The sequence below is a fragment of the Lysinibacillus sp. LK3 genome, from assembly GCF_001043675.1.
GTDB classification, from domain to species: domain Bacteria; phylum Bacillota; class Bacilli; order Bacillales_A; family Planococcaceae; genus Lysinibacillus; species Lysinibacillus capsici.
In genome coordinates this window covers 1-115,343 of the sequence record NZ_LDUJ01000004.1, presented here as the reverse complement: position 1 = coordinate 115,343, position 115,343 = coordinate 1, and the positions used below count along the sequence as shown (strand labels likewise).

General features: G+C 35.9%; 99 protein-coding genes, 1 tRNA gene, 1 other RNA gene and 1 pseudogene (1 of these 102 running past the window's edge). 25 read left to right on the top strand and 77 right to left on the bottom strand.

Annotation, left to right across the window (positions count from 1 at the left end; translation table 11 throughout):
- The 11 genes from VK91_RS03880 to VK91_RS03830 form a co-directional block, all read right to left on the bottom strand.
- On the bottom strand, window positions 1-3,127 hold the 5' portion of the coding sequence (locus tag VK91_RS03880) for an ATP-binding protein (protein ID WP_048390966.1). It extends 125 nt beyond the left edge of the window; the window shows 3,127 of its 3,252 coding nt (coding positions 1-3,127); its start codon is at window positions 3,125-3,127; its stop codon lies beyond the left edge, outside the window.
- Window positions 3,128-3,151: 24 nt separating this feature from the next.
- Entirely contained in the window at window positions 3,152-3,724 is a 573-nt protein-coding gene (locus VK91_RS03875; protein ID WP_048390964.1) for a hypothetical protein, read from the bottom strand.
- Window positions 3,721-6,018: a dynamin family protein gene (locus tag VK91_RS03870; RefSeq protein ID WP_048390962.1), complete on the bottom strand. Its 2,298-nt coding sequence runs from the start codon at window positions 6,016-6,018 to the stop codon at window positions 3,721-3,723. Before VK91_RS03870 ends, VK91_RS03875 begins: the two co-directional genes overlap by 4 nt.
- Window positions 6,011-7,174: a dynamin family protein gene (locus VK91_RS03865; protein WP_048390960.1), complete on the bottom strand. Its 1,164-nt coding sequence runs from the start codon at window positions 7,172-7,174 to the stop codon at window positions 6,011-6,013. Before VK91_RS03865 ends, VK91_RS03870 begins: the two co-directional genes overlap by 8 nt.
- Window positions 7,175-7,210: 36 nt before the next feature.
- A complete protein-coding gene (locus VK91_RS03860; protein WP_048390958.1) occupies window positions 7,211-8,179 on the bottom strand; it encodes a YafY family protein in 969 nt (322 codons plus the stop codon).
- Between the two features lie 672 nt (window positions 8,180-8,851).
- Window positions 8,852-10,927 (bottom strand): hypothetical protein, encoded by a 2,076-nt coding sequence (locus VK91_RS03855; RefSeq protein ID WP_048390956.1) that lies wholly within the window; start codon window positions 10,925-10,927, stop codon window positions 8,852-8,854.
- A 9-nt stretch (window positions 10,928-10,936) separates the two neighbouring features.
- The gene (locus VK91_RS03850; protein ID WP_048390954.1) at window positions 10,937-12,985 is read right to left on the bottom strand and encodes an McrB family protein; all 2,049 of its coding nucleotides are present in this window, start codon (window positions 12,983-12,985) and stop codon (window positions 10,937-10,939) included.
- A 34-nt stretch (window positions 12,986-13,019) separates the two neighbouring features.
- Window positions 13,020-14,417: a reverse transcriptase domain-containing protein gene (locus tag VK91_RS03845; RefSeq protein WP_048390952.1), complete on the bottom strand. Its 1,398-nt coding sequence runs from the start codon at window positions 14,415-14,417 to the stop codon at window positions 13,020-13,022.
- A 323-nt stretch (window positions 14,418-14,740) separates the two neighbouring features.
- Window positions 14,741-16,705 carry a DEAD/DEAH box helicase family protein gene (locus tag VK91_RS03840; RefSeq protein ID WP_048390950.1) on the bottom strand — a complete coding sequence of 655 codons (1,965 nt, stop codon included), beginning with the start codon at window positions 16,703-16,705 and terminating at the stop codon, window positions 14,741-14,743.
- Window positions 16,706-16,965: 260 nt separating this feature from the next.
- Window positions 16,966-17,265 carry a hypothetical protein gene (locus VK91_RS03835; protein ID WP_048390948.1) on the bottom strand — a complete coding sequence of 100 codons (300 nt, stop codon included), beginning with the start codon at window positions 17,263-17,265 and terminating at the stop codon, window positions 16,966-16,968.
- Window position 17,266: 1 nt separating this feature from the next.
- On the bottom strand, window positions 17,267-17,557 hold the full coding sequence (locus VK91_RS03830; protein ID WP_048390945.1) for a hypothetical protein: 291 nt from the start codon (window positions 17,555-17,557) through the stop codon (window positions 17,267-17,269).
- 115 nt (window positions 17,558-17,672) lie between these two features.
- On the opposite strand from VK91_RS03830, the gene VK91_RS03825 reads away from it, so the two are divergent.
- The 5 genes from VK91_RS03825 to VK91_RS03800 all read left to right on the top strand — a co-directional run bounded on the left by VK91_RS03825 (window position 17,673) and on the right by VK91_RS03800 (window position 22,523).
- Window positions 17,673-18,017: a helix-turn-helix domain-containing protein gene (locus tag VK91_RS03825; protein ID WP_048390943.1), complete on the top strand. Its 345-nt coding sequence runs from the start codon at window positions 17,673-17,675 to the stop codon at window positions 18,015-18,017.
- Between the two features lie 1,703 nt (window positions 18,018-19,720).
- Window positions 19,721-20,362, top strand: a complete 642-nt coding sequence (locus VK91_RS03815; RefSeq protein ID WP_048390941.1) for a hypothetical protein — start codon at window positions 19,721-19,723, stop codon at window positions 20,360-20,362.
- Between the two features lie 12 nt (window positions 20,363-20,374).
- Complete coding sequence (locus VK91_RS03810) at window positions 20,375-20,647, top strand: ParB N-terminal domain-containing protein (RefSeq protein ID WP_048390939.1); 273 nt, start codon at window positions 20,375-20,377, stop codon at window positions 20,645-20,647.
- Between the two features lie 26 nt (window positions 20,648-20,673).
- The gene (locus tag VK91_RS03805) at window positions 20,674-21,582 is read left to right on the top strand and encodes a ParB/RepB/Spo0J family partition protein (RefSeq protein ID WP_048390937.1); all 909 of its coding nucleotides are present in this window, start codon (window positions 20,674-20,676) and stop codon (window positions 21,580-21,582) included.
- 20 nt (window positions 21,583-21,602) lie between these two features.
- The gene (locus VK91_RS03800; protein ID WP_048390934.1) at window positions 21,603-22,523 is read left to right on the top strand and encodes a ParB/RepB/Spo0J family partition protein; all 921 of its coding nucleotides are present in this window, start codon (window positions 21,603-21,605) and stop codon (window positions 22,521-22,523) included.
- 225 nt (window positions 22,524-22,748) lie between these two features.
- Here VK91_RS03800 and VK91_RS03795 read toward each other — a convergent pair whose 3' ends face one another.
- The 9 genes from VK91_RS03795 to drmA form a co-directional block, all read right to left on the bottom strand.
- The gene (locus tag VK91_RS03795; protein ID WP_053075679.1) at window positions 22,749-23,816 is read right to left on the bottom strand and encodes a DUF4145 domain-containing protein; all 1,068 of its coding nucleotides are present in this window, start codon (window positions 23,814-23,816) and stop codon (window positions 22,749-22,751) included.
- Window positions 23,816-24,595: a hypothetical protein gene (locus VK91_RS03790; RefSeq protein ID WP_048390930.1), complete on the bottom strand. Its 780-nt coding sequence runs from the start codon at window positions 24,593-24,595 to the stop codon at window positions 23,816-23,818. The genes VK91_RS03795 and VK91_RS03790 overlap by 1 nt, the downstream gene beginning before the upstream one ends.
- 67 nt (window positions 24,596-24,662) lie before the next feature.
- Window positions 24,663-24,878, bottom strand: coding sequence for a YdbC family protein (locus VK91_RS03785; RefSeq protein ID WP_048390928.1), 216 nt, complete (start codon window positions 24,876-24,878; stop codon window positions 24,663-24,665).
- Window positions 24,879-24,896: 18 nt separating this feature from the next.
- A complete protein-coding gene (locus VK91_RS03780) occupies window positions 24,897-27,851 on the bottom strand; it encodes a DEAD/DEAH box helicase family protein (protein ID WP_048390925.1) in 2,955 nt (984 codons plus the stop codon).
- Window positions 27,852-27,863: 12 nt separating this feature from the next.
- Complete coding sequence (locus tag VK91_RS03775; protein ID WP_048390923.1) at window positions 27,864-29,858, bottom strand: site-specific DNA-methyltransferase; 1,995 nt, start codon at window positions 29,856-29,858, stop codon at window positions 27,864-27,866.
- The gene (locus tag VK91_RS03770) at window positions 29,851-30,579 is read right to left on the bottom strand and encodes a DUF4391 domain-containing protein (protein ID WP_048390921.1); all 729 of its coding nucleotides are present in this window, start codon (window positions 30,577-30,579) and stop codon (window positions 29,851-29,853) included. Before VK91_RS03770 ends, VK91_RS03775 begins: the two co-directional genes overlap by 8 nt.
- The gene (locus tag VK91_RS03765; protein ID WP_048390919.1) at window positions 30,576-33,830 is read right to left on the bottom strand and encodes a helicase-related protein; all 3,255 of its coding nucleotides are present in this window, start codon (window positions 33,828-33,830) and stop codon (window positions 30,576-30,578) included. The genes VK91_RS03770 and VK91_RS03765 overlap by 4 nt, the downstream gene beginning before the upstream one ends.
- A gap of 18 nt (window positions 33,831-33,848) precedes the next feature.
- On the bottom strand, window positions 33,849-35,579 hold the full coding sequence (drmB, locus tag VK91_RS03760; protein ID WP_048390917.1) for a DUF1998 domain-containing protein: 1,731 nt from the start codon (window positions 35,577-35,579) through the stop codon (window positions 33,849-33,851).
- Window positions 35,576-38,683 carry a DISARM system helicase DrmA gene (gene drmA, locus VK91_RS03755; RefSeq protein WP_048390976.1) on the bottom strand — a complete coding sequence of 1,036 codons (3,108 nt, stop codon included), beginning with the start codon at window positions 38,681-38,683 and terminating at the stop codon, window positions 35,576-35,578. Before drmA ends, drmB begins: the two co-directional genes overlap by 4 nt.
- Before the next feature lie 214 nt (window positions 38,684-38,897).
- Between drmA and VK91_RS03750 the strand changes: the two genes are divergently transcribed.
- The 6 genes from VK91_RS03750 to VK91_RS03725 all read left to right on the top strand — a co-directional run bounded on the left by VK91_RS03750 (window position 38,898) and on the right by VK91_RS03725 (window position 45,120).
- Entirely contained in the window at window positions 38,898-39,254 is a 357-nt protein-coding gene (locus VK91_RS03750; protein ID WP_048390914.1) for a competence protein CoiA family protein, read from the top strand.
- Window positions 39,255-39,608: 354 nt separating this feature from the next.
- Window positions 39,609-40,013 carry a hypothetical protein gene (locus tag VK91_RS03745; protein ID WP_048390912.1) on the top strand — a complete coding sequence of 135 codons (405 nt, stop codon included), beginning with the start codon at window positions 39,609-39,611 and terminating at the stop codon, window positions 40,011-40,013.
- A 404-nt stretch (window positions 40,014-40,417) separates the two neighbouring features.
- Window positions 40,418-42,118, top strand: a complete 1,701-nt coding sequence (locus VK91_RS03740) for a YfjI family protein (protein ID WP_048390909.1) — start codon at window positions 40,418-40,420, stop codon at window positions 42,116-42,118.
- A 105-nt stretch (window positions 42,119-42,223) separates the two neighbouring features.
- Window positions 42,224-42,409, top strand: coding sequence for a helix-turn-helix domain-containing protein (locus tag VK91_RS03735; RefSeq protein WP_048390907.1), 186 nt, complete (start codon window positions 42,224-42,226; stop codon window positions 42,407-42,409).
- A 79-nt stretch (window positions 42,410-42,488) separates the two neighbouring features.
- On the top strand, window positions 42,489-43,667 hold the full coding sequence (locus tag VK91_RS03730) for a site-specific integrase (RefSeq protein WP_048390905.1): 1,179 nt from the start codon (window positions 42,489-42,491) through the stop codon (window positions 43,665-43,667).
- A gap of 289 nt (window positions 43,668-43,956) precedes the next feature.
- A complete protein-coding gene (locus VK91_RS03725) occupies window positions 43,957-45,120 on the top strand; it encodes a site-specific integrase (protein WP_048390903.1) in 1,164 nt (387 codons plus the stop codon).
- Between the two features lie 145 nt (window positions 45,121-45,265).
- Here the strand turns inward: VK91_RS03725 and ssrA are convergent.
- The 5 genes from ssrA to secG form a co-directional block, all read right to left on the bottom strand.
- Window positions 45,266-45,621, bottom strand: a transfer-messenger RNA (tmRNA) gene (gene ssrA / locus VK91_RS22360).
- A 344-nt stretch (window positions 45,622-45,965) separates the two neighbouring features.
- Entirely contained in the window at window positions 45,966-46,433 is a 468-nt protein-coding gene (gene smpB / locus VK91_RS03720) for an SsrA-binding protein SmpB (RefSeq protein WP_048390901.1), read from the bottom strand.
- Between the two features lie 71 nt (window positions 46,434-46,504).
- A complete protein-coding gene (rnr, locus tag VK91_RS03715) occupies window positions 46,505-48,976 on the bottom strand; it encodes a ribonuclease R (RefSeq protein ID WP_048390899.1) in 2,472 nt (823 codons plus the stop codon).
- 37 nt (window positions 48,977-49,013) lie between these two features.
- Complete coding sequence (locus VK91_RS03710) at window positions 49,014-49,760, bottom strand: carboxylesterase (protein ID WP_004228103.1); 747 nt, start codon at window positions 49,758-49,760, stop codon at window positions 49,014-49,016.
- A 188-nt stretch (window positions 49,761-49,948) separates the two neighbouring features.
- Window positions 49,949-50,176, bottom strand: a complete 228-nt coding sequence (secG, locus tag VK91_RS03705) for a preprotein translocase subunit SecG (protein ID WP_004228101.1) — start codon at window positions 50,174-50,176, stop codon at window positions 49,949-49,951.
- A 205-nt stretch (window positions 50,177-50,381) separates the two neighbouring features.
- Between secG and VK91_RS03700 the strand changes: the two genes are divergently transcribed.
- The 7 genes from VK91_RS03700 (at window position 50,382) to dltD (ending at window position 57,942) form a co-directional block, all read left to right on the top strand.
- On the top strand, window positions 50,382-51,629 hold the full coding sequence (locus tag VK91_RS03700; protein WP_048390896.1) for a DUF5050 domain-containing protein: 1,248 nt from the start codon (window positions 50,382-50,384) through the stop codon (window positions 51,627-51,629).
- Between the two features lie 148 nt (window positions 51,630-51,777).
- Window positions 51,778-53,424, top strand: coding sequence for an alkaline phosphatase (locus VK91_RS03695; protein WP_048390894.1), 1,647 nt, complete (start codon window positions 51,778-51,780; stop codon window positions 53,422-53,424).
- A 279-nt stretch (window positions 53,425-53,703) separates the two neighbouring features.
- Complete coding sequence (locus VK91_RS03690) at window positions 53,704-53,841, top strand: teichoic acid D-Ala incorporation-associated protein DltX (protein WP_004228095.1); 138 nt, start codon at window positions 53,704-53,706, stop codon at window positions 53,839-53,841.
- Window positions 53,842-53,858: 17 nt separating this feature from the next.
- On the top strand, window positions 53,859-55,334 hold the full coding sequence (dltA, locus tag VK91_RS03685; protein ID WP_048390892.1) for a D-alanine--poly(phosphoribitol) ligase subunit DltA: 1,476 nt from the start codon (window positions 53,859-53,861) through the stop codon (window positions 55,332-55,334).
- A complete protein-coding gene (gene dltB, locus VK91_RS03680) occupies window positions 55,331-56,494 on the top strand; it encodes a D-alanyl-lipoteichoic acid biosynthesis protein DltB (protein WP_048390891.1) in 1,164 nt (387 codons plus the stop codon). The genes dltA and dltB overlap by 4 nt, the downstream gene beginning before the upstream one ends.
- 42 nt (window positions 56,495-56,536) lie before the next feature.
- Window positions 56,537-56,770 carry a D-alanine--poly(phosphoribitol) ligase subunit 2 gene (gene dltC / locus VK91_RS03675; protein WP_016994756.1) on the top strand — a complete coding sequence of 78 codons (234 nt, stop codon included), beginning with the start codon at window positions 56,537-56,539 and terminating at the stop codon, window positions 56,768-56,770.
- Window positions 56,767-57,942: a D-alanyl-lipoteichoic acid biosynthesis protein DltD gene (dltD, locus tag VK91_RS03670; protein WP_048390889.1), complete on the top strand. Its 1,176-nt coding sequence runs from the start codon at window positions 56,767-56,769 to the stop codon at window positions 57,940-57,942. The genes dltC and dltD overlap by 4 nt, the downstream gene beginning before the upstream one ends.
- A 418-nt stretch (window positions 57,943-58,360) precedes the next feature.
- Here the strand turns inward: dltD and VK91_RS03660 are convergent, their stop codons facing one another.
- The 10 genes from VK91_RS03660 to VK91_RS03620 form a co-directional block, all read right to left on the bottom strand.
- Window positions 58,361-58,891, bottom strand: a complete 531-nt coding sequence (locus tag VK91_RS03660) for a DUF6241 domain-containing protein (protein WP_048390887.1) — start codon at window positions 58,889-58,891, stop codon at window positions 58,361-58,363.
- Window positions 58,892-59,201: 310 nt separating this feature from the next.
- On the bottom strand, window positions 59,202-60,494 hold the full coding sequence (gene eno, locus VK91_RS03655) for a phosphopyruvate hydratase (RefSeq protein ID WP_048390885.1): 1,293 nt from the start codon (window positions 60,492-60,494) through the stop codon (window positions 59,202-59,204).
- A gap of 2 nt (window positions 60,495-60,496) precedes the next feature.
- Window positions 60,497-62,038, bottom strand: a complete 1,542-nt coding sequence (gene gpmI, locus VK91_RS03650) for a 2,3-bisphosphoglycerate-independent phosphoglycerate mutase (protein ID WP_048390884.1) — start codon at window positions 62,036-62,038, stop codon at window positions 60,497-60,499.
- Window positions 62,031-62,792 (bottom strand): triose-phosphate isomerase, encoded by a 762-nt coding sequence (tpiA, locus tag VK91_RS03645; RefSeq protein WP_048390882.1) that lies wholly within the window; start codon window positions 62,790-62,792, stop codon window positions 62,031-62,033. Before tpiA ends, gpmI begins: the two co-directional genes overlap by 8 nt.
- A 19-nt stretch (window positions 62,793-62,811) precedes the next feature.
- Entirely contained in the window at window positions 62,812-63,996 is a 1,185-nt protein-coding gene (gene pgk / locus VK91_RS03640; RefSeq protein WP_026023505.1) for a phosphoglycerate kinase, read from the bottom strand.
- Window positions 63,997-64,536: 540 nt separating this feature from the next.
- Window positions 64,537-65,553 carry a type I glyceraldehyde-3-phosphate dehydrogenase gene (gap, locus tag VK91_RS03635; protein WP_048390880.1) on the bottom strand — a complete coding sequence of 339 codons (1,017 nt, stop codon included), beginning with the start codon at window positions 65,551-65,553 and terminating at the stop codon, window positions 64,537-64,539.
- A 126-nt stretch (window positions 65,554-65,679) separates the two neighbouring features.
- A complete protein-coding gene (locus tag VK91_RS03630) occupies window positions 65,680-66,732 on the bottom strand; it encodes a sugar-binding transcriptional regulator (RefSeq protein WP_048390878.1) in 1,053 nt (350 codons plus the stop codon).
- A gap of 175 nt (window positions 66,733-66,907) precedes the next feature.
- Window positions 66,908-67,030: a hypothetical protein gene (locus VK91_RS23170; RefSeq protein ID WP_004228055.1), complete on the bottom strand. Its 123-nt coding sequence runs from the start codon at window positions 67,028-67,030 to the stop codon at window positions 66,908-66,910.
- A gap of 261 nt (window positions 67,031-67,291) precedes the next feature.
- Entirely contained in the window at window positions 67,292-67,525 is a 234-nt protein-coding gene (locus VK91_RS03625; protein ID WP_048390876.1) for a glutaredoxin family protein, read from the bottom strand.
- A 52-nt stretch (window positions 67,526-67,577) separates the two neighbouring features.
- Window positions 67,578-68,495, bottom strand: a complete 918-nt coding sequence (locus tag VK91_RS03620) for a DMT family transporter (protein ID WP_048390874.1) — start codon at window positions 68,493-68,495, stop codon at window positions 67,578-67,580.
- A 122-nt stretch (window positions 68,496-68,617) separates the two neighbouring features.
- Here VK91_RS03620 and VK91_RS03615 point away from each other — a divergent pair, with 122 nt between their 5' ends.
- A complete protein-coding gene (locus VK91_RS03615) occupies window positions 68,618-69,988 on the top strand; it encodes a PLP-dependent aminotransferase family protein (protein WP_048390872.1) in 1,371 nt (456 codons plus the stop codon).
- A gap of 54 nt (window positions 69,989-70,042) precedes the next feature.
- Here the strand turns inward: VK91_RS03615 and VK91_RS03610 are convergent, their stop codons facing one another.
- The 3 genes from VK91_RS03610 to VK91_RS03600 all read right to left on the bottom strand — a co-directional run bounded on the left by VK91_RS03610 (window position 70,043) and on the right by VK91_RS03600 (window position 73,789).
- Window positions 70,043-72,316, bottom strand: coding sequence for a S9 family peptidase (locus VK91_RS03610; RefSeq protein ID WP_048390870.1), 2,274 nt, complete (start codon window positions 72,314-72,316; stop codon window positions 70,043-70,045).
- 145 nt (window positions 72,317-72,461) lie between these two features.
- Entirely contained in the window at window positions 72,462-73,208 is a 747-nt protein-coding gene (locus VK91_RS03605) for a YgcG family protein (RefSeq protein WP_048390868.1), read from the bottom strand.
- Window positions 73,208-73,789, bottom strand: coding sequence for a LemA family protein (locus VK91_RS03600; protein ID WP_048390866.1), 582 nt, complete (start codon window positions 73,787-73,789; stop codon window positions 73,208-73,210). Before VK91_RS03600 ends, VK91_RS03605 begins: the two co-directional genes overlap by 1 nt.
- A gap of 133 nt (window positions 73,790-73,922) precedes the next feature.
- On the opposite strand from VK91_RS03600, the gene VK91_RS03595 reads away from it, so the two are divergent.
- Window positions 73,923-74,537, top strand: a complete 615-nt coding sequence (locus VK91_RS03595; RefSeq protein WP_004228038.1) for a spore coat protein — start codon at window positions 73,923-73,925, stop codon at window positions 74,535-74,537.
- A gap of 51 nt (window positions 74,538-74,588) precedes the next feature.
- Here the strand turns inward: VK91_RS03595 and VK91_RS03590 are convergent, their stop codons facing one another.
- From VK91_RS03590 to VK91_RS03575, 4 genes are all read right to left on the bottom strand, one after another.
- Window positions 74,589-75,311 carry an amino acid ABC transporter ATP-binding protein gene (locus VK91_RS03590; RefSeq protein ID WP_048390865.1) on the bottom strand — a complete coding sequence of 241 codons (723 nt, stop codon included), beginning with the start codon at window positions 75,309-75,311 and terminating at the stop codon, window positions 74,589-74,591.
- Entirely contained in the window at window positions 75,308-76,018 is a 711-nt protein-coding gene (locus VK91_RS03585; protein WP_004228035.1) for an amino acid ABC transporter permease, read from the bottom strand. Before VK91_RS03585 ends, VK91_RS03590 begins: the two co-directional genes overlap by 4 nt.
- A gap of 86 nt (window positions 76,019-76,104) precedes the next feature.
- A complete protein-coding gene (locus tag VK91_RS03580; protein ID WP_004228033.1) occupies window positions 76,105-76,902 on the bottom strand; it encodes a basic amino acid ABC transporter substrate-binding protein in 798 nt (265 codons plus the stop codon).
- Window positions 76,903-77,400: 498 nt separating this feature from the next.
- Window positions 77,401-77,475, bottom strand: a tRNA-Arg gene (locus VK91_RS03575).
- A 308-nt stretch (window positions 77,476-77,783) separates the two neighbouring features.
- On the opposite strand from VK91_RS03575, the gene clpP reads away from it, so the two are divergent.
- Window positions 77,784-78,374, top strand: a complete 591-nt coding sequence (clpP, locus tag VK91_RS03570; protein WP_004228025.1) for an ATP-dependent Clp endopeptidase proteolytic subunit ClpP — start codon at window positions 77,784-77,786, stop codon at window positions 78,372-78,374.
- 55 nt (window positions 78,375-78,429) lie between these two features.
- On the opposite strand, the gene VK91_RS03565 is transcribed toward clpP, so the two are convergent.
- The 14 genes from VK91_RS03565 to VK91_RS03500 form a co-directional block, all read right to left on the bottom strand.
- The gene (locus VK91_RS03565) at window positions 78,430-78,687 is read right to left on the bottom strand and encodes an HPr family phosphocarrier protein (RefSeq protein ID WP_004228023.1); all 258 of its coding nucleotides are present in this window, start codon (window positions 78,685-78,687) and stop codon (window positions 78,430-78,432) included.
- Between the two features lie 112 nt (window positions 78,688-78,799).
- Window positions 78,800-79,747, bottom strand: coding sequence for a DNA-binding protein WhiA (whiA, locus tag VK91_RS03560; RefSeq protein WP_004228019.1), 948 nt, complete (start codon window positions 79,745-79,747; stop codon window positions 78,800-78,802).
- Between the two features lie 65 nt (window positions 79,748-79,812).
- Window positions 79,813-80,808: a YvcK family protein gene (gene yvcK / locus VK91_RS03555; protein WP_048390863.1), complete on the bottom strand. Its 996-nt coding sequence runs from the start codon at window positions 80,806-80,808 to the stop codon at window positions 79,813-79,815.
- A gap of 4 nt (window positions 80,809-80,812) precedes the next feature.
- Complete coding sequence (rapZ, locus tag VK91_RS03550) at window positions 80,813-81,706, bottom strand: RNase adapter RapZ (protein ID WP_048390861.1); 894 nt, start codon at window positions 81,704-81,706, stop codon at window positions 80,813-80,815.
- Window positions 81,707-81,715: 9 nt separating this feature from the next.
- The gene (locus VK91_RS03545; protein ID WP_048390859.1) at window positions 81,716-82,183 is read right to left on the bottom strand and encodes an 8-oxo-dGTP diphosphatase; all 468 of its coding nucleotides are present in this window, start codon (window positions 82,181-82,183) and stop codon (window positions 81,716-81,718) included.
- Between the two features lie 347 nt (window positions 82,184-82,530).
- Window positions 82,531-83,475, bottom strand: a complete 945-nt coding sequence (gene trxB, locus VK91_RS03540) for a thioredoxin-disulfide reductase (RefSeq protein ID WP_048390857.1) — start codon at window positions 83,473-83,475, stop codon at window positions 82,531-82,533.
- 162 nt (window positions 83,476-83,637) lie between these two features.
- The gene (locus VK91_RS03535) at window positions 83,638-85,161 is read right to left on the bottom strand and encodes a tetratricopeptide repeat protein (protein ID WP_048390855.1); all 1,524 of its coding nucleotides are present in this window, start codon (window positions 85,159-85,161) and stop codon (window positions 83,638-83,640) included.
- 90 nt (window positions 85,162-85,251) lie between these two features.
- Entirely contained in the window at window positions 85,252-85,869 is a 618-nt protein-coding gene (gene hisIE / locus VK91_RS03530) for a bifunctional phosphoribosyl-AMP cyclohydrolase/phosphoribosyl-ATP diphosphatase HisIE (RefSeq protein WP_048390853.1), read from the bottom strand.
- Entirely contained in the window at window positions 85,866-86,627 is a 762-nt protein-coding gene (gene hisF, locus VK91_RS03525; protein WP_048390852.1) for an imidazole glycerol phosphate synthase subunit HisF, read from the bottom strand. The genes hisIE and hisF overlap by 4 nt, the downstream gene beginning before the upstream one ends.
- On the bottom strand, window positions 86,621-87,253 hold the full coding sequence (gene hisH / locus VK91_RS03520; RefSeq protein WP_048390850.1) for an imidazole glycerol phosphate synthase subunit HisH: 633 nt from the start codon (window positions 87,251-87,253) through the stop codon (window positions 86,621-86,623). The genes hisF and hisH overlap by 7 nt, the downstream gene beginning before the upstream one ends.
- Window positions 87,250-87,849 (bottom strand): imidazoleglycerol-phosphate dehydratase HisB, encoded by a 600-nt coding sequence (hisB, locus tag VK91_RS03515; RefSeq protein ID WP_048390848.1) that lies wholly within the window; start codon window positions 87,847-87,849, stop codon window positions 87,250-87,252. The genes hisH and hisB overlap by 4 nt, the downstream gene beginning before the upstream one ends.
- 4 nt (window positions 87,850-87,853) lie before the next feature.
- On the bottom strand, window positions 87,854-89,128 hold the full coding sequence (hisD, locus tag VK91_RS03510) for a histidinol dehydrogenase (protein ID WP_048390846.1): 1,275 nt from the start codon (window positions 89,126-89,128) through the stop codon (window positions 87,854-87,856).
- Between the two features lie 42 nt (window positions 89,129-89,170).
- Entirely contained in the window at window positions 89,171-89,806 is a 636-nt protein-coding gene (hisG, locus tag VK91_RS03505; protein ID WP_048390844.1) for an ATP phosphoribosyltransferase, read from the bottom strand.
- Window positions 89,799-90,971 (bottom strand): ATP phosphoribosyltransferase regulatory subunit, encoded by a 1,173-nt coding sequence (locus VK91_RS03500; protein WP_048390842.1) that lies wholly within the window; start codon window positions 90,969-90,971, stop codon window positions 89,799-89,801. The genes hisG and VK91_RS03500 overlap by 8 nt, the downstream gene beginning before the upstream one ends.
- A 562-nt stretch (window positions 90,972-91,533) precedes the next feature.
- Between VK91_RS03500 and VK91_RS03495 the strand changes: the two genes are divergently transcribed.
- Entirely contained in the window at window positions 91,534-91,737 is a 204-nt protein-coding gene (locus tag VK91_RS03495) for a hypothetical protein (RefSeq protein WP_048390840.1), read from the top strand.
- A 93-nt stretch (window positions 91,738-91,830) separates the two neighbouring features.
- On the opposite strand, the gene VK91_RS03490 is transcribed toward VK91_RS03495, so the two are convergent.
- From VK91_RS03490 to VK91_RS03420, 15 genes are all read right to left on the bottom strand, one after another.
- Complete coding sequence (locus VK91_RS03490; protein WP_048390838.1) at window positions 91,831-92,373, bottom strand: DapH/DapD/GlmU-related protein; 543 nt, start codon at window positions 92,371-92,373, stop codon at window positions 91,831-91,833.
- A gap of 5 nt (window positions 92,374-92,378) precedes the next feature.
- Entirely contained in the window at window positions 92,379-93,020 is a 642-nt protein-coding gene (ppaX, locus tag VK91_RS03485; RefSeq protein WP_048390836.1) for a pyrophosphatase PpaX, read from the bottom strand.
- 13 nt (window positions 93,021-93,033) lie between these two features.
- Window positions 93,034-93,855 carry a prolipoprotein diacylglyceryl transferase gene (lgt, locus tag VK91_RS03480; RefSeq protein WP_048390834.1) on the bottom strand — a complete coding sequence of 274 codons (822 nt, stop codon included), beginning with the start codon at window positions 93,853-93,855 and terminating at the stop codon, window positions 93,034-93,036.
- A gap of 43 nt (window positions 93,856-93,898) precedes the next feature.
- The gene (hprK, locus tag VK91_RS03475; protein ID WP_004227974.1) at window positions 93,899-94,834 is read right to left on the bottom strand and encodes an HPr(Ser) kinase/phosphatase; all 936 of its coding nucleotides are present in this window, start codon (window positions 94,832-94,834) and stop codon (window positions 93,899-93,901) included.
- 142 nt (window positions 94,835-94,976) lie between these two features.
- On the bottom strand, window positions 94,977-95,300 hold the full coding sequence (gene cccB / locus VK91_RS03470; RefSeq protein ID WP_048390832.1) for a cytochrome c551: 324 nt from the start codon (window positions 95,298-95,300) through the stop codon (window positions 94,977-94,979).
- Between the two features lie 48 nt (window positions 95,301-95,348).
- On the bottom strand, window positions 95,349-96,191 hold the full coding sequence (locus VK91_RS03465) for a YitT family protein (RefSeq protein WP_004227970.1): 843 nt from the start codon (window positions 96,189-96,191) through the stop codon (window positions 95,349-95,351).
- A 164-nt stretch (window positions 96,192-96,355) separates the two neighbouring features.
- The gene (locus VK91_RS03460) at window positions 96,356-97,585 is read right to left on the bottom strand and encodes an EAL and HDOD domain-containing protein (RefSeq protein ID WP_048390830.1); all 1,230 of its coding nucleotides are present in this window, start codon (window positions 97,583-97,585) and stop codon (window positions 96,356-96,358) included.
- Between the two features lie 165 nt (window positions 97,586-97,750).
- Window positions 97,751-98,398 (bottom strand): VTT domain-containing protein, encoded by a 648-nt coding sequence (locus tag VK91_RS03455; RefSeq protein WP_048390828.1) that lies wholly within the window; start codon window positions 98,396-98,398, stop codon window positions 97,751-97,753.
- 249 nt (window positions 98,399-98,647) lie between these two features.
- Window positions 98,648-100,195, bottom strand: coding sequence for a fatty acid--CoA ligase family protein (locus tag VK91_RS03450; RefSeq protein WP_048390826.1), 1,548 nt, complete (start codon window positions 100,193-100,195; stop codon window positions 98,648-98,650).
- 142 nt (window positions 100,196-100,337) lie between these two features.
- Entirely contained in the window at window positions 100,338-102,272 is a 1,935-nt protein-coding gene (locus VK91_RS03445; protein ID WP_048390823.1) for an FtsX-like permease family protein, read from the bottom strand.
- Entirely contained in the window at window positions 102,244-103,020 is a 777-nt protein-coding gene (locus VK91_RS03440) for an ABC transporter ATP-binding protein (RefSeq protein WP_004230460.1), read from the bottom strand. The genes VK91_RS03445 and VK91_RS03440 overlap by 29 nt, the downstream gene beginning before the upstream one ends.
- Before the next feature lie 12 nt (window positions 103,021-103,032).
- Window positions 103,033-103,458 carry a hypothetical protein gene (locus tag VK91_RS03435; protein ID WP_048390821.1) on the bottom strand — a complete coding sequence of 142 codons (426 nt, stop codon included), beginning with the start codon at window positions 103,456-103,458 and terminating at the stop codon, window positions 103,033-103,035.
- 11 nt (window positions 103,459-103,469) lie between these two features.
- Entirely contained in the window at window positions 103,470-104,453 is a 984-nt protein-coding gene (locus tag VK91_RS03430; protein WP_048390819.1) for a HAMP domain-containing sensor histidine kinase, read from the bottom strand.
- Window positions 104,453-105,157 carry a response regulator transcription factor gene (locus tag VK91_RS03425; protein WP_004230457.1) on the bottom strand — a complete coding sequence of 235 codons (705 nt, stop codon included), beginning with the start codon at window positions 105,155-105,157 and terminating at the stop codon, window positions 104,453-104,455. Before VK91_RS03425 ends, VK91_RS03430 begins: the two co-directional genes overlap by 1 nt.
- Before the next feature lie 100 nt (window positions 105,158-105,257).
- On the bottom strand, window positions 105,258-106,250 hold the full coding sequence (locus tag VK91_RS03420; RefSeq protein WP_048390817.1) for a lipoate--protein ligase: 993 nt from the start codon (window positions 106,248-106,250) through the stop codon (window positions 105,258-105,260).
- Window positions 106,251-106,394: 144 nt separating this feature from the next.
- Between VK91_RS03420 and yhfH the strand changes: the two genes are divergently transcribed.
- Window positions 106,395-106,520: a protein YhfH gene (yhfH, locus tag VK91_RS22355; protein ID WP_004230455.1), complete on the top strand. Its 126-nt coding sequence runs from the start codon at window positions 106,395-106,397 to the stop codon at window positions 106,518-106,520.
- Window positions 106,521-106,923: 403 nt separating this feature from the next.
- Here yhfH and VK91_RS03415 read toward each other — a convergent pair whose 3' ends face one another.
- The 6 genes from VK91_RS03415 to VK91_RS03390 form a co-directional block, all read right to left on the bottom strand.
- Window positions 106,924-109,113 (bottom strand): YhgE/Pip domain-containing protein, encoded by a 2,190-nt coding sequence (locus VK91_RS03415; protein WP_048390815.1) that lies wholly within the window; start codon window positions 109,111-109,113, stop codon window positions 106,924-106,926.
- 132 nt (window positions 109,114-109,245) lie between these two features.
- Complete coding sequence (locus tag VK91_RS03410; RefSeq protein ID WP_009373269.1) at window positions 109,246-109,818, bottom strand: TetR/AcrR family transcriptional regulator; 573 nt, start codon at window positions 109,816-109,818, stop codon at window positions 109,246-109,248.
- A gap of 121 nt (window positions 109,819-109,939) precedes the next feature.
- Complete coding sequence (locus VK91_RS03405; RefSeq protein WP_004230451.1) at window positions 109,940-110,464, bottom strand: FixH family protein; 525 nt, start codon at window positions 110,462-110,464, stop codon at window positions 109,940-109,942.
- Between the two features lie 3 nt (window positions 110,465-110,467).
- Window positions 110,468-111,856 carry a cell wall metabolism sensor histidine kinase WalK gene (locus VK91_RS03400; protein WP_048390812.1) on the bottom strand — a complete coding sequence of 463 codons (1,389 nt, stop codon included), beginning with the start codon at window positions 111,854-111,856 and terminating at the stop codon, window positions 110,468-110,470.
- Window positions 111,853-112,536, bottom strand: a complete 684-nt coding sequence (locus VK91_RS03395) for a response regulator transcription factor (RefSeq protein ID WP_004230448.1) — start codon at window positions 112,534-112,536, stop codon at window positions 111,853-111,855. Before VK91_RS03395 ends, VK91_RS03400 begins: the two co-directional genes overlap by 4 nt.
- Complete coding sequence (locus tag VK91_RS03390; RefSeq protein ID WP_231595573.1) at window positions 112,536-113,504, bottom strand: YncE family protein; 969 nt, start codon at window positions 113,502-113,504, stop codon at window positions 112,536-112,538. The genes VK91_RS03395 and VK91_RS03390 overlap by 1 nt, the downstream gene beginning before the upstream one ends.
- A 183-nt stretch (window positions 113,505-113,687) precedes the next feature.
- On the opposite strand from VK91_RS03390, the gene VK91_RS03385 reads away from it, so the two are divergent.
- Both VK91_RS03385 and VK91_RS03380 read left to right on the top strand, forming a co-directional pair.
- The gene (locus VK91_RS03385; RefSeq protein WP_048390807.1) at window positions 113,688-114,773 is read left to right on the top strand and encodes a glycosyltransferase family 2 protein; all 1,086 of its coding nucleotides are present in this window, start codon (window positions 113,688-113,690) and stop codon (window positions 114,771-114,773) included.
- Between the two features lie 179 nt (window positions 114,774-114,952).
- Window positions 114,953-115,343 (top strand): annotated as a pseudogene (locus tag VK91_RS03380) (collagen-like protein); the annotation flags it as partial.

Below are 115,343 nucleotides of genomic sequence, written 5' to 3'. Positions count from 1 at the left end.
AACCCGTTGTATTTTGAGAAATACGTTCATTTAACTTCAAATTTATCGATTCGATTTCTGAACTAGAAGTAAGTAAATGTTTTAATTGATTTTTTTCACTTAACAATTCACAAACCACTTCCGCTAAAATGTCGAAATGAGCTTTATCTAATAAATATGCTTGATATTCTTTGTCAGTAATATATAAAGTTAACTGTTTCTTTAGCTTTGTAGATAAAACAAGCCGTTCTAGGGATTCCATTAATTCATTTTCAGTTAATAAATTTGCTTTTCTAACTCTACCCTGTAGTAAGTATTCAAGGATTGCTGACTTTTGAGTCTTAACGTCTACTGGAATACGATCTTTATCTGAATACTCATACTTATATACCTTACCGCTGAAGCGATTAATCCCACACAATACTGGTTCCAACCAATCATTTTGATAAACAGCTGCAACCCCTTTAGGTAACTTAATAATCTCTTCTAGCTGTTTATCATTTAATCCAGCTGATTTACCAACTAATCTTCTATCCATTTCATCTGGCAATCGCAATATAATCTTTGTGTTCGTATTACGAATAGCTGACATATCTAACATACTAGGAGATTGATCTACAATAATAAATCCTTCTCCATAAGTTCGCATTTCAGCTATTGCATTAGATAACATTTCTACCGATTTCCCAATTAAATTTGAGCCTTCAGCTGATTGTTCAGTTGAAGTTCTTTTCAAAATGTTATGTGCTTCTTCTAAAACTGTCACATGCTTTATAGGAGTATTTAGTTCTCCTACATTTGCCATGCGATGCTCATTTAATCGCATAACTAATATTCCCATTATTAAAGACTTAGTTTCTGAAGATCCCACTCTGCTCAAATCTACAATTACGTTTGAATCGAAAAGTAAATTATTATCAAGTTCTTCATTACAGAAAATTTGTCCATTTATACCATTTGTTAGGGATCTTATCCTCGTTACTAGTGATCCAATATAATTGCCCTTTGTTTCGCTATCGTAAGCAGTTTGATTAATCACAATTTCTAAACTATTCAACAAGTCTTTAAAGGTTGGATATAATTCCACTTCACCTTCTAAATATGTTGAAGAATCTAAATCCCAGCCACAAGTTTCATAACAATGTAAAATAGCTTCTTTCAAAATGGCTGGCATTGCTGCATACATTGGCCAACACACATTAAAAATTTCCACTAAACGATCTATATGTTCTAAAACATGTGTGTCTTCTGGAAACTTAAACGGATTAATTTTTAGCAGCATATTCTTTTTAGAATTTGTTCCAAATACATTAACATTTGGATCTCTTCCAAAAATATATTTATATTCTCCTTTGGCTGGTTCAATAACTAAAAATTTAACCCCTTGCATTTCTAATTGGCTTAGTAGTTCATAAATTGTATTCGACTTTCCGGAACCTGTTGACCCGGTAATTAACGTATGCATACTTAAACTTTGTAAATCTAGTTTTACTCGGCTTGAAGTAATCTTTCCGAAATTATATACAGCACCAAGATTAATAAAACGAGTACCTTCTTGTGTATAGCTAACGACTTCAGGTGCAAATTCAACATGCTCAATTACTGGAAAACCGCTTACAGATTTTCTTGGTAAACTCATATGAATTGCTAACTCTTTGCCACTTACTAAAGAAGTAGGTAAAATCGGCAACTGTATGTCATTATTTTGATAGTTAAATGTTGGATGCATAAAGTTTTGAATATACTTGTTTATTTCAGATGAATTTCGGTCAGTATTTGTCCAACTCGAAATTGTAGACACTTCTAAACCTGTGTTTTCACCTTGCATTAAAGATTTATATGTGGCCGCTGCTATATCTGCTGCATACGGTGTCTTCGAAATAAAATATGCCGCACATTCCCACATTCCTAAACTTTCACACTCTTGTAATCTATCTAATTGCATATCAATTCGATGTAAATAATTTTGCAAAGTTTTATTTTGAGTTGTTAATTGAATTGATTCCGTATTTCCTCTACTAAAACCTGTGGCATCAGACTGACTTTCATTTGTTGTTGAGGTTTTTCCTACTGAAGAACCTGTAGTACTTGCAATACTAGCATTTTCACTAGTAGATGAACCCTCTGTATCAGACACAGTAGCATGTGTAAAAGCCGCAATCATTCCACCAACAGCCCCTCCGACAGCTCCACCAACAAGCGTTCCTACTCCTGGTACTACACTACCAATAACCGCACCAGCAGCAGCCAAACCTCCGGCAGTAACTTTACCTACGCTACCCCCTAAAGTATTTTTTGATATTGAGGATGAGGAATTATCAGTATAAGTTTTACCTTTCGTATTAGTTACAGATTCATTAGTTGTATCTGTCACTCCTTCACTAGTACCTGTTGTATATGTTTTCGTTTCATTTATTGAGTCATTCATACCATACGATACTTGTGAACTAGCCATTGGCGCTAACATGGAATAAATATTTTCATATTGAATTCGAACATTTAATAAATCTTGGCGGTCAACAGGATTAGCCAATATTACACCTGTAAATACTTCACCTTGCATTGTTAATGCTAATTTTTCTAATCCCTGAATAAAAGACTTATTCATTTTTAGTTGTTCATCTTTATAATTTGCCACACCCGTCACAATAGATACGGCATTGGGATTATTTTGATTAAATAATTCCTCTATTTTGTCTTTTGTTACATTTTCAGTTTTGATTCCAGGGAAATGTCCATTCATTGCATTTTTTAGCGTATCAAATGAAGTTTTTGTACTGTTATTTTCATTTAAAGACCGGATTCCCATGTAAAAATCAACTTTAGTACCATTACTGTCAACCACTATAAATACTGAGCTATCCTTTACTGCTACTGCATTTAACACGCTAGCTAATTTAAATGTAGTATCTTCATCTTGCGAATAAACAATTTCATTAATTTTGAACATCCGCACATTTTTAGCGAGATTTTTTTCAATGCTAACATCATCTAAAGGGATAACTTGCATATCCTGCAATTTAGTTATGTAATTTTTTAGTACTACATCATCAACAACTTCGAACGCAGTAGAAACCTGCTGTTCGAAGTTTTGATATTTAGGGATTGATAGCTGTTGCTCTTTTTTCTGAAGTTGAAGTTCCGTCATAAAAACACTCCAATAGTTTAACTTTTATTTTTTCACAACATAATAGGTAATACCGCCAACGACTACCGTTGCAATCACAGCCGTTGCTGCTATTGTTACAATTGACCAACCTTTTAATACACCTAGCAAAATAGATGCTACCCCTACACCCAATACAGCAATTAAAGTGATAACTTGTTGAGAGTCTGCACTTGATTCATCTGATTGGTTTAAACGATTATTTGAATTCTGTGAGCTTAATTTCGGTTGTTGAACTTGTTGCTGAGAAGTATTACATTGAGATTGTTGCTGTTTTTTTAATTCATCTGCATATACATACTGTTGAACTTCTTTAATGTGTTGAATACGCTCTGCCGAGAAATTATCAACTAGGTCATATTTTAATAAACTAGCATAATCTTTATCCCAATTTTCTTTTGATTCAAATTTTGTTCCATCATGTGATTCAATAATATTCGGTATAAATTTCAACGTGTACTCTAACATCGATTTAAACTGATTAAACGTTAAATCCATTGTTAAACTATTTTTTAACATCATCTTAACTTTCTCTTCATCTTCTATTTGAACTGCTTTTTTAAAATCTGCTGAAATCATACTTCGACTACCTCCCCGATATCTATAATTTTATTCACCTTTTCATTAATCCGTTCTAACCATTCTAATCTAGCTTGTGATTCAGCAATTTTTGCTCTGATTAATGATTCATCTTGAGTAAAAGTTTCTAATTCTTTTAATTTATCACGTAAAATTTGATCTACTTTGTCGAATTTTCTGTAATAATCCATTTTTATTTGTTTAATATTTTCCTTAGCCGATCCTTCTACTTCCTTAATTAACATACGATTTTGTTTCTCTAAATACGTTGAAAATTCATCAGATATTATTTGTGCGCTAACCATTGTTTGTTCTTCATAAACATCTCGGTATAAAGTTGTTGGTTTCCAAAACTTTAAGCTTCCAAAGAAACCTGAACGTTCTGGGTTCCTATAACTTTCTGTACCTACTTTAACTTTTTCAGTATACGTAGCTGTGTCTAAAATACGATTTTTTTCAATCCCAAAATCTAATTCGGCAGCAATTAATTGCAATGGTTCAAATACTAAATTATCCGTTCCTAACCCATCAACTAATTTTACAATTTTCCCTTTGTACTCTTTTAATAATTGGTCTGCTATATTGTTTAAATTGTCATTGATCATTTTTTCTAAATTAACAGTAAGTTTTGAGTGACTTTCTCGAGAAATTCTAATTAAATTTTCAATAAAACTTTCTGCTTCATTTTTAGCAAATTCTTTTCCAATTGCACCAGTTAAAAATTCATCAACTGAACGTTGATGTTTCAAAACAAGCTTCCTAGATTCAGTTTTAATATCTTTCATAACATCTATTTCTTCAATCTTCTTTTTAAACTTCTCTGCTTCTTTCCCTGAATTCAATTTTTCCTCAATCTGACGAATCTGCTCTTTTATTTGAGCATGGCGTTCCGTATTTTCAGCAATAGCAGTTTTAGTTTCCTCAAAAGCCTTTGAACTTTCTAATTTCTTTTGGAATGTATCTACAACATTTTTGATTTTGGCTGTTCTAGCATATTTTTCAACATATAGCTTAATTGTTTCTTCTACAGCCGGAATACCACTATGAATTAATGCGGTTTCTAAATTCATAATATCACCATCATCAGCAAGTCTTAACTGTTCATCAATCTTTCTACGAATGCTTGGTGTTAATGTTGCATATTTTTCTAAATGTAATTGCTCGTTACGGTTTAATTTTCTCGCCATCATCAGTATTTCGTCTTCTAAGTCTTCATCAACTGATTCTGGATGATTTAAAAGCTCACGTATATCTAAGGAAGATAATGCTGCTGCTGGGAAAATATTAGGGTCATGTATACCACGATCCGCTAAGTATTTTCGTACCTTCTGCAACGAACTTTCTACATCGTCTTCACCTTTACGGAACTGATCCAACTTATTCACAACGAATAAATAACGATCTTTCGATTGTTTTCCACCAACTTGCATACTATTTGCAACCGCATTTAATAATTGAGAATCATCATTAACACCTAATTGTGTTGCGTTCAAAATATACAATACTAACGCTTTTGAAGATTCATCTAGATTTTTGTATGTCGTTTTCAAGTGGTTTTCATCACGTGAATTGTTTGGTCCAGGTGTATCGATTAATACTAGAGACATTTCTTCCGTACTAGTAAACGGTATATCACCTTCAATGCAAATCGTCGATACTTTTTCTATTGCATTTAATTTTTCCATATCTTCCAAACCTAAATTGGGAACAGATTTAATTACATTACCAAATTCATCATAAGCCGTTGCAAAGAAATCTTCGTCATCAGTATCTTTAATTCTTGAAATTGTTGCTGTACAAGCTTCTTGACTTGATGGCATTAATTTACGTTGTAGCAATGAATTAATCAATGTTGATTTACCTGCACTCATTGTCGCAACAACAGTTATTTCAAATTCATCGTTCAAAGCCTTTTTAAAAGCATCTTGTAAGTCTTTTGATTTAAGCTCTTCTATAGGACCATTAATAATCTCATCAAAAACTTCCTCAATTGCAAATTCCATATTTGAAATTTCTTGAACTGGGATATGAGTTAATTCAATTTCAATTCCTTTTTTCCGGGCTTTCTCTATAATTTCCTCAACATCCTCTAAATCCATCGAAGTACCCATAAAATCTAATTCAAAGTAATCTTCATTACACTCATCCTGTAAAAATTCAGCTAATTGCTCAACCCATTCTTGTAAGCGTTTTGAGCCTACATTTAATACGCTATTTTGTGGAATTAATTCACCATCAATTTCTATGATGGTTTCTAATTTAAATGGATTATATTTAATAAAAACTTTAGCCATGACTAACATCCCTTCTACTAATTAATAACTCTAGATTATATAAGCCGCATCTAAGTAATTTTTCTTGAATTTCATTATTAGCTACAATAGATGGTGAATTATATTTTGCTAAATCAAAACTTGCTCTTTTAAGCTTTCTAGTTAACAATTCAAGTTCATCTTTTTCTTCATCATTTAAAACTTGATCAGAGTTATCTAGCTTTAATAAATATCCTGTGTATGCCGAAATCGGTTGGATTACAGAATTAACAAAACCTAAATTCTCAAGCTGTATTTTTACATTATCAACACTTTGTTCCACTGAGTCATGATTTTGTCTGAACTGATCTACTTTATTAATCACAAAAATTATTTTTTCAGTTGGTACATTATCCTTTATAAACTGTAAATGATTTATATCATCATTTGTGCCTAAATGATTACCATTCATAACGTACAACAGGACATCGAAATCTCCTTTACGAATTACTTCTTCTGAAATTACTTTATGTTCAGGGTCCGCAGATGAATTAACACCTGGAGTGTCTATTATTTCCCATAAATATGAATCCTGAATATGACTCATTATAGAATGTATCACAACATTATCTGAATCAAGATTATGTAAAATTTGTGAAATATTATTTTTCAAACGCATTCTAGTGTTGTTATGTAGACAATAAATGTGATCTCCGCTACTTAAATCTTCTTTAACACTGTACTTTTTTGCTGTACAAGATTCATTTTTTGTTGTCATTATTTTTTTACCCACAAGCGCATTTACTAAAGTAGATTTACCTGCACTCATTGTTGCTGTTACTAATATTTTTTTGAAAACATTATTGCTTATAAAGCTTGATACTTCTTCAAATTCCATTTCTAGTCTTTGGGATAATTCTTGTATCAATTCAATATCATTTTTCACAACAAGTTTACTTATAAATTGAAGAAGTTCTTTATGGTAATTTTTATATCTACCAAGATATAAATTGTTGTCCATAAAATGTTTAGGGTTCTTTGGTATGTAAAAGTCATTCGGCATTTGAATATCAAATAGCTCACTTGTGGTTTGATTCCAAATCCCCAGATTTGTTTTAAAATCTCTACTATATTTTTCAAAAAAATAATATTTTATATCTAACCAATTCTTTTTGTAATTAAAGCTCCTATTCTGCAAAATCTCACCTCAAAGTCAATTCTCTATAACTAAAGATTAGTAATTAATCGCCATCCTGTTAATGCTATTTTGTAGGGTTATTACCAATTCCTCAGGGCTGATTACTTCTATATACTCCCCTTGACTCAACAACCACATCTTAACCCCATTACCAAACACCTCTGCTTCGAAAATTACGCCACCATCAAACTTTTCTACAACTCTTGCTGTAGGTAATCGGTCAATTACAGCTTGTGGTGAGGGGCCAGTAAATTTAAACTTCACATTAATTAACTCGCCGGGATACATGAATTGTACCCGCTTGCGAAATTCTCCTTCTTGGAATCGTTTGTCGTAAGGTACTTTGAATAATACCCCTGTTTGCTCAATTTTTTCGATACGATCTACTCTATAAATAGTTGGAAAATCAAAATCACTCTCAGCTGAATAAGCTATTAAGTAAAAGTAAAATTCAGAAAACATCATTCCAACAGGCTTTAATACGCGCCTTTTGGCTTCATCATCTATTTCACGCTTGTAATTTACATAGATTATCTTTTTACTCTGGATAGCTAATGATAACTTCCATAGTAACTCAATCAGCTCTTTCTTATGATGAAGCTCCACATATAAGTGCTTTTCGTTTAACATCATTTGTTGAATTAAATGTTGGTCTTCCTTTTTCGCCAAAGAGGACAATTTATCAATTAAGTCATCCATTTCAACCTTAGGAAAGGCTCGCGATTCGATTAACACTTTCAAAATAGCAAAAATATCTTCATTTCTAAGCCACTTAGGTGATGCAGTATTTAATACATAAGCTTTTTTTGAACGATCATAGTCAAGATATTCATTTGTATTTTCCAATTCAAGAAAATCTCTTATGCTTTGAAGATCACGCTGAATCGATTTTTCGCTAGTATGAAATCGTGCAGCTTCTTCCTTTTTAACAATTTCCTCACCATTTTTTAAACGCTCATACATAGATAAAACACGATATACTTGTGACTCTTTCTCGCTACGCATAACAACACCTCTTATAGCCTATTTTACACATCCAAGTGGACATATAATGACCAAATGATTATTTAATAAAAACAAACTATACACTTAGTATAATACCATTATCTCCTATTTTTAAGAGTGTTATGGACCAATAAAATTATATTAGTAAATAATCAACTAAATATTTTACAACGTTCACTTTACGAACGAACGTTTTATAATCAAGTTAAATCAATATTAACAAGGGAAAACCCCAACTCAGAAAGTGACTTTTAATGTCGATAACTTTGAGTTGGGGGTTTTTTGGGTAGGAGGAAAATCCAAGTCCAAGACTGCTTGGGACATTCCGATATTAAAACGACGATGGATTTTTATACGCACCTCACACCAAAGGCTAAATCAGAAGCTATTCAAAAGTTCGATAATCACATGAATGGCTCGCTTTAAAATAAACTACGTTTTAACTACGGTTTGTTTAAAAACATATAAAACTATACGAAAGAGAAGAACACCGAAACCCCATATATACCATGGGATTTCGGTGTCCATTCAAACCTACAATTAACATAAAATAGATATTGTGGATATTCTACCTATAAAATTAAAGGATTACAAGGCTTTTCTGATTGTAAAAAATTGCTCTTACAAAGGAATTAATAAGGTTTTATAAAAATTGCTTACGGAGACAATACTTTACCAAGATATAAACTTTGATTTAATAGTTTCACCCATCAACAAATTATATTCAATATTTAAATTACTATTGTTAGCAGTTGCATAACATGTTGGACAGTGTACATTCCATTCGTCATTTACTTGTACATTAAAATTATAGGTAGCATATTTATAAAGTGGGCGTGGTCTTTTTAACCATAATTGTTCGTTCAAATCGTAATAATCTATTAAATCTTTACCCTTTTTCGCGCAATCTCCACAATAATTTTCCACCCAGACAATTTGACAACTATCACAAATATAAGTATTTTTCCATTTCCTTAAAAGTTTATTGTATCGATCTTTTCTTATATAGCCTATTTCTCCATCAACTTTTTTTGCACAATTTAAACAAAAATATCCTAAAGCACTTTTCTCATGTAATAGACGCTTTAAATAAATGTGCAAATTTTGTTGATTCCTTGGGGTAAAAGAAAAATGAGCATACGTATGCTGTTGCCTTGATAAATTAATTTCGGCATCTTTTATATTCCACCAACCTATATTTTGATCTGGATGAATAATTGCTGCCGTTCTAAAATTTACCGATTCATTTGATTCAAATGTTGCTAAATATCTTGTTGCAGACCGCAATAGGTCTGTCCTCAGAACATCTACACCATTTTTCATAGCACTATATTCTTTATACTTGGCATCAAGTATATGCATGAACCACCGTTTCTTTTCTTTATGATAAATACCTATAATAAAGTCCGGTCGATATCCAGATTGTTCATGTAAAAAATCATAATAAATCGCTACATTAAAAGGTGCATTTTCTAACTTAAAAATTCCTTTATATTCACTGATCGTACCCTTTTCTAAAAATCGATTCTTTATGTCATCAATAAATATTTTTAAATCAGCACCCCACGCCTTCAACTGCTCAAATATTTTTAATAATATCCAAATTTCATAGAGCGTTGGTGATTTTAAAATTGATTGAACAAAAAATCTAAATGTCGTTGAATGCTTCGGTACTAATTTTTCATATTGTAAATATACTTCATATAGGTCACTATACAATGGGTGCATTCGAAATAAATGTGTTTCTTCGATTTCCATTGAATCAAATTGTAAAAAATCATAGTTAATTAGACTATTTATTGTTCTATTAAAGTTAAACCATTGATTTGTACGCAATTGAAGTTTACGAACATCCATCTGCAAACTAATCAATTGATTTTTCATTACCTGTTTAAGTTTAAATGATTTTTCTTTATCAATAGCTTGTTTTAATTCGGATATTTCCCCTAATAAACCCAGAATAAAATTCGTCTCAGCACTTTGCTCTGTATTAATTCTTTCTAATAAAATTTCTAACATCCGCCGAATCATACGATGTTCTTTTATATCTGTTGAAGTTGTGTATACATCTGTTTTAATTTTATCTGACTCATTTAATTCCATTTGTAAAATTGTTTTTACTCGCCATTTCTTCACTTGATGCCGCCATACTTTAATTGGCATTATGGTTAACTCATTAGCAGGTTCTTTAGCAATTCGTTTCAACAAATTTTCTATATTAGTAATCATACCAGCTAATGTATCAATTGGAAAAAATGGTAACTGAATAGATTGTAATTTCATTTCTTCTACATATGAATTCTGCATGTAATCATAGGAAAATATATCAAACAAGCGTTTTACTTCTAATTGCATCTCTATATATTCTTCTATTGACATTGTTCCAGGAGTAACAATAACTTCTTGGCTTGCTAAAAGTTCCATTGTACTATCGTAGCCTTTTATCTGAAAAGATCCCCCAGCATTTACTCCGAAAATACTGTCAGTTTTTTGTATAAAATCATCCGATATCCATCTTTTTTCTCTATGATACCAAACTTCATTCAATTCGTCGTATGTTAACGTTGCAACGACATTGTTAAATTGCTCTACAACGACTTTAACAGCACTTGGGATTTGTACACCAATTTGAGTCATTTTCTTTTTTACCCGGTTATATTCACATGTATAATAAATCCCTTGTGAAAAAGCCAATTCATTTATGATTTGAATTTCATTACCTTTTTTAGTTATATGAAAGCATTTCATCCATAACACCTACCAAAAGCTTACTGTATATTGATTTTTTTTCATTTTATTCCACCTTTTATTTGATTCTTCATACTGAGCTAACTTATTACTAATGTCATCAAATGATTCTTCCAATAAATCTCGCTTCATTTCAATACGTGGTAGCACTTTCCCAAAAATAATTCCATCTATTAGCTGCTCCGCAATTTCAACTGAATGAGCATAATGTAGAATTTCACGAATATGTTTATATCCTCGGCTGTTCAATGAGGCATTCGGATATTGTTCAAGAATTTCACATAGTGATTCGATTTCCTCGATTATATGTTTCGTATCATTATCAGTTAAATGCTTTTTCTTGAATCGATCAATACTAAAGTTTACTTTTCCATGTAATGGGTTACCCTCCAAATGTTGTTTCAGTTCTTTTTTACTTTCCATTGGTAAATGAACGACTTCAATTACAAAGCTACGATCTAACACTTTTGGACTCAGTGGCTTTACAGTATGATCCATATTTAAAGTACCTACAAAACGAACATTTTCTGGAATATTGAACTCAGCACGATAGAGATCTAATAATTCGGCTGCATTTCTTTTTCTTTCTAAAGACGCATTTTTGTCTTTTAAAACGAGCTTTGCAATTTCTAAATGTTTTTTAGGGTACAAATAGATTGAAGGTTTTTTCTTTTCACGCGCGCTTAGTATTTCTGAAAAATAGTATTCTACATGCGCTAAGTTCATTTCATCTAAGCAAATGACATACAGTATATTTTTATTTTTCGAGGCTTCTGCTAAAGCTTCCATAAAAGGCGTTGGAACAAATGCTTTATCATTCGGATGAAAATAGCCTAGTAAATCTTGTGCATCTGTCCAACTCGACTGAACAGAAATCATTTTAACTTTCACATTTTCTAAACAATCCTCTAAACCTTCTATAATACTTGATTTCCCAGTTCCCGAAGGACCTGTTAATACAGTTAAAAGATTCGCTTGTAACGAATAGAAAAACTTACGAATCAAATGTTCTTCATAAATTAATGCTCTTTTATCATTATTGTGATAATACAATTTTTGTAAATCACTAATGAAAGTTTCTTGATTATTTGGCAAGATTTTTAATGTTTCAGCTTCTTCCCCTATATCTTGTCCAACTAACTTTTTGATTTCTGTAATAATAGACAGCCACTCTTTTTCACTTTCATTCAGTCTCTCTTGAGCCTTAATTACTTGTTGCTTTTGCTGTTTAATTTCTTCTTCAAGTTTTTTTTGTTCAGTTAAACTATTTTGAAGTTTAATTTGTATTTCTTCATTATGAATTATTAATTTTTTCATTAATACTGCTTCTAACGGTTCTTCTAATGTTATTTTTTTTAAATCCTCGAAAAACTCTGGGTGAACTAATTCACCAATTGCCTCTTTTAAATTTTGAGGTAATATTTCAGCATCATCTAAATGCAGAAATAATAACGATGTAATATGATTTTGATTTCTAGTTTCGTTAAAATTTACCGAAATAACATCGCCTATTTTAAACCGTTCGGGATTTTTCACCATATTTATTGGCTTTGATATTTCCCAAATCGCTTGTAAAAAAGGGTGTTTCATTTCTTTATAACCTTCAGCCGTGAGTTCAACGGGTACACCTATAATTTGTTTATGCACTCGTTTAATACGAACTAATAATAAGCCATTTATAAATCGTTTAAACTCAAATACAAATTCCGCATTTAATTCCGGTGTTAATTGATTATTTCTATAAGCTTCCTCTAACTTTACTACCGTTTCTTTCCCATCCGCTTTTAACCATTTCTCGTATGGTGTTTGAAATACATTTAATACAGGGTATTCTTCATTATTAATACCTAGTAATTTTTCCATATCATCTTTTTCTAGTTTTACAGGTGAATAACCAATTACCCCTGAAGTCAAATCATCTTGTGGTTCATACAACTTCAAATCTAATTGATTTGTTAACCTAAATGACTGCTCTTCATTATTTCGATTTCGTCTTAATACTTCAGGTAAATCTTCCTCTGTAATTTCTCCTTTTTCAAATGGCCATTTATTATTCATAATTAATATTAATCTCCTATCTAAATGTTAGTCACTATAAACGTCTATGTATTCTTCCCCAATGCCTCTTGACCTGTTTCTTAATCAGGCTCTTCACTGGCAACCGACACATTTTATTATGAGCCTTATAGGCATAGGTAACGAAATTCCCACGCTTTTTATATTCAAATCCAAGATGCGTATATAAATCATACAATGACCTTTTTGGTCCTGGTCGTTCTGTTGCATATTCAATACGTTTGACTGTTTTGGCTTTGCGATATGCTCTTGTGTAATAATTAAAAAGGCTTTTTTCCCTTAATTGAATCATCTGACCATCAGTTACAAATCCTAAGTAATCTAATTTAGATGGCTGTAACTGCTCATCTAGTATATTGTCACCATTCCATAACCGTATTTCTGTTTTTTTCTGTTGCACATCTAAACCATCACTTTTATATTTATTAATGATTTCAAATAATTCATTTCGAATTGTTGCGAATTCATTTGTACTTTGTTTTTCAAGAGGAATAATTACAATTAAGTCATCACAATACCTTCTATACATTGCATTAGCGGACTTTTGCTTGCACCACTCGCTTATTTCTTTATCAAAATCAATTAGATGTACATTAGAGCAAACTGCACTCATACTTGATCCTTGCGGAATGCCATAAGAATCCGAATTAGGGTTTGGCTTTAAATATTTCTTTTTAGATTTCCTAAACTCACTTGAAGTCATGATTCGATTAATTTGATGTGTCTTGATTTTTTTATTTAATGTTCTTCCGTATTTTTCCTCTAAAAACTTATCAATGTCTTCCCTATTTACATAAGTAAATTGTGTAAGGTTCTTAAACACTTGATACCAATCTCGTTCTAAGGTTTTTATACCTAGAACCCTTCTTATATTCCGCTTTAATGTTTTATGTGAAATATTATCGAAATACTTAGTAAAATCACTTGAAATGACAACTGCATTTTCAAACTTAAATAGATGATCAAATACTTCAAATGCAAAATCGATATTATTTTTTCCTAATTTATTATTTCTATAGGCCACGACATTATCATCAATTTCATTTTCAGATGCGTAGATATTATAAGCATTGTTTAACAAGTCGCCGTAAAATTTATAAATGTAGCCATCCTTATGAGCAGAATAAAAAATTTTACGTTTTTTAGGTTCCCCTCGTTCTTTTCTTTTAGTTACTTGCCCCTGCTCATCGATCTCTTTAATCGTTACAAATCTTTTAAAATTCATTTCAAAATGGATAAATGGTAAAAAAGCATATGAAGCTACCCAATCCTTATTCAAGAGGTTAGCTTTCATATGCTCTATGTGTATTCGTTCATCAAAATGTAAATAACCTTTAGATCTATACTTCTCCCAATTAATATTAGAAGAGCTAGAGAGGTTATGTAATTGTAGTGGCCCATTACTCCATTTCATAACAGAAAACCTCCTAGCCTAATTTGGTGTCATCCATCCGTAGATGAATGCTCTGCTGACCACGCGCTCCCGCATATAACGGAATTCTTACTCTTAAAACATTACACTATACTCACCCTATGGAGGTAATTACAATGTTGCTAAGTTTGTCTAGCAATCTAGAAGTCCAGCTAGTGCTGTTCTTGATAGAAGTTACTAGTTTGCTTGTTGAGGTTCTAAATATTTATAACCTTGACAAGCGTGAAACTTTATACTTCTGCAACTATTTTCACAGAACAATTATATTATCCTATTTTATTAAACAGAAAGCAAATTTTTCATTTTCAACAATAAAACCCCAATTTTTCAATCACTATTTTTTTAGCGATTCCATAATCACTCGTATTAAATTCACCAATACGTTTTTTTAGTTGCTGATAAATCGCTTGATGAATATTCCTCGTTAACCAGCCAATATTATCAACCTCATTATCCAATTGGAAATCGTAGCGAACTGGTAATTCTGTCCCCTTTTTCTCTAATTTACTTTGTACAAAGAAATCTTCGATTTTTATATTTAGCCATGTAATGTACTCTTTTCTTAGACCTTGTGCCTTTAAATAGTCTTCACCTTCTGAATAATTTACTTGAATATTTTCATTAGCTTGTGCTTCTTTCTTTTCAATTAGCATTTGTGCTTCTTCCTCTGAAATTGTTCCTTCTTCTTGTAATCTATGGATTCGTTCTATTTGAGCCTTTAAATTATTTACCACTTCATCATTCGTAGCTTTTTTGGCCGCTAAATATCGATCAAATCCGTCAGTTGAAAATGAATCTTCATTTCCAATTCCTTTAGAAGAGTATTTTGTAACACTTCCTAATTGCTGTGGAACTACTACTAGAACATCTTCATCAATGTCTATTTTAGATTTCCTAGAAGATGACCTTGTCTCTACAAACCCCATCTCTTCTAGCATATTAATTTGGACACTCATGCTTTCTCTTTGGGATTTAATCACTTCTGAAAAGGATTTTTGCTGTTTGTAATACTCCCACAGCTTTTCAAGTCCTAGTTCCTTGTGATAAATGACATTACAAAAGTTATCTAATTCAGAATTAGCATTATAAATTTTTCTTAAGCCCCTCCCTATTGCTTGAGCATATGGCGTCAATGATTTAAATGGTCTAAAAATAGAAATAATGGAAATATCGGAATTATTATAACCCTCACCTAGCATTTGAATACTAACCATCACATCATATTTACCTTGTGCAAAATCTGTTAAACGAATATCGTTCTCTCTTTCATTATTAGAGTTAGTACTTACATAAGTCGCAGTTAAACCTGCGTCTTTAAACCATTGGCAAATTGATTGGGCATGTTCGTCATTACAAGTAATAGCTAACACGCGATGGTTAGGGTAGCTTTTCCTTTTATCTATTAATACTTGCTTTGTTTGTTGAATGATCTGTTTAGAACAAACTTCTGACAATGCTACGGATTTGTTTATCCAGTCATTATTTAATTTCTGCTTCGCTTCTTCTAACGTCAATTTTTGACCAGTTTCATTATGGACAAATTCTAATTCTCCTGGGATTTCAACTTCTTTTATTACATCTTTTAATAATCCATCTTTAATAGCTTCACCTAATGTATATTCATAAATTGGATCCAATGGATTGTTTGTAATCTCTTGTTTATCTGCTCTAAACGGGGTAGCGGTTAACTTAATTACTTTTGATGCTTTAAAATATGCCAATGCCTCTTGCCACATAGGCGCTGCAACATGATGAGCTTCATCAATGATAATCATATCGAAAAAATTCTCATCAACTAAATTCATTAAGTTAACTTCATCACTACTGCTGTTTATTCGATGGATATTAGTAATAACAATATCTGCTTCTTTTAGCTTTCGAATAGCAATACTTCTTTCCTGTTCACTACCCTTTTTAAAACCTTGATATAGTAAAGCTTTCGGAAGTCGATCTGACTTTAAAACAACGTTATATTTATACAAAAATGAATTTTGAGGATTAAACACTGTATCAAATTCATCAAAAACCGTTCTTCTAACAACTTTTCCTGGAGTGATTAATAGTACTTTTCCTTTACAATTAGCAAAAGGTAGAATAGACATTAAACCAGTTTTACCAGATCCAGTAGGCATAACAACTAACACTTCTCTTTTTTCAAATTCTGGAAATTGTTCGTAATAATTTTGAACGGCCTGATATGCATCAATTTGAGCTTGATATAGTTTGCTATTTTCTATAATGTTTGCGTAAGTAGAATTAAAAATTACCATAATATACCTCCTTGTTAATTCTATAATACCATATTTATACCTTTAGATATTATATTGTTTTAAAATCCCCAACTTTCTGCTTTACAATAACGAACAAAGGTTTTATATAATCTTAGATTAATAAATAGCAATGGAAAACCCCCAACTCATGAAGTGACTCACACTGTCACTTTATTAGAGTTGGGGGTTTTTTGCCTTGAGTAAATTAATATTAATAAAACGTTAAACAATCAATAAAATGACTGCTTAACGTCCAATTATTAAAAATAGATTTTAGTAACAGTAGCTTTTCCTCGAATTACATCTTCCTTTGCTTTCGCTTGACGAACAGTTTCTTCTAACCCTTCAATGTCAGTCGAAGTAGCATCGCCAGCGAGTTGCAAATCAAAGCTAACGAAATTTGAAGAGTAGCCCTTAGCCTTCACTAACTCTTTTAATTCAGTTAAAAAATCGAGATTAATAGCATCGTGTGCAGAGTTGCGTTCTTTCGTGCTATCTTCTTGCGCCTCAACAATTGTACCTAACTGAATTGTAATTTGACCTTTGTACCATTTATGCATTTTATAAGACCTCTTTCATTTTAGAATCAAGTTTTAATCCATCCAGAAAGCCAATTAGATAAATTTGCTGCAGAATATTATGCTGATACTCAAACACTAAATCATGAATTTTTTCTGTAAATTCATCCTTTGCCTCTTTATTCAAGGATAAATTAGATTGATTTAGCAATTTATCGATACTCTGTGATAAACCTTCTTTTTTTACGTTTGAACTAATTTCATACAATACTCCATCAACGCGTTGATTCAAAAATTGTTGCATTGCAGCATTAAAATTATCGATAATAGCCATCTCCTTTTATGCAGTTTTTTATAATTCTCAATAATAGTATAAAACATTAATTATTGATTGTAAAACGGAATAATTGTACGCTTAAATTGACTAATTAACTGGAGTTGATAGGACGATGAATGCTGTCTCAATCGGACGTACAATAAGAAGTTTACGAAAACAAAACAATATGAGTATGCAAGAATTAGGCGATAAGGTCGCACTATCTCAGGCCTCAATCTCGAGACTAGAAAGCGGTGTCACTGATATAAACTTTGCACAACTATCAAATGTATGTGAAGTATTTGAACTTACACTAACTGAATTTTTTGCTATGGTCGAAAAGCAAATGGACTTAAAATTAGATGTCTCTCCTGTAGAAGTTAAAACAATCGACGATAAATTAATTGATATCATCCAACAGTTATCAGATGATCAAAAAAAGGGGCTGTATGTTTTACTACAACCATATGTAAAATGAAAAAATCGCTACTTAGAATCTAAGTGGCGATTTTTACTTTTTAAAGATAATACCTGGAAGTGTTTTTGCTTCAAATTACTAAATTTACTACTAAAAAAAGCAAAAATTGAATACGCAAAATATACTCAAAGCCGAACTATTTAAAAAAATCCTTATTTACTCTAAAGACTGTTTAATATTAGAATGACAAAATGGAAGAGCAGCGTTAGAAATTGAGCTTATTCCTTTACATGCTGTATATAGAGTTAAAACTTTATTTACTATAGGTAAAACCAAAAGATTGCCTTTAGGAGAGACTCTTAATAGTTACCAATAGTGGTTACCATTACTGGCTCTTTTATAGTAACCAATAGTTTCAATTGATCATATTAAACATATTGCAACTTGACTAAACTGGTCATCCCCCCTTTATAGAAGGGATTCTGAATAGTCACCAGTAATGGTTACTATAGCATTTTTTATAGTAACTATTATTAGTTATCATATTGGCAAATAAGTACTTTCAATAGTATCTATCCGATATCTAGGATTTCAAATGAAGCGGTTTCTCTAATTATTAGGGATCTAGCTATCTGTTATGATGTAAATATAATTACCGATATTTTCCTTACATATTAAATGATAGAAGGCAATAGGGATTTTTTAATAGTGGCAAAAATTAATTATCCATTCTCTTCATAAATTGAATAACTCAAATTTATATAATCATCTACCGTTGTTCCTTCTTCTGGATTTTTTAATGCCCATCCAAACTTCTGATACTCTTTGCCTCCATCCACAAAAATCGAGCCACATTTACAGTACCTAAAATCATAATTATTCTTAGATTTAATTATGTCATTTCATTTTTTCAACGTACTTTATTGCGAATGATTATTTTCATTAATTAAGCCTCCATATTATAATTTTTTTATAAATTTCTAATTTCTTTAATCTATTCAACCATCGTTTCATACACTTAAGGGGGTATAGCTAAGTATACCCCTTTAAGTGTATGAACGACTTCATAACCCCAAACCTATATAAGGCCTTTATACGTCTATGTTTCATACGTGCAATTACATGGCTTCCGAGCAGACAAATATCTCTGAAAAACCCCTATAATGATCAAAAAAATTTATAAGTCACATCACATTTTGGGGACTATTTTGTAATATTTATAGCTTTAATCAGAGTCTTTTAGTGACTTCAAATACCTTAGAATTAAAGGTATTCTATTTCTCAAAGGCACTTACAATTTAGGCATTTATTATTTTATTTATTTTCACTCTTCTTTAACTACAATAATATAAACCACCTTTTTAGCAAATGCTATCAACTTTTATTCCAAGTCTCGTATAAAGTGACTGTTCATCCCCTAATGGCATGTTTGGCTAATAGTTGTTACACAGAATACAACGGTCCTAGCAGCACTGAAAAAAAGAAAAGCAGTTACTAATCTCTACGCTCCGGATTACCGAATGACTAAACTCCCAAACAACTCCTCCAACTTAAAACTCAATGTTTGCAATATAACGATCTCTTTTTAAATTCAAGAACCGGAAAAATTTCTATTCAAAGTACTGTTTATTCCCTAGAAAAGGTATTTATACAGTTATTTAGAACCTTTTTACCGATTCCACCCCGTTTCCTTCTTGGATAAGGACTTAATAACTATTATCATTTCATTATTATTAATTACTTTAGAAAAAGAGGTCTATATAATGAATGATGACATCTTCTTAATATTGTTATCAACAGATTTTAAAGACATAAAGTCCATTACTCATCTAGCTCATAAGTTACCTTTTAAAGGCGAGTATATAAGTATGGAAGATTTTTTTCCTTTGCTTTATAAACTACTTCCTCGAGAAGATCTGAAAAATATCACAGATAAACTTACAGTTGAAAACTTTATTTTTGTGTCTTTTAATAACGCAGGATTCCTAAATAGTCTAACTAATGAAATTAAAATGTTATTAGATGACTTAAAAAAGAAAAGTACATCTGGAAATGCTATAAACCGAATATATAGCTTGATTAACTCAGAGATTTCTGTTGTTAATCCTGAACTGCAAATTGTACCAATACTTACAGATGCTTCACCTATACTTACTTTTAAATTTAATACTGTACGAGAATATCTCTTTTTTATTACCGCTAAATACATCCACATGAAAAAAGAATATTACATTTGTAGCTTCTGTAAAGAGCCTATTTTTAATGTTACACCAAAACAAAAAAGTAATTTAAGCAATCATAGAACCATTCTCCATCCTCACTGCCGAGATGAATATAAAAAACAAAAAGATCGTGAAAGAAAAAGAAAAGCTTCAGAAAAACAAAAACTAATTTTGAACAAATAGGAGTCTATAACTATGCTAACTAACAAACTCATTCAGGCTGATATAAATAGAGTCATTCTTAATCCCAAAAATCCTAAAAAGGACCCTAATTTCAAATCAAAAGAAATGAAACAAATTCTTAAGACTAAAGGGTTTGAAGAAGCTATCTTTGCTTATAAATCTGGTCCTTTTTATTGCATACTCAGTGGTGACAGAAGATGGCAAGCGAGTCAGTCTTTTGAGATGAATATTATTAAACAAAAAGATCGTGAAAGAAAAAGAAAAGCATCAAAAAACAAAAACTAATTTTGAACATATAGGAGTCTATAACTATGCTAACTAACAAACTCATTTGGGCTGATATAAATAGAGTCATTCCTAATCCCAAAAACCCTAGAAAGGACCCTAATTTCAAATCAAAAGAAATGAAACATATTCTTAAGACTAAAGGGTTTGAAGAAGCTATCGTTGCTTATAAATCTGGTCCTTTTTACTGCATACTTAGTGGTCACAGAAGATGGCAAGCGAGTCAGTCTCTTGGATTGAAAGAAATCCCTATTTATTTAGTTCCAGAACCTAAAAACACCTTGGAAGAATTAGAAAGATTGGGATCAATTCAAGGTAATCAAACTGATTGGAGTCCATATGAATGGATTACGCACACTATAAATTTATTTGAAAATGATTTAAATTCTAAAATCGAAGATATTGCAATTAAATTAAGTGAGTCTATTCCCACAATAAAAAAACGCATTGCTGTGGGTAAGTTTTACGAGAGAAATGAAATTGAAGTTCAGTTAAACAATAATACCTACTCTGTAAATATGTTAGATACCATTCGCCTATGGTGTTTAAGAGTGAAAAAATTCCATCCCAACTTGTACCATGATTTAGGCGAAAAATATATTAAAGAGATAATGCTTAGAAAATTTGAAAACAAGTGTCTACACAGTGAAATTTTAAAGGGCAATTATATAGAAAAGGCTACCCAAAATGAGTTAATGACTTTTCTCTTTGACCCAAACAAGAAAATATCTTCTTTTATACAGGAAGTAAATTTATTAAATAACACAACTAAAAATTATGATGTCAAAACAAATGTATCCATCATAAAAAAGGCGACAAAAAACATTAATGGTATTAAATACAACAGAAAAAATGAAGCATCAAAAATACTAGATGAAATCAGGAACTTAGAGAATCAAGTTGAAACCTTATTAAAAAAATTAAATTCTAATTAATAACAGATAGGAGTAATCAAATGACACGTTTACATTTAAAATATATCCCTATAGAACAAATAAAACCCAACCCTTTAAACCCCCGCAAAGACTATAAAATTGACTCTGAAAAATTACAACGTATTCTTGAAAATCGTGGATGGGAAACTGCTATCACTTGCTATCCGAAAGATGGAAAATATATTATTTTATCTGGTCATCGTAGACATTATGCAGCTAACCAAATTGGAATGAAGCAAATACCAGTATATGTTGTTTCTCCTCCTGAGAGTATTGAAGAAGAATTAGATAGACTTTCTTCAGCTCAAAGAGGTAAGGAGGATTGGACTACCTATGAATGGGGGAAATATATTTTTGATCTTTCTAATAATAGTACAGAAAATTGGACTATGAAAGAGCTTGCATATAAAACGGACAAAGGAGTGAAAGTTGTACGAGAAGCTTTAAAAGTTTTTAATTATTATCCTCATATGGATATTGAAGAAAAACTTCAGAAAAAGAATCTTTCCATTACTATATTAGCAAGAATAGTAGATTTTATTGGGCAATTAAAACAACATCACCCTGATATTGTAGAGGAACTTTCTGAACAAATGATTCGTGATAGTCTAGTTAATAAAGCTGAACATAAAAGAATTACTTCCAATCATTTGAGATCAGACAAATTGTTAGAAAATGCTCCTAAATCCGTTCTAAAAACATTTTTTAGAACACCTAAAATGAATTATATGGAAGTATATTCTTTGATTGAAGAAGATGAATTAATGATTGATTCAAAAATTAAAAGAGAGATTAAAACATTACAAAAAAGAACTACCGAAATTTCTCAAATGGACACTAATAATACTGAAGACTCCATTAAATTGTTTAAAGAGCTAGAATCACTAGACATTTTTATTAAGTTGAAAAAAGAAGAACTTGAGGAATACTTAAATAAATAACTATATTTGTACATGTGCCAAATCTTTAAAGGCATATGTACTTTTAGTCAACCCTTTAATATATCCTTCTTCCTTCGTAACACTTACTGGAGGCCAGAACCGATGAATGGGTAATTAGGTTATCTTCTTACACTTTATTTGCTTGTAGCATATTTTCTTCTTTTATATATTTCTTTATACTAGAGTAACACTTATTTAAGCCATCCCTATCATCCTTTACTAACCTTAAATCTCAACCTTTGTAAACTCCATTCCCTTCACCTTCAGCTGATTAAATAAATTCGCTAATGCAGTCTCGCCAACATTACGGTACTTGCCTAATAGCACCAGCTCTTTCGGGAAATCTTTAACATGGAAGAAACCTTGCTCTTGTAACGAGTTAAGCAAGCTTGTTTGACCAGGAAAATTGTCCTTTGTTAACGCAACATTGCCTAATGCTTCTGTTAAAATAACAAAATCTGATTTGTAAAATAACAAGACTTCCCCGCGATATTGCTCCATTACTATTTTGCGTTTTTGTTCTTCTTCAATGAATAATCGTAATTCTTCAAAAAAGCATTCATCATTCGCTTCTTTAAAACGCTTCACATACTGGTAAATACCGTCTAATTGATATGGCAGTTCACTCATAATACGTGCTTGTTGTTCGCCATTCAAACGGATTAAAAACGTTGTCGATTTTGGGAAACGTTGTGGCAATAAAAATGCATCACGTAAAAAATCAGGTATCTCAACAAATTGATCTTTATAGTAAATTCTGCGACTAACCTTTTGCTCAGTTACAACATTTTCTGACATCGGCTCTTTTTGCACAAACGTCTGCATTAATGCTTCAATATGTTCGATTAAATATTCACTATCAGCCGCGCTTTTCTCAGGAACCGGCTCAATATATTCAGGCACCTCAATATCTGGTAATGCATATGTTTCGATAAACCATGTCAAAATCAAATGTTGATACTCCCAACAAGTTAATGCTTCTCGAATTAACATTTTACGCGTTCCATCATGACTTGCTATGTTTCCTTGGCGGCGAACGAAGTGAATCGCATTATCTGTTGTTGGCGTAATGATGCCTTCATTTTTTAACTTCATTTGTAATTCGCTGAAATTTAACTCGCTATGTTCAAGCCCTTCAAATTGCGTAACTTGACGAACTAAGGTTTCCGCCATCGTTCGTGTTGTTTGCATCGCTGCTCTAGGTGAAACAAAAAGGAGCTTTTCGATATCTTGTGTTAACTCTGCTAAACTTTGATTAATTCCGTATAAAATTTCTTGTAACTTTTGCGACACTATTTCACACCTACCTGCTTAATTTTTTCAATCAAATATGGAATTTTTTCTTTATACTTGTCTTTATTTGCTAAGCGTAAAGAGTACTCTAGCTTTTTCAAATGATACATTGCTTCTTTTGGTAATTGTTCGAGTATGATGTTGTTTTGATGCAATAGTAGATTCATTTCCACTTCAGATGAGTACAGATGTACTTCTTCAAGAGCTTGTCCAGTCCAAAAATACGCTCTTACTTGGAAATCGTAATCTTTATAATAACCTGTAATGATTTGTCCATTTTCACTTTTTAGCTCATGCTTAGGAAGGTCATCTGTCAGTTTTCCTTTTTTGTCAAAAAAGCGATATTGTGTATCCGTGGCATATTCAAACTGAAGTTTAGCATTCGAATCTTCCGCTTCATTTTTTACGACAGCAAAAATTATTTGTATGTGGTTTGTCCCGATAGATTTTGCAAATCGAACATCACCAACACTTGGATCCGCCCAAGAATCGAACAGCTCATCATATGGATGACTATGATAATATGCTACAAAATCACTCGTAGTTACTAGCTTTCTCGCTTCTTGAAGCATGCTATTTACATATTCATCTGGCATTACACTATCTGCTGTTTTCTCAATGACATTCCCAATTGGAAACGAATATTCACCGATTGATTTTTCATTTTGCTCACCAAATATTAAACCAAAGCATTCCTTTTGCTGACCGCGCTTTGGATAATGGCTAATGCAGTCAAGTAGCATGGTTATTAATGTATTGTTTATTAATTCTAAGTGCATAAAAAATCCCCCCATACCTTAAAAATAAAAGCGTACCAGTATAAAAACATGATACGCTTTCTTATTGTCATACTTGATTTAATAAGCCCTTTAACGCTTCAAACTCTTCCTCCGACAAAGTAACGCCCTTCCCCATCTTCTCACGGTTTGGCGCCCATTCGCGGATGTCGTACTTCAGTGCATTACCATTCCAGCTAATACGGTTCAGTTCTTTCTTCCAACCCTTCGCTGATTCTGAAAGTACTCCGATATGCTCTACGACTTCGTATTTGATTTCTGCCATTTAAAAGCCTCCTAACATTTAATACACTTGCTCAAGTTCAACTGCTCTTTTGAATGTAATGCCTGTATTGATAGCAGCAAAGTGCTTTTCTCCGCAACGAATTTTTTCTAATTCTGTTTTACGTAAATCTTCTGAAGCAGTACTTCCTTTTGTCTCCACAATAAAGTACAGTTTCTCTTTGCCGTCTTCTTCAACAGATAATGACCAGTCAGGATTATAGTTTCCGAGCGGTGTTTTGATTTTAAAATCTGCAGGCAATTTAATATAAAACTTTACATTAGGATCTTGTTCACACGATTCTGCAAAAGCTCGTTCAATGTTAGAGTCAACAATTACATGATCATATGGAGAACGATTATCTGATACTTTTACAATACTATCTTCATACGATTCAATTTCTTCTTGATTGAATAAGCTTTGATCGTACACTTCTTCTGTTTCTAGTTTTTCATATTTAACGCCATCCACCATCGCTAATCGCTTCGCTGCATTAATAATGCGTGCTGCCTCTAACATATACATTTGTGGGTTACGTTTAAAATCATGTAACGTTCTACTCTGCTTTAAAATAGAAATTATCGTTTTACGAGTCAGCTTTGTTTCTTGTTGAAGCTCCGTTAAAATATCTGGTGCTTTCATATATTCACGCTGAACTGTGTTAAAGCTTGTTTTTACAGTCGTTTCTTCTTCAATACCACTTTCTTCGATCTTCAATTGCTTGCGTTCATATTCTAATTTTTGAATACGTACTGACAATTCATCTTTTAATTTTTTGGCTGCATCTTTAATGAATTGCTCACTATCAAACTGAATCGAATACGTCGTTTTATATTTAATGCGTTCCCACAGTTCGATAAATGGTCCGGTTAGTGCTTCTTTATTTAAACGAACTATTTCTTTTTTTGCATAATCTTTAATTTCAATTTTTTCCGTATTAAACTTCAACTCAATTGCAGCAATAACCTTCTCTGTCATATCAGGTGCAAGAACAGTATATTCTTCAGGGAGTTCAAACACTTGTTCTTTAATAGCTTTCGCTAATGCAACGGTTCCTTTACCTTTTGAATCAATGTATTCTTGCTCAATTAAGTATTCAACAAGTTTTTTTGAATATTCATGACCTAATGGTTTTTGATATCCAGTAAGCTCGTCTACTTCTAACACAAGAGAACTAAAGGTTTCGTTCGTGAAAATACCAAACTCCATACCATCTTTTTCATACTCATGTTGTAAGCCGCTTGCAAAGTCCTCATAACTCTCGTTCGCCATAACCGTTAATGTATTTACTTCGAAGCCATGTACACGCTCACCATTTTGATTGACAGCTATGCGGAGACCTCGACCGATTTTTTGGCGCTTAGTAAGTTCATCTTTCGAATCAATTAACGTACAAATTTGGAAGACGTTTGGGTTGTCCCAGCCTTCTTTTAAAGCTGAGTGTGAGAAAATGAAACGTAATTTATGAGCTGTTTTCGTCTTCCCTTTTTCTTCATCATACATCGTCAGTAAATCTTCTTTGTCTTTCATAATGATTTGGAAAGCACTTTCATCTTTTTCCCCACCATCTTTAAACTTACCTTTTTTATCGATAGAGAAGTATCCGTTATGCACTTCTTCAGCTGGAATATGAAAATCACGTAGCTTTTTATATTTAGGAGATTTTAATACATCCTTATATTCTTCTTCAAAAATGCGGCCATATTCCCCTAAATATGGCTTACCTTCCTCATCATATTTTCGATAGTTCGCAACGTTATCAATGAAGAACAAACTTAACACTTTAATCCCTAGTGAATTCAATTTCCGTTCTTTATTTAAGTGTTCCTCGATTGTTTTGCGAATTTGACCACGCTTTACTTCTAAATCAGCATATTGTGCTTGGCTTAAATAAATAACAGATGGCTCGCCTGAAAACTCGATAGACTCGTTACCTGACTCCGCAGAAATATTAAGTACGGTTCCAATTTCTTTATAAACAGTTAGCTTTGTTTTTTTCTCTAAATCATCGTTTTTCTTTAACGGAATAATTTTTTTCACAATACCTGTTTTCGTTTTTTCTAAAATTTCTACAGATGCTGTAACAGATGTCTTTGTTGCTTTAATGCCTAATAAACGTAAATGAGCTTCATTGCCATCAATGGTACGTTTAACACCAGCTACTTCAATTTGTTTAACTAATTTGTTTTGATATGCTTCAACAGGTCCTAATTTATAAATTAGAGGATAGCCTTCTTCCTTATGTGTTGCAGAGAAACGAAACACCATTGATGGATTTAATGAAGCAATAGCTGCTTTAGAATTGGGTCTTCCATCAACACTTTGTGGCTCGTCAATCACTACAATTGGATTCGTTTCCGCAATATAATCTTTCGGTGAAACGCCATATAAGCTATCACGATCATTACGGTTGAAAATATTATCTTCGCTATTGAACGCTTGAATATTAATAACCATAATTTCAACATCATCGCTCGACGCAAACGCCTGCACGTCATTTAACTTAGAACTATCATACATAAATTCACGATACACAATTCCTTGCATTTGTGTTTTAAAATAATCCTTTGTCATTTGTAGCGTCTTCATTACACCTTCTTTAATCGCTACAGAAGGTACGACAATGATAAATTTCGTAAAGCCATATTTACGGTTCATTTCTAAAATCGACTTTAAATAAACAAACGTTTTCCCTGTTCCCGTTTCCATTTCGATATTAAATTGTGGAAATGGCGTTGGAATAGATTGCGCTATAGGAATACCCTGTTTAATTTGAATTTGCTGTACATTTTGTAAAAGCTTACTTTCCGAGACATCAATTTTATTACCGATACCTTTTTCACCAAACAATTTCCCTTGGGCATCTTGGTCCATTATCGTAAATTCTGATTTACGAATTTGTTGCCCTTCAAATACACTTAATACGGCATTTATGGCATCTGTTTGATACGTTAATTCATCAAATTGAATTTTCATTACTGCTCACCTCTAAATCGTCAACAAGTTATCTTCTGGATAACCTGCATCTTTTAGGATTTCTATACAATTCAATTTATCTGAATCATTGCTGAAACCTGCATCACTGAAAATGACGCTACTTGTCTCTGTACTATGCTCATCACGGCGTGCAATAATCGCTTTAGCAACGTCTGTCGTAATCTCTTGTGATAAACAAATAAACAGACTTCCAAAGGCGATGTCGTAAATCGCTTTACCGTTTACTTCGAACGTTTCAATTGGATATGTTAGTTCTAATCCTTGCTTTAACATAATTTCATACACAATATCTAACTCTGAACGTCCATCAATAAAAGGTGTTTCATATAAATCTAGCTCGTTCTCTAAATTAACAAAATCAACATTCCATTCACGAATATTTGATGTATCAAGTTTTAACACTTTAAACCCAATATCAAGTGAATCTGGATCTATAATATTTTCTTCTAGCATACCTACCTTTTGTTGTTTTTCTTTTAGTTCATCTTTAATTTTCTCTCCAGCTCGACGAATACGTTCTTCACCAATATCACATATAGTGCGATAACCATCTTTATATGTTTCTGATTTTTCATCTAATAATTCTGGAAGTTGAACCATAATAAACTTACGATTACCACCATCTTCAGCATTTAACTGAATCATTGCATGAGCGGTTGTTGCTGAACCCGAAAAGAAATCTAAAACAATTTCATTCTGAGTGTTAATAATAGACATCAGAAACTTTATTAATCCTACAGGTTTTGGAAAATCGAATTCTATGCTTAAGGATTTTAACTCTTTAGCACTATGTCTATTCTCAAATTTATCTAAAATATTTGTTGGTGTTTGACCTTCTTCTTTTCGATCATTTAGCCAAATTTTCGTGTATACATTCCATTTTGATTTATTTCCCTCGGAATCAATTAATACTTTAGTAGGGGATTCAATAAATAGAATATTATTATTAGACTTTTCTTCCAAATAGCGTTCTTGACTCCATCTCCAACAACCATCATCCTTATTAGGTAATACTTTTTCTCCATCAGACTTTATTGTAGGAAAAGTTTCACCTGGTGGAATAACTAAACTGCCATCTGGACATTCAATATAATAACGCTGATTAGGCCTTGAATCTAACGAAGATTGATATAAACCAAATGCACGGTATTTTTCACCCTTTTTAGGACCAATAGTTTCCACTTTATTGTATAATTTTTTTTCTAAATCACTATCAAGTTCACCTTTAAAAGGCTCTAATTTATCGATATTTTTTGCACAAACGATTATATAATCCATATTTGGAGAAAAAAATCTACCTTTGTTACCACCCGTTTTCATTACACGATTAATTAATCCAACAACATTTAACTCCCCAAAAATTTCCTCGCAAATTTTCTTTAGATTGGATAATTCAGCCTCACCAATAGATATAAAAGCTACTCCGTCATCTTTCAATAAGTTTTTAGCGACTTTTATACGTGCATATATCATATTTAACCAATCTGTATGAAATCGTCCATTTCTTTCCGTATTCGTTGAAAGTACATTTCCGTCCGCATCCATTTGACCAGTCTGATCTAGATAATTCTGAACACTATCTTTAAAATTATCTTTATATACAAAATCCTTACCCGTATTATATGGGGGATCAATATAAATCATTTTAATTTTGCCATTATACGACTTTTGTAACAGCTTCAATACTTCTAAATTATCCCCTTCAATATAAAGGTTTTCTGTTGTATCAAAGTCTTTACTTTTTTCTCGGACAGGACGTAATGTACCTTTTGAAGGTTTTTGTGCGCCTTTAATCATTCTTTTCTTGCCATGCCAAGTGAACTGGTAACGTTCCTGTTCTGTTTCTAAAACTTCCCCTAATACCGTTTTTAGCATATCAAAATCAATTTTATTGCCGTCTGTTAAGATTTCTGGAAATAATTCTTTTAAACGTGCAATATTTTGTGCCGTTAAATCTAATGATTCTCCGTTCATTTTATTAACCATTACCTTGCTCCTTTTCTATTAATGCTTTTTTTGCAAGCTTTACTTTATTTGCTGCTTGTTGTAACTCAATACGCTTATTAAGTTGTGTTTCTTTCTTTGCCTGCTTCACGTAATCATCAATTTGTGATTCTATGACAACAAGTTTCTCTAGCACATTATCTTGTAATGAAACTGGTGAATAAATGTTATAACGAGATTGTAATTCAATTTGTAACAATCGCTCAAGCCACGATTCATAAAACCTTTTTAAATTCGTTTTATTAAGGTTTTCAAAGTTCAACTGTTCTTCCACTTGTTGAAGTGTTACAATTTCTTGCACCTCATAAAGAGTTTTACTCGCTAACAAACCATCCTTTTTCTTCTCATGTGTCGCAAACACCCATTTTGTATGTGTTTCATCAAAGAATAAAATAGCCAATGGATTTGGCATAATGCTCATAAACACTTTATAAATTTGTGCTGACTTCTTGAGTTCTTTTACGTTTACTGCTAAAAAAACGATTGAATCGTAACGCTCTGTTTCACTTTCAAATACGTTGATATTCGTATTACTAGTTTGGATTGTCGCTAATATGCGGATACCTCTCGAAACAACATGTTCAGAAATGATTTTTTTTTGAGCAGTTGTTAGCCTGTTTTCCATTTGATTATACGGCAATGTTTTCAGTATTTGTGTTGCTTTCGGAAAATTGATTGCTTTTAATAACTGGCCTTCATTCATTGCACTTCATCCTTTACAACTAAAAATGAAATTAATTCGATTTCATCGTCACCTAAGTCTAGCTGAGCTTGTAATGTATTTGCACCAAAACTAAACAAACTTTCAAATCCAACCTCTTCTTGCTTATCTTTAATAATATTAATTGCTTGCTTAAGTAAATCCTGATAATGCTCCATATCCGTTGCATCACTGGTTTGTTCATTGAACCATTGTACTGCATCATTCTCTGACTCTTTTTTTCCAAGTGCTAATTTACGATAAGCATCTAGTATTTTCTTAGCGTGTGTATAATGAATAAACGCTTCACCTGCATCGGTCACATACAATAAAATATATGGTGCTAAACTGTTATTTTCCATTGCAACTTCTTTATGTTGTTTGAAACAGAAGATGACACCCGGACGAGCTTCTGGCAAATCTGCATTACTAACAACTGCATATAAACCTTTAGGTGCCACTACTAGCTCTTTTTTATACAGTTTTAAAGCGGTTGTTAAATCGCTTTTAAAATCCGTATACGTTAAGTCAGTAATTGAAATTGCACCAGAAACATCTTCTAAGTTTAATACATCATTTTGCAACGCTTTTAACTGGTTTCTACGATATTCTAAATCATTCATTTCCTTAGATGACGTATCTAAAATATCTTCTTCCCCCGAAGCAGAAGTATTTAATATTTTCATACGTCCTTTTACACGTTCTTCCAAATTGATGTATTCATCTAAATCCATATTCGGCCAAAAGTTAACTAGTTGAATTTGTGTATTTGTTGAGCCGATACGGTCAATACGTCCAAAGCGTTGAATTACACGTACTGGGTTCCAGTGAATATCATAGTTAATTAAATAATCGCAGTCCTGCAAGTTTTGTCCTTCTGAAATACAGTCTGTCGCAAAAAGTATATCGATTTCTTCTGTCCGTTTACTGTCCACCTTGTGACGTTCTTTTGACTTTGGTGAAAAGTTTATTAAAATATCGTTAATATCTTTTACTCGAACATCTTTTAATGTACACTTGTTCGTTCCGCTTCCTACAACTAACGCTGAATGAAGCTGTTTATTCAATAAACGCTCTGATAAATTATCGTACAAGTATTTTGCTGTATCAGCGAAGGCTGAGAAAATGATAACCTTTTTATTTTCTGGATTAATTGGATTATCGATTTTTTCACGAATTAAATTTACTAATTGATCTAGTTTTGCATCACGTTCAGTTGAAATTTGTGTTGCTTGCTGTAATAAATCTTGTAATGTAGCTAAATCAGCTCGTAAATCGCCAGCCCATTTTAATGCGTCAATATCATTTAATTGAATTTGCACTTTGTCACTACCAACAGTGATTGCTTCAAGTTGCTCATCATCAAGCTCCGTTGCATCGTCATACTGTTCCGAATATGTTTGCTTGTTTTGAAGCTGTAAAGTTTGAAGTGTCCCTTGCATTCGTGCAACTAACTTTTCAAGAGTAAGCATAAATGCATGAATTGAACTTTCTAAACGTTTGAACAAGTTAACCTTCATTAATGCTGCTACAGCATATTCTCTATCCGTTTGTTTAAAAGTCGATTGACCATCTTTCACTTTTGTGTCATACAGTTCTTCGTAATGCTTACGTTTATGTGGTAAAACATATTTCATCGGTTGATAAATACTAAAACTTAATGACTCTAAACGCTCATTAACTTGGTTCATATCAACGAAACGTTGTTCTATATCTACAACAGTTTTAATGGAGATCGGCTTTAAACGTGTTGGGAAACTACCTATATCTTTGACATTATAGTACTTTTCAATATGCTTACGACTACGAGCAATCGTTAGTAAATCAAGCAATTGGAAGTAGTCTTGCTCAACCATATTTAAAAACTCTTCTGTCGTTCGCTTCGGTGCTGGTAAAGCTGTCCAACGATTAAAAGCCGCTTGAGCCGCGCGTAACGTTTGCTCAATGCTTTCAATACCTTCTTGTTGTAGTGCATGGTCGTTATCTTCCGTTATAAAGGCAATTTGATTTTTAATATCATTCATTTTATTGTTTACGGGTGTGGCCGATAATAATAGCACTTTCGTTTTAACACCTTTTTTAATGATATCTTGCATAAGCTTTTGATAGCGCGTTAGTCGGCCCTTGTGCGCATTGTTATTGCGGAAGTTGTGCGATTCGTCGATTACAACTAAATCATAATTTGACCAATTTACCGTATCGAGACGTATTTCACCTGACATACCGCTTTCACGGCTTAAATCTGTATGATTTAATACATCATAGTTAAAGCGATCTTCATTTAAGACATTTCTTTTATCGTTCTGCGTATAGACAGTCCAGTTATCACGTAGTTTTTTCGGACATAAAACTAGTACACGATCATTTCGCAGTTCATAATATTTAATGACTGCTAGAGCCGAAAAAGTTTTCCCTAACCCGACACTATCAGCTAAAATACAGCCATTATATTTCTCCATTTTATCAATCATGCCGAGTACACCGTCACGTTGGAATGGGTAAAGCTTATTCCAAATGACCGTATCTTTAAAATTGGTTCCCTCTTTAATAATATTGTCCTCTGAAAGACCTTCTAGATTTTCAGAAAAAATATTATAAAGCGTGACAAAATATAGCCACTCTGGTGCATTTTCTTTATAAAAGGCGTCCAGTTGTTGCAATACTTCAGCAGTAATTTCCTTAGATTTTGTTTCATCCTGCCAAAGTCTATCAAACTCTGAGAGCATGTTTTGTGTAACGCCCATCGTTTCTTTCATGACAGTATAACTAGCTTGTCGATTCGAAGGTGTAATGCCTAATCCATCCGCTGTAAATTCAATTTCCGATTGAATAAAAACGTCTTCATCTGTTTTGTTTTTAATCATAATTTGTTTAGGATACGTTACTTCCCCTAAAATCGTTTTAAATTCCGCATTTTCACGAATCCATTCTGATAATTCTCTTGCGATCTGTTTAGCTACCATCTGATTTCGTAAAGGAATTTCAAACTGATTTCCCTCTAACTGAATCTGTTGGCCTTTTCGTTCTACCAATTTAAATTGATTATTTTCATCGATTTCTTGTTTATAAAAAGTTGGCTCTGTATAGAGAAAACGTAAAGATTCACCTTTAGCTAACGCTTTCTTTAACTCTTGAAAGACATTCATACTAAATTTTGCAGAAGCAACTGCAATTTTTGAACCTTTCTTTATTTCATTTTTTATAACTTGGACGAGGGTGTTGTTCCCTTTATTATCGACTAAATCTATTTTCAACCATCTACACCTCTTAACTTACATTTCTAATAATTGATCGAAATAACCATCTTTTTCATTCGGATTAATATTGATTAATGTGCGACGATCTAACAATAAATTGCCCCATTCACAAGATGTTTCTGATACAAAAGTACATGCATGACATGCCGCCCCGTTCGCTGACGTATGATATTCAAATTCTCCGTCTGAACAGATTGGATCTGAAGAACAATAGCTCATTTTCTCCAACGACCTAATAATAATAGGTAATAATTTCTCACTCTGCGCTAAGTTTGTTAAACCGCCTAAACTTCCTTCTGAATCGCCAGAAGCAGTGTAAATAAATACGCCATACATATCTTCACTCGCGTAAATACGCTCTTTTAAAGATGTCGTTGTGTAACCACAATGAGCAGCTAATTGTTGTAACAATGCGTGACTAAATGTATGCAACAAGATTTGACGTGGCAAAATATTTAATTGAGTATTATTAAATTCTTCACGGTAAGCATTATATGACTTAATAATAGCGCTCGTTACCTGTTCGGTTTGTTCCCATTGTAGTAACTTCTCTAAATTAAATTGAAAGAAAATACCCTCGCCGTAATTTCGCACAGCAGGTAGCCATTTGGGTTCATTCGTTATAACGACTGGCTGTGTTTTCACTTCATCATCTGTAAATCGGTCAATGTAATCTAGACGAGTAAATTCTTTTAGCACTTGAACTTCCGGTACAGAATCTATGCGGAAAATACCATCAAAATACGGCACTAAAATTGGTGCAATATCGACTTTTTTAGATGAAAAATGTTCTTCGTTTATTTCATACTGTATTAATGTATTCCACTCCTGCTTTTTAATCGATTCATAGGTCGAACTTTCTTCAAGCGTTATTTCCCCATCTAAATAGCGTTTGATAATAGGTACAAAAGAAGGTGGGATACTTTTGAAACTACACGCCATTTCAAGACCTGATTCACCCATACCTTGATAAGCCTTACTAAATTTTTCTTTATCTTTTTCTACTAAATACAGAACTTCAAATTCAGAGCTAGATGCCGTTAAAGGAACTTGTAAAAAGCTCATAATCGAAGGTGAATACACATTAGATGCACCACGTAATGTTGTTTTCATTTTGCATTTACATGACTCATTAGCTCTTGGACTAATCCAAGGCCGTTCCCCTTGGCAATCAAATAAGCCGTGATTATCCCTTTCTTCGGGTTTCATAATATTACCTAGACTTTCACTATGCTTACAATGCAAGCAAATTACGTGTAAGTCCGATAAAGACCCACTTGAGCCACGCGTTTTCAACATTAGTCGCGAATCTTTAGATTTTTCTGTACAAGGCTTATTTCGATGAACCCATTCATCATAAGGAAAATCTGACAGATGGCCATTTTCACATGCTAATACAAAACGGCTTGCATAAAGCTCTTGAATGTCATCTTCATTTTTTCTTGAACAATAATAACAAGTGGCATTATCGTAATTCGTCATATTGTGACATTTCGGACAGATTTTCCATTTAGGAAATTCTACCGCTTTAATTTTTTGTTTATCGGGATTTTCATTTAAAATCCTTACATGATCCACCCCTAAAAATGATGTAATTCGTACATCCTTTTCTTGTGGCGCCCTACCTGTATTCCATTGATCTGCTGATTTTACGATAACACTTTGACATAAAAGTTCAACGATTGCTCCTGGACCAGATTGGTATATTAATTGGGAAGGTCTTATTGTTTCATTTTGTTGACTCATGATTTTAACACCTCAATTTCAATAGCTGCTTCTACATTTCTCAGTGACATCATAGCTGGACGAGCATCTTTTACTTTCACTTCTTCATTAAAGTTTTTTAATAAATAAGTTTTTACATATTTTGATTCTTTGTAAGCTAATGTATCTTCAGCGTATTTCAACGCTAACTCTCGCCACCAATCTAATAAATCCTTTACTTCGTTTTCAATGGTTGCTCCATGAGCATTTTGAACTCTTTCTAAAAACTGAACGGTAGCAGTATCTACTACTTTTTGTAGCTGTACTATTTTCTTCGGACTTTGCTCAGCATTGATTTCCATAATCGTTTGGCGAATAAACCCGATGAAAGTACCTGTTAATCCTTTATATAAGGCCCCTTTAGCAAATGGCGTCACGCTCATTGTTTCTACATGACGATATAACGCTTGATGATACACTCTAAATCGTTCGAAATGCGATAAGTCTCTAGAACGCATTGAATTTAATAGAATAAACACAATCCCTGGATATTTACGCCCTACACGACTTGTTGCTTGAATGTATTCTGAAGTCGTTTTAGGTTGTCCTTGTACAATCATCGTTCCTAAACGATCCACATCGACACCTACAGAAATCATATTTGTTGCGAGAACTGCGTCAAGAACGCCCGCTTCATCCATTGTTTTTTCCATTTGCGTAAGTAGTTGAGGGATTTCTTGTGCCTTTTTTCGGCTAGTTAATTCTTCAACCATTAAATCATGTTCAAATTTATTAGTTGGATCTAACATATTTAATCGTGAGTTTATTTCATCTTTAAACGTAGTATTCATCCCTGCTAATTCTTTAACCGTATTGAAATAGCCTAGCATTGTATAATATGGATCTACTTTATACTTTTGCTCACTTCTTGTGATGGTTGCATAGGCACTATATGTTTGAATCGCTTGAATTTTATTACTTACCCCTGGCGCACATATTCCTACATAATAGCGCCCTGGCTTTTCAGACGTCGGGACTTCCTTCGATACAAAATTATCATTTGCTTTTTGTATAGCTAATGGGAACTGCTGCATATTTCGTCCATAAAGCGCTCGAATTTGCTCGTCCGCACCACTAATCGTTGCAGTTGAAGCAATTACTTTAGCCGGTCTTCCATTATGTCTTGTTAATAAATCGATTGCTACCTCATATAAGCCTGTTAAAGAGCCTAATGGACCAGAAATCAAATGCAGCTCATCTTGAATAATTAACTCAGGTGGTTTTAAACGATTAATACGACTGTATCCTCTTGGAGTAGATTCGCTATTTTCAAACCCTCGCTCTCGGTGATAAACATTTTTATTTCCAAAAAGTTCATGCATATTTTGTTTCCACGGTAACTGAGCAATTTTATCTACCGTACCAATTAACAATGTTGGTAACTTCTTATAAATTGCCTCATCGACCGTATAAACAGGAATGCCATGTTTAAACATACATTCTTTATTAGAACAACAAATTTTCTGTGAGTTATTGCTAATTTCATACTGCTCTGGCCCTAGTTCCGCTCCACACCAAGGACAATGCATTAGCTGAATAGGATTACCCGATTTAACTTCCTTACCTTCACGTAATTGTTCTAGCTTATCCATTGCATCTACAAATTTATTAGGCGATGAATCCTTTCCAATCCAAAGCCCTATACTAAATGGCTCTTCACCAAATAATTTTGCATTCGGCTTTCGTAAAACTTCTGCCGCACAAATTAAAGCTGCAGCCCGTTGGAATTGTTGTGTTGTTAATAAACGCAATGTATATCGCATGAAAACTGTAACTCCAGCATACTTGTCTATTTGATTTGGTGCTAATAATCGACGATACGCCATGACATAAGCAGCTACTCCTAAATATGCCTCTGTTTTACCACCTCCTGTTGGGAACCAAATTAAATCAACAATTTCTCTATCTTGATGTTGTTGATCCGATGCGCCCGCAATATTCATGAGTAAGAATATTAATTGGAATAAACGCCATTCGCCATCTAACGTAGGTTTTATTCGCTCACCTGTTATACGATATGTTTGAGCCACTGAAGATTGCGCACGTTGCAATAACATAGCGCGGTTAGCAAATTGAAACGCTAAATAGCATAGAGAATCGTTATTTTCTGTCACAAGTGAAATACCCTCTTCTAAACGTTGAATAATGTCCCTTACTTTAAAAACGTTCTGTTCTGCCTCAACTCTTAAATAATCTGGTAGCTCATTTATTATTTGAACTTCATGCTTCAACCACAATTTATATGCAGTTGGTATAACACTTAACTTGTCTTTCAAAATGTCGGCAGTATATTCACTTAAATCCTTCATTTTAAATGACTGATTTTCGATTTTACAATGCTCAACATTCGGCAATTCATAACGTGGCATCCACGTTGAATAAATTGTTGTAATATTGCCAACTACTTCCCAATCAACTCCTACACCATGACCGATTGCTAATTCTTCTTTATCACGGTAAAGAAGTTCATTTTGGACATTATATTGATCAGCTTTTGACGTAAATTTAACTACATGAGATGTTGGTATATGTACCTTTAACGAACTTTGAAACATGACCTCATTTTGTAATGGGTATTGTTCCCTTTTTAAACTATTCATTAAAAAAATATTTACGTGATACAAGTTATTTCGATAAGTAACGGTATAACGTACTTTGCCGTACTTAGAGTCATTCATATTTTCCAGCGTATCGGTTCTATTTTTTGAAAGGTCAATTTGCCACTTTTCTGATTGTGACATACGTTTATGTTCTTTATCCTCATAGATAGCCCAAGATGCTTCTATTTCAACAGTCGTTAATTCCTGTAATTTAAAACTAAATCCCATCGTAGAAGGACGAAAGAGCTTCTTTGTTGTAAGTTGCTCACTTAACTCTTCTTCACTTACTTGTATATGCGTTTCTATTGCGTTATCTCGCTCATTTACTACATCCGATGTTGAACCTAACGGAACTAATTTACCTGTTAAATAAAACTGCATCGGTCTAATGTTTTCACCAAGTATTTCATCTTCTCTGCGTGGGCCAACTAAATATGATTCTAATTCATGAATTAAGTCTTTACGTAAAATTGAATATTGCTCCATCTGACTTACACAGCCTTTCACTTTAGGTAGTTTCTACTATTATAGCACCTTGTAATTAAAGGAAGTAAATTTTGTGTAGAATAATGATAATTTAAAATATTTTGTATAAAAACCCTATATTTAGAATACAACCCATTTAAATGTAAAAATATTGAAACTTTCTACTGATATTACCCATATTCCTTATAAATATCATTTTATAGGAGGTTATATTATGAGAGAAGCTTGGCATACGAACGAAGAGAAACTATACATAATCCCACAAAATTTACCCACCGTTGAAATAGATAATTACAAGCAAATTGCCAAAAAAGGTACGTTTATTTGCCCATACTGCAAAGCAAAGTTATATGTAAAAAGCGGAGAAATTTTAGGGAATTTCTTTTCACATTTGCATGGGGAGAGTTGTGAAGCATCCAAACAAAGCGAAGCACGTTATAACAAGTATGAAAAGCAAAAGAAGAACGACACACCACGACAACCACATATAGTAGCTTTAATAAACGACGAATTAAATGTATTAGCAAAAGTTTATCCACACGTTACAGTCAACCCAGGATATCTAAACTAGGACTTTTCAAAACACATTCCAGACATCACTTTAAAAATTAATAATTATAAGTACGCAATTATAGTTGTCACTCACATTACTGCTTCTACAGATCAAGCTATTGCAAAATCTATTCAAAATCAAAAAAATTATTATGCATCATTAGGTTATGAACCACTATTTTTCATTGAGTGCAACCATCTGGGCATTGATATTGATGGACAATCACTTGTTCTATGGAAAACCGAACTACAGGCGTTAACAAGTCAAAAAGCGGATATTCATTGGAAGAATTTTTTAAAACAACTAGGGGAATTAGGGGACCTACAGGCAGTACTAAAGTTACCTAAAACAGACTTCAACGTGAAAAGTATAATGTATATTACGCCTGCTAATGAAGCCATTTCTATTGAAGCTTTCCATGTTTTAGAACACCCAAACACTTTACCACTTAAAGCACACTTCTTCTCAATGCCTTATAAACTAACATTTGCTCAAGCATTTAAAATAAACAATGAAAAACTTAGCCTAGCGGACCTAGACATCGAAATTAATAATCAATCAAAATACGCTGAACATTTTTTACAGGCAAAGGAAGCTTTTGAACGCCAATTTGAAGAAAAGGCTCTTTTAGCTAAGTTAGCGGCGGAAGAAAACAGAAAACAAGCTATCGAAAACCAGCAAACATTTTTAGAAAGATATAGTCAAAGTAACTATGTAAAATCAGATAAGGATAAAAAGCATGAACTAGTAATGAAAGCCTTCCTTTCTAATAATTAAATTTATTTTTCCTTAATTGAAACCAAATTATATATCAAAAAGCGAAAAGGGTTGTCCTAACGGGTGACCCTTTTTGCTTTTTTCATTGCTAATTACAATACTATTTTACAACCTTCAAAAAGATTCTTTAGACCTATAAGAATTAAAAAGTTTAAAGATATAATGATTTGCAGATTTGAAACAATTCACTGGCATTTACATTTTCGAAAATAATCAAAAAAAATGATCAAAGCTATTCGAATACTTAAAAAGTCATGGTAGAATACTTCAAATTTTAGTAGGACAAGCCTTTTTAGTCCTTCTAGGATTCAACAGCACCCTATCCGGAAGGGTTGCTATTAATGCATTTTTTTAATCTTTAGGTACCTAGGCATGAAATTAGTAATAACGGAGGAAAATTCGATATGCAAAACAATCAGGAATGTAATGAATTCAAACAAGAAGAAAATCAAGAAGTAGAAGACGATTTTTCAGAACTAAAATTGGCTGAAGCTAAATTAGAACTAGATATTAAAAGTGAAAAAAAACATGCTAAGGAAAAGCCACCTAATGTTCAAAGCGACGGACAACAATCAAGTATTAAATTGTATGAAGAGTTGTACGAAAGTATTAATAGCCTAGATGAGTATGGGTTTGAATGGCAACCACCCATAACATTTGAAGAATCAGCTCTAAAGCAATTTGACGTTAATATTTTTCCTAACACTTTAAAAAATATGATTTTAGCAGTAAGTCGCTTTACACAGACCCCAGTAGATCTTGCTGCAATTTGTTTAATTGGTGTACTATCAACTGTTTTACAAAAAAAGTTTCACGTTGAACCAATCAAAGGATGGAAAGAACCTTTAAACACATACACAGCCGTGCTATTACAAGCATCAAATCGTAAGTCGGCTGTTTTTGGATTAATGATGGGACCTTTATTCGATTATGAATCGAATCTTATTAAATCGCATCAAGAATTGCAGAAAAAGAATGAAAAACATCTATCTTTACTAAATAGGCGTATAGATAAACTTGAAAATGAATATGCAAAATCAGGTGACACTGAGCCACTAGACGATTTGGAAAATTTGTGGACCTTAAGAGAAAAATTAAAACCAAAGCCAGCTCCAACTCTCATTTTAGATAACTCAACTGAAGAAGTAATAGTATCTAGGATTTCCCAAAATTCTGAACGTATTGCGATTGCCTCTTCAGAAGGAGATTTATTTGAACGGTTAAAATCATCTATTAAATTTGAAGCAAGTAAACTAGATGTGTATTTAAAGGGTTATTCGGGTGACTCCCTGCGAACTGACCGAATCTCAAGAGATACTGAACGAATAGAAGAACCTTTAGTAACAATTTGCATCTCAGCCCAGCCGACCGTTATTCAGGATATGCCTCAGAAAATCATTGATCGAGGCTTAATTCCTCGTTTTTTAATCTCTATGCCTGAAGATTTATTAGGTAAACGCGATGTGTACAATGCTAAACCAGTAGATTCAGAAACTAAATATTTATATAACAATTTAATTTCTAAACTACTAAATTTCGAAGGTAAAGATTCAGTTGCACTTGAACTTTCCTCGGAATCATACGATGTCCTGAAGAAATTTGAACAAAATGTGGAGACATTATTTTTACCAGAACAGCTATATTGTGACTCCTTAAAAAGTTGGGGTGGAAAAATTATCGGTAATTTATTACGAATTACAGGTTTATTACATGTTGCTAAACACACCGACATTGCAAAGGATAAATCAGATATTCCTACAACAATTGAAGTAAAAACGTTAAAGGAGGCACTAAAGTTAAAGGAATATTTTGATTCCCAAATTACTAACGCTTATGGAATCATGTTTAGCAAGGAATCGAACGATATGGCTCAATATTTACTAGGTAAGTTAGAACTACTAACAGAAGAAAAGAAACAGCGTAAAGTTTCTAAGCAAGATTTATGGCAAAAGACAAAAAAGATTTTTACTACTGCCCCAGCCTTTAACCTAGTACTAAAAATTTTAGAAGAGCGTGGCTTTATCCAGTTTGACTTAGGTGGTAAATCAGGACGAAAAGAATTTATTATCTTATCTCCCTTTGTAAACAATGATAAAAAAATTTAACAGTAGCTATTCGAATATGAGAAAATGGCTGTTATTATATTTCCAGCTTTTAAAAAACAAAACTAGATTTCAAGTCTTATAGCAAGAGAAAGGTAGGAAATTCGGATGCAACGACGTGATTTAGAAAATGAAGAATGGATGAATTTAAAAACCGCTGCTGAGTATTTAAATGTATCTTACAAAACGCTAATGACTTTTCGTGCAAAGGGATTAGAAGTAGCAGAGATCGGTCGCATTCGACGCGTATCAAAATCAGCATTAGATGAATTTATGAAACAAAATAGCTTTTAAAACTAGAGATTTGAGGGGAATTACTTCGCAAAACTAATCTCTTCAATTAAATAAAATTCAATCGAGGAGGATATATAACATGCTAAATATTTCAAAAAAGTACCCACAAATTAAATCATATCAATTAAAGGATGGAACAACAGTATTTCGTTTTACCGTATACCTTGGCGTTGATCCTTTAACAGGTAAAGAAAAAATCGTAACCCGAAGTAAATTTAAAACTGTAAAACAAGCGGAGCGAGCAATTGAAAAGCTAAAATTTGAATTTAGTAACGGGCTAAATCCCTCAAATATGTTAAAGACGTTTAAAGATGCTTATGTATTTTGGGACGAAGCATATAAAGTATCAGGAATTACAATGAGTACTTACTCTAAAACAGAGGGTTATTTTAAAAATCATATTTTACCGTTCTTCGGCGAAAAGAAATTAGCAAAAATTAATGTCGCAATGTGCGAGCAATTTGCTATCGGACTTTCAAAAAAACTGAAGTATTTTCATCACATTGTTAACTATGCTTCAGATGTTATGGAAACAGCGTTTCGTCTCGGAGATATTCATAAAAATCCTTTCAAGTTTGCACGAATTCCAAAGGAAGTACCTCATACTCAAAACGGTAATTACATCGAAGTAGCAGATTTCAAAAAATTACTTCAAGTTTTACCCGAACTAGATTATAAAAAACAATGTTTATTACGTCTTCTTATGTATACAGGGATGCGTAAAGGCGAATTATTGGTTTTAACCTGGTCTGATGTAGATTTTGATAACGGACAACTTTCGATTCATTCAGCTTACTCCTATTCAAAACATAACAGGGGTAAAAATGTTGGTCTTACCAAAGGGAAAATTAGTCATATTATTCCTTTAGACCCTACAACCTTAGAGATGTTGAAAACATGGGAAGAGTTACAATTTAGACAGTTGAAGCAATTGGGTCTACCTCGTAAATCGGATAACGAACAGATAATTTTCAATAACACAGTCAATAAATATTTAAAAACAAGTTCTCCAAATGACTATCTAACTGAAGCTATTGATAAAGCTAATATCAAGTATGTTACAGTTCATGGTTTACGCCATACCCACGTGACACACCTTCTTGAAGCCGAAGCAGACTTTTTTGGTATTAAGGATCGTGTAGGACATTCAAAAAAGGAGAATACGACTCATATGTTTTATTCGCATGCTACAAATAAAATAAAACAAAATACTTTACAATGTTTACTTGATTACTATAAAGAATTTGATATCAATTAATCAGGAGGAAAACAGATGAAAAATGAAATTTAAAAGAAAATACCGGACTTAAAATGTTACGAAGAGTGCCTCTAAGGAATTCTCATTCGATGACTTTCCACTCTGCACCTCCCGATATCTAATCGAATAAATATTTATTTAATACGCAATAGAGCATCAAAACTCTATTGCGTTTTTTGTTGTCTTACAATGTCTTATTTGCTAAAGCGTCGCCTATCACATAAACTGAAACTGTAGTACTAGTTACTACAACCTCTTTGTCTCCGTAAGCACGAAACAGGAGGAACATATGGTTAATATTAAAAGTTACAAACTAAAAACTAATGAACTCCGATATAAATTCCACATTTATATTGGCACAGATCCATTAACAGGCAAGGAAAAAACAACTACTCGTAGCGGCTTTAAAACAAAGAAAGAAGCTAAAGAGGCTTATTATGAGTTGCAACAAGAAATTAAAAATGGTACTTTCGGAAAAGTTTCTAAAGACACGTATCAAGAGGTCTATGAATTATGGTTAGAACAATATGAAAATACAGTAGAGGATAGCACCCTACTAAAAACTAAACGTATTTTCAGCAATCACATTTTAACTGCCTTCGGATCATATCGAATTGCTAATATTGATGCCGCAATCTGTCAAAAGCATGTAAACCAATGGGCCAAAAAACTAAAGCGCTTCAAAATGGTGAAGAACTATGCAGCTCTTGTTATGAAGTACGCTATGAAACATGGCATCATTGATAATAACCCTTTTGAATTAATCGAAATGCCTATTATCAAAGCAAAAATTTCAATTGATGAGGACGATGAAGAGTTTGAAAATTTTTATTCGCGTGAGGAGCTTGTACAGTTCTTAACCCTTTTACAAGAAGACCCTAATATTAAAAAGCGAGCTGTTTTTCGTTTGCTCGCTTTCTCTGGAATGCGTAAAGGGGAAATTTTCGCTTTAAAATGGAAGGATATCGACTTTGATACTTTTGATGTTCGAATTACTAAAGCAGTGAAACGTGGCGAGAAAGGGCTTTATCTTGGACCAACAAAAAATGGTAAACCTCGAACAATCAAAATTGATGAAGAAACCATTGAGATTTTAAAATTATGGCGAAGTGAGCAAGAAAAGATTTTTGCTGAGAAAGGGATTAACACTAATAAGAAGCAACAATTAGTGTTCTCTAATATTTACAACGTTCTTCAAGACCCTAATAAAACTGTACAATGGCTTTCAGACTTCCTTGTAAAACACAGTTTGGAGCATATTACGACACACGGACTACGTCACACACATTGCTCGTTGTTATTCGAAGCGGGTGCCTCGATTAAAGAAGTTCAGTATCGTTTAGGCCATAACGATGTGAAAACAACATTAGAAATTTATGCCCATGTTACGCGAAAAACGAAAGAAGGTACTATTAATAAATTTACAGCCTTTTTAAACAATGAATCCGATTAATTTCTAACAAAGGTTTAACAAAGGTTAATAAGGTTTTTAATAAGGATTCAATCAATTTCAGTACAACTCAAAGTCATAAAAAAAGTGTCATAAACGTTGGTATATCAACGTTTATGACACTCAGTGAAATTCAGTACATTTCACAGTATGGAGACGGCGGGAGTCGAACCCGCGTCCAGAAACTCCAATACTTCAGCTTCTACGCGTGTAGTTTGCCTATTTACGATTCACGTAACATTATGCCGACAAACAGGCGTCCTGTACGCTAACCTGGAAATCTCTTGCCGATGACTCAGGTGGCACCATCGACCGTATCCCACTAAAGTTGGGCCCCACGTTCTCTACATGGGCGATAGAGAGGCAGAGCGCTTACGAGCTTACGCTGCGAAAGCTAAGTTTTGTTGTTTGCCAGTTATTATATAACTGTCGTTGATGACGGAGCCGAGCCCTCCGACGCGCGACCAAAGCTTGAACCATCCCTGTCGAATCCGTAACGTCCCCTTGAATATGAAGCGAAGCGGCTTGGCCTCGTTCAAACAAAGAGCTAGAATTGCTTCTAGTACGGTGGGAGCTTAAAAGTACGCTTCCATGAAATCTGGCAATCAGTAATACATATTATAAAACAAAATGAGAGAGAGTTCAAGTGTACCGCTTTAATAGAAAAAATTGGCTTAGCTATAAATACTATCCGTCAGATTAAGTCTGCTATCCATCACTTTTGTTACTCTATCCACCACTTTTCAACCTCTATCCGTCACTTTCGTCATTCTATCCGCCAAACTCGCTCGCCCCACCCAACAACGAAAAAACTCACCGCTATCCGCAGTGAGCTTTCTCCAAATCTATTAATATTGATTTTTTGCTTTGAAGGCACGTTCCATCTCGCGTTTGGCTTCTTTTTTGCGCATGTCGCTGCGCTTGTCGTAGTCTTTTTTCCCTTTACCAATGCCGATTAGGAGCTTGGCGTAGCCATCCTTTATGTACATTTTCAGTGGAACGATTGTGTAGCCGTCACGTTTTACGGCACCGACTAGCTCGCCGATTTGCTTTTTGTGGAGCAGCAGCTTGCGGGTGCGTAGTGGATCGTGATTGAAGCGGTTGCCTTGTTCAAAGGCGCTAACGTGCATATTGTTGATCCATGCTTCGCCATTGCGGACGCGGACAAAGGAGTCTTTCAGTTGAACTTTGCCTGCACGGATGGATTTGATTTCTGTACCTGTTAGGACCATGCCTGCTTCGATTGTTTCTTCGATGAAGTAGTCGTGGCCTGCTTTTTTGTTTTGTGCTAATACTTTACCAGAACCTTTTGCCATATCTTTCACCCTCTACTTAAAAGGTTGAGCTTAAGCGAAAGCACCCTTTCAATGGATACTTTCGCTTAGGCTTATTTACGTTTTGTTTTTTTCTTTTTGCCTTTTTTGGCAATGCCCTCATAGAACTTTTGCTTTTGCTTCACGCGTTTTTTTGGACCTGGGCTTGAGTCATCTTTGCGGCGTCCACGTGGATCACGGTCACTTTCACGTCGTTCACCTTGCTTTGATGAGCTACGAGTTCCACGGTCATCCTCTTGACGACCGCCTCTACGATTGCCACCACGCCCGCCTTTTTCCTCATCACTGCGTGTGCTTCGGCGACTGCGTCCACCTTTGTTATCGCTGTAATTTTTACGTGCATGAATAACAGTTGGTGCTGCTTTGCGTGTTCGTCCATATGAAGTTACCATTCCAACGATTTCAAAGTCAATGGATGACTCCTCAATAATGACATTTGCCACACGAACTGTCACTTCATCCCCAATACGGAATTGGCGATTCGTTCGTTCCCCGATCATAATCATTTGACGATCATCGAAGCGGTAGTAATCATCAGTCATATTACTAATATGGACAAGTCCTTCGATGGTGTTTGGTAGCTCCACGAAAATACCGAAGTTTGTAATGGATGAAACAATTCCTTCGAATTCTTCGCCAATTTTGTCGGACATATATTGTGCTTTTTTCAGTGCGTCTGTATCACGTTCTGCATCAACAGCACGACGTTCACGCTCAGATGTGTGGTCAGCAATTTCATCCATTGCCATACTCCACTGTGCAATGGTTTCTCTCGATGTATCCTTGTTAATTAAATACGTGCGAATTAAACGGTGTACAACTAAGTCAGGATAACGACGAATTGGTGATGTGAAGTGTGTATAGAAATCCGTTGATAAGCCAAAGTGTCCAAGACTTTCTGGGTAGTACTTCGCCTGCTGCATTGAACGTAGGAGCATCGTTGAGATAACAGGCTCCTCTGGCATACCTTCAATTGCCTTCAAAACATCCTGTAATGCCTTAGGATGAACGGTATTACCAGTACCCTTAATTAAAATCCCGAAATTCGTGACAAATTCAAAGAAGCGTTGAAGCTTTTCAGGCTTTGGATCTTCGTGAATACGGTATAGAAACGGTACATTCATCCAGTGGAAGTGCTCTGCCACTGTTTCATTGGCAGCTAGCATGAAATCTTCAATTAATTTCTCCGCTACTGTTCGTTCACGTAATTCAATATCCACTGGCCATCCTTCTTCGTTTACGATCACCTTAGATTCTTTGAAGTCAAAGTCAATAGCTCCTCGCATTTCGCGTTTACGGCGTAAAATACCAGACAGCTCAGCCATGTTTTTAAACATTGGAACAAGTGGCTCATAGCGTTCAATTAATGCCTCATCTTGCTCCTCTAAAATTTTGTAAACGTCCTTATACGTCATACGCTCAGTCGTTTTAATGACACTTTGGAAAATTTCGTGTGCAACCACATTACCATTCGCATCAATAATCATTTCACAGGATAGTGTTAAACGATCAACCTGTGGATTTAATGAACAAATGCCGTTTGATAAACGATGTGGAATCATTGGAATGACACGGTCTGTTAAATAAACACTTGTCGCACGATCGTAAGCTTCAATGTCAATGACTGAGCCTTGTGTTACATAATAACTTACGTCTGCAATATGTACGCCAAGCTTATACGTACCATCTACATTTTTGGTTACGGTTACAGCATCATCCAAATCCTTTGCATCTGCACCATCAATTGTCACAATCGTTTCATGACGTAAATCACGACGACCTACTAAATCGGCCTCGGTAATTTCATCGGGCACGCGCTGTGCAGCAGCAATGACTTCATCTGGGAATTCAGGTGGAATGTCATGCTTATATAAAATGGATAAAATGTCCACACCTGGATCATTTTTATGCCCTAAAATTTTTGTAATATAGCCTGTAGCGGATTTTAAATCCTCTGGCCATGTTGCTACCTCAACAACAACCTTATGTCCATCGACAGCTCCTAATGTATCTCCTTTGGCAATAAAGATATCCATTGGTAACTTTTTATCGTCTAGGACAACAAAGCCGAAGCCACGGTTAGCCTGAAATGTGCCGACAAAGCTTGTTTGACCACGCTCAACGACCTTTGTAACCGTACCCTCACGTCGATCACCAAATGATTCCTTTAAAACACGAATCAGAACGATGTCTCCGTTAATGGCACCGTTAATTTCATGCGGCGGAATGAACACATCATCCATGCCCTCGACATCAGGTGTCACGAAGCCAAAGCCCTTCGCATGTCCGATAAATTTACCTCTTAGTAAATTCATACGCTCTGGTAGGCCATAGCGATTGGAGCGAGAGCGTACAACTAAGCCTTGCCCCTCCATGCGGACAAGTGTTTTCACAAGCTCCTTGAACTCCTCCGCATCCTCAAAGCCGAATTCATCCTCGATTTCACCGACGGTTAGTGGTTTATAATCATCTTTGCTGAAAAAATCGAGTAAACGACTTTGTAGTGTATCTTTTTGATCTTTCATACATATTCCCTCCTTCATGAGAAAATCCTATTTATAATTATTGTGCCCAATTTAGGCTTTCTAAAAAGCGATAAATGTCCTCATGTAATTGATCTTTTTCTTGATCTAATGTAATAACATGTTTTGAGTTTTCATACCACTTGATGTGCTTTTCAAGTGACTCAGTTTGATTATATATAATGTTGGCAGATTCTGTCTCTATTACTTCATCATTTGTAGCTTGTACGACGAAAATAGGCGCGTAAATCATGTCAATTTCTTGACGAGTGCGAGCTATAAATTCTCGTAGCTGCTGTAGAGATGGCATGCCTTTGTCAGCAATGCTTGCAACTTCAGCTTCAATTTGCTCTTCCTGTTTCCCTTGGAACTTTTTATAGTCCCTTGCATATTTCAAGACACCCTCAAACATAACGTCGGTTGTACGCATTGTCATAGGGGCACACATTGTCACAATTCCTTTAACAGGATTATTTAATGCAACGTTTAATGCCATAACACCGCCTAATGAAAGGCCAGCAACGGCTATTTCCTGATAGCCAGCATCCTGTAACTGTTTGTAGGCGGCAATAACATCCTGCCACCAGTCTGCTGGACCTGTTGTGATTAGTTCTTCTGGTTCCACACCGTGACCTTTATAGTGAGGTGCTAATGTAGTATACCCTTTTTTCTCTAAAAATCTACCAAGCATTCGTACGTCTGCAGAGCTTCCTGTGAAGCCGTGTAATAATAAAACAGCACGTGGTCCTGCCTGAAAGAAAAATGGCTGTGATAATGATTTGTTCACTGTAAGCACTCCTTCATTCTAAAACACTTATACATACTATACCCATTCTCGTCATCTCAATGATGCCCAGCGGATGACATTGGTTATTGCATTACCATTCATTTATTACTCCAGAGAGAGAATTTACCATTTAACAATGATAAAAGAAAACGCCCAACCAATTCGGTTAGGCGATATATCTTCAACTATTAGATTTTTGTAATAGCGATTGCTAATAAAAAGAACACTATAGCTAACACAATTGTTGCACGGTGAAGGATTAAATCCATACCACGTGCTTTTTGCTTTCCAAATAGTTGCTCAGCTCCACCCGAGATGGCACCTGATAAGCCTGCACTTTTACTAGATTGAAGTAATACCACAACGATTAACGCTAATGATACGATAACTAATGAAACTAATACTACTGTATGCATTCACTGCACCTCCCGAACTTTGAAACATCACAACAGACTACATTATAACAAAAAAAGGTTGTGATGACAAACTTCGCTTTATGTTTTGCTGGAAATTTTCCGCCTCATGCTTCCATCCTTGTCGACTTATGCTACTATTTGTGGATGTCACTCCCTATAAATTAAACTATAATGGCAAAAATGAATTTTTTTGGAGGGTGGGAAAATGAATAAAAAAATAGCAGCGCTGCTTGTGCTATGCTGCATGATTCCGTTTCTTACTGCATGCTCAAAGGCCATTGACCTACTTCTTGAGGAAGAGGATGTAACAACTACGACCTTAGCAGAAGAAACAGAGAATGATATGAAGAAGCCAGAAAGTAAAGCGTTATCTGCCTCTTTTTCACCTAATGATCTTTTTTCAACCTCATTATTTAAGGATGATCCTGCCTTACTACAATTCACTAAAAAAGTCGAAAAACAAGTAGCAAAGTTTGAACAGCACTTTGAAGTCCCTTATACCGGGAAGCTACACTTCGAAGATTTTGAGGTGCAGCTGAATGACTTAAATAGCCTGCTTTCTTTCGTTGATCCCTATACAGCTGGTTATTTTCTTACTTATGAATGGACGGCTTGGGAAACCGAGGATGGCTATTTGGTAGAGTTGTCGATTGATTACTTAACAGATGCCAAAAAGGAGCAAAAGGTCGATCAATATGTAGAGGCTTTTGCTGACCAGTATATTACGACAGATATGACAGATTTTGAACGTGCTAAAATCATTAATGATACGGTCGTACAGTTAGCCACTTATACAGAACAAGGCTCTACTGAGGGACAAACGGTTTTTGAGCTGATAGACGAGGAAACTGCGGTATGTCAAGCCTATGCTCTACTAGCTTATCGCCTACTATTAGCATCGGATGTAGAAGCTAAATACGTATATGGCTATAGTGAGGATCAGCTGCATGCTTGGAATTTAGTCAGTATCGATGGCAATTGGTATCATCTTGATACAACGTGGAATGATGTGGATTCAGCGGAGCCTTATGCGATTTCCTATGAATACTTTTTAGTCAGTGATGAAAAACTAAGCCAAGATCATTTATGGGTAAATGAAAATTATTTTACTGCTACAAATAACAATTATGATTTTATGCATGATATGTGGTATGCCAATACTGTGGATGATGTGATTTATTATAATAGTATCAATGATAATATGGTCTATTCCTATAATTTAGACACAAATGAAAACAATCAAATTACAGAAACGGCATGCTATTATTTAGCTACTTATGATGATTTCATTTATTGCAGTGACTATGACAATGCCGGTTATTTAACAAAAATTAATGTCCAGGACGGCTCCGAAGAAGTCTTATTTGAAGATGAAGTCCTCAACTTGTACATTGAAGAAGACATTTTATATTATGAAACAATTGATGGCGCACAACATCAGGAAAATTTGTAATGCCCCAAAAGAATCTGTGTGACTTTTACACAGATTCTTTCCTTCCCCAATATTTACATAATTACCATATTCCATTAACAAACCTTTAACGCTAGCTTTACACCATTCCTTTACACTTACAATTGAATTCACCTAAAGGAGGAAAATCATGAAATACGCAAAAAAATGGACTTCATTGTTCTTAGCAAGTGCAGTGACTTTATCCGCAGTTAGTATCCCACAGCAAGAGGTACATGCAGCCGAAGTAAAGAAACCGACAAATGTCATTATGCTTGTGATGGATGGTAGCAGTAATAATGCTGTCACCCTTTCTCGCTGGTATAAAGGTGAAAGCCTAGCAATGGATGAAATTTTATCGGGTGCTATGCGCACATATTCTGCTGAATCTGCCATTACCGATTCCGCGCCTGCTGCGACAGCATTAGCAACTGGGCATAAATCGAACGATAAATATATAGGTGTGCTGCCCTCTGTGATCAACTCCCCTGGATTAACGCAAATCGCTAAGGAAGATGCCTTCCGACCTGTAGCCAATGTGCTAGAAGGAGCTAAACTGCAAGGTAAGGCTACTGGATTAATTTCTACTTCCGAAATTCAACATGCTACACCAGCTGGTTTTTCTGCACATGTCAACAATAGAAGTCAATATGGGGATATAGCAGAGCAGCAGGTTTATCAAAATATTGATGTTGTCTTAGGTGGTGGACTGGAATCACTATCACCAGGCACATCGAAAAACGCTCGTCAAGATGGCGAGGATTTAATCAAAGTTTTGAATGAAAAAAACTATGATCTCGTTAAAACGCGCGATGAGCTATTTAACAGTCAATCCTCAAAAATTTGGGGAAGCTTTGCGCCAAGTGCACTTGCTTATGATTTAGATCGTGCTAAAACAAGAGCATCTGAGCCTACACTTGCTGAAATGACAAATAAAGCAATCAATACGCTGAAAAAGGATGAGGATGGCTTCTTCCTCTTTGTAGAAGGTAGTAAGGTTGACTGGGCTGCACATGCCAACGATACTATTGGTATCATTAGCGATATTTTATCATTCGATGATGCAGTGAAAGAAGCGGTTGATTTTGCGAAGGAAGATGGTAATACTTTAGTCATCGCAGTAACTGATCATGGAAATAGTGGCATTACGATGGGGAACGCTAATACAACTAGTACCTATTCCAGCATTCCAGTCTCTGCGTACATCGACCCGTTAAAAAAAGCTACAATGACCATTGAAGGAGCTTTAAGCCAACTAAAAGAAGATCGCTCGAATTTAGTTGAGGTCGCTGCTCTTTATGGCTTAGATTCATTAACGGAGGACGAGCTTAAAACATTACAGTCTGCTAAAGACTTAGGCAATGAAATGGTAAAAATGCTAGCCAATCGTGCAAACATTGGTTATACAACAGGTGGCCATACGGGTGAAGATGTATTCTTATATTCATTTGGTCCTTCTAAATTGACAGGATTAGTAGAAAACACTGATTTAGCCCATACAATGGCACGCTTTATGGGCTTTGACTTAAACACATTAACAAATGAATTATATGTGCCTGCAACGAAGGCATTTACGGAAAAAGGATTTACAACAAAAATTGACTTATCGAATAAAGAAAACCCAACATTTATTGCACAAAAAGCAGATGTTACAGTGAAAATTCCAGTCAATAAAAACACGATGATCTATGAACAAACTTCAACAAACACGGCAAAGACTCATACATTTGATACAATCAATGTCTACAATGGCTCTGAATTTTATGTATCTAAAAAAGTTATTAATGAAGTGAAATAAAAATAATAGCGCGAACATAAGTTGAGATTATTCCCTTATGTTCGTGCTTTTTTTACATAAGTAAACCAGCCAATAATTTGTAAACTCTATATATCCCCCAAAACCTTAAATTTACCTTAAATTAATCTTATGATTTACTGAATTCATCTTAATTCAGCAACATTTTTCTCCACATTCCGTCAAATCAGTGTTAAAAACATAAGGTAAGGATTTTTAACTAGTAAATTACTATTTTTTGAAAGTTTAATTCTATACTTTTTTTTCATTGGAGGTGGACAAATGCAATCCATCAAAAATAATGAGTATCTACGCTTTATTGGCTTCACGTTGTTTTATTTGATTGTTTTGGTACTGTTGTTTCTTATACATGGCTTCCATGATATGAACGCCGGACCATTTATATATACGGAATTTTAAATAAAGGAGATTAAAATATGTTAAGTATTTTGGCAGCTATTGAACGTGTGGCCCTCCAGCAGCCACAAAAAACTGCTTATCAAACACACAATGCCTCCTTAACTTATAGTGAGCTTTGGCACTTATCAGATCGTCTTGCCGATTATTTAATGAAGCTTAAGTTGCGGAGACAACAGCCTATTGTCATTTATGGACATATGTCCCCCCTACAAATTGTTGCGTTTATCGGAGCTGTAAAGGCTGGCCATCCATATGTGCCTGTTGATTCGTCAACACCATCAGAAAGATTACAGCTCATTACAGAAGCTTCTGGGGCAGGTTTAGTATTGACAACAGAGCTATTACAGATGCCGTTGAACCTGCCAGTTATGGCAGTGCATGATATTCTGGATGCCTCCTCAAAGGACGTGATCCTATCATCCGCAACATGGGTTCGAGATGAGGATATCCATTATATTATTTACACTTCTGGTTCAACAGGTCAACCAAAAGGGGTACAAATTACAGCTAGTAATCTAACACACTTTGTTAGGTGGATGCAGGAGCACTTCCCTTTACAGCAAGACGGCGTATTTTTAAATCAAGCACCTTATTCCTTTGATTTATCTGTTATGGATCTCTACCCAGCTCTTGTTGGTGGACACACGCTTTATGCGATTACACAGCAAGAAATTGCTAATCCAAAAGCATTGTTTGATTCATTAGCGATGTCAAATACTCGTGTATGGACTTCTACACCTTCCTTTGCCAAGATGTGTTTGATGAACAAAGAATGGGATCAAAAACTCATGCCTGCATTAGATACTTTTTTATTTTGCGGAGAGGTTTTACCGATAGCAGTATGTAACGAGTTAATGCTTCGTTTTCCACAGGCAACAATTTATAATTTATATGGTCCTACAGAAACAACCGTGGCTGTATCCTATGTAAAGGTGACGAAAGAGCTAGTAGCACGCTTCGAACAATTACCGATTGCCCCTATAACGGAGCCAAACGTTTCTGTAGCAGAAGATGGAGAAATTATTATTTCAGGGCCAACCGTTAGCGCAGGGTATTTGGGAGCGCCTGAATTAACAGCGAAGGCTTTCCCGATCGTGGATGGCGATCGCATCTATCAAACTGGTGATATAGGCTATGAGCAGGATGGTTATTTGTTCTTTTCAGGTCGTAAGGATTTCCAAGTGAAATTACATGGCTATCGTTTAGAGATTGAAGAGATTGAAAAACAAATCAATAACCTGCCACCTGTTTCAAGTTGTGTTGTTGTACCTGTTTATAAAGAGAAGGAAATCATTTCTCTTAGTGCCCATATTGTTTTACATGAGCCATTAACAGGAGCAGCCTTCAAAACGACAAAGCAATTGAAGGCACTTTTATCGGCGTACTTACCTGCCTATATGATACCGAAAACGTTTAAATATATGGACGCTTTACCACTAAATCCAAATGGTAAGATAGATCGTAAAGGATTGGCGGTTATGGAGACAGTATGACGCCTTATGGAAATATAGCATTTTTTGTGATCATCGGACTTTTATTACTACCTACTATCCTCCTAGGGTTACGAGGCAAATCTTCGAAACGTTATAATCTTTTTGTTTCGGTCATTGTCTTAGCATTAATCTTCGGACATTCAATGAATGGGACCATCTCGCTCGTATTATTTACTGTCTTTCAGGTAGTACTTATTGTGGCTTATCAGCGTTACCGACTTCAGCAAAATAGCGGAACCATTTTTATAATAGCAGTGCTTTTATCAATATTACCCCTGATTCTTGTGAAGGTTTTGCCGATTCTCGGGTTACATCATGTATTTGGCTTCCTAGGTGTATCCTACATTACGTTTAAAGCGGTGCAAATGATTTTAGAAACTCGTGATGGCTTGATGAAAGAGAAAATTTCTGTAGGAGAGCTAGTCTATTTCTTATTATTCTTTCCTACCGTATCATCGGGACCTATTGATCGTTGGCGTCGTTTTACAAAGGATTTTCATACCGTACCTTCCTCGGAGGATTACCAAAAGCTGCTATTGAGTGGCATTAACTATATTTTTGTCGGCTTTTTATATAAGTTTATTTTGGCTTATTTAATTTACAACTACACGCTTATTTATTTACCTAACCATACGTATAACTATTTGACACCCTTTCAGGGACAGCTAGCGTATATGTATATGTATAGCTTTTACTTATTCTTTGATTTCGCTGGCTACAGTGCATTTGCTGTTGGTGTGAGCCGGATAATGGGTATCCAAACACCGATTAACTTTAATCGCCCTTTCGCCAGCCGCAATATTAAAGATTTTTGGAATCGTTGGCATATGAGCCTTTCCTTCTGGTTTAGGGATTATGTCTATATGCGCTTTGTCCTTTGGATGACAAAGAAAAAATGGCTAAAAAATAAATTTGCTATTTCGTATATAGGCTTCTTTTTACTATTCTTTTTAATGGGTATTTGGCATGGTCTGGAATGGCACTTTGTGGTCTATGGACTCTATCATGCCCTATTGATTATCAGCTTTGATAAATTTGAACGCTGGAATAAAAAGCATAAGCGTTGGCCAAAAAATAAATGGACGCATGCTATTGGTGTAATCATTACGTTTCATGCTGTATGCTTCGGCTTTTATATTTTTTCTGGCACATTATTTTAAACAAAGGGCTGTAAGAGCCTGTTCACTAAAGGAGAATTATTAATGGATCAACAACAAGTTTTAGAAATGCTAGTCGAGTTATGTGAAGATGAAATTATTGTAGAAAACCCAGATATTGATTTATTTGAAGAAGGTTTACTAGATTCGTTTGGGACAATTAATTTATTAGTTGAAATTGAAAATCGTTTTAATATTTCTGTCCCTATTACTGATTTCAATCGTGAAGAATGGAATACGCCTAATCGAATTGCAGGGAAATTAGCTGAAAGACAATGATCAAAAAAGGCTTTCTTTCTTTATTTATTGCATTTGCTCTTTTTACTGGCTTTGTCTTTTTTCCTAATGCTTGGATTAAAGCATGGATATCCAATGAGGATGTGGAGCAAGCCAAAACGAACATGTCTCCACTTGTATTTCAGGGCACATATTTACAGGAGCGAATGTTGCAGGAGCCTAGTTCCATGCCACTTTATGGCTCCTCGGAATTAAACCGTTTTGATCCGTTCCATCCATACAATTATACGCGAGCAACTGATGCTCCGTATTCGACATTTATGATTGGGCGTGGAGGCATGCAGTCCATTACCCACTTCTTGAATTTCGCAGCACAAGAAAAGAATTTAAAGGATAAAAAAGTGGTCTTTATCATCTCCCCGCAGTGGTTTACAGAGAAGGGCATGGGTGAATTTCACTTTTCACCGAATTATTCCATGTTACATGCTTATGATTTAGCCTTTAATCAGGAGATGGATGCCAACCTTCGTAAAAGAGCTATGGAGCGCCTACTTGAATTTGATACTGTCAAACGAGATCGCCTCTTAAAGACCATGTACCAATATCAAATGTCTAACGGCAAGGAAAAACCAATTACTGGACGTATGGCCATGGTCGCGGGGCGTTTCCACAAGGAGTTACTAGAAAAGAAGGATTTATATTATTCCCTTTTCCCACGTAAAGGTCATGCATTAAAAAGTAATGACAAGCTCATTGCCAATCAAAGCTTTGAGCAACAATTGCAGCATGCAGAGGCATATGGGGAGAAGCGTGTATCCAACGACTATATGATTGAAGATCGCGCCTATCAGCGACTTGTAAATGCTAAATTTTCAAAGTTTAAAGATATACGAAAAAAAGAGGATTATACAAACTCTCCTGAATATGAGGATTTCCAACTAGTTATCGATGTTTTAAAGGATGCAGGTGCCAAACCACTATTCGTCTCCATTCCAGTTAATGGCTATTGGTATGATTATAATGGCTATCCTGAGGAACGTCGTCAAAAGTATTACGATAAAATGGAGCAAGTATTAAAGGATGCAAATGTTGCCTATGTTGATTTTTCAGATCATGAATATGATCCTTACTTTATTATGGATACGATTCATATTGCCTGGAAGGGCTGGGTCTATCTCGATCAAGAACTAGATCAGCATTGGTCACAGCCATAACAATAGTCAGGACAGTCTAATATTAGTAGACTGTCTTTTCTTATTATCGTAAGAGACCTTTTATGTAAAGCGCCATTTGCTCACTTATATATCATTTAGGTTTTTCAATAGCTTCACTAAATTGTTGAACCTGCTCTGCCTGATCATTAGAGGCTGCTCCAATTTGCTCCATGCTTCCCATAAGTGCTTGAATATTACTCGTGATCGTTTTAAGGGAGGTTTCAATTTGTTCTGTTGCTGTAGCTGTCTCACTAGAAAGCTTCCTTACCTCTTGCGCTACGATGTTGAAACCTGCACCTTATTGGCCTGCTCGTGCCGCTTCACGTTAATCTTTTTTATATGTTAAAATGCCTCAAAGTTTGAATTAACTTTGAGGCATTTTTTGAAATTCGCCTATTTATCTTTCACAAAATGGTATTCAATATAAGTCATATTCTAAATTGTGTTGAATATAAGCTTGCTCTTCAGATGGAGTTAATAGACGAATTGCTTTCCCTGAAGCTTCTTCATCGCCACCTTGCATTTCCCATATGGAATTGTGGTCGTCAACTGCATTTGAAAAATCACCCTTCGACCATCTTTCCAATATTGAAATGTAAAGCTCTTTATATTTATAATTGCTTTCTTTGGCTATAGCTAACAATCGGTCAACCTTTTCTTGTGTTATTTGCTCGTGACCCCATTTTATTTCAGCTTCAACCTTCTGATGAGACATGCTATGAATGGTTTCGTTCATTTTGTGTTCTATTAAGTCATCTGGATATAATTCATTTTCTTTTTTTAGAACAGTTCCATCCTTAGAAGTTACTTCAACATATCCAGCGATTGTTTTTTCTTCCTCGGGAGTAGATTTATTCATATGCTCAGTGAATTTGATGTAACCAAATGCTCCACCGAAAATAATTAATATTACAATGATACTAATAACCGATTTGGTTTTTCTCTTCATGTTATTACCCCTCAGTAATTTTTTATCATTATGTAAATATGGTTGGTATTAGTTAATTAGGTTAAATAATAACAGAATGTTGTAATAGGTTTCAATGAATAGATACTTAATGTCCACCGCTTTCGGTTGTTCTAATTGAATAAGCTTACTCTGTAATTAGATAAGTAACTAAAAAACCCCCAATCTACAAGTGTTTATCACACTTATAAATCAGAGGTTGAAGCAATACATAAGCCTAAATGTACAACATGGTTCAAATATAAAAGCTGTGTATTACTAAATTCAAAGTATTTTCTCTTCAATCAAATACTTATTTTAAGTTATAGAATGAATTTAAACCAAGATACTCTGCTGTTGAACCAAGTTGATCTTCGATGCGAAGAAGTTGGTTGTATTTAGCTACACGGTCTGTACGTGATGGAGCACCTGTTTTAATTTGACCAGCATTTGTTGCAACAGCGATATCAGCAATTGTCGCATCTTCTGATTCACCAGAACGGTGAGAAATAACCGCTGTGTAGCCTGCACGTTTCGCCATTTCGATCGCTTCAAATGTTTCAGTTAACGTACCGATTTGGTTTACTTTGATAAGGATGGCATTTCCTACGCCTTGCTCAATACCTGCTGATAATTTTTTCGTATTTGTTACAAATAGGTCATCACCTACTAATTGTACGCGATTGCCGATACGGTCTGTTAATAGCTTGTGTCCAGCCCAGTCGTTTTCGTCTAAGCCATCTTCAATTGAAATGATTGGGTATTTATTTGTTAACTCTTCGTACCAATCTACCATTTCCTCAGAAGTTTTGACAACACCTTCACCATCTAAGTGGTATTTGCCATCTTCTTTATTGAATAGTTCAGAGGATGCTACGTCCATTGCAAGTTTCACTTCGTCACCTGGTTTGTAGCCTGCTTTTTCAATCGCTTCTAAGATCACTGTAATTGCTTCTTCGTTAGAGCCTAGGTTTGGTGCGAAACCACCTTCATCACCTACTGCTGTGTTGTAGCCTTTTGCTTTTAGAACAGCTTTTAGGCTATGGAAAATCTCCGCGCCAATACGTAATGCATGACGGAATGATTCTGCACCAACAGGCATAACCATGAATTCCTGAATGTCTACATTGTTATCTGCGTGAGCACCACCGTTTAGGATGTTCATCATTGGTACTGGTAATTGCTTAGAATTGAACCCACCAAGATATTGATAAAGAGGTACATCTAAATAATCTGCCGCAGCATGTGCAACTGCCATGGATACACCTAGAATTGCGTTGGCACCAAGCTTGCCTTTGTTTTCTGTGCCATCTAGCTCGATTAAAGCTTTGTCGATGACTACTTGATCAAGAACAGAATAGTTACCTTCTAATTCTTCCGCAATAATTGTGTTTACATTTTCAACTGCTTTTAATACACCTTTGCCTAGGTAACGAGATTTGTCACCATCGCGTAATTCTACCGCTTCGTATTCACCTGTTGATGCACCTGATGGTACGATTGCGCGGCCAAATGCGCCAGATTCTGTAAATACTTCAACCTCTACTGTTGGGTTCCCACGTGAGTCTAAAACTTCGCGCGCATAAACTTGTGTAATAAATGGCATAATTAATTCTCCTCTTTTTCAATTAATGATTGTCCTGTCATTTCAGTAGGCTGTGACACCTCTAATAATTCTAACATGGTTGGCGCTAAATCGGCTAAAATACCACCATTTCTTAACATTATATTTGGTTTTGTCACAATTACTGGAACAGGATTTGTTGTATGAGCTGTCATTGGCTCACCTGCTAAAGTTAACACTTCATCAGAGTTGCCATGGTCAGCTGTAATAATAGCTGCGCCACCTTTTGCAAGGAGTGCGTCTACTACTTTCCCTAAGCATTCATCTACTGCTTCAATGGCTTTAATTGTTGGCTCCAGCATTCCACTATGACCAACCATATCAGGGTTGGCAAAGTTAAGAATAATGCCATCAAATTTTTCAGCCGCAATTTCTGCAAGTAAGGCTTCTGTCACCTCATAGGCAGACATTTCAGGTTTTAAATCGTATGTCGCCACCTTTGGAGAAGCAATTAAAATACGTTCCTCACCAGGGAATTTTTCCTCACGTCCACCACTCATAAAGAATGTAACATGTGGATATTTTTCAGTTTCCGCAATCCGCAACTGTGTTTTCCCATTCGTCGCTAATACTTCACCAATTGTATTTTTCAAGTTGTCATTTTCATAAGCAACCTGAGCGTTGACTTCATCACTATAGTGTGTGAAGGACACAAATTTTAAATTCTTTGGATGATTTGCAGATATAGCAAAGCCATCGAATGCTCCATTTGTAAAAACTGTTGACAGCTGAATGGCACGATCGGGACGGAAGTTAAAGAAAATCACTGCATCATGATCGCCAATTGTTGCTACTGGCTCACCATGCTCTTGAATGCTAAATGGGATGACAAATTCATCAGTTACCTCACGCTCATAGGATGCTGCTACACCACTTTTAGCACTTTCTGCTGTTTGACCGACGCCATCCACCAGTACATTGTAAGTCAGTGCCACACGATCCCAACGTTTATCGCGATCCATTGCATAGTAACGTCCATGAATAGAAGCAAATTGCCCTATGCCTATTTCAGCCATTTGCTTTTCCGTTTCTTCGATATAGTCTAATGCTGTTGTTGGACCAACATCACGACCATCTAAGAAGCCATGTATATAAACTTCCTCTAATCCTTGCTGTTTAGCTAGCTTTAATAGTGCAAACATATGCTCATAATGACTATGAACACCACCGTCTGATAATAAGCCCATAACATGTAGCTTTGACTGATGAGCTTTCACATGTGCTACTGCATCTAAAAAGGCTTGATTCGTGAAGAAATCTCCATCACGAATAGATTTATTTAAGCGTGTTAAGCTTTGATAGACGATACGTCCTGCACCGATATTTAAGTGCCCCACCTCAGAATTCCCCATCTGTCCTTCAGGTAATCCAACGGCTTCTCCCGCTGCTGTTAATGCCGCATGAGGAAATTGATGCCAATATCGATCAAAATTTGGCTTATTGGCCTGTGCTACTGCATTCCCGAATGTTTCATCTCGAAATGCAAAGCCATCTAAAATAATTAATGCTACTGGCTTTTTAGGCATTTGCTGCCGCCTCCAATAATGTTAAATAAGATTCTGGTTGTAAGCTTGCTCCACCAACTAAAGCACCATCAATATGTTCTTTGGATAAAAGCTCCTGAATGTTATCAGGCTTAACACTGCCACCATATTGAATGCGCACGGCATTCGCAGTTTCAGCATTATATAGCTCTTCTACTACTGCTCGAATCGCTCCGCATACTTGATTTGCATCGTCTGCCGTAGCCGTTTTACCAGTACCAATCGCCCAAATCGGTTCATACGCAATGACCATGTGCTCTACTTGCTGTGCTTCAAACCCAGCAAGTGCTGCTTTAATTTGGCCAGCCACTTTTTGCTCTGTTGTGCCTGCTTCACGTTCTTCTAGTGTTTCGCCACAGCAAATAATAGGTACGATAGTATGTGCAAGTGCTGCTGCTACCTTCTTATTAATCGCTTCATCTGTTTCATTGTAGTATTCGCGACGTTCAGAGTGTCCTAAAATGACATAGTCAACATCCACACTTGCTAGCTGTGCTGGACTAATTTCACCCGTAAAAGCACCTTCATTTTCATAGTGCATAGTTTGTGCACCAATTGCCAGCTCTGACTCACTAGCAACTTGCACAAGTGTAGGTAGGTAAAGAGCTGGTGCGCAAATAACAGCATCTACTTTGTCATTGGAAGGAAGTTTTTCTTGTACAGCATCTACAAACTGAATAGCCTCTTCAAATGTTTTAAACATTTTCCAGTTACCTGCAATAATTGGTTTACGCATCATTTTGCCTCCGATTAGCTTATTTATCGTTTAGTGCTACAATCCCTGGAAGCTCTTTGCCTTCCATTAATTCTAAGGAAGCACCACCACCTGTAGAAATATGATCCATCTTATCTGCTACTTCAAATTTTTCAACTGCTGCAGCTGAATCACCGCCACCGATTACTGTGTAGCCAGCTGTTGTTGCCATTGCATCAGCAACTGTTTTTGTGCCGTTTGCAAATTTGTCCATTTCAAAGACACCCATTGGTCCATTCCAAATGATTAATTTAGAGTTTTTGATAACTTCTGCATAGTTTGCAGCCGTTTTAGGTCCAATATCTAGACCCATCCAATCAGCTGGAATAGCATCTACATCAACGATTTGTGTTTCAGCATCCTGTGAAAATTCATTTGCCACAACAGCATCGACTGGCATATGTAATTGCACACCTTTTGCTTTTGCCTTCTCAATAAAGGACTTTGCTAGCTCAATTTTATCTTCCTCTAGCAATGATTTACCGATATCGTGGCCTTGTGCCTTAATAAATGTAAAGGATAAACCACCACCGATAATTAAGTGATCTACTTTTTCTAATAGGCTTTCTATAACACCAATTTTATCTTTTACTTTGGCACCACCAATAATGGCTGTAAACGGATGCTCAGGGTTAGACAATGCCTTACCTAGTACATCTAATTCCTTTTGCATTAAGAATCCAGATACAGCTGGAATATGCTTAGCAATTCCTTCTGTAGAAGCATGAGCTCGGTGGGCTGCACCAAAAGCATCATTAACATAAATATCTGCTAGCTGAGCAAATTGCTGTGCTAATGTTGGGTCATTTTTCTCTTCACCAGCATGGAAGCGTACATTTTCAAGCAGTAGAATATCTCCATCTTGCATGTTTGCAACGGCTTCTTCCACCGCTTGCCCAATGGATTCATCAAGCTTCGTAACAGGCTTGCCCATTAATTCCGCTAAGCGAATGCCAACAGCTGTTAAACGCATATCCTCTTTTACTTCACCTTTTGGACGACCTAAGTGAGAAGCTAGAATAACTTTAGCACCCTGCTCTACTAAATACTCAATTGTAGGAATAGCTGCACGAATACGCGTCTCATCTGTAATAGCACCGTCTGCCATTGGCACATTAAAATCTACACGTACAAAAACGCGTTGACCCTTAACATCAATATCTTTCATTGTTTTCTTATTTAACATGAAGAAACTCCCTTCAAAGTTTGTTTTAGTCTTACACTTTTGTGTTTTACCCATCTTGGCTCTACACCATGCTTACTAAATTGAATAGTCATTTTGGTACTTTTTCAGGTCACTATCTCGTGTAAGTATGATTCTCCAACTTTTGATAATAAACCCTAATACTTGTTTTTATAGTAGCAAAAGTTAACTGTTATGTCTTGCAATCAACATGTATCAATTACGCCTCAGCGTAATTGCGTCCAGATTTTTTTTGAACTTGCTCGAAACATTTCTCTTCAAAATCTGTGACGTTAGCTGACCTTTTAGCTTGATTCAGTCGGTGATTGAACACCAATGAATCAAGAGAGTCATTTGTGTAATCATCTCATTACCTATAGAGGTGGGGTTTTCTGCTGAATCTAGAAAAAAGGAGTAAGGGTTATCCCTTACTCCCAATACCCTTGTATATTATATCTATTCGATATTATAAAGGCTATACTTTTTGTGCATAAAAAGCAGTAATATGTCACACTTTTTACTCAAAATGTCGAAATATGATACTTATTTATGGTTTAAGCCTTGTTCAGCAATGTATAAAGCTAGGTCCATTAAGCGAGTAGAGTAACCAATTTCGTTATCATACCAAGCTAAAACTTTCACCATTTTGTTTTCTAACACCATTGTTGAAAGGCCATCTACCGTAGAAGAATAATGGTTACCGTTATAATCAATTGATACTAATGGTAGCTCATTGTAATCTAAAATGCCTTTTAATTCATTTTCAGAAGCTTCTTTTAATGCTGCATTAATTGTTTCTTTCGATACATCTGCTTTTAGCTCTACAACTAAGTCAACACATGATACGTTAGGTGTTGGCACACGCATAGAGAAACCATCTAGCTTACCTTTTAATTGTGGTAATACTTTTGATACAGCTATCGCTGCACCTGTTGTTGTTGGAATCATAGACACCGCTCCAGCGCGTGCACGACGAGGGTCAGAGTGTGGGAAGTCTAGAATTCGTTGATCATTTGTATAAGAGTGAATTGTTGTCATCATACCACGTTCAATGCCAAATTTCTCATCAAGCACTTTAGCTACTGGTGCTAGACAGTTAGTTGTACAAGAAGCATTGGAGATCACATCATCAGTTACTGGGTTATAATCCTCATGGTTTACACCCATAACAAATGTAGGCATTGCGCCTTTTGCTGGTGCCGATAGAATCGCTTTTTTCGCCCCTGCTTCAATATGCTTGCCTACTTCTTCCATTGAACGGAATCGACCAGTACATTCAAGCACTACATCTACGCCTAATTCGCCCCATGGTAATTGGGCAGGATCTTTTTCAGCATATACTTTTACACGTTGACCATTTACTACGAAAGAATCTTCATCTGCATTGACTTCAGCATCATAGATACCGTGTACTGAATCATATTTCAATAAGTGCGCAAGCTGACCAGCATCTGTTAAGTCGTTTACGGCTACTACTTCAAATTCATCATGCTTCATTGCCTCACGAAATACTAAACGTCCAATACGTCCAAATCCATTAATCGCTAATTTTAATGCCATTGTTAATTCCTCCAATAATGTGTGATGTCTGTCTCTATGAATAGAGACATCAAAATTTACTTTATGCTCATTCAAAAAATGCTTTAGCACTTTTTGAGATCGAGTGACATGTTTACAACTTTGCCATCATTCAAGATGCTTATTTTCTATAGAAGATATTTTAGCAGCAATTGCTTTGGCCGCTGCTTCATCTGTTACAAATATGGTTTGCTTAGGTGCTACTTTGAAATAAGAAAGCATTGCATTGACCTTCTGTTTTCCTGCTGCAACTGCAATGACCTGCTCACTGTTTTGTACCTGCTCAAGCTGGATACCAATTGTCCGTATACGATGTACTATTTCTCCATCGGCATTGAAATAATAACCGAAAGCCTCACTCACAGCGCCTTTTTCCTCAAGAATTCGCAAATCCTCAGGAGATGAGTTACGACGAATCGCCATTTCCTCTGCAGAGCCAATCCCATGAATGACGCAATCTGCTTGATCATAGAAGGCCATCATTTCTGTTACCATCGGCTCTGTTAGCATCGCTTGATAAGCTTGCTCACTTAAATGCTCTGGTAAAAATAAAGTACGATATTGTGTTTCCATTTGCATGGCAAATGTTGCAACAAGTGTATTGGCCTGCATTTGCATTTCATGTCCAATCCCCCCGCGTGCAGCTACAAAAGTGATATCCTTTTGTCCGTCTAAAGGATGTAAAAACTGTGCAAGTGAGGCAACAGATTTTCCACCAGTGACAGCTACAACTTGCTCATCAAAAGCAGCCGACATAAATTGCAATGCTGCTTCTTTGCCTAGCATGCTTAGGATTGTATGATCCTCATTGTAATCACCAGGAACTACGACTACACGTTGAATGCCAAAGTGGCTTTCAAGCACTTTTGCAAGCTGGGTTAAACCAGACCATTCATAAACGATAGCTCTTAATTTTTCAATGACTATATCACCATCATCTGTACATACCATACCCGACTTTTGCGCATCTAATAACCCTTGTTCACGTAAAATATCAGTTTCTTTGCGTATTTCTCTTTCTGTCATTTTCAGTGAATCAGCTAGTGTACGTCGACCGATTGGTTGCATAAGTTGAACGGCTTGCAATATTCGATATCTTGCTTGCAGAAGCGGATACATTTCAGGAAGTAGCCTTTGCTGTGCCTCTGGAACAGTTAACATATCTATCTACTCCCCTAATTAATAGTGGTGGGTTTGTTTTTAACCCACTTAATTATTTTGTGTCCCACTTATGCTTTTATTATAATATGCATTGTTTTAAAGTGCAAGTAGTTGTATTGTTCTGGATAAAAAAAAGCCTCATAGCTCTAAAAACAGCTACAAGACTTTGTTGAACTTATTTAGTGAAAGATAAAATCGCATTCTTTTTAAAACCTTCTAAAGCTTTTGTTGCTTCAGTTTTATTTGTAAATTCAAAAATACGAACGTCCTTTTTCTCAAATACTGTAATAACCCACATTGTAAAATCTCCCTTCACATCATTCATTTTTGTAATATAACAACCACTAAAATTTGTGATACATTTGCTAAACTGTTTTATAACAACTTCTTACTTGATACCTATTCTACTCCGATTTTTAGGAAAAGAAAGTCTAATGTGAAGGTCTTCACAAACTGTTCAAATTCAAACCGCTTTCATTGAACAATTTGTGAATTGTGAGAATGACAGCTAATAATAAAGTCATTTATACCGTTAATAATTCTTTATACTTTCAGTAGATTAACTGCCTAATCGCTCCATTAACGTGGCATAATCTAAATGACCATACTGAATGACGACACCCTCTTTTTCAACTACCGGAATCATTAGCATATATTTTTCATGTATACGATCATCCTGCTCTATATCAATTATTTCAATATCAAATAGAACATCTTCCTGAACAAGCTTTAATGTCTGTAATCCTTCTACACATAAAGGACAATTCGCCCGACTAAAAAATTGAATCTTCATAGATAGCACCTCCTCCTTTATTATAAACGATGTGGCAATGTAGAAATGGCTACTATTCTTTGATGATGTTTATTTGAGCTGTCTTAGCATCCTTCTTTGTAATGGTTGTATTTTTGCCAACAATGACGGAAATCACGACAATCATTGCCACGACGATCGTAAACCAAGAGATGGATTCATTTAAAAATAGCGTAGCAAAAAGAATCATTAAAAATGGCTGTAAATATTGGATCTGACTAACTCTTGCAATACCTCCTAAAGCCATTCCCCCATACCAAGCAACATATGCTAAAAACTGACTGACAACAGCTAAATATAACAGGCTAACCCACGCTGTAAGAGGGGCATGTAGCATTTCCAAGGAAAATTGGGAAATGACAGGGACAATAAAAAAGGGAGCCGCCATCAAAATAGCCCAAGCAATCACCTGCCAGCTCCCTAATTCCTTCGCTAACTGTCCTCCTTCTGCATAGCTAAGACCTAATATTACAACTGCTGCTAATAATGCTAGATCTGCCATATGTAATTGGCCTAAGCCTAAAAAGCTAGCATAAATAATAACGGCTATAGCCCCAATAACACTCGATAACCAAAACTTAAATGAGGGACATTCACCTGCTCTGAATAAAGCAAAGCCCGCAGTCGCTAAAGGTAAAAGTGCTAATTCTACCGCTCCGTGAGAAACTGGTAACCTTATCATTGCCCAAGATGTAAGTAAAGGAAACCCTAATACAGCGCCAAAGGATACTATTATCAAGCTTTTAAATTGTCTAGCAGTCGGTAGTCTTTCTTTTCTTACAAGTAAAACAATGGCTACGATGAACGCCGCAATGACAGCTCTCCCCAATCCTACAATTGTCGCTCCAAAATATGGTACAGCTGTACTTGTTGCGGGTAACGTTAGACTAAAGCAAATTACGCCCACAAATCCTAACAGCAAACCTATTTTTTCTTTTCTTTTATCCTGCATGTTCTCATCCTTTCATTTTCCTCTCCATCTGTCCCTGATATAATCCATAGTAAGTGGCGCTACCTCAAAAATAAACAGAATTTTCTACCAACTGTCCTGGTACAGATAAAGGAGGAAGGATGATGATTGCAAAATATTTAGAAGTTGTAGAGGACATTAAAGAGCAGCTTGCTAATGGTGTGCTCCTTGCAGGCAGTAAACTACCTTCCGTTCGACAACTGTCTGAGCAATTTTCCTGCAGTAAAAATACAGTGATAAGAGCGTATAATGAATTAGAAAAGGAGCATCTTATTTTTTCCAAACCCAAAAGTGGCTATTATGTTGTGAATAACATAGAGCAACCAACTACAAACCAACAAGTTATTGATTTTTTATCAGCTGGTCCAGACAAAAGCATTATGCCCTATATTGAATTTCAGCATTGCATCAATCAAGCTATTGACACATTTAAAGAAGAATTATTTGGTTATAGTGATCATCAAGGGCTTTACTCACTACGTGTACAATTGGCTAAGTATCTGCAGAACTTACAGATCTTTACTAAACCTGATCGATTATTTGTTGTCTCGGGCTCACAGCAAGCATTACATTTACTAGCGGCGATGCCTTTTCCGAATGGTAAAAATAATATATTAATAGAACAGCCTACCTATTTTGGTTTTATAGAATCTGTCCATCTGCAACAAGCTACGACTTTTGGGATTGATTTAACAATGGAGGGCATCGATTTAGATCGTCTTGACTATATTTTTCGCAATAATGACATTAAGTTTTTTTATACTGTGCCGAGATTCCATAATCCTCTTGGTCATAGCTATACAAATGACGAAAAAAGAAAGATTGTGGAATTAGCAGAAAAATATGATGTTTATATTGTGGAGGATGATTTTTTAGGAGATTTAGATCCTAATAAAAAAGCGGATCCGTTTTTTTCTTTTAATCCCACTGGCAGGGTTATTTATATTAAAAGCTTTTCAAAGGTATTTCTTCCGGGTTTAAGAGTAGCCACAGTCGTCCTTCCCGCTATAATGACAAATCATTTTTTACGTTATAAATTTAGTGCTGATTTCAATAGCTCTGTGCTCTCGCAGGGTGCCTTAGACATTTATTTAAAAAGCGGTATGTTTAATAGTCATATTAAAAAGATTAAAGAGCTTTATGTAAGAAAAATGAGCGTTTTACAGGAGGCTTGCGAATCATTACTTCCCACCTCTACTAACTATACGAAACCAGTATCAGGCTTTTATCTTTCCATTATTCTTCCTGATAATGTAAGTGCTAGGCAGGTGGTTCATTTATTAAAGGAAAAAAATATATTGATGGATGACGCTGCTAGAATGTATCTACCAGAATTTAAAAAGGATAATCTTATTCGTTTAAGTATTTCTCAGGTAGATAAACCATTAATTTATACTGGTATTGAGGAACTAGCACTGTGCATTTCATCATTTGAACGTAAAATGCGCTATCCAAATCCCATTCACCTATTGTAATAAAAAAAGGCATTGATTGTGAGCAAGCTACACATCAATGCCTTTCGTTTTAAATTATTTTAAATGACTATCGAAGAATTTTACCATGGCATTATAGAATTCAATTCTATTTTCTTCATTTGCAAAGCCATGTCCTTCATTATCTTTTAGCATGTACTCTACATCCACACCTCTAGCGCGTAAGGCTTCCACAATTTGATCGGATTCTGCTTTGTTCACACGTGGGTCATTTGCTCCTTGTGCGACAAATAATGGTGTTTTGATTTTATCTGCATGGAAAACTGGTGAAACAGCAGTTAACAATTCTTTGTCTTTCTCTGGATGACCTACGCGCTCATAAAACATGTTACGCATAGTTTCCCAGTAAGGAGGGATGGTATTTAATAATGTAAATATGTTAGATACTCCTACATAATCAACTGCAGCAGCATATAAATCAGGTGTATACGTAATACCCGCTAATGTTGCATAACCACCAAATGATGCCCCATAAATACCGATGCGATCAGGGTCTGCAATGCCTTGGTCAATTGCCCATTGGACACCATCAGTGATGTCATCTTGAATCTTCAGACCCCATTGCTTATTACCAGCCTGAAGGAATTCTTTACCATATCCAGTTGACGAACGGAAATTCACCTGTAGCACTGCATAGCCACGATTAGCTAATAATTGTACTTCTGGGTTGAAGCCCCACATATCACGTGCCCAAGGCCCACCATGAGGATTGACAATAAGAGGGAGATCTTTTGCTTCTTTATTTTTCGGTAAAGTTAAATAGCCATTAATCGTTAAACCATCTCGGCTCTTATATGAAATTGGATGCATTTCTGCCAGTTCATTCGGATTTAACCAAGGGCTTAAAGTGGCCAACTCGGTTAACTCATCTGTCGTAGAATCGTAATAATAATATTTTCCATAGACAGTATCACTTGAAACACTCACAATAAATTTGGTCATTTCTTTATTGTAATCATTGATACCAAGCTCACTTTCATGCACATTCAGCTTGCTTTGGATTTTACGGAAAAGCTTTTCAAAGTTCTCGTCAAAGAATTGGTAATGTGGTTTATCTGTTATATACGCACCATATAGCAATTTATCGTGTTCGGCACTATATAAGACACCAGAAACATCTACTTGATCATTAGACATAATTACTTCTTCATTACCTTTTAAGTCGTATTTCACAACTTCTACTTTGTCTCTACCTTTGTTAGATGTAGCGTAAATGTATTGATTGTCTTTTGAGAAAGCTAGTGGCATTACTTCATCTCCAGCTTCCATTTCAATAAATGGCTTGAATTCATCCTTTTCAGAATCTCGATAAAGAATCGTTCCTTCCACACCATCTGAGGCTACAGCAATTCGTACATTTCCATTGCGATCTGCTAGCCAGCTCGTAATATTACCCGGATTTTTTGCAACGTGAGTTGTTTCCCCAGTCTTTACATTCAACTTGTAGACATCAAAAACTGTTGCATCTTCCTTATTCATCATGATAAGAATTTCATCTTTAACACCCTGTAGACCACTTAATATCCCAACTGTGACATTTGGATATGGCGTTAGATCTTTTTCCTCAGAGCCATTAAATGTTGTAGAATAAATATGGAAGTTTTCATCTCCACCTTTATCCTTTACGTAGAGTAAATTATTATCCTTCCAGTAAAATCCTGCAACGTCCCGATCCTTTGAATTGGAAACACGAACAGGCTCACTATCATCATTCATCTTTTTCACGAAAACATTGGATCTATTCTCCCAAGCAGAGGAAAAAGTAATGTAATTGCCATCTGGCGAAAGTTCATAACCGAAATTACCAGGATTTTTCATAAAGTCTTCAACTGAAATTTCCTTTACACCTTCATGATTAGAACCATTTTTTATTTGTTTCGCATTGTTTAAAATTTTTACTGCATCTTGTTTTGAAATTGCTTCTGTATTTAATGATAAACCATTAAATAAGCCAATCTTATTGGCCTTCTCTAAATAGTCAGCAAGTGAAGTCTCTTTTTCTTCTTTATTTAACGCTCTAACTAAAATACGAGCCGCTTCATCACGTTTAATTGTCAAACTTAAATCTGTGAATTCTCCAGCCTTGACCCATTTATCAATAATTTGTTGACGCATTGAATCTGAACCGTGCTGGAATGTTAAAGTTGTTACAGCTAAATTCAAAAATTCCTGCGCTGACACACGTTCTTCTTGTGCTGTTACTGTGCTATTAGTTTCATTTGCAGCACGGACTTCTTGCATTGTTGCAGGAATAACTACAGAGGTTGTTAAAATAATTGCTAACGATGCAGATAAAAATCTTTTTTTCAAAATGATTCCTCCCTATATCAGTTTACGCTATATCGTTTGTCGATATATTTAAATTATAACAATTCTAGCATTATTGTCAATAATTGAGAGGTTTTAATTAAGCCAAAATGAAAGCGAACTATATAGAATAGTTCGCCATACTCTATTAAAATTTCCTGCTTGCTCCTCCACCAGCAGAAGATCCGCCACCAAATCCGCCAAAGCCCCCTCTACTCGAACCTCCACCAAAACTTCCTGGATAACCGCCATAGCCTCCAGAGCGAGGACCTCCGCCGCCTTTCGAAAAGAATGAATAGATAATAATAACAACGATAATGATTAGGATAATTAACCAAGTGGGTATGTCATCCTCTTCTTTTGTTTGCGCTGGCAAATCACCGTTCCAATTATACTCTTGGGCAACAGCGCGGAAAACTTCAGAATAGGTTGCTTGAAAAGCTTGGTCTAGATTACCAGCACTTGCTGAGGGATAAAATGCATTATCTAAAATGCGTCCTAATTTACCATCTGGTAATGCTCCTTCTAATCCCTGACCCACGGCAATTACAACGTCGTTATTTCCTTCCCCTTGACCTAAGGTAGCTAAAATCAGGACACCGTTATTTTTTTCCTTGTCACCAATGCCCCATGACCGAATCAATTTTGTCGCATACATTTTCGGCTCTTGTCCATGAAGACTATCAACTGTGACTACCATGATTTCAGCACCCGTGCCTTGATCCAACTGCTCAGAATATTGATTTATCTCTTCTTTGACATTCGCAGAAATTACATTGGCAAAGTCATGTATATACGTATTTTTCATCGGTGATGGCATTGTTGCTTCTGCTAGATTCGAGAAAAAAAGAAGCATCGAACAAACGATGATTATCTGTACAATGCAGCGTTTCATTAATGTGTACCCGATTGACTAAAATCGATAGATGGTGCTTTGTCAGCTCCTGCTGTGGCTTTAAAGTATTCTTTTTGTTCAAAGCCAAACATCCCTGCCATTAAATTCCCCGGGAAACGTTTAACATGTTTATTGAATTGCTGCACCTCATTATTGTAATCCTCACGTGCTACTGCCAGACGATTTTCCGTACCTGCTAGCTCATCCATTAACTGGCGGAAGTTTGCATCTGCCTTTAAGTTTGGGTAATTTTCTACAACTACTAGTAAACGACTAAGAGCGCCAGTTAAAGCATCATTGGCAACAGCTTGCTCCTCTGGTGAGCTTGCACTTCCCATTTGTGCACGTGCCTCCGTAATATTCGCTATCACCTCTTGCTCATGATTCGCATAGCCTTTCACAGATTCCACTAGATTGGGAATCAAATCATAGCGACGTTGGAGCTGATTTTCAACTTGTGCCCATTTAGAATCAACATTTTCCTCGGCTGTCACCAGACTATTGTATTTAGGTATAAATAATAAGGCGATTACAACAAGAATGATGACAATTATTCCAATTGGTCCAAGTAACTTTTTCAATTTTAAGCCTCCTTGACTTGCTTTTCCTTCTATCTTTAGTCTACATTTTTACCTTTACATTTATACCGTATGAAATTGAATTGACACGACATACTAAATACTGCAACAAAAAATTATTGAGGAGGCGTTTTTTTTGTCACAATCGTTTTACAATGAATCATCAAACCAAACAAATTTAAATCAACAACATAGCCTAAATCATGGTGGACATGAAATGATGGACATGCATGAAACAATTGGCGAAATTATTGCAGGTATGAACCAAGCGATTATTTTGCGTCCCCATGTAAAAGATCCTGAATTACTCAACATTTTGGATCGCCAATATAATTTCACTCTTGGTATGTACAATACGATCGTAGAGTCGTTTAAAACAGGACACGATCCATCTGTTCCAACAGGACGCTACCAAATGGAAACAGGAAATGATTTCAAATATGGCCTAAATCCTGGTCAACCAAAAAAGCCGATGCAAAACGCTAATGAAATTAATGATGAAGCTATTTCTGGATTTTTACTTGGAGCTCAAAAAGGAGCAGCGAAATGTATGACAACTGCTGCGTTGGAGACAACAAACCCTGTAGTTCGTCGCGTTGTTGCGGATAGTATTCCTAACTGTATTGAAATGGGATACGAATTATCCATTTATCAAAATAAACACGGCTATTATCAGGTGCCTCAGTATTCCCAACAGGATATGCAAACGATGCTGAATGCATTCGACACAACATCTAATCCCCTTCATTAAATAAGAACAGCACAAAAAAAGCGAACGAGCATGTCGTTCGCTTTTTCAGCTTTATAATACTTTTCCTAAAAACGCTTTCGTACGGTCGCTTTGGGGATTGCCGAATAGTTCCTCTGGAGACCCTTCTTCTACAATATAGCCCCCATCCATGAAGACTACTCGATCACCTACTTCACGAGCAAAGCCCATTTCATGTGTCACAACTACCATTGTCATCCCTTCAGCTGCTAGATTTTTCATAACATCTAGCACCTCTTTTACCATTTCAGGGTCAAGTGCTGAAGTTGGCTCGTCAAATAAAATAGCTTTTGGCTTCATTGCTAAGGCACGAGCAATCGCCACACGTTGTTGCTGACCACCTGATAGCTGCTCAGGATAATTATAGGCCTTGCTGTCGAGCCCGACCTTTTTTAAAAGCTCATGTCCTAAAGCTTCTGCGTCTGTACGATTCATTTTACGAATTTGCATAGGTGCCATCGTGACATTATCGATAACCGTCATATGCGGGAATAAGTTAAATTGTTGAAACACCATACCCACTTCAGCGCGAATTTCATTGATATTCGTTTTAGGATCATTAATTTTTACATTTTCAATATAAATAGCACCATCCGTTACTTCTTCTAACATATTGATGCAACGGAGAAATGTACTTTTTCCTGAACCAGACGGCCCAATAACACAGACAACTTGTTTTTCTTGAATTTCATAATCGATTCCTTTTAATACTTCAAGCTTGCCAAAGTATTTGTGTAGGTTTTCAATTTTTATCATCTAGCTTCCCGCCCTTCTACCTTAGCTTTACGAGGGACATAGCTATTGCTAAATCGTTTCTCGATAAATGCTACAATCTTCGTTACACCATATGTCAACACTAAATATAATAATGCTGCAACGATATACGGTTCCCAGAAGCGGAAGCTTGCACCAGCTACGACCTTACTAGCGTATAAAATATCTGGTGCTGCAATTACAGTTACGAGTGAAGAATCTTTTAATAATGCAATAAATTCATTGCCCAATGGCGGAATCATACGTCTAAATGCTTGAGGTAAAATGACCTTACGCATCGCTTGGTTATGCGTTAATCCAAGAGAGCGAGCAGCCTCCATTTGCCCTTTTGCAATACTTTGAATCCCTGCACGGAAAATTTCCGCATTATAAGCAGCACAGTTTAAAATAAGCGCTGTAATCCCTGATACCATATAACCTAAAGAATGACCAAAAATTGTTGGAATAACTGCTAAGTGAATTAACAAGATTTGTACAAGCATCGGTGTTCCACGGAATAAATCGATATATAGTTTAGATGGCCAATAAATCCATTTTTTACTCGATAATTTTCCAAGGCCTAAAAATAGTCCTAATAGAATACCGCCAAAATAACCACTAAGTGTCAAAATAAGTGTTACGCCAATACCTCGTATAAACATATCTCGGTAGTTCCAGACAATGTCCCAGCGTAAGTCAAAGATGTCCATCCGAAAACCCCATTCCCCTTTAAATTACAATTAATAAATGAGCTGTTAGCAAAGTTACTATGTTAGTAGCATCATTTCATTCATTTTTATTGAAAATCAATGCCTGTAATTTCTTTTAATTTACCGTTTTCTTTAATCTTTTTAAGACCTTCGTTTAATTTATCTAGCAATTCTTTATTCCCTTTTTGAACCATGAAGCCATAGTATTCTTTTTCGAATGCATCATCTTCAATTACTTTTAGTTTTTGATCTGGGTGAGCTTTGATATATTCATAAACTACTGCATTATCTCCGATAGCTGCATCAACATTACCATTTAGCATCTCTTGGATAGCGATTGGCTGACTTTCAAAAGCCATAATATTTGTACTTGCTTCCCCTTGTAGCTTTTTCGCTGCCATATGACCAGTTGCATTGATTTGTACAGATACTTTTTTATCTTTTAATTCATCAAGAGATTTAATCTTTGAATCTTCTTTCACAACAATTAATAACTGAGACTCATAATACGGTTCTGTAAAATCAAATGATTCTTTACGCTCTTCCGTAATTGTGATTCCAGAAGCACCGATATCTGTTTCACCGTTCTTAATTGTTTGGAACACTGGCTCCCATCCAATATTATTCCACTCAACCTCAAAGTCCATCTCATCTGCAATAGCTTGTAGAATATCGACATCAATCCCTACAATTTTCCCTGAATCGTCAACAGATTCAAATGGTGCAAAAGTTGCCTCAGTACCTACTTTGTAAACCTTTTTGCCATCTCCACCATCTTCTGAAGATGAGCTACCTGAAGATGCATCATCTTTTGTACCACAACCTGCAAGTGCTAATGTTAAAGCTGCAATAATCATCAGTAACATCCAACCTGTTTTTTTCATTGTATTTCCCCCTAGTTCGATAATTTTCCGAATTACGTATTATTTTTCGCAATTCGGAAATGTTAGACTATTAGGTCAATTATATTAACATTATAGTATTTAGACAACAACTTTTCGCATAAAATTAAATATTTTTTCATATAAATTTATAATAAATTCATATAATTTGAAAAAACATGTATAAATAACAAGAAAATTAACCTAAAACTAATATATATACAATAAGAACCATGCCAAATTTCGATAAATTTAGGCAAAAAAAAGAATCCCCTCAGATAGGATTCTTTTTTTTCGACTATTACTAGTCTCACGTACAGTATGTTCACTAAAAAATAATTTGGAGTTGTTGCTTTTTTGAAGGTTTGAAAGGAATAAATAGGGGAATAATGCCAACTAGGACAGTATTCCCTTTATTCTTCCTCTCGATCTCCAGTAAGCAGGCTGCTAAACTACTTATTAGGAGATGAGCTATAACAGTATATCAATTGATCAGTAAAATGGCGCCCTCGGAGGGAATCGAACCCCCAGTGCAAGAACCGGAATCTTACGTGTTATCCATTACACCACGAGGGCAAAAGACACAAAAAAAAAGTACTCACTCTAGGCTTACGAAAAGCATGATGTAGATAACCCTCATTTTTGAAGCATACCTGCAAAATAGTGTCCTGTACTTTAAACCTTATAACCTTAATCATTATACAAGCCTATCCTATATAATTCAACCATAGAATGCAAAAACAATTTATTTTTTTAATTTCACTTTAGCAGGGTTAATATTTGACCTTCCCTGACTATAATGTGTATGATAAGGATACAGCTGAAATACAAAGGAAAATTTTCAGCAAAGGTATTCGAATTTAGCTTTTTAAGGAGGATTTAACATGAATTTAATTCCTACAGTTATTGAACAAACTAGTCGTGGTGAGCGTGCATATGACATTTATTCACGTCTACTTAAAGACCGTATTATCCTTTTAGGAAGTGCTATTGATGACAATGTTGCTAACTCCATTGTCGCTCAGCTTCTTTTCCTACAAGCAGAAGATCCAGATAAAGATATCTCTCTTTATATTAACTCACCTGGCGGATCCATTACGGCTGGTATGGCTATCTATGACACAATGCAAATCATTAAACCACAGGTACAAACAATTTGTATTGGTATGGCTGCATCAATGGGTGCTTTCCTACTTGCAGCTGGAGAACCTGGTAAACGTTTTGCCTTACCAAATGCTGAAGTCATGATTCACCAACCTCTAGGTGGTGCACAAGGTCAAGCGACAGAAATTGAAATTGCTGCTAAACGTATTCTATTCTTACGTGAAAAATTAAATGGCATTTTATCTGAACGCACTGGTCAACCACTTGAAGTCATTGCAAGAGACACAGATCGTGATAACTTCATGACTGCTGAACGTGCAAAAGAATACGGTTTAATCGATCATATTATGCACCGTAGCGATAATAAATAAAAAAATAGAAGGCATCACAGAATTGCTCTGTGATGCCTTTTGTATTTAATGAATGTTAATCTTCATTTTCAATAATTGTTGCCAATGCTGTAACCGCTTGCTCAGCATCGTTACCTTCACTGCTTAAAGTCACTTCGGTACCTTTAGCAACTGCTAAGCTCATAACACCCATAATGGATTTGGCATTTACTTTTTTCTCATCTTTTTCTAGAAAGATATCAGCACTAAAACGATTTGCTTCTTGCACAAATAGTGCTGCTTGTCTAGCTTGTAGTCCTAATTTTAATTTAACCTGGACTCTTCTCTCAATCATTCTCAAAACTCCCCTTCACTACCGTTCATCTATTAGTTTTATCTTACCTTACTTACTGGCAAAAGAACAATAAGCGATTAGCATGACATTCATACCTGAAAAGTATGATAACTTAACCACCTATTTTTTCACCACGCCTTAATGCATCCGCAATCTCATCAATTTTTCTCAATCGATGGTTAACACCTGATTTACTAACCGTTCCACTAGATACCATTTCACCAAGCTCTTTTAATGTCACATCTTGGTATTCAACACGGAGACGTGCTATTTCACGAAGCTTCTCTGGTAGTTGATCAAGACCAATTGAATTTTCAATAAATCGAATATTCTCAACCTGCCGTAATGCTGCTCCAATGGTTTTATTTAAATTGGCAGTTTCACAGTTCACAATACGGTTGACACTATTACGCATATCTCGCAAAATCCGAACATCTTCAAATTTCATCATAGCCTGATGCGCTCCAACAATATTAAGGAAATCTGAAATTTTTTCTGCTTCTTTTAAGTAAGTTACAAAGCCTTTTTTACGTTCAATTGTTTTGGCATTGAGTTCAAATTCATTCATCAAATCCATTAATGCCTCACCATGTTCTTTATATAAAGAATAAACCTCTAAATGATAAGCCGATGTTTCTGGATTATTGACGGAACCTCCTGCTAAAAAGGCTCCTCTTAAATAAGCTCTTTTTTGGCCGCTCTTTTGAATGAGCTTTCTTGAGATAGTATGGTTAAATTGAAAGTCGTCTGAGATGATTTCTAAATCAATTAATAGCTCACGCGCTCCTTCTCTTACACGGCATATATACACATTATTTTTTTTCAATCGCATTTTCTTACGAACAAGTAATTCAACATTGTACGGATACAATTTTTTCATAATCGTATATAGTCTTCTGGCAATTGCAGCGTTTTCGGTTTGCACGTCTAAGCTTAGTTGTTTATTTGCAAAGGATAATGAACCATTCATACGAATTAGGGCAGAAACTTCTGCTTTCATACAATGATTGTCCGCTTCTATTTGTGTCAATTCTTTTTTTGTTTCAGAAGCAAAAGACATATCACGCCCCCCTTTCAATCATGATTTCTATGTATATGTTCATCTTACCATATACAATAAAGCCATTATGTTTCTATTATTGGTCCTCTTACTTTTTGATGGTAAATATCAGCATAATCTACCAGCCATTCTGCAACATTTGTAGCATTATGTCGAACCGTTCCATCTGGTCGAATTGTAGCAATGTCTCGTTTGATAACTTCTAAACCCATACTTTCAAGCTTTGCTACGTCAAATGTTACTGGTTCCGCTCTTTCTTCTTTATACAGTTCTTTTACAGGGTTAGGGAGTTCTTCATCATTTACTAAAATGGAATCGATAAAATCATGGCCAACATGCTTATGTATGGCTGTTACATGATCGCCTGCTGTATAGGAAATGGTTTCACCCTTTTGTGTCATTAAATTACAAACATATATTTTTCTTCCTTTAGCCTTAACAACTGCTTCACCTATTTCCTTAACAAGCAAATTCGGAATAATACTTGTATATAAGCTTCCTGGTCCTACTAAAATATAGTCTGCACGAAGTATTGCACGAATAGCTTCTGGCAACGGTTGCACATTTTCAGGTACTAAAAAAACGCGATTAATGCGTTTCGTCGCTGTCGGGATTTTTGATTCTCCCTCGATAATTGAACCGTCCTCAAGCACAGCATGTAGGGTGATTTTTTTATTAGCTGCTGGAATAACTCGACCATGAACTTTTAAAACCTTTCCCATCTCACTGATAGCATGATTGAAATCACCAGTAATATCAGTAAGGGCTGTAAGCATTAAATTCCCTAAGGAGTGACCTCGTAAGTCTTCAGATGCCGAAAAACGGTATTGAAACATTTGCTCTACAAGGGGCTCAATATCTGATAATGCTGCAATCACATTGCGTACATCACCAGGCGGTGGGATATCGTAATCATCACGTAAACGACCTGAAGATCCACCATCATCTGCTACTGTTACAATAGCAGTAATATCAAATGGGTGATGCTTCAGACCGCGAAGTAACGTGGAGAGCCCTGTGCCACCACCAATTACCACAAGCTTTGTTTGCTTTTTCCCCATTCACTCATTCCTTTCTACGATTAATATCACGATGCGTAATAACCGTATTTTCCTTGCCCGCAAAATATGCACCAAAAAATTCTGCTAATGTCACTGAGCGATGCTGGCCCCCAGTACAACCAAAAGCAATAACAAGCTGTGATTTACCTTCTTGTCGATAGAGAGGAATCATAAAGTCTAATAAATCCGTCAGTTTTTGTATAAGGATTTGCGTATCTTCCAACGCTAACACATAAGAAGATACCTCTGTTTGAAGACCCGTTTTTGGACGTAGCTCCTCCACATAGTATGGGTTTTTAAGAAAACGAACATCAAACACTAAGTCCGCATCAATCGGCATACCATGTTTAAAGCCAAAGGACATAATGTTAACGGTAAAAATAGTATCTGCCTCACTTGCAAATTCTTTTACGATTTTTTCACGTAATTGCTTTGGTTTCATGTTAGATGTGTTATAAACAAAATTGGCACGACCCTTTACTTCAGATAAAAGTATTCGTTCCTGTTTAATTCCATCTAGAGGTAAACCATTCACTGCTAATGGATGTGCACGTCTCGTTTCTTTATACCGTCTGACTAATGTGGCATCATCTGCATCTAAAAATAAAATACGAGCAACAATATCGCCTTCTTTTAGTATATGGTCTAATGCGCCAATTAGAGCATCAAAAAAGTCGCCTCCGCGCATATCCATTACTGCTGCAATTCGGGTACTGTTTTTACCAGAATCTCTTAATAAGGTTAAAAAAGTTGTAAGTAACGCAGGTGGTAAATTATCAATACAGTAATACCCTAAATCCTCAAAGCTTTGAATAGCTACTGTTTTCCCAGCCCCAGACATTCCTGTAATAATAACCAATTCATGTGTACTTTGTTGGCCTTCAACCACCACTGTCATGCAACTCCTTTATTGTTCTTTTGAAATTTGTATTTTCTGATGAAGTAATTCAAAATTCGTTGTATAGTCAAACGTGCCATACTGAATGCCTGATTGCGAAACAGCAAATTGTAAATTAGTTCGATCTCCTTCAGCCATTGGCAAATGTGCTAAATCCTCTACTGGGTGCCATGCAAGTTTGCCTTCTCTTGTTTCTTCGAATGGTACTCCATCTACATCCTTTGCAACAAATGTATAGAGCATCCATTCATCCACTACGTCATTGTTTTCTTTAATGATCATCGTATAAACACCCTTTAAATGAACATGTAAAGGTATGACGTTTGTCTCTTCTTGAAACTCTCGAATAGCAGCCTCGAAGATTGACTCGCCACTCTCCATTTTCCCTCCTGGAGCTACATACCAGCCTCGTCTTGGTTTCTGAAGTAATAATACTTTACCGTCTTTTACGGCAATTAAATTTGCAATTCTTTGCATAGGCACACCTCTAATCACTTTTGCATTCTACTCTTCATTATAACAAGACCTTGTAAGTTTTGTCCTCATTTACAACTCTTGTACGCAGACAATTAACAATTTAGTTCTATTCAAAGATAACCATTTCATCTTGGGCGAAATTTACGTTTATCGTGATATTATTATTTGATTTTTTACACATAAAAAAGTAGGTTGCTCCCACCTATTGGAGGCGGAAACAACCTACTAAACAAAATAAAAGGGGGATTGCTAATTACATTTTTATCATACACCTTTTATATGTCATTCAAGTTACAGCAATATTAAAACCACATTAAAATTGTATTTTTTTCCTTAAAATAGCCCTATTAGGCATTAATTTTCTCTAATAGCTCTTCTACATAATGTTGAACAGCTTGCGCGGCAATACTACCGTCACCAGTTGCTGTTACAATTTGACGAAGTGATTTTTCACGAACATCTCCAGCTGCAAAGATACCTGGAATTTTTGTTTCCATCGTTTCGTTTGTCAAAATATAGCCAGCCTCATTTAAAATACCTAATGACTCAAATGGTTTCGTTAACGGAAGCATACCTATATAGACGAAAACACCATCTGTAGCAAATTCAGATTCTGTACCATCGACAGTTGATCGTAGTGTTACACTGCCAACTTTACCATTCGCTTCATTGATTTCTTTTACAGTTGCATTCCAAATGAAATCAATTTTTTCATTGGCAAAGGCACGATCTTGGAGAATTTTTTGTGCACGTAATTTATCACGACGGTGGACAATTGTCACTTTATCAGCAAAGCGAGTTAAATAAACACCCTCTTCAACAGCTGAATCTCCGCCACCTACGACAACTAGATTTTTTTGTTTAAAGAATGCTCCATCACATACTGCACAGTAGCTGACACCACGGCCACCAAGCTCTTTTTCACCAGGCACACCCATTTTTTTATACTCAGCACCAGTGGTGATAATAATGGCACGTGTTTTATATTCTTTTGCACCTGATTTAATTGTTTTATATTCTTCTCCATCGATGATTTCCGTTACATCACCATAGGCATATTCAGCACCAAATTTTTTAGCATGCTCAAACATTTTTGTAGAAAGCTCTGGTCCTAAAATTGTCTCAAAACCTGGGTAGTTTTCTACTTCTTCTGTGTTTGCCATTTGTCCACCAGGAATGCCACGTTCAATCATTAAAGTAGACAAATTTGCACGAGATGTATAAACAGCGGCAGTCATCCCAGCAGGACCTGCACCAATAATTACTACATCATAAATTTTTTCTTCCGACATAAATACTTCCCCCTAAACAGAATACTTTTTATCTTCATTCAACCAATACATATAACGTCATCTATAGAAGAAGATCAATGACGCTAAGGAAAAATTGGTGATAGCGTTAGTATGTTCATCGTATGTGAAAGTATAAAGTTATTCAACTATGTTGCTCACACATTAATCATGACTGTTTGGCAAAAACGTTAAGATTTCGTCAATATACTTTGATAAAGTAGATACAGAAACTCCATATTGCTGCGCAATTTCCTTTTTTGTCACTTTAAGCATTTGTGAAGATCTGAATAAATAATCATTTGCTCCTGCAATTGCTGTTGGATTTGTAAAACGATAATTTTCTATTAAAGCTTGTTCACATAGCACAAACCACATTTGAAACAGCGGTACAATTAATGATGATAGCTTTCCATATTGTTCTAATAAAATTTCTGAGACCTGTACTGATCGTAAAAAGCTTGCTTCTACTTTATTTTTCTTATCAAATTCATGTCCAAGTGCATAAGCTAAAAACAATTTTTCAAAAGAGCCTAATTGTTCAATATTAATCCATTTCGGATGGGCGATAATTTCTTGCTTATGCGCTGTACCTTTCAGTAAAAATAAACCAAAAATGCGCTCACTCGTATAAGTGCTCTCTAATTTTTCAACGATAAAATCACGATCATGCTCCAATGCATCAAGTCCAAATTCATTTTCTTGTTGGCGCCAAGGTTCGAAGCCCTCTTTGTCTGGGTCTAGCTCTAGAAGCTGATCCCACGCACTTTTCGAAATCTCCTCATGTCCTGAGAAATAAGCAGCATGTGACAGCCAAAAGTAAAATCCTGCATCTCCTACATAGCCTCTCTTTTGCATGCTGCGCAACCATTTATAGGCTAATTCATATTGGCTGATTAAGGCTAAGGTAGCACCAAGTTTATAACGATGCTCCCAAGTATAGGGTTGAATTTTAACAAGAACATTTAACAGTTCTTGTAAATCATCTTCATTTTTTTCATAATACGCAATTACCGTTAAATTGCATAATGCATGTAGATTGCCCTTATTTTCACGTAGCACTGTATGCAAGAGAGCCTTTGCTTGCTCTTCTTCTCCAACATAAAAATAAGCGAGTGCTAGATTATTATAGGCTGACCAAAATGCTGGTCGATCTTCAATTAAATCTTCTAAAATAGTAATAGCTTCAGGAAAATCTCCCTTTTCCATACAACGACGAGCTTGCTCCTGACGATATAAATCCTCACCAGAGCCTTCAAGCTCTTCAAAATCATCTTGCTCAAAAGCGACAAACTCTAATATTTCTGCTGCTTCATCGGCATAAGCACCCTCAGGTTCTAGCTTTAAATATTCTTCTGCAAAGCGTTTTGCATCATGCATGATTCCTACACACCCTGATACTTCTGCCATGTAAAATATGATTTCTGGATTATCTGGATCAATTTGATAGGCGCGACGAAGTAGGTCATACGCTTCCTCAAAACGTTGACCTTCTAACTCTACTATGGCTAACTGCAAGATAATCATTGGATCGTCGGGACTTAAATCTACCGCACGCTGTAAATATTTATAGGCTTTATTCATTTGTCCACTGTTCATTGCTTGAATTGATTTCTTATAATAATAGTCGCCTGTTGGAATGAACGACACTATATTCGATTGAGTCTCATTTTGACGTTTCTTTTCCAATATATTTCCTCCGAAACAAGAAATAAGGAACGTATTCTACGTTCCTTTACACAGTAACTCCTATTATACCACACAATCAATAATATGCTGTTATTTCTCCTCGTGACGTTTTTCCAACACATGCAGAACATCATAAATGCTTACTTTTTGTTCTTGTAATAATACGAGTAGGTGATAAATTAAATCAGCTGCCTCCCATTTTACTTCCTCAGCATCTCGGTTTTTGGCACCAATGACCACCTCTGTTGCTTCTTCCCCAACCTTTTTACAGATTTTATCAATGCCCTTATCAAATAAATATGTAGTGTACGCTCCTTCTGGCATTTCCTGCTCTCGCTTTTCGATGACACGAGCAAGTTTAGAAACGATGTCCACAGAACCTACCTTCTCTTTTTGCTGAATAACCTCAGTGAAGCAAGAAATTGTCCCATTATGACATGCTGGCCCTGTCGGTAGAACCTCCACTATTAAAGCATCTTGATCGCAATCCGCTTTGATTGAAACCACCTGTTGTGTATGGCCACTTGTTGCTCCCTTATGCCAAAGCTCTTGACGGGAACGAGAATAAAACCAAGTTTCCCCTGAGTCAATTGTTTTAGCTAATGACTCCTTATTCATATAAGCTACTGTTAATACCTCTTTTGTATTGGCATCTTGTACTACAGCTGTAACAAGACCTCTCTCATCAAATTGAATGTTCTCTATCATCTTACTGCCACTCCTTTTTCACGTAAGTATTCCTTTACTTGCGCTACACTTGTTTCTTTATAATGGAAGATAGAGGCTGCTAGTGCAGCATCTGCATCTACCTCTTGTGCTAATACTTCGTAAAAATGTTCGGCATGTCCCGCTCCACCACTAGCAATCACAGGGACTGTCACAGCTTCACGCACTGCTTTGGTTAAGGCTAAATCAAAGCCTGATTTTTCTCCATCTTGATTCATACTTGTTAATAAAATCTCACCAGCTCCTAAGCGGACAGCCTCTTTGGCCCACTCAATGGCTGACCAAGAGGTTTTGTTGCGACCACCATGCGTATAAACCATCCATGTGCTATCTTCCTCACTATAGCGAGCATCGATTGCTACAACAATACATTGTGCGCCAAAGTAATCAGAGCCTTCCTGTATAAGGGCAGGTCTTTCCAGCGCGGATGTATTCACTGAAACTTTATCGGCACCTGCTCGTAAAATACGCTTCATATCATCCAACGTACGAATACCTCCGCCAACAGTAAAGGGTATGGCAAGCGTAGCCGCTGTTTGACGAACCACATCTACCATCGTTTCTCGACCTTCATGTGATGCAGAAATATCTAAAAATACAAGCTCATCTGCTCCTTGTTCATCATAGAACTTCGCAAGCTCCACTGGATCTCCTGCATCTCGGATAGAGACAAATTGTATACCTTTTACAACACGACCTTCTTTCACATCAAGACATGGAATAATACGTTTTGTTAGCATGCCTTCACACCTTCCAACCATTGCTCTAATAAATAAACACCTAATTCCCCTGATTTTTCAGGGTGAAATTGCATGCCAGTCACAGAACCATTCATCACAATACCAGGTACTTGAATGCCGAAGTAATCAGCATAGGCAACAAGCTCTGATTCTACGATATCTGTTGCATAAAAGGAGTGAACAAAATAGACATGCTTCGCTGATACTTCATTGTGTAACCATGCAGGACGATTTGTCACAATTAGTTCATTCCACCCCATATGCGGTACTCTGTATGCTTGGCCCTCTTGGCTACCACTAAAGCGTTTAATACACCCCTTGAAAAACCCTAGCCCTTTTGTTGGGGTTACTTCATCACTTTGCTCGAATAATAATTGCATACCTAGACAAATTCCTAAAAGTGGACGGTTTTCTCTTTGTGCCTTCTGTAAATATTGATCTAAGTTTGTTTCAGCTAAACGCTTTCTGGCATCAGGGAATGCACCCACCCCTGGTAATAAAAGTGCGTCAGCTGTATCTAATGCCTTCTCATCAGCAGTTATAATAACTTCACAGCCTAGCCTTTTTAATGCCTGCTCCACACTAAATAAATTACCCATTCCATAATCAATGACACCTATTTTCACGTCAACAGCCCCTTAGTCGATGGTACGCCTTTAACACGCGGGTCAATTTCCACTGCGGCATCAATCGCACGTGCTAATGCTTTGAAAATTGCCTCAATAATGTGATGTGTATTCTGTCCATAAGGTACAATTACATGAACATTCATCCTTGCCTCAAGGGCAAATTTCCATAAAAATTCATGCACTAATTCTGTATCAAACGTTCCTACTTTTTCTTTTAATGCTGGCACACGGTACTCTAGATGAGGTCGATTCGAGCAATCGACCACTACCTGAGCTAGTGCGTCATCCATCGGTACAAAGGCGTTACCATAGCGTTTTATGCCTTTCTTATCACCAAGTGCTTCTCGAACAGCCTGTCCTAATACAATACCAAGGTCCTCTGTTGTATGGTGATCATCAATATAAGTATCGCCATTTGCATGTATTATGCCGTTAAATAGTCCATGCTTAATAAATAAGTCAAGCATATGGTCCATAAACCCCACGCCTGTTTGGATATCTGCCTTGCCTTCACCATCTAAATCAATTGCTACAGAAATTTGCGTTTCATTCGTTGTACGCTCTATCTTTGCATATCGTTTCTTTTCTGTCATCGTCCTATTCCTTCTCCCATCCACGTGATTCCACTGCACGAGCATGGCCCTCTAAGCCTTCCATACGCGCTAAACGTGCAATTTTTGGTGCGTTGTCTCTCCAGGTTTTTTCACTATAGTAAACAATACTTGATTTTTTCACAAAATCATCAACATTTAAGCCACTTGCAAAACGAGCCGTACTATTAGTTGGAAGTACATGATTGGTCCCTGCAAAATAATCACCAACTGGCTCAGAACTATACCGACCTATAAAAATACCACCAGCATGTCTTATTTGCTCAGCTAACGCCTCCGCATTTTCCATCACAATTTCTAAATGCTCCGGTGCTAATGAATTAATGGCTTCCACTGCATCTGCCAATGTTTCAGCTACATAAATTACCCCAAATTTCTCTATGGAAGCACGAGCTACTTCTTGACGCGGTAAGTTCAGCAGCTGCTTCTCTACTTCCTCAGCTACTTTTTTGGCTAATTGCGCTGAGGTTGTGACAAGAATTGAACAAGCTAGTGGATCATGCTCTGCTTGTGATAAAAGGTCTGCAGCAATTTCATCAGGATAGGCTGTGTCATCAGCCAGCACAGCAATTTCACTCGGTCCCGCAATCATATCAATGGCTACTTCTCCAAATACCTCTCGTTTGGCAAGTGCCACATAAATATTTCCTGGACCTGTTATTTTATCGACTGGGGGAATTGTTTCCGTGCCATAGGCAAGTGCTGCTATTGCTTGTGCCCCACCAACTTTATAAATCTCATCAATCCCTAAAAGGTGAGCCGCCACAAGTACACCTGCTGGTAGTTTCCCATTTGGCCCTGCAGGTGAAGTAATAACAATACGTTTCACCCCTGCAACCTGCGCTGGTATTACATTCATCAAGACTGATGAAGGGTAGGCAGCTGTACCACCTGGAACATATAGTCCTACTGCATCTAAAGCTGTTACCCGTTGGCCTAACCAAGAACCATCTCCCAGTTCTAGGTGATACCCTGAACGTATCTGTTGTTCATGATAAAAACGAATATTTTCTGCTGCTTCCGCTAAGTCCTTATATAGTTGAGGATCGAGTTCACTTACTGCTTCTTGTATTTCTTCTTCAGAGACACGTAAATTTTTAGGGACATAGCCATCCCATCGCTCAGTATAGGTGCGTAACGCCGCATCTCCCTGTGTCTTAACATCCGAAAGCACTTGTCGTACAACTTTTATTTGTTCTTCATTTCCTCCTTCAAGTGGTCTTTTTAAGGAAATGCCTTTTTCAAGCTTTGTTATTTTCATAGGATTAATCCCCTTTAGTCCTTCATATGTAGCTACAAATGATTACTTTTTCTGCTCATTTACACATTTCTTTAACCGCCTCACAAGATCAATAATACGCTCACCTTTCATACGATAACTTACAGGATTTGCAATTAATCGAGAAGAGACAGCAGTAATAAATTCATATTCTACTAAGCCGTTCTCTTTTAATGTACGACCAGTAGAAACAATATCGACAATTCGATCAGCTAAGCCAATCATTGGTGCTAATTCAATAGAACCGTTGAGCTCGATAATTTCCACTTGCTCTCCAATGCCTTTGTAGTACTTCATGGCAATATTCGGATATTTCGTAGCAATTCTAGGCGCAATCTCATTCATGGAGGTGTTTGGTAGGCCTGCAGAAGCGATATAGCAATTACTAATTTTCAAATCAAGTAATTCGTGCACTTCTCGCTGTTGCTCTAACAAAACATCCTTACCAGCAATACCAATATCAGCAACACCATGTTCAACATAGACAGGAACATCCATTGGCTTTGATAAAATAAAGCGAATTTTTTCCTCTGGTATTTCAATCATTAATTTACGTGACATTTCTACTTCTTCTGGTAAATTAAAACCTGCCTCTAACAACATTTGATATGCCTCTTCAAAGATTCTTCCTTTGGGCATTGCAATCGTTAATTCATTCACCGCCAACTTCCTCCTGTCCAACTACCACCACTTCTGTAAAGTATGCTAAAAAGGCCGCCTCATCGACTAGACTACTACGTAACTGCAAAGTAGCTAATTTTCCTGCTGCTCGTAAATTTTTAACCTTTAGTAAAGCTTCCTCAAATTGTTCTTCTTCAAAAAGAACAACTGTTGCTTCCTGTCGTTTCACTGATTGCCCGTTTAATGTTTCTAATAAACGATCCACACGAATACTAAATCCTGTAGCACCAACCTTTGAACCAAAAACTTCTAACAAGCCATCATAACGACCACCATTTCCTAATAAAAAGCCACTTCCCACAGCAAATACTTCAAATAGCATACCCGTGTAATAACTCATATGACTCGAAAGTGTGAAATCGAAAGCTACATAATCAGCTAAATCAGCCATTTCAAGTAGTTGAGCAAGTTGTTGCATATATTCTAATGCATCATTTTTGCGGACATATTTTTCAATATCTCGTATATCTCTGACATTCATGGCTTCTTCAATAAATTGTAAGAGGGCATCGGATTTAGCTTTAGGCAGATCAAATGACTCTACTGCTTCTTCAAACCCTACGTAATTTCGTTGGACAAGCAATGTTCTAAGCGTTGTTTGCTGTTCGATACTCTCTGTGTAATCTTGTAAAATGCAATTTAATATACCAGCATGTCCAATTGTGATTTTAAACTCTTCCAATTTAAAATGCTTTAATAGCTCCATTGCCGTTACAATGACTTCTGCATCGGCAAAAACTGATTGATCACCTATTAACTCAATCCCCATTTGATCAAACTCAGCAGGCCTGCCTCCCTCTGCTTCCTGAGCCCGAAAAACGCTTGCAAAATAGGCAAGACGTAGTGGGATCATTTCCTTTAATAGTTTCGATGTAGCTACTCGAGCAATCGGTGTAGTCATGTCAGGTCGCAGCACTAACGTATTTCCTTGGCTATCCACTAGCTTAAATAAATGAGCATCAGCAATCGCTGAAGCCTTCCCTACTGTATCGAAATACTCCACCGCAGGCGTTTTAATAAACTCATAACCCCTTTTATATAAAAAGTCTCTGCCCGCATGTCTAACTGCTTCAACTTTCTCATAGATTTGCGGGAATGTATCGCGCATTCCAAGTGGCTTTTCAAACATTTTTATCGACGACATATGGACACTTCCTCACATTTCACTTTAATTCACTAGAGTATTAGAGAATTAGATTATGAAAGAATTTTAACTTATTTCATTAATACAGTCAACGATATCCTTATTAATTATCGAAATCTTTAAATACTTATTATTCTGTTAATTATACACATTGAATTGCAAAGACTTCCAAAAAAAGCATGACTCATTTTACTTATAATTTGACAAAATACTTTAGTGACAATGAGAATATGTCTAAATTGTGACAAACCAATTTTTAATCACTTTAAGTATTCGCTAAAAATTGATAATGAATCTCTCTTAACAAATCATTGATAAAAATAAAGAGTTTTCAATAGAGTATTCTCAATATCGAAAACCAATAATTATATCTATATAATTATTTTTAAGCAATCACTTAAAATGATTCTCAATCTCATTATCATCAATAATACTTTTATATCAACACATTTATTGATTATTACTCTCATTCTATTTTACTTTTTACATTTCAAAAAACTTAATATAGAATAGCATTAATAACAAAAAGAACCACATACACTACGCATTGGAGGGATTTATTATGGCATGTCCATTCGTACAAATTAGTGAGCAAATGATCGTTAGTATTTGTAAAGGCGAGTTTTATCCTGGTGACAAGGTAACACTTCACACAATTGAAGACATTGATGGGACTGCAATTAAATCAACTTTTGTTGAAACAACTTGCTTAGGTGATCATGACACTTGTGAATTCAAATCAGATTATGACGCAGCTCATGCTTAAACAGTAAAAGCTACTCCAAAAACTAGTGTTTTTGGGAGTAGCTTTTTATGCAAAAAACTCACGAAGTATATCACTATACTACGTGAGTTTTTATTATTTCTTTGGTGTACACCACTCTACAGCCTCATTACGTTTGCGCTCAGCCATTTGTTCAGCAGTATATATTATTCGCATTGGATTACCCCCTGCTAAACAGCCTGCTGGCACATCCTTATGTACAAGAGTGGCAGCTGAAACAATGGCACCATCACCAATTGTTACACCTGGTAAAATAGTTGTATTTGCCCCTATCATTACTTCTTTTCCGATATGAACATCACCTAAGCGATATTCCTCTATTAAATATTCATGCGCTAAAATGGTTGTATTAAAACCAATCACAGTATTGTCTCCAATGAAAATACGTTCAGGAAACATGGTATCTGGCATGACCATTAAGGCTAATGACGTTTGCTTACCAATAGTCATGTTTAAAAAAGTACGATATAGCCAGTTTTTCACACGTAAAAATGGTGTGAAGCGTCCAACTTGAATGACAATGAAACACTTCATCACCTTCCAAAAGGACACCGTGTCATAGATATTCCAAAGTGAATTGGCTCCTTCGACACGGTAACGTTCTGTCTTACGCGCCATCTACCTTACCCCTCTTTCACAATATCAAATAAATCTGACATATGCTGCAACATATATTCTGGTTGATACTGCTGTAAGTAAGCCTCTCCCTTAATTGCCCAAGCAACACCCGCTGCTCTTACACCAGCACGATGTCCAGCTTCAATATCGTGCGAATTATCACCAATCATAATCGCATAGTCTTTTTCTATCCCTAATCGTTCCAACGCAAGCAATACTGGCTCTGGATCAGGCTTCACATTGTTCACATCATCTGTACCAATACGCACATCAAATAGATGCGTTGCACCAAGAATAGCAAGTCCACGATCGATGGTCTCATTACGTTTCGTCGAAACAATAGCCAATTTTATACCTTGAGCTTTTAACTGCTCTAGAGTTGACACAACATCAGGATATTGGCTGACTAGGTCATCATGGTGTGCAATATTCCAAGCGCGATACATCTCTATCAAATCGTCTTCTTCACCTGGTGCAATGTCATTAAATGTCTGTTTCAATGATGGACCAATGAATTTCAGGCAATCTTTTGGCGAATATTGCCCGGGAAATCGCTCATTTAATACATGCATAAATGTTTGAATGATTAAATCATTTGTATTTAGTAAAGTCCCATCGAAATCAAATAGTAGTGCCTTAACAGCCATCTTTTACAACCCCTTATTTATTATCCAAGTATTTTACGGCTGGTTTCACCTTTATTCTACGATAAATAATTGCACCTAGACCAACTACAATACCGATAATGGATACAACCTGTGCTGAACGTAAATCTCCCACTAAGTAAAGGCTATCTGTGCGCATTCCTTCGATATAGAAACGTCCAATTGAATACCAAATTAAATAGCTAAAGAATATTTCTCCACGATGTAAGTTCACTTTACGCAAAACTAATAGAATAATAAGCCCAATTAGGTTCCAAATCGATTCATATAAAAAAGTGGGATGAACATATGAACCTAATTCTTCAATATACATTTGATTAATAATCCAGTCTGGTAGCATTAGGTTTTCTAAAAATGCTTTCGATACCTCGCCACCATAGGCCTCTTGGTTCATAAAGTTGCCCCATCGACCAATAATCTGGCCGATTAAAATACTAGGTGCTGCAATATCTGCTACTCGTAAAAAGCTTACATTTTTTATACGAGTATATATGTAAGCAGTGGCAAATGCCCCGATGAGTGCACCATGGATGGCAATACCACCATTCCATATCTCTATGATTTTGCCTGGATTTTCGCTATAGTAATCCCATCGCATTGACACATAGTAAATACGTGCACAGATAATGGATATAGGAACTGCCCATAATAATAAATCTGCAAGAAAGTCTTCAGGCAGACCTCGCTTAACGGCCTCTCTTTGCCCAACAACATAAGCTAAAATGATTCCCGACACAATCAGCAATCCATACCAACGAACTGGAATTGGTCCTAAATGAAAGGCAATCGGGTCAATTTGCAATAGTAATAAATCCATCTTCTACTCCTCTCAATATGTCATGAACAATGTTGTTCGCTTTTTAATCGTCTAACACATCATTTGATGAAATCACTTCATCTAAACGTCTTGAAAATTCCTCTGCCGCATTGACGCCCATTTTCTTTAAACGATAGTTCATCGCTGCCACTTCAATAATAACGGAGACATTGCGTCCAGGTCTTACTGGAATTGTTAGTTTTGTTAGTTCCGTGTCAATTATTTTCATTTTTTCTTCTTCTAAGCCCAATCGATCATAAACTTTTTGTGGATCCCATATTTCGAGCTCAATGATGAGGGTAATACGTTTATAGGGGCGTACTGCACTTGCACCAAAGAGTGTCATAATGTCAATAATGCCGATGCCTCGTATTTCCAATAAGTGCTCTAACAAAGGTGGAGGGCTTCCAATTAATAGGTTTTCTGATTCTTGACGAATTTCAACACAATCATCAGCAACTAAACGATGACCCTTTTTTACAAGCTCAAGTGCTGTTTCACTTTTACCTACGCCGCTTTTACCGATTATAAGCACTCCAATGCCATACACATCGACAAGTACACCATGTGCTGCTGTCATTGGAGCTAAGCGCCCCTCTAAGTAGTTCGTCAATCTACTCGAAAATTTGGTTGTTGTCATATGTGTTTTAAACACAGGTACATGCTTTTCGTTTGAGGCCTGAATAAGCTCCTCTGGTACTTCTAAATCTCTAGAAATAATAATAGCAGGTGTATCCTGTGAACAAAGTAAACGCATACGCTCAAGCTTAACATCCGCTGGGAGCATTTCAAAAAAGGAAAGTTCAGTCTTGCCAAGCAATTGTACACGATTTGCTGGATAATGAGTAAAGTATCCTGCCATCTCAAGCCCTGGTCTTGAGATATCACTTGTCACAATTGTCCTGCCTATTCCTTCTTCACCAGCTAATAACTCTAATTTAAATTTCTCCATAACATCTCTTGTTAATACTACGACCAATGAAAAAGCCTCCAATCAATGGATAAGGTTCATCTTATTTTAGCATGTCTATGTGTAAAAGAAATGTATTTACTCTCAATACAGCGTTTACTTGCACTAAAAAAACTAGCGGCTCTCCAGCCCGCTAGTTTTTAAAAAGCAATTATTTTTGAGTTGCTAACCATTTAGCAACAGCTTCAGCATCTGCACCTTTTACTAATCCTGCAGGCATGCCGTTTTTACCATTATTTATAATATCTAAAATTTCTGATTCAGACAAACGTGAACCTACATCATTTAATGCTGGACCATTTGCACCTTGTAGCTCGCCACCATGACAAGTAACACAAGATTTCATCGCTATTGCTTCGCCATCTGGCTCTGTAGCAGTTTCATTACCATTATTAGATGCAGTTTTATCTCCGCCGCCACATGCTGCTAAGAAGATTGCTGATCCGAACACTAATGTTAACATTGCTTTTTTCATTAGTACCCCTCCTCATAATAAATATCTTACGCCGCCATTATACCAAAATTATGCACGTTTGAAACCTTCTCCTAATACCTCATATGCATCAGAAACGATAACAAACGCTGATGGGTCAACGCTTTTAATGAGTTGTTTCAGCTTTGTGAATTCTGTTTGATAAACAACAACCATCAGAACTGGTCGTGCTTCTCCTGTATACCCTCCAATTGCTGGTAACTTCGTTACACCACGATTAATTTCAGCATAAATGGCTTCCCTTACCTCATCTTGTTTCAATGTAATGATATAGACCATTTTAGACTGACTAAAACCTAGCTGAATAATATCAATCGTTTTTGTGGTAACATAAAGTCCAATCAGAGCATACAAACCTTTTTCTAAGTCAAAAACAATTGCTGCACTAATTGCGATAACGCCATCTATTAACAGCACACTTGTTCCAAGCGACAATCCTGTAAACTTCGTAATGATTTGCGCCAGTAAATCAGTGCCACCAGTTGAAGCATTCCCCTTAAAGACCAGTCCTATTCCTAGGCCAACAACAATTCCACCAAAAAGAGCGCCCAATAAAGGATTATCGGTCCAAGGTTCCCAGCTATTTGTTAATAAGACGATAAAAGGTAATGTAATTGTCCCAATAAAGGATTTTATTCCAAATTTTTTGCCCAATAATAAAACACCAGCAATAAAAAGCGGAATGTTAAATGCATACTGAACAATTCCCGGATTCCAACCAAATAAACCATGCAAAATCGTACTTATTCCACTTACCCCACCTGAAGCGACTTGATTTGGTAATAAAAAGACATTAAAACCAATAGCAATTATTGCCGCTCCTACAATGACATACACATACTCCACAATGCTATCTCTCACATCATGTTTCATTTCCCCACGCCCACTTCAACTATCAGAATTTTTTAAAGACGAGATGATTATAGCAAATACTTTTAGCATTGAGAACTTCATCATGATGAAGGGATACTAGATTGAGGAAGGTATAAAATAAGCTATCTTACAGTATTCAATAAGATAGCTTTTGTTGATTTGGTTTAAAATGATTTTTCTGCCCATTCGATGGCTTCATAATATAAAAGATCAATGTCAACTAACTGAATATTCAACTGTACAGCTAGCTCTTCTAATCGTGGCCAATCAAGTTTACTTAACGCAATACTAAACTCCAAATATGGGGTCATTTCCGTTTCAAAGCCTAAAATGGTATTCGTAATAGCCTCTGAGAATGGTAGCTGCTGTAAAATAACATTCATCGGTCTTTGAAGTAATGTGTCAATTAGAGAAAACATGCCGACTAAAAAATATTCTGAGAAATTCTTTTTATAAGCAAGCTTAGCTAGTTTTTCACAAACCTTAGCTCGGAATAAAGACGTACACATCACTTCTTTAAAAAGATCAGAATCAGCATCAATATCAATTTCACGCATGGCCAATAAATAAATCCATTTTCGTAAATTGGATACGCCCAATAACACAATCGCTTGCTTGATGGAGCGCACTTTAGATTTAGAACGTTTAGATGAGTTATTAATCATTTGCAATAATTTATATGTCAATGAAATATCACGTTCAATATTTTCCGCTAACAAATGAATATTTGGTTCTTCCTCTTTTAGTAAAGAGATAATGTGAATATATTGAATCGCATTTGCTGGAATGTCTGTTGCTCGTATTATTTGCGGTTGTTCAAAAAAATAACCTTGAAATAGCACATAGCCTGAGGATTTAGCGACTTCAAATTGATGACGCGTCTCTACCTTTTCAGCGAGCAATTGAATATGTGGAAATTTCTCCTTAACTTTATTTTCAATTTCCATTCTTTTTACGATGGAAGAAGCTAAAAAATCCACCTTAATATAATCAATTTGTTCAAATAATTCATCATAAACTTCCACCTGATCATCCATCATAAAATCATCCAAGGCAATTTGAAACCCCTGTTTTTTTAGCTCAATTACACGCTCCACTAATTGAGAGGTAAGTGGAACATCCTCTAATATCTCAATCACTACCTGTGAGGGATTTAAAAATTCATGTATAGAGCTCATCAATAAGTTTTCAGTAAAATTAACAAAGCCAGGCTTACCTTTCGTTACCTCTTCAAAACCAATTGAAAGAAATGAGTTCACAAGTACATCAATCGTTGCTGCATCTGAATCGACCATTGGAAAGGCATTTACATTTTTGCTACGGTATAACAATTCATATGCAACGACTTGCTCATGAAGATTAAATATAGGCTGTCTGCCAATGAATACTTCCATTCCATTGCCCCCCATTTCTCCATTTTCTAGTAATTTATAGTATAACATTTTTTACGACCTGATGCTTATACTTCAAGCTAACTTAACATGCCAACTTTGCTTTTTCAGCAAATAATAAAGAAAGGACAGTCCCTGTGATGATGAATCACTTAAGGACTGTCCATATTATTTACCGACTTTGGATTTTATTGCACCGATCACTGCAGGCACAACTGATATAAAGATAATCAGAATCAGTACAACTGAGAAGTTATCTTTAATAATTGGAATATTCCCAAAGAAGTAACCTAATAACGTACAACTGAATACCCATAAAATTGCACCAAAAATATTATAAAATAAGAAATAACTATATTTCATTTTACTTGCACCCGCCACAAACGGGATAAATGTACGAATAAATGGCATGAAACGTGCGATTACGATCGTTTTCCCACCATGTGTATTAAAGAATTTTTCAGCTGCTTCCATACGCTCTTTCTTAACAACTCTACCGAGGAGGCTCTTTGGCGGAATAGATGTCCCTACCTTATGTCCAATATGATAGTTCATCGTATCTCCCAAAATAGCTGCTGCTAAAAATACAGGGATTAAAATCCACATATCGAATGCGCCCATTGCCGCAGCTAATGTTCCACTTGCAAATAACAAGGAATCACCAGGTAAGAATGGGAAAATAACAACCCCTGTTTCTACAAAAACAATCGCAAATAAAATAAGATAGCTCCAATTACCAAAATCACGAATAATTTCTTCTAAATGCACATCGATATGCACAATAAAACTTATTAACTCCTTAATGAGTTCTAACATGTTTTTGTATGCTCTCTTTCAATAGTATTTTTACCTAAAAGCTTTGACGTGGCTTCACCTCAAAGGGTTCCAGTTTTGTACGTCTTTTTACATTACTTCCTCACTATATGACAAGCTCTTGAAAAGTATGTAGAAGATTTCACAAGTTTGATTTTATCACTTACAGACATCTACTCTCAACTGATTTTACTATTATACGAATAATGTACAAAAAAAGAGCTACCATTTTTCAATAGTAGCTTTTCTCGTTTAAACTTTTTCTTTTAATGAGCGTCTTAGTATTTTTCCTGTTGTGTTTTTTGGTAGTTCATCCAGTATTTCAATTACTTTCGGAACCTTATACTTCACCATATGTTTAGCACAATAGGATAGTAGATCGTCTGTTGTAGTAGCAGCCACTTCTTTCAACACAACGTAGGCATGTACAGCTTCCCCTAAGTTAGGGTCTGGGAAGCCTACCACCGCTGCCTCTACAATATTATTATGGGCAAACAGCACTTCCTCCACTTCCCGAGGATAAACATTAAAGCCCCCTACAATAATCATATCCTTTTTACGATCGACAATGTAAAAATACCCTTCTTCATCTACCTTTGCTAAATCTCCTGTATAGAGCCAGCCGTCACGAATCGCCATCGCCGTTTCTTCAGGCATTTTATAGTATCCCTTCATCACATTTGGACCACGTACAATTAGCTCTCCAACTTCGCCCACAGGTACTTCCTGACCATTAACATCAACAACTCTATTCTCGACATTGCTAATGGATGTTCCAATAGAGCCAGCTTTACGATCACGATCTAATGGGTTAAAACATGTCACAGGTGAAGCTTCGGATAAGCCATAGCCCTCTGACACACGCACATTAAATTTCTGTTCGAAATTATGTAATAGCGCAACAGGCAAGGAGGCACCACCTGAAATAGCTAAACGAATTGTCGAGAAATCTTCAGGATTGCCCTCAGGTAATTGGTACAAGAAATTATACATAGTAGGAACACCAGCAAATACCGTTGCTTTTTGCTCTCGTGCTAAAGCGAAAATTTCGCTAGGGCTAAAGCGTGGTGCAAGTAAAACTGTTGCCCCACTTAATAAAGGCGCATTCACCACTACCGTTAAGGCAAATACATGGAATACAGGTAGTGTCGCAATAACACGGTCCTCTGCATTAATGCCTAAATAATGCGCAACATCACGTGCATTTGAGTACACATTGCCATGTGTCAGCATGGCTCCCTTTGGACTACCTGTAGTTCCTGAAGTATATAAAATAATAGCATTGTCATCCTCTGCAACTTCAACAGGTTGTAAAGATTGAGTGGTTTTGGCGATTACATGTGTAAATAAATGTGTTTTTTCTTGTGCTTGTGGTGATAAAGCTGCCACTTTTTCCGCTATATCTGGTGTGGTTTCACAAACTATAAATGTTTTTACCTGTGGAAATGCTTGTACACCTTTTTCAACCAAGGGTAGCAACATATCCAGAGCAATGACTGCTTTTACATCTCCATTATGCAAAATGTAAGAAATTTCATCCGGTGTATAGATTGGATTAACAGGTATTGCTGTTGCCCCTAAGCGCATTGTTGCATAGAGTGCAATTAAGTAGTGTGGCGTGTTGCCGAGTAAAAACGCCACATGATCCCCTTTTTCAACGCCTAAATCTTGTAATCCTTTTGCAAAGCGGCCAACTGTATGCTCAAATTCCCCGTAAGTCGTATCTTTCCCCATAAAATGATACGCCACTTTTTCAGGTTGTTCTGCTGCCTGTTGACGAACACGTGAAACTAAATTCAATTACACCATCCCCTTATCGTATAAAATGAATCGCTATTCAGTAATATTATATAAGAAATATATCTAAAAAACAATGAGTCTTTTTATCTCATGTCATAAATTACGTTAAATAATTCATTTTTTTCTCTTTTAAACCATTAGTTCATGAGCGAATATGGGAGATATAGCGCCATCGAATTAAATAAAAATAAACCACTTGTATTAATACAAAAAAGCCAAAAGCAAAGAATACTTCTTTTACAATCGATATATTCGCAATGTCCCTTAAAATGCCTTGAACCATTAGAAAAGCAAAGGCACTATGCATCATCGCAACACCCCAAGGTAAAAAGAATTGGGGAAACAAATGGCGATTAACTAGCTTTTTTAACTCTGTATCTGTTAAACCCATACGTTTTAATACATCAAATTTACGCTTTTCACGTTCGAGGGATGTATGCAATTTAAAATAGATAAAGCTACCAGCCGCAAGTAAAAATACAGTGGCTACTAAAACACCCACTAATGTAAATAATGAGTAGGTAGCTAGTATATAAGAATAATTTAATCCTGCATTTTCAAAGTAAAAAGGGCTAAACTTATCCTTTTTAATAAAATATAAATTGGATTCTAGATGATCGATATCCTTACCAATATCCTTCGTTTCCATCCATTGAGGAATAACAAATGTAAATAGATGATAGCTTGGTTGAATAATGTCTTGATCGGAAATCGGATGAATAAGCTTCGCGAAGTCTTCATCACTTATGACAATCGAATTGACACTGACAATCGAGCCTGGAAACACTATTTTTGGATAGACACTATCAATAGTGAGCGGTATATTGTTTTCTTCTAAAACAGTATGCACAACTCGATCTTTTAATTTTTTTAGGGAATCCTCAGAATAAGGAATGAATACTGCCTCACCTGCTTCCAGATTCAATAATGGATAACTGTAGGAAGAAAGCAGGACATTCATATCGGACTCTCGAAAAACCTCCACTTCATTTCGAGTGAAAGAGGAGGTTTGCTTCACAACAATAAAACGGGATAGCAGATAAGATAAACCTTTCTCCTCTAATTGCAGCCTTAAAGAATTGATATGCTCCCGTTCATATGGATTATCGACATCCCCTTTATAAACCAGCCCGAGTGGATTTAATCGATCATATTGCGTTGTATAGGAGGACATTGTTGCTAAAACACCAACAGATAAAAATGCAAGTGTCGATACCATCGTCACAACGAAAAACATTTTCACGTTATCCATCATTATATGCGTTTGTTCTGCTAGCGATAGTAGACGGTAGCGTTGCCAATGATATTTGCGTTTCCCACGTGCTAAATCTAAAAAACAAGGCACAGAATCACTGAAAAAATAATAGGTGCCAAATGTTGCGGAAAATGGTATTAACAGCGTTAGCCCGATTAGTGATGTATGTCCGACAACAAACGCGAGAATATACGTCGTTACAATTAAAGCAATACCATAGAAAGCTCGTATTTTGGAATACGTTGTTAAGCTATTTAAATAATCACTGCCTTTTATAAGATCTCGTAATTTTCTCTCTCGTGTAAAATACACACTAATAAAGGAAATGACGAAAAATGCACTTGTGAAAACACCAATCGTTAATAAAAATGGCTCCCATGAAATATAGAGTGGTAAATCTTCTAAATGTAAAATTTCCCGAACAATCATAAAAAAGAATTTTGAAAAGGAGAAACCAAAGACAATCCCTACAATAATGGAGCCTGTTCCAATAATCATTGTCTCTAAAAAGACAAGTTTATTCATCTGACGTTTTTCCATTCCCAAGTGCAATAAAATAGCAAATTCATGTGATCTGGCCTCTAAAAAGGCACTCATGGAATAATATAAAAAGAATAATGTAAACAGGACGAGAACAATTTCAGCCCCCACCATCCCAATGAGAGACATCTCCCCTAATATCCCACGTTCAATATCAGGGTGAAACATCAGCATGGAATAGATAAAAAATACAGCCACAGAAAAAAAGCTTGCCATGAAAAAGGCGCCATATATCCGGCTGTTCCGCACGACATTACGGTAAGCGAATTGTCGAAAGGTCACCTACTTGCCCTCCTCCTAGTAAGCTCAAAACATTTAAAATACGTTGGAAAAACATCTGACGGCGGTCATCTCGATAAATTTCATTAAAAAATTCACCATCTTTAATGAATAACACTCGATCACAATAACTTGCTGCAATTGGATCATGCGTGACCATCACGATTGTCGTTTGTTTATCCTGATTCACCTTTGTCAATAGTTCAAGCACATCACGTGAAGAATTTGAATCTAAATTACCTGTAGGTTCGTCCGCTAAAATGAGACTAGGATTATGAATAAGCGCACGACCAATTGCTGTTCTTTGTGCCTGTCCCCCAGATATTTCATTTGGACGTTTATGAAGGAAGGAAGTTAAATCTAGCTTTTCTACAATACTTGCCAGACGCTCCTCCATTACCTCTAACGGCTGTTGATCTAACGTTAAGGGCAACACGATATTTTCCTCGACCGTCAGCATATGCAAAAGATTGAAATCCTGAAACACAAAGCCAAGCTGTCTTCTTCTAAAATAGGCAAGCTCTGTTGCATTCAACTTATGTGGATTCATTCCATCTAAAATGATTTCTCCACTAGTTGGTTCATCGATGGTCGAAATAATATTCAGTAATGTCGTTTTACCGCTTCCTGAGGGCCCCATAACAGCTAAAAACTCGCCTTCTTCCACGTCAAAGCTCAATTGATTTAATGCACGATGCGTTACTTTACCTTCGTACACTTTTGTCACATCTTTAATTTGTAAAATAGGCATACTTCATTCACCTTATTTCTTCATTAATTCTAAGGATTGAGGTAAAAGCCACTGTAAAACGACCTCAAAACCAATGTGAAAATGAGGCTCTGTTAAAGCCAGTATTGACTCTTCCTCTACTAAACTAAAGCAATGCTCCCCAATAATTACATCCCAAGCATCCATTTCTCCCTCTACGATTTCCCCACATACAGTATAATACCCACTATACATAATCTGTTGACCGTCTACAGGAAAAGCATTCAATAATGTTGGTTGCTGTAAGTTTAACCCAAGGCTCTTTGAAAAATGCAGTAGTTCTTCATCTAACTTTTCATTTGCCAGGATAAAATTTTGATAGGCTAATGGATCTCCCGCTTGCAGATGTGTCATATAAAGCGCATTTGTTTTCTCCTTATCGATTGTTAGTTTCCAATCTTCTATACGTACCTCTACCATCCTAGTGCCCCCTAATTTGTAAATGTTACTGTCACAATCGTCCCTTTTCCTACCTCTGATGTAATAGCCAGCTCATGCCCTAGCTTTTCACAGATTTCTTTGGCTAAATAAAGGCCCATTCCAGTTGATTCACCTGTTTTCCGCCCATTTTCGCCAGTAAAAAAGGCTTTCGTAACACGAGAAAGATCGGAAGCTGGAATCCCAATACCCTCATCACAAATCGCAAGTTGTACATAGTCATCCTTTTCAATGGCAGAAATAACAATTTTTTTATTGGCTTCAAACGTGTATTTCACTGCATTGGTGATAAATTGTCCAAGAATGAAACGAAGCCATTTTGAATCACTGGCAACAATTAGATCGTCGTCAATATGAATTTCCGGGAAAACTCTTTTCGTAATAAATAAACGTTTATTTTCATTAACAGTTGCAGTTACAATACCTTTTAACGCAACTCGCTCTACTTGCATATCATCCTCAAAATTTTCTAGGCGTGCATTAACAAGTACCATGTCCAATCCTCTACGCAAGCGATCGATTTCCTCCTGAACATTCTTTTTATCAAGAGGTCGGTCATCTTGTAATAATAATTCAATCACTGAAATAGGTGTTTTCATTTGATGGACCCACTGGTTCATAAATTGATCATGCCTTTTTTGACTTGCATATAAAGCATGCAGCTCATGTTGATAAAGTCGATACAATTCATGCATATACTTCTCAGTTTGTATAGCTTCTGGCGTTTTTGCATTTTTTTGTAGCACATCCTCCATTGCTGATGGAAGCTGAGTTATCTTCAATAAGTAGCGTTGCCGCATTAAATAGCGGACAAGTAAAAAAGATGCTAATAGCACAAGGCTAATACAAAAGGAATAAATAGCCGTATCAATATTTCGAAAACCGTCTAGTGCATAGATAACCATGATGAAGCCAACTAATAAGAGCTGGAACACAATAAATGATGCATAATCACGTAAAAAAAGCTTCCAGCCCACTATAGCTCACCTGCACTTAATATGAATCGATAGCCTGCACCACGTACCGTTTCGATTGTTGACGATATATGATAATCCGCTAACTTTTTTCGAACTCGGGTCATATTCACATTCAAAGTGTTTTCATCGACAAATGCTTGATCGTCCCAAAGCTCCTCTAACAATTGCTCACGCGAAACTACTTTCGGTGCATTGCCCATCAATAGCTCTAAGATGATACATTCTTTTTTCTGAAGTGGAATTTCTAAATCATTTTTATGTAGCTCCATTCTTTCTAAATGAAGTACAAGCTGTCCTTGCTTGATTGTCCGTTCTTCTTGCCTTGCTGCATATTCACCATATGTACGGCGTAGATGACTACGGATTTTAGCCAACACAATTTCGTAGTTAAAAGGCTTTGTAATAAAATCGTCGCCCCCATTTTCAAGCGCAAAGATTTGGTCCATTTCTCCTGAGCGTGCAGAAATGAAAATTATCGGACATGTTGTATGCTGACGTAGCTGGCGACACCAATAATAGCCATCATAAGCGGGTAAATTTATATCAAGCAGCACCATATGTGGATTAAATGCTGTAAATTCTTCTATAAGATGATCAAATTCTTGAATTGTTGCAACTTCGTATTGATATTTTCTAAGCGTTTCCGCTAGTAATGATGCAATCTTGACATCATCTTCAACTATGAATATTCGATGCTTTTCCATATCAACACTCCTTTCTTTCTATATTGTATCAAAAAAAGGTTCGACGACATAATTGTCAGCGAACCTTTAGGCTAAAACATTACATGAAACCGTATTTTCCTTAATAAATTAATTGTAAAAAGTCCTCAGTTGAAATTCCACCAAAATATGTAGGGATATCAATGTCTGCTAATGCCTTAGCAATTGCAGCTCTGTCATAGTTTGTCCCAACTAAGCGCTGTTCTATATCAGCCATATCACCGACACCAAAGAAATCTCCAAAAATATGCACTTCTTCCATCACACCATGATTTACTTCTAGACGAATATCAATGCCTCCTGTTGGGAATCGGTGTGTTTTTTGAATATTAAAGCGAGGTGATTTCCCAAAATTCCACTCCCAAGTTTGATAGCGTTCCTCTGATAGCTTGTGGATATTTGCCCAATCATCTTCGGTTAGCTCATAATAACGAATATTTTCTTCCCCGCCAAAAATGGATTTTAAAATTTCAAGGCGGAATTCCTCAACTGTCATTTGCTCTTTTAAAAACTCTGAAATGTTTGCTACTCGTGAGCGAATTGATTTAATACCTTTTGATTCGATTTTATCCTTTTTGACCTTTAAGGCTGAGACAACCGCATCGATTTCTGTATCAAACATCAATGTACCATGGCTGAACATACGTCCTTTTGTAGAGAACTGAGCATTTCCTGAAACTTTACGTCCCTCTGCTAGTATATCATTACGTCCTGAGAGCTCTGCATTCACACCCATTTTTGCTAGAGCGTCAACGACTGGTTGCGTGAATTTTTTATAGTTCATAAAGCTATCGCCATCATCATTTGTAATAAAGCTGAAGTTAAGATTGCCTAAATCATGATAAACAGCACCACCACCTGAAAGACGGCGCACAACAATAATGCCATTGTCCTCTACATAGTCTGTATTGATTTCTTCAATCGTATTTTGGTTTTTACCGATGATGATAGACGGTTGATTAATGTAGAAAAGGAGCACTGGCTCTTTCTCAACGTCCATTGTTTTTAACAAATACTCCTCAATAGCAAGATTAATGCGTGGATCATGGATCCCTTTATTATCAACGAAAATCATAGTTCACGTTTCCTCCTTCACAAAATATCCATATTTATTTTACCGTAAATTAGGCATTTTGTGTTGACGAAAAGCATCTGTTATAATACACTAGAAAATATCAAAACAGTAATAGTACAGATGAACTTAAAGGAGGAGTCCACAATGTTAGAAAACGTAGTTGAATTTTTCAAGAATTTACCTGCTAAGCAATGTACTGAGTGCGGTGAAAAAATGGAAGAACAAAGCGAATGCTACAGCAACACTTGTGAAAAATGTAACCACCTATAAGCATTTGCCTATTCTGATATAGTCATATACGTGCCCCACACGTAGCAATCATGACACCCTTCATCATATTTTGATGAACCCTTAATTAAATCTCTTACACTTACAAAAAACAACAGCTGATACGCTCATATCAGCTGTTGTTTTTATGTTGTTGAAAAAGACAATCACTAGCAGTGAAAGACATTTTGGCAAAGTAAGGGGTTTTCTTTCTGCCAGCGCCTAGAGTGAGCAGCTCACTACTCGCCCTTAGAAAGCACGTAGCCTGCAATGGAATCCATACTCTTTTTCATAAAATTTCTATAGATTGCTTTGTTTTCATTTATGTCATGTGAGGCTGAAGAATTATTACATAACCCCAATAAACAACAAAGCACTCACCGTACATTAGGTGAGTGCTTCATGATTAGTTTTCTTCAGCTACTTTAGAGTAACGTTTATTGTGCAGTAGCATAAAGTAACCAAATGTGATCGCTAAGAATGCTACTAAGAAGCCAGCTAGAACTCCATAGTTTTGCATTAAGAATGACGTATCACCAGTAGAAATACTTGATTTAAATGCTTGAACTGTATATGTCATCGGTAATAGCTTGTTAAATACTTGTAATGGTGAAGGTATTAATTCTAATGGGAATGTACCTGCACTTGTTGTTAATTGTAAAATTAGTACAACAATTGCCATGAAACGACCAGGGTCACCAAAGATCGAAACAAGCATTTGGATTAAGGCTAAAAATACATAGCTTGTTAATAAGGCTGTTAAAATAAAGTAGCCCATGTTATTCACTTCGAGGCCTAGACCCCATTTGACAATAACTACTGTTAGTAATGTTTGCACTAAACCTACGACTGCTAGTACAGTCACTTTACTTGTAAACCAAGATGCCCCGTTTTTAGGACGAATAGCAGGTTCAACAAGTGGGAACACAATTGAAATTAATAATGCACCTACGAATAAACCTAGAGAAATAAAGTACGGTGCAAAACCTGTACCATAGTTAGGAACATGGTTTACAGACTCTTTTTCAACTTCAACTGGACTACCTACCATATCATACGTGTCTTGATTTGCTTTAACTTCATTTGCTTTTTCACTAGCCTCACCTAATTTACCAGATAAAGTAGCTGTACCATCTGCAAGCTCCGTAGAACCATCTGCTAGTGTTGCAGATCCTTGTGCTAGCTCACCAGATTTTGAAGCAAGTGTTGAAGTACCTTGATTTAATGTTGTTGTACCATTCGCTAATTCATTTAAACCAGATGCTAATGTTTTTGAACCTGTTACAGCTGTATTCACACCTGCATGTAGTTCACCTAATTTTGCAGCTAATGTAGCATTACCTGCTTGTAGACCTTTTGCACCTTCCAATAAAGCATTACTTTTAGCTGTTAATGCATTCGCACCAGCTAGCACTTCTGCTTGACCTGCTGCAATTTGAGTTGCCCCAGAGCTTACTTGATTGGCACCAGCTTGTAATTTTTCTGTACCAGCTGATAAGGATGTTAAACCGTTATGCACACTAGCACTACCTGCCTGCAGTTCCGCTAATGTTTGTTTCAACGCTGCTGCTTGCTCTTCAGGCATTGAAGCCATCATCGTTTGTAATTGATTTGATAGAGCTGTAATGCCTGCCTCTACTTTTGCAGATCCCGCTGTTAATTGAGTTGCTGCACCATTCAATGCACCGGCATTCTCAGCAATAGATGCTGCACCTGCACTAATTTGCTGTTGTTTGTCGTTTAAAGTGTTTAAACCAGCACCAACTTTTGCAACACCTTGTGTATATTGTGATAACCCCTGTTCAAGGCTCGTTGCTCCATTTGCAGCTTGCTGTGCACCCTGTTGTAATTGAACAGTACCATCTTGTAGTTTGACTAAACCACTAGATAAGTCATTCGCGCCTTTTGCGGCATCTCCTGCACCTTTTGTTAATTTATCAGTACCATTTGATAGTTCAACTGTGCTCGATGCTAGTTGCTCCAGATATCCTTTTAAATCTTTTGCACCATTCGCTACTTTTTGTGCACCCTCATCTAGCTTATTTGAGCCATCTGCAGCTTCTGTAAAGCCATCTCCAAGTGTTGCAATGGAATCAAATAATTTTTCAGCATAAGTCGCTGATACTTGAGAATTTACTTCAGCGCGTACACGATCCATTGCAGTCTCACCAATTTGAGCACCAAGGAAGTTCAATCCCTCGTTTGGAATGTAGTTCATTACTAATTTTGATGGTTTGTCATCTAATAGTGTTGTTGCATGTTCAGAGAAATTTGTTGGAATTTCTAAAATCATATAATAGTCACGACTATTTAAGCCTTTTTCAGCTTCATCTTTTGAAACTTCTATAAAGTTAAATTGCTCGCTATCTATCAATTTATCGACCAAGGTATCCCCTAAGTCTAATTTAACGCCATCCATCTCAGCACCAGTATCCTCATTAACAACAGCTACTGGAAGATTAGGAAGCCCCGCATAAGGATCCCAAAACGCCCATAAAAACATACCCGCATACATTACTGGAATAAATAATACAGCAATGATTGACACAAGCATTTTTCTTGTTTTAAAGATCTTCAGCCACTCAGCTTTAATCATATAATATCCTCACTCCTAAACTATTTGACCGAAAACGTCATTTGGTCATTTTCATTCAAAAAAAATAATCAACCTCGACAAATTGCAAAAAGAGCACTTGATTCAATACTTATACAGCTGTATTTTATCGAATCAAGTTAAAATCAAACCTCGAAAGATAGTTTCCTTAAAAAGATTAAGAATCTTTTCTTCAGGGATTACATCACCATGTAACTCATGCCAATCGACAACAAAAGCAAGATATGCCTTCAGCAATAAGTAACTAACTAGCTCCGCATCACACTCTCTAATTTCACCTTTATTAATACGTCGTTGTATTAACTCTGCGACATACGATAAGATTTCAGTCTCGATACGTAGTAGCACCTGTTTAACTGCTGGTGTTCGTAATTCTTTTTCTTCCTCGATTAGCTTTGCAAATAAAAGATGTTTTTCTCGGAACTGTAGCATTTTCATTAAAGCATTATGCGCATTATCCATAAAGCTTGCTGATGCATCCAACACTGCATCTGCTTCCGCTTTCATCTCTCGTACAAGTGACATTGCGATCTCTTGAAATAAAATTTCTTTATTTGCAAAGAATGTATAAATCGTACCTTTACCGACATTGGCGATTTTAGCCACTTGCTCCATTGTTGTTGCCTTGTAGCCAAACAATGTAAAAGATTTTGCAGCTGCTTCAAGAATTTCCTGCCTACGATCCATTAGTAACATCCTTTCTAGTTAGGTTATGTACATCTCTCGTACACTTCAATAAAAATGACCAGAAAACCATTTCGGTCATCTGGTCATTATCATATTCCTATTTCAAAAAAATTGCAAGCCTTTAATGATGATTTTTTTCATCTTTTTTCTCTTCCTCATGATCCATATCATCTGAAGTGTCATTATTATGATCCATCATGTTATTATCCATGCTGTTATTGGCTTTTTCATCCTCTGGGACAACCTTTGTCATATCAGGGCTTCCAGCAATAATTTGTTGCTTTGGCATATTATGAACACCGTTAGCTGTTGTATGTGCATACATATAATACACACCATCATGATCAAAAGTAGTCGTTGCTTTATATACACCGTCTTGCTCTAATTTCCCATCAATCATTTGTCCTTCATCGCGTTTTCCTGATTCCCAAACTTCAAATTCTACTACAGCATCATCGACATTTTTTCCACCTTGTTCAACATGTGCTGCCAGCTCAATCGTTTCATTGAGTGCTACTTCTTTTGGTGTTAAAATTTCAACTTCTGGGATCTGTGGTACTTCTGGTTCTGGCAATGCCTCTTTTTTTTCTCCACATCCTACTAATAATGTAGGGACTGCAATTAGCGCAAATAACCACTTTTTCATCTTTTAATCCTCCATTAATGGCAACCGTATCTTCACGGATGTGCCTTTTTCAACAACACTTTCAATTTCTAACGTTCCCTGTAACTGTTTTAATAACTGTTCAACAATCGATAAACCTAGTCCACTACCACCGTCCGCACGACTTCGAGCTTTGTTAACACGATAAAATCGTTCAGTGACATGGGTTAAATCCTCGACAGGAATACCAATTCCATAATCCCTAATGGTAATTTGTGCACTACCAGCCTTTTCAGCAGCAACAATTTCCACCTTAGAATTTTCATGCGAATAATTAATCGCATTTTCAACAATGTTAATAAAAATTTGTTTTAGTTTTACTTCATCCGCTTCAATAATTAGGGCATCATCTACATCTAAATATAAAGTTATGTTCTTTTTATTTGCTTGATGCGTTAAGATTTTTTGAACCTCTCGTAATGTTTCACCTAATGGAATTGGATATAAATCAATGTCAGTTTGTTCATTTTCTGTTCTTGCCAGTTGAAGTAATTCGTTTGTTAAGCGTTCCATGCGATTGGCCTCACGGACGATTAGCTGAATGGTTTCTTCTTTTTGGCCTTCTGTGATGATGCCATTTTGCATGGCTTCGCTATAGCCCTTTACATAGCTAATTGGTGTTCGTAATTCATGCGAGACTGTTGCCAAGAATGTTTTTTGTGCTTCATCCTCTTGCTGAATGGCCTCTGCCATTTTATTAAAGGTACTAGATAATTTACCGATTTCATCTCGTGAATTGACAGGTACACGAGTCTCATAATTCCCATAGGACATCTGCTCCACTGCAAGCTGTAAATCGTTTAATGGTCGCATAATATGTCGAATCCCTTTATAAATTAAATAGCTAACAACTACTAAAAATATGAAGGCACTAATAAACAATAAAATAACGCCACTATTTGCCAATTCACTAATTTTGGCCAGTGGGAAATAAATATAAATAATACCTTCTAATCGATTTTGATCAACAAGTGGTACAACCACCGAAATAAGTTGTCGATCAAAGCGAGGCTCGTACCCAATTTTTTGCACATACTTTCCTGCCAATAATTTTTGTCTTTCCTCAGGACCAATCAATGTCTCATAATCGATATCAAATGGAACACAGGCACTTAATTCACGAGGATTCCTTACCGCAAATATATTCAAATTGGAATAATCATTAAATTCTTCAATATCTGCAATAAATTCATCCGTTACCTTGCCATTGTCATACATTGTTTGTAGCTTCAATCCAACTTCGACCATTGTATCTTCTGTATCTTGTACATATAAACGTTGATATAAAAAATTTGTGAGAACATACATAAAGACGACGGTAATTATTAAAAAAGCAAAAATTAACAACCAAATGCGCGTGGCAATTTTTTTCATTCGCCAGGATCAAAGCGGTAGCCCACACCCCAAACGGTTTGAATATGCGAAGCCGCATCCTTTCCAAGCTTTATTCGTAAAGTTTTAATATGTGTATCTACCGTGCGTGTTCCACCTACATAATCAATATCCCATATGCGTTCTAATAATTGCTCTCTCGAATAGGCATTTCCTGGATTTTTCATAAATAAGTGTAAGAGTTCAAATTCCTTTAAAGTAAGTGGAATACTCTTTCCATCAACGGATACTTTTCGTGCTATTTCATCTATTTTAATAGAGCCAAAAATTACGTACTTTTGCTGTAGTTCTGTAATATTTGCACCACTTCGTCTTAATACAGCATAAATTCTGGCTACGAGCTCATCATGTGTAAATGGCTTAACAATATAATCATCTCCGCCAAGTGTAAGACCTTTCACTTTATCCTCATTCGCATCACGTGCAGTTAAAAAAATAATCGGCACATTGGACATAGCCCGAATACTTTGACAAACAACAAAACCATCCTCATGTGGCATCATTACATCAAGTAATACTAAATCTATATTTTCACGCACTATTACATCGTAAGCCTCAGTTCCACTAGCGGCAGTAAATGTCTCTATATCAGAGTTATTGAGCATCATTTCAATTAAATTACGCATATCCTGCTCATCATCAACTATTAATACAGTTGTCATCATTGTTCCTCCCTTACTAACAGCTGAAAAGCACCTTTCCCCACATCAACTGTTTTTTCCTTCTGGCCATCTTTTATAAAATACAATGTGTGATCATCATAGCCAGCGACAACAATATAATCTTTAAATTGATCCACTACAAATGGATTTGCCCCAACCTCTTGCTGCCATTTGATATGGCCATCAAAGTCAGCCACATATAACTCGTTGTGACCATGACTTACAACAAGAACAGCATCTTTGGTCTTTTTTAATCCTACTGGCATCAAAGGCATATCAATCTCTCCATGCAGTTGACCTGTAGTCAAATCATATTTTTTAACAGAACTATTTGGCTTACTTCCTTCCCCATGACCGCCTACCCATAGCTCATGTGTTTCTTCTAGAACAGCTATTCCATGTGCAGACTTTTGAATCGGCCACTCTTGCTCAATTTTTAAATCCTTCATATTTAACACAGATAACTTTGTATCTTTAAAATTAATAACATATAGTTTATCCCTATACGATGTCATTGACATTGGATAATTGCCAAGTTGTTGTGAAGCTAGCTGATTGCCTTCTTGATCAAAGCTTGTCACTGTATTGGTTTTACTATTCGTGATAAAAAATTGCTTGATGTTGTCATCGTAGTATACATTGGTCGTACCAATCTCTACTTTTTTTGAATAGAGCTTTTCTCCGGTGGATATTGTATAGACGTCGATGTTATTTAGTTGGTGTCCATATAATAAAACTTGGTCATCTCCTAATAGTATGGCCCCTGAATAAGCCTTATCAAATAACCATGTCGCAAGCATATTCCTATCCTCATCAATAAAATCTAATGATGGCTCTTGTATGTTCAATGAAGCTATAAAACTTCGTTCCCTTTCAATGGGTTCATATGACTTTTCAGCGCAACCCGCTAACCATATAATTTGTAGTAACGAAAAAATGAAGAATGCCCATTTTTTCAACTTTATCACCTCTGCCCCTTTACTATACTTCACAATTGTGAAATTCGGGTGAAACTTGGAAGGTAAATTTATGACAAACCATGAAAATACATTTCACATATCAGGCGCGCTATTCTTCTAACAGTTCAATCATCCAACCAATATTTCCGTCCTTACATATATTACAAAGATAATGGTAAGGAGGAATAGAGTATGATATCCATTAGCTTATGTATGATTGTAAAAAATGAAGAAGATGTTATTGGTCGATGTCTTGACTCTGTCAAAGATATAGTAGATGAAATTAATATTGTTGATACGGGATCAACAGATAGTACAAAGCAAGTGGTTGCACAATATACAGACCGAATTTTTGATTTTAAATGGATACATCACTTTGCAGCAGCACGAAACTTTTCCTTTCAACAAGCAACAAAAGAATACATCCTCTGGCTTGATGCTGACGATGTTTTTTTAGAGGAAGACCGCCAAAAATTAAAGGCACTCAAAGCATCTCTTACTTCCGACATTGATGCTGTTTCTATGAATTATCATTTAAGTTTCGATCATGAGGGAAATGCAGATGCCTTAATAAGAAGATATCGCCTTGTCAGGAGGGAAAAGCAATTTCAATGGATTGGTGCAGTTCATGAATATTTAGAAGTTTGTGGTATGTTGTTTGATAGTGATGTTGCTGTCAGCCATTTACCGTTAACCCATGATCACTCCCGCAATATTACGATTTATAGACAACTGATTGAAACGGGAGAAACACTATCACCACGTGATACATTTTATTTTGCTAATGAATTAGTAGATCATGGCCTGTTTGAGGAAGCTATTTATTATTATGAATTATTTTTAACGTCCAAATTAGGGTGGATTGAAGATAACATACGTGCCTGCTTAAAATTAGCTGATTGCTATTCCCATTTAAACGATAAAGAAAACAATTTCAGCGCTATACTACGAAGCTTTGAATACGATATCCCCCGACCAGAAGCCTGCTGTCGCCTAGGTTATCACTTTATGGAACAATCTAGAAATTACGAAGCTATATTTTGGTATGAGCAAGCTCTAGTGATTAAACAGAAGCCAAATGCGCCCTTTCAAAACAAAAGCTTTTCTACATGGCTACCCCACTTACAGCTCTGTGTTCTTTACGATCGCTTACAACAATATGAACTAGCCAATGCCCATAATGAATTAGCGGGCTCGTTTATTCCGAATGACCCAAAAATTCTACACAATAAAGAATATTTCAAGCGTATTTTAACAATCAATCACAAAGACTCTTAAAAAATATCAATCACCATCTAAAAAGTTTCGTCTCCTATTCACAGGATAAACATCCAATTATCTTAAATACAATTGCAACGAATCTATAAATAACTCTCTATTTACAAGTAATTAATAGTTATGTGTCTACCTCCCTTCTCATTCATCAGAATACGATATTTGAGAGAGGAGGTGAGATTATGCATTTTGGAAATTTTATAGATAGAGTTTGCAGTAAGTGTCATTCATTTCCTTGTTGTTGTAAAACTGGTCCTATTCCAAGTTGTCCAATTTGGCCAGTGAAACCTACAGGACCGACTGGGGGGATAACTGGACCTACAGGTAGTACAGGTGTGACTGGCGCTACGGGGGTTACTGGCGTTACTGGGGCTACTGGCGCTACCGGCGTTACTGGCGCTACTGGCGCGATCGGACCTACTGGCGCTACTGGCGTTACCGGCGCTACTGGGGCTACTGGGGCTACTGGGGTAACTGGTTCTACTGGGGTAACTGGTTCTACTGGGGTAACTGGTTCTACGGGTGTAACCGGCGCTACTGGGGCTACTGGGGCTACTGGGGTAACTGGTTCTA

Bases quoted from the DNA above. Each gene is read 5' to 3' on its own strand.
- VK91_RS03385 (WP_048390807.1), top strand. From the start codon at position 113,688: ATGATATCCATTAGCTTATGTATGATTGTAAAAAATGAAGAAGATGTT.
- dltD (WP_048390889.1), top strand. From the start codon at position 56,767: ATGATCAAAAAAGGCTTTCTTTCTTTATTTATTGCATTTGCTCTTTTT.
- tpiA (WP_048390882.1), bottom strand. From the start codon at position 62,792: ATGCGTAAACCAATTATTGCAGGTAACTGGAAAATGTTTAAAACATTT.
- VK91_RS03835 (WP_048390948.1), bottom strand. From the start codon at position 17,265: ATGCATAAATGGTACAAAGGTCAAATTACAATTCAGTTAGGTACAATT.
- VK91_RS03825 (WP_048390943.1), top strand. From the start codon at position 17,673: ATGAATGCTGTCTCAATCGGACGTACAATAAGAAGTTTACGAAAACAA.
- VK91_RS03690 (WP_004228095.1), top strand. From the start codon at position 53,704: ATGCAATCCATCAAAAATAATGAGTATCTACGCTTTATTGGCTTCACG.
- VK91_RS03465 (WP_004227970.1), bottom strand. From the start codon at position 96,191: ATGAAACATGATGTGAGAGATAGCATTGTGGAGTATGTGTATGTCATT.
- VK91_RS03695 (WP_048390894.1), top strand. From the start codon at position 51,778: ATGAAATACGCAAAAAAATGGACTTCATTGTTCTTAGCAAGTGCAGTG.
- secG (WP_004228101.1), bottom strand. From the start codon at position 50,176: ATGCATACAGTAGTATTAGTTTCATTAGTTATCGTATCATTAGCGTTA.
- VK91_RS03590 (WP_048390865.1), bottom strand. From the start codon at position 75,311: ATGATAAAAATTGAAAACCTACACAAATACTTTGGCAAGCTTGAAGTA.
- drmB (WP_048390917.1), bottom strand. From the start codon at position 35,579: ATGAGTCAACAAAATGAAACAATAAGACCTTCCCAATTAATATACCAA.
- VK91_RS03800 (WP_048390934.1), top strand. From the start codon at position 21,603: ATGACACGTTTACATTTAAAATATATCCCTATAGAACAAATAAAACCC.
- VK91_RS03615 (WP_048390872.1), top strand. From the start codon at position 68,618: ATGATTGCAAAATATTTAGAAGTTGTAGAGGACATTAAAGAGCAGCTT.
- VK91_RS03435 (WP_048390821.1), bottom strand. From the start codon at position 103,458: ATGGTAGAGGTACGTATAGAAGATTGGAAACTAACAATCGATAAGGAG.
- VK91_RS03420 (WP_048390817.1), bottom strand. From the start codon at position 106,250: ATGATTTTCGTTGATAATAAAGGGATCCATGATCCACGCATTAATCTT.
- VK91_RS03855 (WP_048390956.1), bottom strand. From the start codon at position 10,927: ATGAAATGCTTTCATATAACTAAAAAAGGTAATGAAATTCAAATCATA.
- hisD (WP_048390846.1), bottom strand. From the start codon at position 89,128: ATGAAAATAACAAAGCTTGAAAAAGGCATTTCCTTAAAAAGACCACTT.
- VK91_RS03740 (WP_048390909.1), top strand. From the start codon at position 40,418: ATGCAAAACAATCAGGAATGTAATGAATTCAAACAAGAAGAAAATCAA.
- VK91_RS03700 (WP_048390896.1), top strand. From the start codon at position 50,382: ATGAATAAAAAAATAGCAGCGCTGCTTGTGCTATGCTGCATGATTCCG.
- VK91_RS03545 (WP_048390859.1), bottom strand. From the start codon at position 82,183: ATGCAAAGAATTGCAAATTTAATTGCCGTAAAAGACGGTAAAGTATTA.
- VK91_RS03500 (WP_048390842.1), bottom strand. From the start codon at position 90,971: ATGTCGTCGATAAAAATGTTTGAAAAGCCACTTGGAATGCGCGATACA.
- VK91_RS03605 (WP_048390868.1), bottom strand. From the start codon at position 73,208: ATGAAACGCTGCATTGTACAGATAATCATCGTTTGTTCGATGCTTCTT.
- gpmI (WP_048390884.1), bottom strand. From the start codon at position 62,038: ATGCCTAAAAAGCCAGTAGCATTAATTATTTTAGATGGCTTTGCATTT.
- VK91_RS03850 (WP_048390954.1), bottom strand. From the start codon at position 12,985: ATGAATAATAAATGGCCATTTGAAAAAGGAGAAATTACAGAGGAAGAT.
- VK91_RS03410 (WP_009373269.1), bottom strand. From the start codon at position 109,818: ATGGATCGTAGGCAGGAAATTCTTGAAGCAGCTGCAAAATCTTTTACA.
- VK91_RS03790 (WP_048390930.1), bottom strand. From the start codon at position 24,595: ATGCACTTAGAATTAATAAACAATACATTAATAACCATGCTACTTGAC.
- VK91_RS03425 (WP_004230457.1), bottom strand. From the start codon at position 105,157: ATGGAAAAGCATCGAATATTCATAGTTGAAGATGATGTCAAGATTGCA.
- hisF (WP_048390852.1), bottom strand. From the start codon at position 86,627: ATGCTAACAAAACGTATTATTCCATGTCTTGATGTGAAAGAAGGTCGT.
- VK91_RS03830 (WP_048390945.1), bottom strand. From the start codon at position 17,557: ATGGCTATTATCGATAATTTTAATGCTGCAATGCAACAATTTTTGAAT.
- VK91_RS03405 (WP_004230451.1), bottom strand. From the start codon at position 110,464: ATGAAAAAGTGGTTATTTGCGCTAATTGCAGTCCCTACATTATTAGTA.
- rnr (WP_048390899.1), bottom strand. From the start codon at position 48,976: ATGAAAGATCAAAAAGATACACTACAAAGTCGTTTACTCGATTTTTTC.
- VK91_RS03870 (WP_048390962.1), bottom strand. From the start codon at position 6,018: ATGGCTAAAGTTTTTATTAAATATAATCCATTTAAATTAGAAACCATC.
- yhfH (WP_004230455.1), top strand. From the start codon at position 106,395: ATGTTAGAAAACGTAGTTGAATTTTTCAAGAATTTACCTGCTAAGCAA.
- VK91_RS03395 (WP_004230448.1), bottom strand. From the start codon at position 112,536: ATGACAACTGTATTAATAGTTGATGATGAGCAGGATATGCGTAATTTA.
- VK91_RS03725 (WP_048390903.1), top strand. From the start codon at position 43,957: ATGGTTAATATTAAAAGTTACAAACTAAAAACTAATGAACTCCGATAT.
- ppaX (WP_048390836.1), bottom strand. From the start codon at position 93,020: ATGGCTGTTAAGGCACTACTATTTGATTTCGATGGGACTTTACTAAAT.
- yvcK (WP_048390863.1), bottom strand. From the start codon at position 80,808: ATGGGGAAAAAGCAAACAAAGCTTGTGGTAATTGGTGGTGGCACAGGG.
- VK91_RS03400 (WP_048390812.1), bottom strand. From the start codon at position 111,856: ATGAAAAAAATTGCCACGCGCATTTGGTTGTTAATTTTTGCTTTTTTA.
- VK91_RS23170 (WP_004228055.1), bottom strand. From the start codon at position 67,030: ATGTGGGTTATTACAGTATTTGAGAAAAAGGACGTTCGTATTTTTGAA.
- VK91_RS03630 (WP_048390878.1), bottom strand. From the start codon at position 66,732: ATGTTAACTGTTCCAGAGGCACAGCAAAGGCTACTTCCTGAAATGTAT.
- gap (WP_048390880.1), bottom strand. From the start codon at position 65,553: ATGGCATTAAAATTAGCGATTAATGGATTTGGACGTATTGGACGTTTA.
- eno (WP_048390885.1), bottom strand. From the start codon at position 60,494: ATGCCATTTATTACACAAGTTTATGCGCGCGAAGTTTTAGACTCACGT.
- VK91_RS03415 (WP_048390815.1), bottom strand. From the start codon at position 109,113: ATGATTAAAGCTGAGTGGCTGAAGATCTTTAAAACAAGAAAAATGCTT.
- VK91_RS03785 (WP_048390928.1), bottom strand. From the start codon at position 24,878: ATGGCAGAAATCAAATACGAAGTCGTAGAGCATATCGGAGTACTTTCA.
- pgk (WP_026023505.1), bottom strand. From the start codon at position 63,996: ATGTTAAATAAGAAAACAATGAAAGATATTGATGTTAAGGGTCAACGC.
- VK91_RS03775 (WP_048390923.1), bottom strand. From the start codon at position 29,858: ATGGTTAATAAAATGAACGGAGAATCATTAGATTTAACGGCACAAAAT.
- dltA (WP_048390892.1), top strand. From the start codon at position 53,859: ATGTTAAGTATTTTGGCAGCTATTGAACGTGTGGCCCTCCAGCAGCCA.
- VK91_RS03770 (WP_048390921.1), bottom strand. From the start codon at position 30,579: ATGAATGAAGGCCAGTTATTAAAAGCAATCAATTTTCCGAAAGCAACA.
- VK91_RS03780 (WP_048390925.1), bottom strand. From the start codon at position 27,851: ATGAAAATTCAATTTGATGAATTAACGTATCAAACAGATGCCATAAAT.
- VK91_RS03495 (WP_048390840.1), top strand. From the start codon at position 91,534: ATGGCATGTCCATTCGTACAAATTAGTGAGCAAATGATCGTTAGTATT.
- smpB (WP_048390901.1), bottom strand. From the start codon at position 46,433: ATGGCAAAAGGTTCTGGTAAAGTATTAGCACAAAACAAAAAAGCAGGC.
- VK91_RS03815 (WP_048390941.1), top strand. From the start codon at position 19,721: ATGAATGATGACATCTTCTTAATATTGTTATCAACAGATTTTAAAGAC.
- VK91_RS03745 (WP_048390912.1), top strand. From the start codon at position 39,609: ATGTATATTACGCCTGCTAATGAAGCCATTTCTATTGAAGCTTTCCAT.
- dltC (WP_016994756.1), top strand. From the start codon at position 56,537: ATGGATCAACAACAAGTTTTAGAAATGCTAGTCGAGTTATGTGAAGAT.
- VK91_RS03440 (WP_004230460.1), bottom strand. From the start codon at position 103,020: ATGCCTATTTTACAAATTAAAGATGTGACAAAAGTGTACGAAGGTAAA.
- VK91_RS03730 (WP_048390905.1), top strand. From the start codon at position 42,489: ATGCTAAATATTTCAAAAAAGTACCCACAAATTAAATCATATCAATTA.
- cccB (WP_048390832.1), bottom strand. From the start codon at position 95,300: ATGAAAAAAGCAATGTTAACATTAGTGTTCGGATCAGCAATCTTCTTA.
- VK91_RS03490 (WP_048390838.1), bottom strand. From the start codon at position 92,373: ATGGCGCGTAAGACAGAACGTTACCGTGTCGAAGGAGCCAATTCACTT.
- trxB (WP_048390857.1), bottom strand. From the start codon at position 83,475: ATGTCGGAAGAAAAAATTTATGATGTAGTAATTATTGGTGCAGGTCCT.
- VK91_RS03805 (WP_048390937.1), top strand. From the start codon at position 20,674: ATGCTAACTAACAAACTCATTTGGGCTGATATAAATAGAGTCATTCCT.
- VK91_RS03845 (WP_048390952.1), bottom strand. From the start codon at position 14,417: ATGAAATGGAGTAATGGGCCACTACAATTACATAACCTCTCTAGCTCT.
- VK91_RS03660 (WP_048390887.1), bottom strand. From the start codon at position 58,891: ATGAAGAGAAAAACCAAATCGGTTATTAGTATCATTGTAATATTAATT.
- VK91_RS03625 (WP_048390876.1), bottom strand. From the start codon at position 67,525: ATGAAGATTCAATTTTTTAGTCGGGCGAATTGTCCTTTATGTGTAGAA.
- whiA (WP_004228019.1), bottom strand. From the start codon at position 79,747: ATGTCTTTTGCTTCTGAAACAAAAAAAGAATTGACACAAATAGAAGCG.
- drmA (WP_048390976.1), bottom strand. From the start codon at position 38,683: ATGGAGCAATATTCAATTTTACGTAAAGACTTAATTCATGAATTAGAA.
- hisB (WP_048390848.1), bottom strand. From the start codon at position 87,849: ATGACAGAAAAGAAACGATATGCAAAGATAGAGCGTACAACGAATGAA.
- VK91_RS03565 (WP_004228023.1), bottom strand. From the start codon at position 78,687: ATGATTGAGAGAAGAGTCCAGGTTAAATTAAAATTAGGACTACAAGCT.
- VK91_RS03585 (WP_004228035.1), bottom strand. From the start codon at position 76,018: ATGGACATCTTTGACTTACGCTGGGACATTGTCTGGAACTACCGAGAT.
- hisIE (WP_048390853.1), bottom strand. From the start codon at position 85,869: ATGATAGAGAACATTCAATTTGATGAGAGAGGTCTTGTTACAGCTGTA.
- rapZ (WP_048390861.1), bottom strand. From the start codon at position 81,706: ATGACAGTGGTGGTTGAAGGCCAACAAAGTACACATGAATTGGTTATT.
- VK91_RS03455 (WP_048390828.1), bottom strand. From the start codon at position 98,398: ATGTTAGAACTCATTAAGGAGTTAATAAGTTTTATTGTGCATATCGAT.
- dltB (WP_048390891.1), top strand. From the start codon at position 55,331: ATGACGCCTTATGGAAATATAGCATTTTTTGTGATCATCGGACTTTTA.
- VK91_RS03840 (WP_048390950.1), bottom strand. From the start codon at position 16,705: ATGGTAATTTTTAATTCTACTTACGCAAACATTATAGAAAATAGCAAA.
- VK91_RS03735 (WP_048390907.1), top strand. From the start codon at position 42,224: ATGCAACGACGTGATTTAGAAAATGAAGAATGGATGAATTTAAAAACC.
- VK91_RS03875 (WP_048390964.1), bottom strand. From the start codon at position 3,724: ATGATTTCAGCAGATTTTAAAAAAGCAGTTCAAATAGAAGATGAAGAG.
- VK91_RS03460 (WP_048390830.1), bottom strand. From the start codon at position 97,585: ATGGAAGTATTCATTGGCAGACAGCCTATATTTAATCTTCATGAGCAA.
- VK91_RS03750 (WP_048390914.1), top strand. From the start codon at position 38,898: ATGAGAGAAGCTTGGCATACGAACGAAGAGAAACTATACATAATCCCA.
- VK91_RS03620 (WP_048390874.1), bottom strand. From the start codon at position 68,495: ATGCAGGATAAAAGAAAAGAAAAAATAGGTTTGCTGTTAGGATTTGTG.
- VK91_RS03860 (WP_048390958.1), bottom strand. From the start codon at position 8,179: ATGCGTAGCGAGAAAGAGTCACAAGTATATCGTGTTTTATCTATGTAT.
- lgt (WP_048390834.1), bottom strand. From the start codon at position 93,855: ATGGATTTATTACTATTGCAAATTGACCCGATTGCCTTTCATTTAGGA.
- clpP (WP_004228025.1), top strand. From the start codon at position 77,784: ATGAATTTAATTCCTACAGTTATTGAACAAACTAGTCGTGGTGAGCGT.
- VK91_RS03580 (WP_004228033.1), bottom strand. From the start codon at position 76,902: ATGAAAAAAACAGGTTGGATGTTACTGATGATTATTGCAGCTTTAACA.
- VK91_RS03810 (WP_048390939.1), top strand. From the start codon at position 20,375: ATGCTAACTAACAAACTCATTCAGGCTGATATAAATAGAGTCATTCTT.